We start from the raw sequence: 115,343 nt of genomic DNA on the forward strand, positions 1-115,343 counted from the left end.
CGCGCCTAGGCCGGCACCGACGGCCGCGCCCGCCGCGCCGCGCCCAGCTCCACACTCTCCAGCCCCGCACGCCCCGGCCTCGCAAAGCTCGGGCAAGCGCGGCGTGCCCGGCATCGAGGCGATCATCGCGGTGGCGTCCGGCAAGGGCGGCGTCGGCAAGTCGACCACCGCTGTCAACATCGCGCTTGGCCTCGCCGCCAACGGTTTGCGTGTCGGCGTGCTCGATGCCGATATTTATGGCCCGTCCATGCCCAGGCTGCTCAACATCCATGGCCGGCCGCAGACCGTCGACGGCAAGATCCTGAAACCGATGGAGAATTACGGCCTTAAGGTGATGTCGATGGGCTTCCTCGTCGACGAGGAGACGCCGATGATCTGGCGCGGTCCGATGGTGATGTCGGCGCTGACGCAGATGCTGCGCGAGGTCGAATGGGGCCGCCTCGACGTGCTCGTCGTCGACATGCCGCCCGGCACCGGCGACGCCCAGCTGACCATGGCCCAGCAGGTGCCGCTGGCCGGCGCCGTCATCGTCTCGACGCCGCAGGACCTGGCGCTGATCGACGCCCGCAAAGGATTGAATATGTTCAAGAAGGTCGACGTGCCGCTGCTCGGCATCGTGGAGAACATGAGCTATTTCATAGCCCCCGATACCGGCAAGCGCTACGACATCTTTGGCCATGGCGGGGCGCGGCGCGAGGCCGAGCGACTCGGCGTGACCTTCCTCGGCGAAGTGCCGCTGGAAATGGGCATTCGCGAAAGTTCTGATGAAGGTGCTCCGGTGGTGGCGTCGAAGCCAGACAGCGCCGAGGCGAAGATCTATCGCGGCATCGCTTCGAAGGTCTGGGACCGCGTCAACGAAGAACGCGGCGCGGCCGAAGCGGCGGTGCCGAACATCGTGTTCGAGTAGCTCGGATATCCCTCCCCCTTGAGGGGAGGGTGGCCCGAAGGGCCGGGTGGGGTCCGCGGTGACACGCTCGACGCTATTTCTTTACAAGTCGAGGCAGCTCAACTCAGGTTGAGGCAGTTGAGGCGACCCCACCCGCCTCGCTTCGCGAGGCACCCTCCCCTCAAGGGGGAGGGGAACCCACCTTCTCACCAAAGCTTGAGAAAAACTGCCCGGCCAGCTTCTTCGAAGTCGATTCGATGAGCCGGCTGCCGAGTTGGGCGATCTTGCCGCCGACTTCGGCTTTGGCCGCGTATTTGAGGACCGTCGCATCCGGCCCGTCCGCCGTCAGCGTCACGTCGGCGCCACCCTTGGCGAAGCCGGCAATACCGCCCTTGCCCTCGCCCTGGATGGTGTAGGAGTGCGGCGGCTTCAGGTTCTTCAGCGTCACCTCGCCGTTGAATGTCGCCTTGATCGGTCCGATCTTCAGGACCACCGTCGCTGCCATTTCGGTCGGCGATTTCATCTCCAGGTTCTGGCAGCCGGGAATGGTCGCCTGCAAAACCTTCGGATCGTTCAGCGCTTCCCACACTTTCTGCAGGGGGGCGGCAATGCGTTCCTCGCCTTCGATCACCAAAGCCATCGATACCTCCCGGACAGACTTCGAAGGCCTAACGCACGGTCTGGTCTGTGTCTATCGCACCAAAGTCCGGTTGCGACGGTGCGCCCTCTTGCCTGCTTCCGCGCGTTGCCATATCGATTTGTCTTACAAATACGGAGACCATGATGGCAGGCGCCCCCACCGGAAAGAAGAAGTTTCGCTCGCAGGAGTGGTTCGACAATCCCGACAATCCAGGCATGACCGCGCTTTACCTCGAGCGCTACCTGAACTACGGCCTGACGCGGGCCGAGCTAATGTCGGGCAAGCCGCTGATCGGCATCGCCCAGACCGGCTCGGATCTGTCGCCATGCAACCGCCACCATATCGAGCTCGCCAAGCGCGTGCGCGAAGGCATCGTCTCGATGGGCGGCATCCCCTTCGAATTCCCGTGCCATCCGATCCAGGAGACCGGCAAGCGCCCGACCGCGGCACTCGACCGCAACCTTGCCTATCTCGGCCTGGTCGAAGTGCTTTACGGCTATCCGCTCGACGGCGTCGTGCTGACCATCGGCTGCGACAAAACCACGCCGGCGCTGCTGATGGCGGCGGCCACCGTCAATATTCCGGCCATAGCACTTTCGGTCGGACCGATGCTCAATGGCTGGCACAAGGGCAAGCGCACGGGATCGGGCACCATCGTCTGGGAGTCGCGCCAGCGCCTCTCGGCCGGCGAGATCGACTATGACGAGTTCATGGACATCGTCGCCTCATCGGCGCCGTCGACCGGCTATTGCAACACCATGGGCACCGCCACCACGATGAACTCGCTGGCCGAGGCGCTCGGCATGCAATTGCCGGGCTCGGCTGCCATCCCGGCGCCCTATCGCGAGCGCGGCCAGATCTCCTATGAGACGGGCAAGCGCATCGTCGAGATGGTGCATGAGGATCTGAAGCCGTCCGACATCATGACGCGCAAGGCCTTCGAGAACGCCATTGTCGTCAATTCGGCGATAGGCGGCTCGACCAACGCGCCGATCCACCTCAACGCGATTGCCCGCCATCTCGGCGTGCCACTCACCAATGACGACTGGCAGACGGTCGGCCTCCATGTGCCGCTCATCGTCAATCTGCAGCCATCGGGCGAATATCTCGGCGAGGACTATCACCATGCCGGCGGCGTGCCGGCTGTGGTGGCCGAACTGATGAAGGCCAAGCTGCTGCCTTATCCCGAAGCGATGACCGTCAACGGGAAATCGATCGGCGACAATTGCAAGGATGTGGCCAACGAGAACACCGACGTCATCCGCACCGTCGCCGAGCCGCTGAAGGCCAATGCCGGCTTCATTAATCTCAGCGGCAATCTGTTCGATTCCGCAATCATGAAGATGAGCGGCATCTCGCCGGAATTCCGCGAACGCTATCTCTCCAACCCGAACGACCCGGAAGCCTTCGAGGGCAACGCCATGGTCTTCGATGGTCCCGAGGACTACCACGCCCGCATCGACGATCCGGCGCAAGGCATCGACGAGCACACCATCCTGTTCATGCGCGGCGCCGGCCCAATCGGCTATCCCGGCGGCGCCGAGGTCGTCAACATGCAGCCGCCGGCCTATCTCATCAAGAAGGGCATTCACGCGCTGGCCTGCATCGGCGATGGCCGCCAGTCGGGCACATCCGGCTCGCCGTCTATCCTCAACGCTTCGCCGGAGGCCGCCATTGGCGGCGGCCTGGCGCTGCTCAAGACCGGCGACCGTGTGCGCATCGATTTACGGAAAGGCACTGCCAACATCCTCGTCACCGACGAGGAAATCACGCGCCGCCGTGCCGAACTGCAGGTCGATGGCGGCTATCATTATCCCAAGCATCAGACGCCATGGCAGGAGATCCAGCGCTCCATGGTCGACCAGTTCTCGGAGGGCATGGTGCTGAAGCCGGCGGTGAAATACCAGGACGTCGCGCACACCAGCGGCGTGCCGAGGGACAACCACTGAGCACCCCGCTTGATATGAAAATGCCGGCCTGATCGGGCCGGCATGAAAGCCTTGGCGTAAGCTTGTTTGGATGGCGGCCTCAGGGTGGAGGCGGGCCGGACGAAGCGGCGATGGCTGTGATGCCGGAGAGTCGTCCTGCCTTGCGGATGACTGGTGTGTGATACTGTTTCTTCATAGGACCCGTTGCCCGTTTTAGATCACTGCTCGCACGCCAACTGATCCCACCTGTCAGTATGACATTGCAGTCCTCGTCAGTTTCGGGTTTTTTGACACGAAATCAAGAGGGGTCCAGAGCGTCGTCCATGATGATGGTTTTCCGCCACGGGCGTATCCTTGCCGCCTAGCCCAATCGACATTGCCCCGGTCGACATTGCTATTGTCGGCGCGGGCATGGCCGGTCTCTTCCTGGCGTGGCGCTTGTCCCAAAGTGAAAAGCCCGCAAGGATCGCTGTTTTCGAATCCGCCGGTCGCGTCGGCGGTCGGGCCTCCACGGTCTCATTTCCCGGAGAGCCGAACTTCGGCATCGATCTCGGCGCGATGATGCTGATGCCGCAACATCGGCTGCTCAAAAAACTCATGGCGACGCTGGATGTAAAGCTGTCGGGTATGGACGTCGTCACCGGCGCCAACCGGCTCCATCTGCGCGGTAGGAGCCTGCCCTACGCCGCTATATCGCGCTTTGCGCCGCGCCGCCTGTTTGCCTATGACGTGACGCGTCGGCTGCAGGAAAAAGGCCCGTCCCGCCTGCTGCGAAAGGCGGCAGCACTGATCCTGCCGGGTTCGGAGGCCTTCGGCAGCGCCGAATGGAACGGCGCCGCAGGCTTCGTTTATCGCGGCCGCAAGCTGGCGGATTGGGCGACTTGGGATGTGCTGGCGACGGTCTTGACCCCGGAGGAAATGGCTTTTGCCGAGGACGCGGTGGGCTATTCGTTGCTCCTGCGCGGACCCAACGCCGCCGAGACGTTCAGGCTTGCGCTCGGCGAGCTGAGCGGCGGCCGCTCCTATTGTTCCCCCGATGGTGGGTTCCAGCCGGTTGCGGAGCGAATGGCCGGGCGGATCGCTGTCAGCGGCGGCGCCGTCCATCTCGATCACACCGTGACCGCCATCGCCCGCTCGGCGCAAGGGATGGTCTTGTCTGTCGAGGGGCAGGGCGGGACGGTCGAGGCGCGCAAGGTCGTGCTGGCGTTACCGGTCCGCCCCCTGCGGACCCTGCTGGAAAAGTCCGGCATCGAGCAGCCCAGCGATCTGCCGGCACCGGAACCCTGGCCGATGCTCACGCTGGCCGCCTGCTATGCCAGCCCGTGGTGGGCTCGAAACGGCATCGCGGCCGGCCACAGCGTGACCGATCTGCCGGCTCGCCAGATATGGCAGTTCACAAAAGCGGACGCTCGCGACGCGACGATTCGTCGGAGCGTCGCCATGGCCTATTGCGATGGCAAGCACATGGTATTCTGGCGCTCACTGCTGCCTGAGCTCGCTCGGCGCCACGGCTTTGCGGTTTTGGCCGAGGGACATTCCGCGCTGGAGGCCTTTCACGGCCAGATGGTCGAAGTCCATGGCAAACACGGCGCCATCTCGAAACCCATCGGCGGGTTTGCGCAGGATTGGGGTGCGCCGGCCTATGGCGGCGCGTCGCATATCTGGGGCCGTGGCATAGATATCTCCGGTATAAAACTGGCGAGCCATACGCTCGCTCCGGGCATTCATGTCTGTGGCGAAGCGTGGTCCAACAATCACGGCTGGATCGAGGGCGCGCTGGAAAGTGCGGAAGACCTGTTGCAGCGGGAATTCGGGCTCGACGCCTGGTTTGCCTGAGACTCCGGAAAGGCGATGAAAAACGATCCTACATTCCCATATGAGTGGTCGGCTATCGGACGGAAAGTATCAACGTGACTAAACGGCGCTCTTCCCTCGGTTTCCTCGGCATGTTCGGCCGCTCGGGTGACTTGCGGGAACTGGACAACGCGCTGCGCGGCGCCGACCTTCACCCGGCACTCGTGCCAGAGGGAGTAAAGCTCACCATCGTCAATCTGATGAAGGATCACTGGCCGGACGAGCCCCCGCCAGAGGCTTATCGGTCCGTGGCGCAGCTGTTTGGTTATTGCATCGCAGGCCCACAAACCTTTGAGCAGGCCAATGGGCCGGAGCGGCGGCTGGACGCTGAGCGCCGCATCGAGGCAGCGCTTGAAACCGGCGACAGCCTGGATGCCCGGATCGTGCTGATGGCGCTGCATGGCAAGCTGATCAGCGCCGAAGTCGTCGAGCGCTTTGGGCTAAGTGCGGACTGACCTTCGTAAGGTGAAGCTTACCCGCCCATGCCGCTGCGTGGCAGCTTGATCATCTCGCCGAAGCGGGCGCGCAATTTGTCGTCTAGCAGCTTCGGCACATGGCGCGGGAAGCGCTCGGCAAGCACGCGCTTCTTTTCGATGATCGCCCGCTGCAAGATGTCGGGCCGGCCCTTCTCGTTCCATTCCTTGGGCGAAAAGCGGTCGCCGACGGCCGGATAAAAATACTCGGTCTGCATCAGGCGCAGCGTCTGCTCGTTGCCGAGATAGTGGCCTGGGCCATTCATGCAGACTTCGGTGATGGTGTCGATCGACAGCGCTTCGTCGGTCACTTCGATGCCCCGCACGCAGCGCAGGCAGTGGCCCAGCATGTCATTGTCTATGATCAGGCTCTCCAGGCAAAAGCCGAGCAGCGAGGCGTGCATGCCCGCCGATTCATAGACCAGATTGAGGCCGGCAAGACCGGCCATCACGTCGGTGATCCCCTTTTCATAGCCGGACTGGATGTCGGGCAGTTTCGAATCCGTCATGCCGGCGGCCGAGCCGCCCGGCAGGTCGTAGAACTGCGCCATCTGCGCGCAGGCCGAAGTCAGTACTGCCTGCTCGGCCGAGCCGCCCGACATGGCGCCGGTCCTCAGGTCGGAGACGAACGGCCAGGTGCCGAAGATCGCCGGATGCCCGGGCTTGATGGCGTTGACGTAGATGAGGCCGACCAGCACTTCGGCCACCGCTTGCACCACAGCGCCGGCAATCGCCGCGGGAGCGGTGGCGCCGGCCTGGCCGGCCGATAGAAGCAGGATCGGGATGCCGCCGTCGACACAGGCTTCGAGCACGCCGCAGGCGTCCTCGGCAAACTTCATCGGCGGCACGACGAAGCAATTGGAGTTTGACACGAACGGCCGGGCGCGAAAGTTCTCCTCGCCGCCGGCGATCGCATAAAGCATTTCCAGCGCCGGCTGCACGTTCTCGCGCACCGTGAACGAGGTGCCGACATGCTTCGACGTGCCCATCACGCAGGCGTAGAGCGTGTTGAAGTCCATTTCGAGCGGATCGGGAATGTCGCGCGGCACCATCGGCCGCTGGAAGAAATGGATGTTGTCGAGCCCTTCGACGAGGCGAGCGGCATCATAAATGTCCTGCACCAGCGACTCGCGGTATTCGCGCTTTTCGACATCGACCAGATGCACCGCCGCACCCGCCGTGCCGTAATGCACGCGCTTGCCCTGGATCAGCATGTCATGCCTGGGGTCCTGGCCGTGCAGCGTAAAATTCCGCGCGGCTCGTCTGATCGTGTCCATCACAAGCCCGCGTGGGAAACGGACGCGGCCGTCATCGCCGTAAACGGCGCCGACCCCGGTCAGCGCCTCGACGCAGGAGGGAATGGCATTGGCGAAGCCGACGGTCTCCAGCAGCGTCAGCACCGCTTCATGGATGCGCTCCTGGTCGTTCCGGTTGAGCGGGCCGTAACTGCCGCCTTCAAGCCCGGCACGTACCGGCCTGATGTCGTCGGCCAAAGGTGCTGCCCGCATGGCGCGGCGCGCTTCGCGCCCGCCGGATCGTCGCGAACGCTGGTCGGCTGATGTATCTTTAGGAGCCGCATCCTTAAGAGCCGCATCCTGCTGCTCAACAGCCACTGACATGGGGGGCACTCCACCTTTAGCTTGCGAAACACGACGCGGTGATTGGTCCACCGTGGGCCTGCTTCGTCCCTCTGTCAGCCGACTATGCCGTTGCCATTGGCCCAGCCTATGGGCCAGTCAACGCAGCCGAGTATGCCAGAGAGCTAATGCAGAATGTTGGTGATCATGCCAAGGGCCGGGCTGTTCAAAGCCCCGGCACAGGCAAATCAGGCTGCAGCGGGCCTGCGTCCGGCTGCGGTCGCGAGCTCGCGAATACCCGGCTCGATGTGCTGCAGTGCGATCGAGGAAATGCCCAAGCGCATGAAACGCGACGGCTTTTCGGTGCGATCGAAGAAGCGATCGCCCGGCTCGATGATGACGCTGCGCGAGGCCGCGGCCTCGGCCAGTCCACGTGAATCGGTGCCGCGCGGGCCTTCCAGCCAGAGCGATGTGCCGCCGGCCGAATCGGTCGAGCGCCATTCCGGCAGGAATGCGGAAATCGCATGGACCAGACGCTTGCGCCGCTCGTCGAAGGCCGACGACAGCCGCCGCACCAGGGCTTCGTGATGGCCGAGCGACAGGAACAGCGCGACCGCGCGCTGGTTGTTGGCCGGCGGGTGCCTGAGCATGAAGCGACGCAGCGCCCTGAGCTCGGAGATTAGTCCAGCCGAAGCGACGATGTAGCCAAGCCGCAGGCCCGGAGCCAGCGTCTTCGACATCGAGCCGACATAGACGACGCGACCCGAGCGATCGAGGCTCTTCAGCGCCTGCTGCGGCGCCTCGTCGAGAAGCTGGCTGTCATAGCCGTCCTCGATGATGATCTGGTTGTGGCGGTTGGCGCGCGCCAGAAGGTCCTGCCGCCGCTCCGCCGACAGCGGCACCATGGTCGGGCAGTGGTGGCTGGGGGTGACGAAGACAAAGCCCGAATCGTTGGGAATGGACGAGGTGACGATGCCGGACTGATCGACCGGAACCGGCTGGATTTCGGCGCCTGCCAAGCGGAAGATCGAGCGCGCGTCGGGGTATCCCGGGTCTTCCATCGCGACCTTGGAGCCCTTTGTCATCAGCAGTGTCGCCAGCATATAGAGCGCGTTCTGGGCGCCCAGCGTGACGATGATCTCGTCCGGATTGGCGAAGATGCCGCGCCGCGGCAACAGCCGCGCCTGGATCTGCTCGATCAAGAGCGGATCGTCACGATCGACCATGTCGGAGGCCCAGTTGCGGATTTCGAGCACGGCCAGCGCCATGCGGTTGCACTCACGCCATTCGGCTGTCGGGAACAGCGCCGGGTCGAACTGGCCGTAGACGAAGGGGTAGGAGGACTTGATCCAGTTGTCGTGCTTGGCCGGTGGCGGCATGTCGCTGGCGGCGATCTGCCGGCGTGCCTTCCAGTCGATCTCGTTCTGCTGGTCGGGCGCCTTCTGGTGCGGCTTGGCGGGGGTGGCCAGCACATCCGGATTGACGAAATGGCCGCGCCGTTCGCGCGCCACCAGGAAACCTTGGTCGACCAATTGCTGGAACGCCAGCACCACAGTGCCGCGCGCGACGCCGAGTTTTTCAGCCAGGATGCGGCAGGACGGAAGCGGCATCGAAGCGGCGATCTGCCGGTCGAGAATGGCGGCGACGATCGCCTGACGGATCTGCGCCTGCAGGGTCTGGCCCGATTCCGCCGAAATCCGGAACAGGCCGGACCATATGGCCGTGTCGTTACGCTGTGGCATGGAAGGTGTTCCTCGATGGCCAGTCTTTTTTGCTTGGCTGGACCAGCGGAAGGTAACCGTGGCACAAGGGGTTGCGCCAATCAATTTTTCTGATCGCTGGGATTTATGCCAGTGATCTATGCGCGACGCGTAGCGTCGTCGCATCCCCCGGGTGACGCTGCGTCATCCCGCAGCGCGGACGCCCGCGCGACGCGCAGCGTCGTCGCGCCTCATTATCCCCAGCGCGATGCGAAGCGTCGTCGCTACTCCCATCCCATCATCCAGCGCGACGCGCAGCGTCGTAGCTCCATCACATCGCACTATGCTGCACTGCGTCATCCCCACGCATTGAAACATGCGGAATTCGGCTCGATAACGTCACCCCGACGACACGCGCCGGAAACATCCGGTCTGATAAGATGTCGTGAAAAAACGATCAGGAGCCGGCAGTGGATCATTCCTCCTTCGACAAACAGCTTGTCGCCTTGCGTGCTGCGCGCGCGGCGGCATCGGGCACGATGCGCGAGGCTTTTGTCGCCGACCCCAAGCGCTTCGAGACATTTTCGGCCAGCGACGGCGACCTTTTGCTCGACTGGTCGAAATGCGCGGTCGACCAGCGCACGATGGAACTGCTCGAGAAGCTCGCCGCCGCCGCCGATCTCGAAGGTCGCCGGGCCGCAATGTTTTCCGGCAAGAAGATCAACATCACCGAAGACCGCGCCGTGCTGCACACGGCGCTACGCAACCTCGCGGGCAAGGGCGTCACGGTCGACGGCCAGGACGTCAAGGCGGATGTGCTGTCCGTGCTCGACGCCATGGGCGCTTTCGCCGATGCCATTCGCTCCGGCAAGGCCGCCGGCGCCACCGGCAAGAAAATCACCGACATCGTCAACATCGGCATTGGCGGCTCCGATCTCGGCCCGGCCATGGCGACGCTGGCGCTGGCGCCCTATCACGACGGCCCGCGCGCGCACTACGTCTCCAACATCGACGGCGCCCATATCCACGACACGCTGAAGGGCCTGTCGGCCGAAACCACCCTGTTCATCATCGCCTCGAAGACCTTCACCACGGTCGAGACGATGACCAATGCCGAGACGGCGCGCGAATGGGTGCAGAAGGCGCTCGGCAAGGAAGCTGTCGGCAAGCATTTCGCCGCCGTCTCGACCGCGCTCGACCTGGTTTCCAAGTTCGGCATCGAAGCGGATCGCGTGTTCGGCTTCTGGGACTGGGTCGGCGGCCGCTATTCGCTGTGGGGCGCCATCGGCCTGCCGGTGATGATCGCCATCGGCCCGCGCAACTTCCGCGCCTTCCTCGATGGCGCGCATGAGATGGACGAGCACTTCCGCACCGCACCCCTGCAGAAGAACCTGCCGGCGCTGCTGGGGCTGGTCGGCTGGTGGCATCGCGTGATCTGCGGTTATCCGGCGCGTGCGGTCATCCCTTATGACCAGCGCCTTTCCAGGCTGCCGGCCTATCTGCAGCAGCTCGACATGGAATCGAACGGCAAGGGCGTCACCCTCGACGGCACGCCGGTGACGACGCCGACCGGACCGCTGGTCTGGGGCGAGCCCGGCACCAATGGCCAGCACGCCTTCTTCCAGCTGCTGCACCAGGGCACCGATTTCATCCCGGTCGAGTTCCTTGCCGCTGCCGTCGGCCATGAGCCGGATCTGAAGCACCAGCACGATCTACTGCTTGCCAATTGCCTGGCCCAATCGGAAGCGTTGATGAAGGGCCGCACGCTGGACGAGGCTCGCGCGCAGATGCTGGCCAAGGGCATGAAGCCGGCCGATGTCGACAGAATAGCCCCGCACCGCGTCTTCTCCGGCAACCGCCCCTCGGTGACGATCCTCTACCGCAAGCTCGACCCGCGCACCTTCGGCCGGCTGATCGCGCTTTACGAGCACCGCGTCTTCGTCGAAGGCACTCTGTTCAACATCAATTCCTTCGACCAATGGGGCGTCGAGCTCGGCAAGGAGCTGGCGACCGGCCTGTTGCCAGTCGTGGAAGGCAAGGAGAGCGCCGCCAAGCGCGACGCATCGACGGCCGGGCTGGTGGCGCGCATCCAGCAACTGCGGGGGGCTCAATGAAAAATCCGGCCGACATCAAGGGCATCTTGTTCGACAAGGACGGCACGCTTGTCGATTTCAACGCGACCTGGCTCGGCATCGCCGATTTCATGGCCATGGATGCCGCCGAGGGCGATCGCTGGAAAGCCGACAGGCTGCTTTCAGCGGCGGGCTTCGATTTTGTCGCCAAGCGCTTCAAGCCGGATTCCATCTTCGCCTCGGGCACCAACATGGATGTCGTCGAACTATGGTTCCCGCGCCTGTCCGACGAGGACCAGATGCTGGCCGTCGCCCGCTTCAACGAGATCACCTCGGTGCAAGGCTCATCGATGGCGGTGGCCCTGCCCGGCATCGTCGCGGCGCTGACGGCTCTGCACAAGCGATCCTACCGGCTCGGCGTCGCCACCAATGATTCGACTGCCGGTGCCGAAAAGACCATGGTCACGCTCGGCGTCGCCCAGCTGTTCACCGCCGCCTATGGCTATGACGCGGTCGCCAATCCGAAACCGGCGCCGGACACGATCGTCGCCTTTTGCGACCTGACCGGGTTGAAGGCGTCCGAGATCGCCATGGTCGGCGACAACCGCCACGACCTGGAGATGGCGCGTGCTGGCGGCTGCGGCCTGGCGGTCGGCGTGCTCTCCGGCACCGGCACGCGTGAATCGCTGTCGGCGATCGCCGATGTCGTTTTGGATTCGGTCGCCGATTTGCCAGACTTTCTCTCGGCGCGGGTCAAGGAGACGGTCTGAAGGGGGCCTGGGGCAAACTCAATTCGACTCGAGATTTCCCGCCAATGGCCGAGTTGGGCGAAGCAGCCCATGAAAACTATGGAGCTTCTGGTTTGTTTTCGGACACAGTGGGCCACTCATCAGCAGAGCAAACGTACCCGCATTTGCCGCACCTGATCTTGGCGCTTGCGTTATCGATGTCTTCGCCCGGCTGAAGGTCGAAGCCGCGATTTTCGCACTTTGGGCAAACTGTGAAACCGATACGTTGAACAACTTTAATCCACGCCATTCGACTTCTCCTATCAACGGCTAATCGAATCTATTTTCTGCCCCTTGAGGTTTGTCCACAATGAGTAGAATCCGGCCATTCAGAGCGACTGGGCTTTGCCGCGTCGCGCTAGCAAATCTTCCGGCTCGAACCAAAACACACCGCTCAGCCTGCCCGCAGCGCCCTTCGCGTCACCGAAGTCCGGCACTTGATATTCCGCAACCAATCGTAGCCGCGACAGCGGCAGATCGGCGCGGCGGGGATCGCCGACCAGCACCTCGATGCCGGCTGCCAGGCAGCGGTCGAGGAACGGGATCACCCGCAGAGCAACCTCGCGGCCGTAGAACACGTCGCCGGCAAGCACGAGGTCGACCGCTGGCGGCGGGCCCGTGGTGATATCCTGGTCGACAATGGTGATCTCGACGCCGTTGGCCAACGCGTTGAGGCCGATCGCGGCGACGCCGTTGCGGTCGATCTCCGCCGCGACCACCGCGCTGGCGCCGGCCTTGGCGGCGGCGATGCCGACGAGGCCCGAGCCGGCGCCGAGGTCGAGCACGCGGCGGCCGGCCACGCTTTGCGGATGGTCGAGTACATAGCGCGCAAGCACGGCGCCGCCGGCCCAGGCATAGGCCCAGTAGGGCGGCTGCGGCTCAGCTTCGTGCTCCTCGGTCTGGCTGCCGTCTTCCGGTCCATGAGCTCGCCACTCGACAAGCCGCCTCAGGCCGCTGCCGGGATGAGCCGTATAGAGCTGGATTTCAGGAAGTGCGGGAACGGGCGCAAGCCGCAGGTTCGCCTTGATGAACACTACTGCATCGGGACGCCGACTATCGTCCGCTATCCCGCCGTCGCCAGGCTCGCCGTTCAAATTTATTCCCGCAGCGCCCGGCGCAAGATCTTGCCCACCGGAGTCTTCGGCAGCTCGGTCCTGAACTCGATGTATTTAGGCCGCTTGTAGCCGGTCAGGTTTTCGCGGCAATAGGCGGTGATTGCCTCAGCGGTCAGCGCCGGATCTTTCTTGACGATGAACAGCTTCGGCACTTCGCCCGAATGCTCGTCCGGCACGCCGATCGCCGCCACTTCGAGCACGCCCGGATGCTGGGCGACGACTTCCTCGAGTTCGTTGGGATAGACGTTGAAGCCGGAGACCAGGATCATGTCCTTCTTGCGGTCGACGATCTTGGTGTAGCCGCGCTCGTCCATGAAGCCCATGTCGCCGGATTTGAAAAACCCGTCCTTGGTCATCACCTTGGCGGTCTCGTCCGGCCGGTTCCAGTAACCGGCCATGACCTGCGGCCCGCGAATGCAGATCTCGCCGACCTCGCCGAGCGGCAGGTTGTTGCCGTCATCGTCGCGGATGACGATCTCGGTCGACGGCAGCGGCAGGCCGATCGTGCCGGTGAAATTGCTGTCGCTGAACTTGTTGGCGGTGGCCACCGGCGAGGTCTCCGACAGCCCGTAGCCCTCGGTGATCGAATTGCCGGTCAGCGCCTTCCAGCGCTCGGCAACCCCCTTCTGCACCGCCATGCCACCACCCAGCGTCATGATCAGCGGCTTGAAGTCGAGCTTGCGGAAATCCTCGTTGTTGAGCAGCGCGTTGAACAGCGTGTTGAGGCCGGGGAAAATGTGCATCGGGTATTTCTGCAGCTCCTTGACGAAGCCGGGAATGTCGCGCGGGTTGGGAACGAGCACGTTCTGGGCGCCCTGCTGCATGCCCATCAGCGCGTTCACCGTCAGCGCGAAGATATGGTAGAGCGGCAGTGCGCAGATGAAGTTGAGATGCGCCGGTTTCGGCTTGATCGCATAGGCGTCCTGCAGCCACAGCGTGTTCTGCGCGACATTGGACAGCACATTGGAGTGCAGCAGCACAGCACCTTTGGAAATCCCCGTGGTTCCGCCGGTATATTGCAGGAAGGCGACGTCGCCGGCCTCCATCTTGGCCGGTTTGAAGGCGATGCCGGCGCCGGCTTTCACCGCCGCATTGAATTTGACATGGCCGGGCAGCGACCAGGCCGGCACCATCTTCTTCACCCGGCGCACGACGAGGTTGACGATCGTGCCCTTGAGGGCGCCGAGCATGTCGCCCATCGCCGCGACCACCACATGCTTGACCGCCGTCCTGGCAATCACCGCGTCCAGGGTGCTGGCGAAATTCTCCAGAATGACGATCGCCTGCGCGCCGGAATCCTTGAGCTGATGTTCGAGCTCGCGCGGCGTGTAGAGCGGATTGATGTTCACCACGACATAGCCGGCGCGAAGCACGGCCATCATCGCCACCGGATATTGCAGCACATTCGGCATCATCAGCGCCACGCGTGCGCCTTTCTGCAGGCCCTTCGATTGCAGATAAGCGCCGAAGGCGGCCGATTGCCGCTCGAGTTCGGCATAGGAGATCGACTTGCCCATGCAGACGTATGCCGGCTGGCCGGAAAACTGCTTGCAGGCGCCGACGAGGAAGTCGCCGATCGAACTGTAGGGCAGGGCGCCGATCTCCGCCGGCACGACTTTCGAATAGCTTTTTAGCCATGGCTTTTCCGGCAAGCCCGCGGCAAGCGCCGTCAGCGTATTCGGCAGTTTTTTGGCCGCGCCCGGCGATGGCTTCGAGGCCGGCTTCGCCGCCGCTGTCTTGGCGGTTGGCGGCTGGGCGGGCTTTGCAGCGGGTGCTGTCTTCGCCGTGCGCTTGACCGCAGGTTTCGCCGCCGGCTTGGCGCTTGCCTTCGCCGGCGTCGAGGTTGCCGTTGGCTTGACAGCGGGAGTGGCCTTGGCCGGTGGCGCTTTCGACTTGGCGGCAGCGGCGGCCGGTTTTGAAGCTTTCGCCGCTTTTGCTTTCGCCGGGGCCGTTGTCTTTGTTGCTTTCGCCACCTCTAGCCTCCCTCGGTCGTTCTGTTGCCTGCTCCTGCTGCGCCGCCTCGATGTGGTGAGGCGTCCTCCGCTGCAGCGATGTCGCGGATTTCCGGAAAATCCAGCGTGTCATCTATCTATTGCGACTATCGGCGGCCGTGCAAGTCTTGCCCCAGCGGCAGGACGGCAAAGATTTGCCGTCGAAATCCTTCCCGCGATGCCAGCTCAGGCAATGCCGTCCTGTCATCTCGGTGGCGAAACCCAGGCTTGTGGATTTTTGGCTTACGATTGCTGCGATCAATGAAAAAATGCGGTCGTTAACAATCCCGTGATTAGCAGATTTTGCTATTTGTTTCTGCAGTTCGTCAAAGACCGAGAAATATTTTCTGCTTACGGTGGGGTAGGCAAACAGGGTGTTCCAAAGCCGGAAAAACGGTGCTTATATGCGCGCTTCGCGAGCCTATAGAGGGGCTTGGAAGAACATCAGGGAGTGCTCAATGAAAAAGAAACTGACTTTTGCAGCCGCGTTGCTGGCTGCAAGCGTCCTCGGCGGTGTGGCCAATGCCAAGACGCTGGTCTATTGCTCGGAGGCCTCGCCGGCCAACTTCGACCCGGGTACCACGACGGGCGGCAACGACTTCGACGCCTCGTCGCGCACCGTCTATTCGCGCCTGGTCGAGTTCAAGCATGGCGGCACCGAAGTTGTGCCCGGTCTCGCCGACAAATGGGAGATTTCGGACGACGGCCTGGTCTATACTTTCCACCTGCATCCGGGCGTGAAGTTCCAGACGACGGATTTCTTCAAGCCGACGCGTGATTTCAATGCCGACGACGTCGTCTTTTCGTTCGATCGCCAGTTCAACAAGGAAAACCCCTGGAACGGCGAGAAGTACCTGCCAAACCTGACCTGGGACTACTACACCGGCATGGACATGCCGAAATACGTCGCCAAGTGGGAAAAGGTCGATGACCTGACCGTGAAGCTGACGCTGAACGAGCCGAACGCGCCGATGCTGGCCAATCTCGGCATGGACTTCGCCTCGATCGTGTCGAAGGAATATGCCGACCAGCTGGAAAAAGACGGCAAGATGGCCGACTTCTCGACCAAGCCGGTCGGTACAGGTCCGTTCCAGTTCGTCGACTACCAGCTGGATTCGGTCATCCGCTATGCGGCCAACCCGGACTACTTCAAGGGCAAGGAAAAGATCGACGATCTCGTCTTCGCGATCACGCCTGACGCCACCGCCCGCATCCAGAAGGTGCTCGCCGGCGAATGCGATATCGCGCCCTATCCGAATCCTGCCGACATCGGCACGATCAAGGCCAACGCCGACGTGACCCTGATGGATCAGGCTGGCCTCAACATCGGCTATATGAGCTACAACACCACCATCCCGCCGCTCGACAAGCCTGAAGTGCGCCATGCGCTCAACCAGGCGATCGATCGGGAATCGCTCATCAAGTCGCTGTTCCAGGACGCCGGCGCCACGCCGGCCGTAAACCTGATCCCGCCGACCATGTGGTCGTGGAACAAGGACGTGAAGTCCGACGCCTATGATCCGGAAGCCGCCAAGAAGGTGCTGGCCGATGCCGGATTGAAGGAGATCCAGCTTTGGGCCTCCGACCGCGTCCGTCCCTACAACCCGAACTTCCAGCGCGCCGCCGAACTGATCCAGGCTGACTGGGCCAAGGTCGGCGTCAAGGCGGAGATCGTCAGCTACGAGTGGACGAAGTACCGCGAAGAAGGCAAGAAGAAGGAGCGTCCGGGCGCCTTCCAGATCGGCTGGACCGGTGACAATGGCGATCCGGACAATTTCTTCGCTACGCTGTTCGCCTGCTCGGCCATCGGCGTGTCGAACTACTCCAGTTGGTGCGACAAGGACTTCGAGGATCTGATCCAGAAGGCCAAGAAGACCAGCGACCAGGCCGAACGCACCAAGCTCTATGAAGAGGCGCAGGTTGTCTTCCAGAAGCAGGCTCCGGCCTTCCTCATGGCACACAGCCAGGTCTACGCAGTCGTGCGCAAGAATGTCAGCGGCTTCATGATGGACCCGCTCGGCATTCATCGCTTCGACGGCGTCGACAAGGCCGAATAGAACTGTTAGGCGGGCGGCGCGCAATCAGGCGCCGCCCGCTTTTCAAGATGCTCCGATATCTCCTAAACAAAATCGTGTTGGTGCTGCCGACGCTGATCGGCATCACCATCTGCGCCTTCGCTTTTGTCAGGCTGCTGCCCGGCGATCCCATTCTTGCCATGGCCGGCGAGCATGGCGTGTCGCCCGAGCGTTACGCGGAACTGAAGGAACAGTTCGGCTACAATTTGCCGATCTGGCAGCAATACGCGCATTATGTCCGCGATGCCGCGACCGGCAATTTCGGCGTGTCGATTTCGTCCAAGCGGCCGGTCATCGAAGATTTCATGACGCTCTTCCCGGCAACCATCGAGCTCTCAGTCTTCGCCATGATCTTCGCCATGGTGCTGGCCATCCCGGCCGGCATCATTGCTGCGGTCAAACGCGGCTCCTGGTTCGACCAGGGGCTGATGGGCACCGCCCTTGTCGGCTATTCCATGCCGATTTTCTGGTGGGGTCTGCTGCTGATCATCTTTTTCTCCGGCTATCTCGGCTGGACCCCGGTTTCAGGCCGCATCGGCCTTCAGTTCTTTATCAAGCCGATCACCGGCTTCCTGACCCTCGACAGCCTGCTCTACGGCAAATGGGATGCTTTCCGCTCGGCATTGAGCCACCTGGTGCTGCCGACAATTGTGCTCGGCACCATCCCGCTGGCGGTGATCGCGCGCCAGACGCGCTCGGCCATGCTCGAAGTGCTGGGCGAAGACTATGTGCGGACCGCCCGCGCCAAGGGCCTGTCGTCGTCCCGCGTCATCGGCGTGCATGCGCTGCGCAATGCGCTGATCCCGGTGGTCACCACCATCGGCCTGCAGGTCAGTACCCTGCTCGCCGGCGCCATTCTCACAGAAACCATCTTCGCCTGGCCGGGCATCGGCAAGTGGATGGTCGAATCCATATCCAAGCGCGACTATGTCGTCGTGCAGTCAGGCTTGCTGCTGATCGCCCTTATCGTCATGGCGGTGAACCTGATCGTCGACGTGCTTTATGCCGTCATCAACCCGCGCATCAGGGCGGCGTGATGAGCCAGTCGACCGAAATCGCCCCGATGGCCGCCGGCAACCCTGACCGACTGACCGGCTTCAGGACTTTCTGGCACTATTTCTCGGTAAACCGCGGCGCCGTCATCGGCCTGTTCGTCTTCATCCTTTTGGTGCTGGCCGCGCTCTTTGCACCGCTGCTCGCGCCCTATGCGCCCGACATCCAGGACAAGACCGCTTTCTTGCGTCCGCCGGCCTGGCAGGCAGGCGGCAGCATGGAATATCTGCTTGGCACCGACGCGGTCGGCCGCGACATGCTCTCGCGCCTGCTCTATGGCGCGCGTTTCTCGCTGCTCATCGGCGCCGTCGTGGTCACGCTGGCGCTTGTCGGCGGCATCACGCTCGGCCTTTTGGCTGGCTATTTCCGGGGCTGGGTCGACGTGGCGATCATGCGGGTCATGGATCTGATCCTGTCCTTCCCGTCGCTGCTCTTGGCGCTGGTTCTGGTCACCATCCTCGGCCCCGGCCTGTTCAACGCCATGCTGGCCATCGCGCTTGTCCTGCAACCCCACTTTGCCCGTCTGGTGCGCGCTGCCGTCATGGCCGAAAAGAGCCGCGAATATGTGGTCGCCGCCAAGGTCGCCGGCGCCGGCCATATAAGGCTTATGCTGCGCACCATCCTGCCCAACTGCCTGGCGCCGCTGATCGTCCAGGGCACGCTGTCCTTCTCCAACGCCATCCTGGAGGCGGCCGCTCTCGGCTTTCTCGGCCTTGGCGCCCAGCCGCCGACACCGGAATGGGGAACCATGCTCGCCTCGGCGCGTGAATTCATCCTGCGCGCCTGGTGGGTGGTGACCTTCCCCGGTCTGGCCATCCTCATCACCGTGCTTGCCATCAACCTGATCGGCGACGGTCTGCGCGATGCGCTCGATCCGAAGCTGAGGAGGTCGTAATGGCGCTGCTCGACATCCGCAATCTCGTCGTCGAGTTCCAGACCGCATCCGGCCCGTTCCGCGCGGTCGATGGCGTCTCGCTCCATGTGAACGAACGTGAAGTGCTGGCCATCGTCGGCGAATCCGGCTCCGGCAAGTCGGTGTCGATGCTGGCTGTGATGGGGCTGTTGCCGTGGACGGCGACGGTCACTGCCGACGAGATGAGCTTCAACGGCCGCGATCTCCTGAAGATGAGCCCGGCCGACCGGCGCAAGATCGTCGGCAAGGACATGTCGATGATCTTCCAGGAGCCGATGGCCAGTCTCAATCCGTGCTTCACCGTCGGCTTTCAGATCGAGGAGGTGCTGCGCTTCCATATGGGCATGGACAAGGCCCAGCGTCGCGAGCGCGCCATCGAATTGCTGACGCAGGTCGGCATTGCCGAGCCGGCCGAACGGCTGAACTCGTTTCCGCACCAGATGTCGGGCGGCCAGTGCCAGCGCGTGATGATCGCCATCGCCATCGCCTGCAATCCCAAGCTTCTGATCGCCGACGAGCCGACCACCGCGCTCGACGTCACCATCCAGAAGCAGATCCTCGACCTGCTCGTGTCGCTGCAGGTCAAATACGGCATGGGCCTGATCATGATCACCCACAATATGGGCGTGGTCGCCGAGACGGCCGACCGCGTCATCGTCCAGTACAAGGGCCGCAAGATGGAAGAGGCCGACGTGCTGTCGCTGTTTGAATCGCCGAAGAGCAATTACACCCGCGCGCTGTTGTCGGCGCTGCCGGAAAATGCCGTCGGCGACCGGCTGCCGACCGTCTCGGACATGCTGTTCGAACCGGCTGCCGGGGGCGTCTGATGAGCATCAAGGTCGTCGAAGGCAAGGACATCGTGCGCGACTATCACGTCGGCGGCGGCCTGTTTCGCGGCGCGCGCACCGTGCATGCGGTCAAGGGCGTTTCGTTCAGCGTCGACAAGGGCAAGACGCTGGCCATCGTCGGTGAATCGGGCTGCGGCAAGTCCACGCTGGCGCGCATCATCACGCTGATCGATCCGGCAACGTCGGGCGAGCTGTTCATCGACGGCAACAAGGTCGACATCGCAAGGAACGGCCTGACCAGGGAGATGCGCCGCAAGGTGCAGATCGTCTTCCAGAACCCTTACGGATCGCTCAATCCGCGCCAGAAGATCGGCGACGTGCTGGGCGAGCCGCTGCTCATCAACACCGACAAGCCGGCCGAAGAGCGGCGTGACCTTGCCATGAGGATGCTGAAGAAGGTCGGCCTCGGCACCGAGCACTACAATCGCTACCCTCACATGTTCTCGGGCGGCCAGCGCCAGCGCATCGCCATTGCCCGCGCGCTGATGCTGAACCCGAGCCTGCTGGTGCTTGACGAACCGGTCTCCGCGCTCGACCTTTCGGTGCAGGCGCAGGTGCTCAACCTGCTCGCCGACCTGCAGGACGAGTTCCAGCTGACCTATGTCTTCATCAGCCACGATCTGTCTGTCGTGCGCTACATCGCCGACGACGTGATGGTGATGTATTTCGGCGAAGCCGTCGAATACGGCTCGCGCGAGGAGGTCTTCGCCGACCCCAAGCACAACTACACCAGGACGCTGTTCGCCGCGACGCCGCGCGCCGACGTCGCCTCGATCAAGGCGCGGCTGGCGAAGAAGAAGGCCGCCTGACCTCCCACCGAGAATTGTTTTTGAACAATCGGAAATGCGTCGCGGCGGTGGTTTGCCGGCAGGATTGATCGCAATCTGCGAGCTGCCGGGCGCAAGCCGCGTCGCAGGTCGGGGTGCCCCCCATCACTCACCCGCTCCGTGCTGGTAAAGCTCGTCCATGCTGAGCATTGCCAAGGTTGCGAAGGGGGCCTGTTTTTTCACCCGACCGCGGCTCAAGATCACCACGTCGTCGCAGAACGATATGGTGCTGTAATGATGACTGATGACAATGGTGGTGCGGCGGCCGGCCCGCGATTTCAGCGTCTCGACAATAGCGGCTTCTGACAACCCATCCACCGCACTGGTGGCTTCGTCGAGGATGAGAATATCGGGATCGCGCACCAGCGCCCGCGCCAGGGCGATCCTTTGCCTTTGTCCGGCTGACAGGTTGATGCCCCGGTATCCGACCAGTGTCGCGTAGCCCTGCGGCAGGTGCTCGATGAATTGATGTGCCTCGGCCAGCCTTGCGGCGCGCATGGCGTCGCTGGCCGACGCCGTGTCGTAGCCGTAGATAATGTTTTCAAAAATGGTGCCATCGACCAGTTCCAGCTCCTGACTGGCCAGGGCAATGTTCCGCCGCCACTGGCTTGGGTCCACTTCATCGAGCGGTGCCCCATCGACGAGGATCCTGCCGCTGTCGGGTTTGACGAAGCGGCACAGGAGATTGACGATCGTCGTCTTGCCGGCGCCCGAGCGGCCGATCAGCGCCGTCGAGCGGCCGCTGCGGATGTCGAACACCGCCTTATGCAGCACCGCCTCGCGCGCGTCGGGGCCTGACAGGGGACCGGAATAGGCGAAGCTCACATCATCGAAGCTGATCCCTTGGCGCAAGCCGTCGAACGGCAGGCTGCCCTGCGGCGCCTCGGGCTTGTCGGAAGGATCGAGCAGCCATTGTACCTCCTCCAGCGAGCCGCTCATGCCTTGCAACTGACTCCAGGACATCTGCAAGGCCCGCATATGCGGCTGCAGTCGGTAGAGCAGGATGAGGAAGGCGACGGTCAGCGGGAAGCTTACATTCGCCAGCCAGGCTCCGATCACCACCGCCAGGAACAGCATCGCGTGCAATACTTCGGTCAGTGGCGGCAAGACGCCCTGGCGGATTGAAAGCACGAAAGCCGCCCGCCGCACCCCGTCGGACGCTTTGGCGAAGACCGCCTTTTCACGGTTCTCCTGCCCGAAGATGCGAATCAGGCGCCCGGCATGCACCAGATGCAGCATCTGCGACGCCAGTGCGCTGTTGCGCGAGACGACGCTGCGGCTCGGCGCCTTCAGATTGGACGACAAAACCCCGTGCGCCAGCTGGACAAGCGCCAGCCCTAGAGTCACCAGCAGCGTCATCTGCCAAGAGAGGAGCAGGAGGAAGGCGAGCAGGATGACGGCGGCCGAGGCACTGACGATCGCGCCGAGCAGGGCCTGGATAGCGTCGGATGCTCGCCAGGATTCGTTGGAGATGATGTTGAGCAGCCGCCCGGGGCTTTGCTGCAGGAAAAAGGGGTAGCCGACCCTGAGCAACTGCTCCGACAGTGCGCTACGGATCGAATAACCTGCCTTGCCGTAGATGTAGCTGGTCAGCAGAGTGTTGGCGAAGGCAAAGACATTTTTCAGTACGATCGAACCGAGGATCGCGGCCGAAATGGCGATCAGCCGCTGGCGCTCGCCGAGGTCCGCTCCAACCTGCTGGAGGAGGGCGGAGAAACCGGCCATGCCTGATGTTTCGCCACGTCCCATAATGATGCCAAGCAGCGGAATGATGAGACCGATGCCGAGGCCTTCCAGCGCGGCGCCCGCAAGCCCGAGCCCCACCACGACGGGAACGAGCCGCAACAGCCTGCCACCAAGCGCGCGGCGCAGCATTGGCAGGGCTGACGGAATCAGTGACATTATCGCGCTCTGGCCTCCGCATTGGCTTCGCTGGCTTGTCGGTCGTGGCGCAGCGGCAGCCGTTTTGGCCATCCCATCATGACGAGCAGCGCAAATCTGGCGGCACCTGCCAGATTCATAACGACAATAGGCCAGTGCGACAGATCGAGGTCGCGGTCAAAGCGAGGACGGCCCGCCAGTTCCCTGAACGCGGCCCGCGCGGACCAATAGACATGGCGAAGCAGCCAAGGGGCGTGGCGGACATGTTTCAGGCACAGCGCACCATTACCGAGGCTATAGTCGCGGTGCAGCCTGTCGATCGACTTGCGGTCTCGCCGGCCGTGATGATGCAAGACCGTCATGTCGGGCACGTACTCGACCGGCATGCCGAGCAGCATCGCCCGCACGAGATAATCAGTATCTTCAGCCGAGCGTAGCGGGCCGCCAGCGCCGAAGCGTTCGTCGAACGAGCCGATGCGGGCCGCGACGTCGCGGTGCATGGTCATGTTGCAGCCGAGCACGAAGCCGCCGGGGTGGACCGCCGGGGTCAGCCGCTCGCTTGCCTCGCGGAGCTTTATGGTGAAGGGCAGGTCCCGGGCATCACCGAGCTCGACCCGGCCGCCGCGGATCAGCCACTTCTCGCCACTCCGGTAGTGCCGCTCCAGGTCGCGGAGATAGTCGCGGTCGAGCTTGCAGTCGTCGTCGACGAAGACCAGCACGCGGCCTCGCGCTCGCGCCAATCCGGCATTGCGGGCAGCGGCTAGTCCGGGGCGAGTCTCCGAGACGGCTGTGACTGGGATGTCGGAAGTTTCGGCGATAGCGGCCAGCCGCTTTGACGTGCCGTCCCGTGAACCATTATCGACCACCACCAACTCTGCCGCGAAGGTGGCGTGCACCCGGCATGCGGCCTGGATCGAGGCTATGCAAGCCTCCAGCACAGCGGCGCGGTCGCGCGTGCAGACGATGAAACTGACCTCGAGCGACGGCCGCTCCGATCGGGGAGATGTCGGGACAGGCGCACTCGCAAACTGGTGATCGCGCAGGAGCGGGTGGGGCCTGTCGGTCATACCAGTCCCCGCTGATAACGCGCAAGCACCGCTTCGGCCGGCGTGGTTTTGAAGAAGTAGGCCACCGCGTCCGCCCGCTTTCCGGCCCTTATCGAGAGCAGGCTGAGCCAAGGCGCCCAGACGCCGGGACGCAGCGCATATTGTTCGCGGCGCCGGATGAAATTCCATCTCGCCGTCCGCGTGAGCAATTCGTGGGTCAGCGGCGGTTCTCCTTCGTCGCCGACGAGCTGGTAGAGGAAATAGAACAGGTTCAGCGCGCCTGCCTCGAAGCTTGGCCGTGTGTCGGTCGGCAGCTCGGAAATCCGCTCTTCGAGCGCACGGATGAAATCGGCTGCGCGCGAAACCGTGTCGAAAGAGACGGCCTCGCCGATGTCCCGCAGATCCGCTGTGGTTTCCGCAAGCCCCTCACGCTCGAGATTTTCGGCCACGATCCGCAAATGCGTCCTGCGCATTTCCTTGGCATGCCGCATGGTCACGCTTCCCGCATGGATGCGATAGACGAGCAGGCTATCGGGCAATATGGTCGCCGGGAAACGGCCGGCAAGCCGTCTGAAGAGATCAAAATCCTCGGCATGTCTATATTTAGGATCGTAATAGAGATCGTTGTTCCCAATGACATTCCTGTTGTAGATCACCGTCGGATGTAAGAATATCGTAAAGAACATCGACAATATGTCGAGCCGGCCGAGCCGGAACACCGGGTCTAGCCTGCCTTTGGCGATACGGCCGTGAAGCAAGGTATCGACGCAGGCGCCGCAGAAGCCGAGATCGGGCCGCCGCTCGAACAGTGCGACCTGGCGCGAGAGGCGCCGGGGATAGGCGACATCGTCCGCATCCATTCGCGCAACAAGCTCGCCCTGGGCCAGTCGTAGCCCTTCATTGAGGGTGGCGACGAGGCCGCGGTTCTCACGCGAGATGACAGAAACGCGATTGTCTGCCCGGCGGTATCGTTCGAGAATCTCGAGCGAGTTGTCAGTCGATCCGTCATCGATAGCGATGACCTCCAGGCGATCGTAGTCTTGCCGCAGAATGCTCTCCAGCGCAGCGGTGAGATAAGGCCCGGCATTGTAGACCGGCAGCAGGACGGAGACGAGCGGCGCAGTGGTCATCTCTGCGCATCCGTTCGCCGGAGTTCGAGTGCGGCGCGGCCATCGGGGGATCCGCCGGGATAGGCGTCCGCCGCCCTGCCGAGCCAGCCGGCATCGCCAGAGCGTGCCTGGGAGCGGCGGCGCGCTACATAGGGGAAGCGGCGCTTGAGGCCGTTGAGCGGCTTTTCGAAAGCCGTCCACGAGATCGAAGCGACGGCGATCGTGGCGGCGCTCGCGACCAGGAAACGCCCTGGCCCCTGCTCCGAGACATTGAGCGGGATCCAGGGCTGTGACTTGACGGCGAGCGAAAGAAGGATCGGATGGTAAAGATAGACGCCGTAGCTGATGCGGCCCAGTGACAGCAGCGGTGGCAGTTCGAAAACCCTGCCGAGGACGCCGCCAAGGCCGGCTGAACAGGCGGCGACAACGGCCACCAGCGGCACTAGGGGCAGGATCTGCAGTAACGCCCAGCGGGCCCATTCCAGCATAGGATCGGCCGGCGCAGGGATAAGCCACTCAATCGCCAGGAAGACAGCCGCAAGGGCTGGCCAGCCTAGCCGCATCCATTGCGGCAGGCCGGCGCCTCTGGTCCGCCGGCAGGCAAGCAAAGCACCAAACGCCAGCGCGTCCATCGATGCTGGCGGCAGCAGGTCGCGCGCTAGCGCCGGGGTGGCGGTGATCGGCCAGCAGAAGCGATAGGCCAGCGACAACAGGATGACGCCGATAGTGATCGCTTCCACCCGCCGGCGGGGTGCGAGAAGCACGACCAGCGGCCAGGCGATATAGAACTGCTCCTCGATGCTCAGGCTCCAGAAATGGCAGAGTAGCCAGGGCGTCCATTCGTTGCGCAGCGCGTACCAAAAATTCGACAGGTAAAGCGCATGCCAGACGAGCGATCCACTGGACTGCTCCAGATCGGTCAGCCAGACGAACCCAAGCACGGCGAAATAGGGCGGGAATATGCGCAGCGCGCGCCTGATGTAGAAGGAACTCAATGCAGGGCCGGCTTTGAATTCGGCCGCGGCGCGCGCTTCGAGCAGCAGTCGTGTGATCAGGAAGCCGCTCAGCACAAAAAAAAGCCGCACCCCGATGTGGCCCCAAAAGGAGGACCCGTTGGGTGCAAGGAAATGGGAATAGAGAACCATCGTGACAGCGATGGCGCGCAGAGCGTCCAACTGATTGTCACGCGCGACCGCCATCAGCCATTTCCGCCGGTCTGAAATCTCCGATGAAGCCAGCGGCCCTGCATTCCGGGCCTCAGGTCGAGGCCTGCCAGCGTCGAGAGTGCGCCGACAACATCAAACCCGCGCCTTGTGCGCGGGGCAGCCTCGAAATCGGTGCTGGCCAGCGAAAAATTCAAGCTGATCAACTTGGCGGAATCCTCCACGGCGCACTTCCCAGTACCAAATCCCCCAAGAAATGGTGCAACCTGGCAATGGTGCAGTGCAACACAAAATATCTATCGAGCTGTAATATTTGTGTGAGTTAGTGCTAAAAATGGGCATGATTTGCGAGTGCGTTGCGTCGCTGAGGGTTTTTCACGTCCGCAATGCTGCATGAGCAGTAGTACCATGTCAGAAAAGGCACGATTTAATTACACAACTATAATCCGGAGTGTCTGATATAGGTCAAAATTGACGAAGATTATTCTAAGATAGTGGTTTTGTATCTTATAAATTATGCTTGTATTGTCGGGTTCTCTAGGCTGTCGATCTTGCGCGATGCAGCATAGTCGATGGTCAAGCGTCTGACGACGCAATCCTGTGGCGGCGGCCATATGGCGCATGTCGACGAGGCAGACAGGAAGTGCCGGTGTTGGCGTAGGGAGTGACGTGCATTAGCCTTGCACCTGCCGTCACGCTTGCGTCGGATGGAGAACTGGTGCCGCTTAGGTGACTCGAACACCTGACCCCATCATTACGAATGATGTGCTCTACCAACTGAGCTAAAGCGGCCCAGGAAGCGCGAAGCCTCCAGGATCGGCTGGGTGATAGACTCAACCGGCCGCTAATTCAAGATGGGCAACCGTGATTTCAAGGCTGGATCCGGCAATTCGTCCCGTCATTTTCCATTGGCGCGGAATAAGCCATCGCCTTGTTTGCTTTTTCGATTACGCGGAGACGTCGCGCCGGACTGCGCGCAAATCGCCCGGCAAGGCGGCAAACGGACTGATTTTATTGCTAAAAGGCATCGAAATGGGCGTTGAACAGGCCTGTAAGGCAGAATGCGGGCGCTCGCCCGTTGATTGATTGGTCGCCTGCGGCTAACGATCATGGCAATGTAAGCGAACGGACAGGGGAATTCGCTTGGACGCGATCGAAAAAGCGATCCGCAACGCCTTCGAGAAAGGCAACGCCGAGGACCGGGCATTTCGCGAGCGGGTCTATCGGTCGGCTTTCGCGGCGCTCGACCGCGTGCTCCAGGCCAATCCCGGCGTGACGGTGGAAGCCGCCATCAAGCGCCGTAAGGCGGTGCAGGAAAAGATCGCCGAGATCGAATCCGAATTCCTGCCCGCGGTCCCCGATGTCGCCGCGCCGACGCAGAGCGCTGCGCAGACACAAGATACCGCGCTGACGCAACACGTTGCGCAGCCGCAAGACGCCGTACAGGGCGCCGGCGAAGCGCCCGCGGTCGATGCCCCGACAGGTGTCGCGGCCGGACCGTCGCCGGCGATCGTCGTTGATGGACCGGTTCAGCCCGAGGCATCCGACGCGCCGCGTTCGCGCGTGCTGCCGGTCGTCCCCGACATCATGCCTGACGCCACGCTGCCCGGCGCCCCGGCGATCGATATGGCCGATTCCGCGCCGGCCGAGGCCGCGGCGGAAGTGGCGCCTGACCGCGATGAAAGGCGGATAAGGGGCCGCCGCCTGCCGCTGACGGCGATCTTCTTTGGCGTGACGTTGCTCGCCGCCGCCGGCATCGGCCTCTATTTCGCCGTGCAGACCGGAGTCTTCAAGACGCCGGCGCAGCTCGACACGGCGCCGCCCGAAGCGCCGCCGACCGTCGACGATGACGACTTCACGCCGCCCGCCGATACAACTGAGCCGCAGCAGCCTGGCGCGCCGCAGCAGCCTGGTGTCGCCGAACAGACGCGCGACTGGATCAACGTGTTTACACCCACCGATCCAACGCATGTGGCGACCCCGTCCGACGCCAAGGCCGATGTCGTGCAGGACGACACCGGCTCCTTCCTGCGCATCCGCTCCGGTGCTTCCGGCTCGGCCATCAGCTTCGATGTCGGGCAGGGCGTGCTGGAGAAGCTTGCCGGCAAACATGCCGTGTTCGACGTCGTCGCCCGCGCCGAGGACGGCAAGGACACGCAGATCTCCGTCGACTGCAATTTCGGCGATCTCGGCGATTGCGGCCGCAAGCGCTATGCGGTCGGCCAGCAGCGTAACGAATATCTGTTCGACGTGAAATTCCCCGACAAGCCCCCGGGCGCCGCCGGCAGCATCGCCATCAACTCCGACTTCGACAAGCAGGGCAAGGCGGTCGACATCTACGAGATCCGCGTCTCGATCGAACCGTGAGCGCTGCCTAGCGATCCAGCAGCGCCTGCAGCGTCTCGATGCGGTCGGCTTCGGCGGTCGGCTTGTCCCAGCGCAGCCGTGAGATGCGGGGAAATCGCATCGCAACGCCGGATTTGTGGCGAGTCGAACGATTGAGACCTTCGAACGCCACCTCCAGCACCAGGCCTTGGCTGCGGTCGGCGCGCACCGAGCGCACCGGGCCGAAACGCTCGACCGTGTTGTCGCGGACAAATTTGTCAATCTGCTTCAGCTCCTCGTCGGTGAAGCCGAAATAGGCCTTGCCGACCGGCACCAGTTCCTCTGCGCCTTCCGGCCCCGACCAGACGCCGAACGTATAGTCGGAATAAAAGCTTGACCGCTTGCCATGGCCGCGCTGCGCATACATCAGCACAGCATCGACCGTGTGCGGATCGCGCTTCCACTTGAACCACGGGCCTTTCGGCCGTCCCGCGAGATAGGGCGAATCCCAGCGCTTCAGCATCACGCCTTCGATGATCGGGTGCGGCGGCGCGCGGCGCAGTTCCTCCAGCGTTTGCCAATCCGGGAATTCGACGAATGGCGACAGATCGAAACGGTGCGGGTCCAGCGTTGTGATGAAGGCCTCAAGACGGGCCCGCCGCTCGCGGAAAGGTAGCGCGCGCAAATCTTCGCCGTTGATCTGCAGCGCATCGTAGCAGCGCATGAAGGCCGGGTATTGCTGCTGTATCTTCGGGGCCACGCTCTTGCGATTGAGCCGCTGTTGCAGGTCCGAAAACGTGCCGGTCGCCGCAGGCTCGCCGACCAGCAATTCGCCGTCGAGCGCGGCGGAAAAATTCATCGCCTGGGCGAGATCGGGGAATGCGCCGGACACATCGTCGCCGGTGCGCGAATAGAGCCGGCGCACGCCGCCCTCGCACACCGCCTGAACGCGGATGCCGTCCCATTTCCATTCCGCGGCATAGGCGGCCGGATCGAGCTTTTCGAGGTCGCCGTCGCCGACCGGGTTCGACAGCATCACCGGACTGAACAGGGCAAGTGCGGTCCGCTTCGGCTTCTCGGCCTTGCCTTCCAGCCACGCGAACAGCGAGATATAGGGCGGCGTCAGCCCGTGCCACAGCTCCTCGATCTCGGCGACATCGACCTTGCCGAAATCGGCCAGCGCCTGTTTGGCCAGCCGCGCCGAAACGCCGATGCGCAAGCCGCCGGTGACCAGCTTGATGATGGCAAAGCGCGCCGAAATGCCGGCGCTGTCGAGCAGCCCGGCCAGCACCTTGGGTCCGTCGGAGCGGCTCGCCGCCTGTAGCGTCGCCACGACATCGCCAAGCGTCGGCTCCCGGTTGGGGATATGTCCCGGCGTTTGCGGCCAAACCAGCGAGACGGTTTCGGCAAGGTCGCCGACATAGTCGTAGGAATAGCCGAACAGCACCGGATCCATGCGCTCGGTGACCAGCGTGCGCAGCATCGCCGGCTTGACCGCCGCAATGTTGAGGTCGCCAGTGATAGCCGCCAGCGCCAGCCCGCGGTCGGGGTCCTCGACGCTGCGGAAATAATCGACGAGCAGTGTCAGCTTGCCATTGCGCGACGGCGTCAGCACCAGACGGTCGAGGAGTTCGGCAAAGCGGTTCATGGATGCAAGGACCGCGTTGACGGCAGAGGTTTGCGCTCTGGCACACCCCCCTCTGTCCTGCTGGACATCTCCCCCGCAAGGGGGGAGATTGGCAGCCTTGATCTTGCCGCCCATCTTGCGAGGTTGGCGATTGGCGAAAGCGGAGGTGACATCTGATCTCCCCCCTTGCGGGGGAGATGGCCGGCAGGCCAGAGGGGGGTGGGAAGGATCGCCGCGCCGGCGATTTCTGGATCAAAAATCACCATCAATCGCCCTCGTCCTCATAGCCCACAAGGTGCAGTGGCCTGGCGGCGATGCCTTCCAGCTCGCACCAGCGCACCAGCGCTTCCTCGCGGCCGTGCGTCACCCAGATTTCGCCGGCGCCCGTCTCCTTGACGGTAGCGGTCAGTTCATCCCAGTCGGCATGGTCGGAAATGATCAGCGGCAGTTCGACGCCGCCTTGCTTGGCGCGCTGGCGGATGCGCATCCAGCCCGAGGCGAAGCATGAGATCGGGTCGGGAAAGCGCCGCGCCCAGCGGTCGGCGAAGGCCGATGGAGGGCCGACAACGATGGCCCCAGTGAAATCCTGCTTGCCGCCGCTGTCGACGGTTGCCGGCTCCAGCGTGCCGAGGTCGATGCCCTGGCTCTGGTAATATTCGCTGAGCTTGGCCAGCGCGCCGTGGATATAGATCGGCCTGTCATAACCGGCATCGCGCAGCAGCCGCATCACCCGCTGTGCCTTGCCCAGCGCATAGGCGCCGACCAGATGCGATCGCTCGGGAAACTGCGCCGCCGATTTGAGCAGCCGGGCGATCTCCTCCGTGTCGGGCGGATGGTGAAACACCGGCAGGCCGAAGGTCGCCTCGGTGATGAAGACGTCGCATTGGACCGGTTCGAACGGTGCGCAGGTCGCGTCCTTCTGGCGCTTGTAGTCGCCGGAGGCGACGATGCGCCTGCCCTTGTGCTCGACCGCGATCTGCGCCGAGCCCAGCACATGGCCGGCCGGATGGAAGGTGATGCTGACATCGTTCAGCGCCATCGCTTCGCCAAGCACGGCCGCTTGCGTTGTCCCGGCAAAATCCTCGCCATAACGCAACCCCATAATGTCGAGTGTCTGCTGCGTAGCCAGCACCGAACGATGGCCGGATCGGGCATGGTCGGAATGGCCATGCGTGATCAACGCCCGGTTGACTGGCCGCACCGGGTCGATGAAGAAATCGCCGCATGGGCAATAAAGGCCTTCAGGCCGGGGATGGAGCAGGTCGCTGGCGCGCATCCAGTCAAGATAGTGGCTAATTCCAGCGCGGGAAGCCTGTTGCAAGAGACTGCTGACTCGGCCTACAGCCAGCCACCGGCCGCATCAGCCGGTGGGGCCATCGCCATGCAACCGCTGAAAATCTCGTCCGGCGACCTGACTGCCGACCGTCGCGCCGACTATGCCGAGATGCTTTTCGGCTCGGGCGAGCACGCGGCAGCGGCGGAGCTGCTGCTCGGCGCGCTGGAACTGGCGCCGCAATGGGCGGCGGGCTGGTTCCGTCTTGGCGAGATGCAGGAGACGGCCGAGCGGCTCGACGTGGCGGCTCAAGCCTGGGCGACGGCGCTGAAACTCGACCCGGCGGATCGCCTTGGCGCTGCGCTGAAGCTGCAACTCATCGGCAAGGGGCCGGCTGCCGCGGCGCCACCCAGCGCCTTTGTCGAAACGCTGTTTGACCACTATGCCGAAACTATCGAAGATTCGCTGGTCGGCAAGCTCGGCTACCGGCTGCCGGAGTTTCTCGATCGCGCCATTCGAGCGGCAAGACCGGGCCGCTTTTCGCTGGCGCTCGACAATCCGGCAGCCGCGACACGTGCCGGCTGATTGGGCAATGTGGCCTGCTTGGCCAGGGCCGCCGCTATCAAGGCGTCGGCCTGGCGCGCGCGCTGGTCCGCGCCGGCATCTCCGGCAGGGTTGCCCGCCACGGCGGAGGTCGACATCCGCCGGCGGGGTTTGAAAGCAAGATAGAGAAGCAACGCGCCGAGCAGTCCAGCCCCAATGACGATCGTCAAACGCGTGCCGGTCATGCCGGTGCGTTCGATCTGGGTGGGGTTGGCGGGGTTCTGGACGACGGTGAGCTTGTCGCGGACCTGCGGTTCGCGGGCACCGTTCTTGTTCAGCTCCATCGTGGCCTCGACGGCGTCGGCGCCGGTGCCGACGCGCAAGGTGCCGGTGAATTTCTGGGTCACCTTCCACTCTTTGTCAGCATGAACCGTCTTGAACGCATCCACCAGTTCGCACGGGATCGTGGCGGTGCTGACGGTCTTGTAGACAATCTTGTGGGCGGTCGATTCCATGTCGCATTCGACATTGACCGCGAGGATTTCAGCAGGCGCCTCGGGCCAGCCGCTCTTCTTGATCATGTCCTTGCCGCCGAACACAGCGATCAGCAGACAGAAGCCGCCAATGAGTACCAGCTTGATCTTGGTCGTGTTCATGCGCAACCCCCTCGCCGCGCGGTTTCCCGGCAAGAGGCTGCTCGTTCAGGTTGAATATTCAGTAAATCGTAAACTCTCGACGTGCGCTTAAAGTTACTCACGCTTAATGTACAGAAAACGGCGTGGCGAATATTTTAGAGATAGTGGCGGCCTCTACCCATGCGCCACCATCACATGACGAACGGCGGTATAATCCTCCAGCGCATAGAGAGACATGTCCTTGCCGTAGCCGGACTGCTTCAGCCCGCCATGCGGCATCTCGTTGGTCAGCATGAAATGGGTGTTGATCCAGGTGCAGCCATATTGCAGACGGGCGGCCGTCGCCATGGCGCGCGAGACGTTCTTGGTCCACACCGAGGATGCCAGGCCGTAGTCGCTGTCATTGGCCCAGTTCACGGCTTCATCGACTTCGGAGAAGCGGGTGATGGAAACGACCGGGCCGAACACTTCGCGGCGCACGATCTCGTCTTCCTGCAGCGCGCCGGCAACCACCGTCGGCTGGTAGTAGAAGCCGGAGCCTGCGCCCGGCTTGCCGCCGGTGGTGATCTCGATGTGCTTCAGTTCCGAAGCGCGCTCGACGAAGCTCGACACGCGATCGCGCTGGCGGCGCGAGATCAGCGGCCCGATCTCGTTTTCGGTGTCATCGGGCTGGTTGTATTTGATGGTCGAGACGGCAGATGAGAGATCGGCGACGAGCTTGTCGTAGATCTTCTTGCCGGCATAGATGCGGCAGGCGGCTGTACAATCCTGCCCGGCATTGTAGTAGCCGAAAGCGCGCAGGCCGTTGACCACGGCGCCGAGGTCGGCATCGTCGAAAACGATGACCGGCGCCTTGCCGCCGAGTTCCAGATGCGTGCGCTTGACCGACTTGGCGGCGGCCTGCAGCACCTTCTTGCCCGTGGCGACGTCGCCGGTGATCGAAATCATGTTGACCTTGGCGTGATTGATCAGCGTGTTGCCGACGCTGTCGCCGCGGCCGAGCACGACATTGACGACGCCCTCGGGCAGCACCTCGGCCAGGATCCTGGCCAGCTTCAGCGCCGTCAGCGGCGTCTGCTCCGACGGCTTGAAGACGACGGTGTTGCCGCCGGCAATGGCCGGCGCCAGCTTCCAGGCCATCATCATCAGTGGATAGTTCCACGGCGCGATGGAAGCGACAATGCCGATCGGATCGCGCCGCACCATCGAGGTGTGGCCGGGAATGTATTCGCCGGCGACCACGCCCGGCATCGAACGCACAGCGCCGGCAAAGAAACGATAGCAGTCGACGATCGCCGGGATCTCGTCATTGAGCACGGCGTTGATCGGCTTGCCGCAATTCAGCGCCTCGAGCGCCGCGAACTCCCGCGCGTTGGCCTCGATGCGGTCGGCGATCTTGAGGAGATAGCCGGAGCGCTGCGCCGGCGTTGTGCGTGACCACAAGACGAACGCTCGCCCGGCGGCAGTAACAGCCGCCTCGATCTGCGCCTGGCTGGCTTCAGGCAGGTTGAGAATGGTCGCCCCGGTCTTTGGATTCAGAATCGGCTCCTCGGTCTCGGTGCCGTTCTCGAACTTCGAGCCGATCAGCATCTGGGTGTCCATGCGGGTTCTCCTTGGTCAGGAGCGAGTAGCGAATAGCGAGTAGCGAATAGGGCTGGTCGTGCAATCTCCCTATTCGCTATTCGCTACTCCCTATTCGCTGTTCTTCATTTGCCCGAACCGGCGATCTGGTCGCCGTCGCGGGTCAGGTAATAGGCGGCAAGGATGGGCAGCAGCGTCACCAGCACCACGACCATGGCGACGACATTGGTGACCGGACGCTGGCGTGGGCGGATCAGCTCTTCCAGCATCCAGATCGGCACGGTCTGCTGCTGGCCGGCGGTGAAGGTGGTGACGATGACCTCGTCGAAGGAGAGCGCGAAGGCGAGCATCCCCCCGGCAAGCAGAGCGGTGGCGATGTTGGGCAGCACGACGTGCCGGAAGGTCTGGAAGCCGTCGGCGCCGAGATCCATCGAGGCCTCGATCATTGAGCCGGAAGTGCGGCGGAAACGGGCGACCGCATTGTTGTAGACGACGACAACGCAGAAGGTGGCGTGGCCGAGCACGATCGTCCAGAACGAGAACGGGATGTCGGCTAGCGAGAAGGCCGAGCGCAACGCGATGCCGGTGATGATGCCGGGCAGTGCGATCGGCAGGATGACGAGCAGCGAGATCGTCTCGCGGCCGAAGAATTTCGTCCGTGACACGGCGGCGGCGCACAGCGTGCCCAGTATCAAGGCAATCGCGGTCGAGATGGCGGCGACACGGACCGAAAGCGACAGCGCCTGCCAGACATCCGGCCGGTTCCAGGTGACGGCGAACCATTGTGTGGTCAGCCCCGGCGGCGGCCAGACGAAGCTCTTCTCTTCCGTGGTGAAGGCGTAGACGAAGATCAACAAGATCGGCAGATGCAGGAACAGCAGGCCGCAGGCGGCAGCGATCTTGAGGCCGAGCGGAGCGGATTGCGAACCGTCAGAGCGCATCGAAGGCCCCCATGCGCTTGGCGCCCCAGAGATAGAAACCCATGATGACGATGGGCACGACGGTGAAGGCTGCGGCGAGCGGGATGTTGCCGGCTGTGCCTTGCTGCGAATAGACGGCCTGCCCGATGAACAGCCGCGATGTGCCGATGATCTGTGGGATGATGTAGTCGCCCAGCGTCAGCGAGAAGGTGAAGATCGAGCCGGCGACGATGCCGGGCAGCGCCAGCGGGAACAGCACGTTGCGGAAGGTCTGGCCCGGCGATGCGCCGAGATCGGAGGACGCCTCGACCAGATTGCCGGGCACGCGCTCCAATGCCGCCTGCACCGGCAGGATCATGAACGGCAGCCAGACATAGACGAAAGCGATGAAGGTGCCGGTGGCGGAGACCGACAAAGAGTTGCCGCCGACGACCGGCAGCGACAGCCAGCCGTCGAGCACCCAGAGCAGATGCAATTTGGCGAGCAGCCAGGTCAAAATGCCTTCCTTGGCGAGGATCAGCTTCCAGGCGTAGATCTTGACGAGGTAACTCGACCATAGCGGCAGCATGATTCCGAGATAGAACAGCGCCTTCCAGCGGCCGCGGGCATAGCGCGCCGCATAATAGGCGATCGGGAAGGCGATGACGGCCGAGGCCAGCGTGACCAGCACCGCCATCGTCACCGTGCGCAGGAGGATGTCGAGATTGGCGGGCTGGAACAGGTCGCCATAGGTCTTCAGCGTGAATTCGTGGTTGATGAGGCCGGAGAACTCGTCGATCGAGAAGAAACTCTGTGCCAAGAGCGCGAACAGCGAACCGATATAGACGACGCCGAGCCACAGCACCGGCGGCGCCAACATGAGGAACAGCAGCAGTTGCGGCTTGCGCCAGAACAGGTCGGACAGCGCACCGCGCACGCCGCCGCTGCCGGGCAGGATGGCGGGGGCGGAGGTTGAGTTGAGCGCGGCGATGGTCATGGGGCGACCGCGTGCTGAAGGAACCCTGAGAAGCCGGGTTCCTTCACACCCCCCTCTGTCCTGCCGGACATCTCCCCCTCAAGGGCGGAGATCAGCAGTTTCGCTGCCTCGCCAAATCCCCAACGTTGAAGATTGGCGAAACCGGGAGGAACAGCCAATCTCCCCGCTTGAGGGGGAGATGTCCGGCAGGACAGAGGGGGGTGCTTGGCGCAAACCTCAATCATGCCGGCTCGTCCATCAAATGCAAATGCTCGCGGTTGAACGTCAGCACCACCGCTTCGCCTTCCGCCGGCAGCTTTGTCCCGGCCGGCACGATGGCGTGCAGCCTCAGGCCATCAGCGTCCAACGCCAGTTTTGTGGTAGCGCCGAGATAGTTGGTTCCGACCAGGCGCGCGGCAACCCCTTCGCCTTTCGCAATGCTGCCGATGCGGATGGATTCGGGACGCAGGCTGCCCCAGCGGTGCTCACCGGAATAGCGGTGGACGAAATCCGGCGGCAACACATTGGAGGAGCCGACGAAATCGGCGACGAAGCGTGTCCTGGGCCGCTGGTAGATTTCTTCCGGCGTGCCGATCTGCATGATCTTGCCGTCATTGAAGACGGCAACGCGGTCGGCCATCGACAGCGCTTCGCCCTGATCATGGGTGACGAAGACGAAGGTGATGCCGAGCGCCTTCTGCAGCGACTTCAGCTCTTCCTGCATGTTCTCGCGCAGCTTGAGGTCGAGCGCGCCGAGCGGCTCGTCGAGCAAAAGCACCTTGGGCTGGTTGACCAGCGCACGGGCCAGCGCGACGCGCTGGCGTTGGCCGCCGGAGAGCTGGCCGGGACGGCGGGCGCCATAGCCCGGCAGGCGCACCAGCGACAGCGCTTCTTCCGCCGCCTTCTGTCGTTGCGGCTTGGCGATGCCCTTGACCATCAGCCCGTAGCCGACATTGTCGAGCACGTTCAAATGCGGAAACAGCGCGTAGTCCTGGAACACGGTGTTGACGTTGCGGCGATAGGGCGGCACGCCCTCGGCGCGTTCGCCGAAGATCGAGATCGAGCCCGATGTCGGCTGCTCGAAGCCGGCGATGAGGCGCAGGCAGGTAGTCTTGCCGGACCCCGACGGACCAAGCATGGCGAAGAACTCGCCCGGCACGATGTCGAGATCGACCGCATCGACGGCGCGCACGCTGCCGAAATGGCGAGAGACTTTCTGGAAGGAAACGGCCGAGGTCATGGGCTGTCCTGATCTGTTGCCGGTTTGTGGTTCGTCGAAATAGCTCTTGCCGCCACCAATCAGGCCAGCGGGCACGGCACTTCACCTCCCCCTCGATGGGGAGGTCGCGGCGAAGCCGCGGGTGGGGGTGACTAGCACCGGACGTCAGCGCTGCCCCCACCCCGACGCTGCGCGTCGACCCTCCCCACAAGGGGGTGGGTTAAAGGAAGCTCAACGCCCGCCGATGACGCCGATATAGTCGGACACCCAGCGGTAGTAAGGCACGCACTGGTCGTTCTGGGTTGCGCACTTCGAGACCGGGGTCTTCCAGAACTTGATCTTGTCGAAGTTCTCGTAGCCGTTGGTCTTGCAGCCTTCCTCGCCGAGCAGCTCGTTGCCCTTGCAGGCAGCGGGCACCACGGGGAGCGAGCCGAACCAGGCCGAGACATCGCCCTGGACCTTGGGCGACAGCGAATGCTCAAGCCACATATAGGCGCAGTTGGGATGCGCGGCGTCGGCCTCCATCATGGTGGTGTCGGCCCAGCCGGTGACGCCTTCTTCCGGCACCGTCGAGGCGACCGGCTTCTTGGCGGCAACCAGCGTGTTGACCTGGTAAGGCCACGAACCGGAAGCGACGACGCCTTCGTTCTGGAAATCGTCGACCTGGATGGCGGCGTCATGCCAGTAGCGGCCGACCAGCGTCCGCTGAACACGCAGCAGCTCGAGCGCTGCCTTGTACTGGTCTTCGTTCAATTCGTACGGGTCCTTAATGCCGAGTTCCGGCTTGTGGAACATCAAATAGTTGGCGGCGTCGGCGATGTGGATCGGGCCGTCATAGGCCTGGACGCGGCCCTTGTTGGACTTGCCGTCCGGCAGGTTCATTTCCTCGAAGACGACGTTCCAGCTCTTGGGCGCTTCCTTGAAGACATCGGTGTTGTACATCAGGATGTTCGGGCCCCACTGATAGGGAACGCCGTAATGCACCTTGTCGACGGTGAACCAGGGCGCATCCTTCAGACGGTCGTCTACCGCCTTCCAGCTCGGGATGAGATCGGTGTTGATCGGCTGCACGCGCTTGCCGGCAACGAGGCGCAGCGATGCGTCACCCGAAGCGGTGACTAGATCGAACCCACCCTCATTCATCAGCGAGACCATCTCGTCGGAGGTGTTCGCGGTCTTGACGTTGACCTTGCAGCCGCTCTCCTTCTCGAAGGAGGTCACCCAGTCATAGCCCTTGTCGGTTTCGCCGCGCTCGATGTACCCCGGCCAGGCAACGATGCTGACCTCCCCTTCGCCCTTGCCAAGTTCCTTGACCTGGGCGACGGCCTGACCGGAAAAGGTCAGCGCGACCGTCAAGGCGGTGCACGTCTTCAGGAATGAATTCATCGTCAATCTCCCATTTTGGCGCCTGACTGCGAAGCGAGTCGCCGCCGCGGTCAGCCGCAGGCTGAAAAGCGTCAGTTCATCCGATGGCACGTTGCCGCTCTGATGGCGGCTTTCGTCCCTGACATGAAAAGTGCTCGGAAAATTCCGGTTTCGCAAATTCATTTATCAGAAACGCGATATCGGTTTTTCCGATAGATAACCACGCACCCTATCAACGCTGCTGGCGTACCATACGCTGCGACTGGGCAAGGCCGATGAAGTCGCGCGACGCCTGCGGCAGACCGGAGCCGCGGCGCCAGACCATGCCGACCTGGACGACCGGCAGGGAACCCGAAATGTCGCGCGATTCGATGCGGTCGCCTTCCAGCGACCACGGCCGGTAGACTAGGTCGGGCAGCAACGCCACGCCCGCACCTGTGGCGACGAGGCTGCGAACGGCTTCGACCGAGCGGGTGCGAAAGGCGACATGCGGCCTGGCGCCGATCGCCGCCAGAAGCTTGCCGGTGTTCTCCTCGATCTCGTCGACGGTCAGCATGATCAGCGGCTCGCCGGCAATGTCGCCTATGCCGATAATGTCGGCGCTGGCCAGCTTGTGGCCGAGCGGGACCCACAGCCGGTAGGCCGAGACCTCGAGGATTTCCGACTGCAGAGCGGTGCGGTCGCGCAAATTGGAGGTGACCATGACGGCAATGTCGAGCTTGCCGCCGATCAGCAGATGTTCGAGATAGTCGCCATTGTCCTCGATGGCCGAGACATCGACGCCGGGATAGGCGCGGCGGTAGCGCGCCAGCAGATCGGACAGCACATAGCCCGCGACCAGCGAGGTGACGCCGAGCTGCAGCCGCCCGCCGGCCACCACCTGGTCGTCGGAAAAAGCGCGGCGCGCGTCGGAGACGTCGGCCAGGATCTTGGTCGCATGGCGCAGGAACTGGTGGCCTTTGTGGGTAATGTTGAGGCCACGCGGATGGCGCTCGAACAATTCGACGCCGAGATCGCTCTCCAGCTCCTTGATCGCCTCGGTGACCGAGGATTGCGAGATGGAGAGGTTTTGTGCGGCGCCCGACACCGTGCCTTGCTCGGCGACGGCAATGAAGAACTGCAGCTGGCGGATGGTGAAAGCCATGGCCGGACTAAACACCGGCGCGCCGGGGAAGGAAAGCCGAAGGCGGAGCTTATACCCATACGGCTTGAGGCGCCTCCTGGTCAGCCGAACCCGAGGCGCCGCCGGCAGGCAGGACCGTAGCGAAGCGCGAGCATGAACGCCGTCTCCAGCGCCAGGACGATGACGATGATGCGAAAGCCGATGGCATAGGAATCCCGGCCGCTGCCGCGCATAAGGTAGCCGGTGACGAGGAAGCCGGTGTTCCATAGCGTGGCGCCGAGCAGCGTCGCCGCCGCGAAGGGCAAGAGTGGAAGACGGAGCGCGCCGGCCGCGATCGGCAGATAGTTGCGAACCGTCGGGATGAACTGCGCCAGCAAGGAGACCCGGACATGATGGCGGCGGTAGGCCTGACCAAGCTTGCTGTAGGTCGCATAGCGCAAGCAGACATATTTGCCGAAACGCTCGACCAGCCTGTCGGCACGATCCAATCCAATCCTACGGCCCACACTATACCAGACAAGGCAGCCTGTGATGGCGGACAGCGTCGTCACCAGAAGCAGGATCGCCAGCGCCAGGAGATCGGAGGCTGCCGTCATGCCGAGGAACAGCAGCAGCACATGCGAGGGCGGCAGCGGCAGGATCTTTTCAGTGAAGGCGAGACAGCCGACACCAAGCAGGCCGAAGCCCAGGATCGCCGACAGTGGATCAGTCATGCGAAGCGCCAGTCATAGGTTTTGAGGTTCTTGATCCTGGACACCTTATACACCGTCATACACCGTCGCCGGCGGAAAGTTGCGGAATGTCCGGCCAAGCCGGGTCCGCTTCCAGGTCGGAGCGCGCAAGCGTCCAGGAAAGACAAGGCATCGTTTGCAGCATGGTGGCCTCATTGCTGATGCGGGCGATTCGCCCGGCCCGCATTTCGACGAGGCGCTGTTTGCGGCTGCCAAGTTGCATGGACATTGCGAAGAGCGGGATGATTGAAAAAAGCAATTTTTCACCAGAACGACATCTTATGCGGCCGGCGACGCGGCGCGCATGATGCACAACATCGCCTTCGTGGTATCGGGTGGCGGCATGGGCCGGGATCGCGGCGCGCCAGTCGCTGGTGTTTGGCTAGGCCGCAGCGATGCTGAGGCGCGCTCCAGCCTCGGCAAGTGCCGAGGCAATGTCGCGCGGCGGCGGCTGGTCGGTGGCGAGTTCGGAAAAACCGTCGAAGCCGCAGACCTGGACCAGACCCTGGCGACCGAACTTGGTGTGGTCGGTGATGACCAGCGAGCGCTGGCCGCGCGACAGCACCATGCGGGCGAACTCCGCCTCTTCCAGATCGTAGTCGGCAAGGCCTGCGGCGGCATCGACGGCGCCGATCGAAATCACCGCATGGCTGACCGAGAAGCGGCTGACGAAATCGATCGCCGAGGCGCCGAAGGCGGCCCCGGAATCGCTGCGCAATTCGCCCCCGGCCATATAGACCTTGTTGCCGTTGACGGTGGCCAGCGTGCGGGCGATATCGGACGAGTTGGTGACGACCGTCAGCCGCCGGTGGCCGAGCAGTTCGCGGGCCAGGAACGAGGTCGTGGTGCCGGTGTCCAGCATGACCGATTCACCGTCGCGAATGGTGGCAGCGACCATGCGGGCGATCAGCCGCTTGGCCTCGGCATTGTCGCGCATGCGCCGCTCGAAGGGCGCTTCGCCGGCCATCGACGGCAGGCCGATGGCGCCATGCATCTTGAGCACCGAGCCATTGCCGGTCAGTGGCTTGACATCCCGGCGCACCGTTTCAAGCGAAACCCCCAGCCGGTCGGCGAGGCTGGCAATGGTGACGGTGCCCTCTTCCTTGAGGAGGCGGAGGATTTCGCCATGCCGTTTCGAATGGATCATCTGGCTTCCTCAATTTGCGGCCTGCCCGGTTTTAGGGCAATGCCGCCGTTTTTAAAGGAATTGCTCGTGGTTTCGGGCAAAACACCCAAAAAAAGTCACAACATTTCATTGACAGATAAGCAGCACTAGCGTGACATTGATGGCGTGACAGGGCTTCGGAACTGCCACGGGAGGGTGATGGCAGAGCCGCATTTCACGGACCCGACCGTCTGGCCAGACCGTCTGGGATTGAACTGGCACAAAGTTTTTCAAATCCGCGGGGGCGGAGACCGGGTATCAAAACCTGGCCAGAGGGGCTCGTCGGTGCGGTGCGGGATAGGAGTTCCTGTGTCCCGCACCGACGAGATTTTTGCGCTTCCCCTAACCCTCGTTGCGCGGCGCTTGGCGCCTATCGAAGCTCCGCAAAAGTCAGGGATGGCCCCGTGACTGCTGAAGACCGCATCCGGGCCTTGCCTTGCTGGAATGGCAGCATCGACATTGCGCCGCTGCCGGGCGGCCTCAGCAACGCCAACTATCTGGTCAAGGACGCGGCCGGGCGGCATGTCGTGCGCTTCGGCCAGGACTATCCATTTCACCACGTCTTTCGCGACCGCGAGGTGATGACGGCCCGTGCGGCGCACGCCGCAGGCTTCGCGCCGGCGGTCCGCCATTCCGAACCCGGCATCATGGTCACGGAATTTCTCGGCGCGAAAACCTATGTTGCCGAGGACGTGCGCGCCAATATCGGCCGCGTCGCAGCCCTTATGCGCGGGTTCCATCGCGAGATGCCCAATCACATCTCCGGCGCCGGCTTCATGTTCTGGGTCTTCCATGTCATCCGCGACTATGCGCGAACGCTGAGCGAAGGCGGCAGCCGCAAGCGCGACGAGCTGCCCAGGCTGCTGGCTCTGGCCGACGAGTTGGAGCGGGCCCAGAAACTGCTGCCGATCGTCTTCGGCCACAATGATCTTTTGCCGGCAAATATTCTCGACGATGGCGACAGGTTGTGGCTCATCGATTTCGAATATGCCGGTTTCAACACCGCGATGTTCGATCTTGCCGGCGTTGCCTCCAACGCCGAGATGAGCGACGCGGAGTCCTTCACTTTCCTCACGGCGTATTTCATGCGCGAGCCGGATGAGGCGATCCGCCGCTCGCACGCGGCCATGCAATGCGCCTCGCTGCTGCGCGAGGCGATGTGGAGCATGGTTTCCGAACTTTACCTCGACGCGCCCGGCATCGACTACGTCGCCTACACCGCGGAGAACCTGACGCGGCTTGACGCGGCGCTGGACAATTACCGCACGAAATACGGGACACAGTCATGAGCTTGCCCACACATGCCGGCATCGTCGTCATCGGCGGCGGCATTATCGGCTGTTCGACGGCCTACCACCTGGCGCGCGACCACAAGGCCGATGTCGTGCTGCTGGAACAGGGCAAGCTGACCTCGGGTTCGACCTGGCACGCGGCCGGGCTGGTCGGCCAGCTGCGCTCGTCCGCCTCGATCACCCGCGTGCTCAAATATTCGGTCGAGCTCTACAAGGGGCTGGAAGCCGAAACCGGGCTCGCTACCGGCTGGAAGATGACCGGGTGCCTCAGGCTTGCGACCAATGCCGACCGCTGGACCGAATATAAACGGCTGGCGACGACGGCCAGGAGCTTCGGCATGGACATGCAGTTGCTGTCGCCGGGGGAGGTCAAAAAGATGTGGCCGCTGCTGGAGACCGGCGACCTCGTCGGCGCCTCCTGGCTGCCGACCGATGGGCAGGCCAGCCCCTCCGACATCACGCAGTCGCTGGCCAAGGGCGCGCGCATGCATGGCGCCAAGCTGTTCGAGGACGTCCGCGTTACCGGCTTTGACATGACGGACGGGCACATCACCGCGGTGAAGACCAACAAGGGCGACATTGCTTGCGACAAGGTGGTGAACTGCGCCGGGCAATGGTCACGCCAGGTCGGCGCGATGGCCGGCATTTGCGTGCCGCTGCAACCGGTCAAGCACCAGTACATCATCACCGAGAAGATCGACGGGCTGGCGACCGACGCGCCGACAATCCGCGATCCCGACCGCCGCACCTATTTCAAGGAAGAGGTCGGCGGGCTGGTGATGGGCGGCTATGAGCCGAACCCGCAGGCCTGGGCGACCGGCCTGCCCGGCGGCGATGTCCCCGATGACTGGGAGTTCCGCCTGTTCGACGACGACTACGATCATTTCGAACAGCATATGAGCCAGGCGATCGCGCGCGTGCCGGCGCTGGAGACGGTCGGCGTCAAGCAGATGATCAACGGGCCGGAGAGTTTTACGCCGGACGGCAATTTCATCCTCGGTGTCGCGCCCGAATGCGCCAACATGTTCGTCGGCGCCGGCTTCAACGCCTTCGGCATAGCTTCCGGCGGCGGCGCCGGCTGGGTGCTGGCGCAATGGGTTGTCGATGGTGAAGCGCCGCTCGACCTTTGGGTGGTCGACATCAGGCGCTTTTCCAATTTGCACCGCGACCGGCAATGGGTCAGCGATCGCACGCTGGAAGCCTATGGCAAGCATTACACGATCGGCTTTCCGCATGAGGAGTACGTCTCGGGCCGGCCGCGCATCGTCTCGCCGCTCTACGAGCGGCTGAAAGCGCACCGCGCGGTGTTCGGCTCCAAGCTCGGCTGGGAACGGCCGAACTGGTTCGCGCCGCAGGGCGCCACATCCGAAGACATTTATTCCATGGGCCGGCAGAACTGGTTTGGCCCGGTCGGCGAGGAGCACCGGCATGTGCGCGAGAAAGTCGGCATCTTCGACCAGTCCTCCTTCGCCAAATACGAAATGACGGGTTCGGATGCGGCAAAGGCGCTGGACTGGATCTGCGCCAACGATGTCGCCAAGTCGGTGGGACGGCTGACCTACACGCAGCTTCTCAACACGCGCGGCGGCATCGAGGCCGATTTGACGGTGGCCAGGCTCGCCGAAGACAAATTCTACATCGTGACCGGCACCGGCTTCCGCACGCATGATCTCTCCTGGATCGGCGACCATGTCGGCAAGGGCCTCGACGTGACGTTGAAAGATGTCACCGAGGATTTCGGCACGCTGTCGCTGATGGGGCCGCGCGCCCGCGATGTGCTTTCGGCCGTCACCGACGCGGATGTCTCGAATGCCGCCTTCCCGTTCGGCCATGTCAGCGAGATCGCCATTGCCGGTCATACGGTTCGGGCGCTGCGCGTCACCTATGTCGGCGAGCTCGGCTGGGAATTGCATGTGCCGATCGCCGCCACCGGCGAAATCTTCGACGCATTGATGGCCGCCGGCAAGCCGCTCGGCATCCGGCCGATCGGCTACCGAGCGCTGGAATCACTTCGGCTGGAGAAGGGCTATCGCGCCTGGGGCTCCGACCTCACACCCAACGACACGCCGCTGGAGGCCGGCCTCGGCTGGGCGGTGAAGCTGAGAAAGAACACGGATTTCGTCGGCCGGCGGGCGCTCGAAAAGATCAGCGGCGCCGACCTGAAGAAACGCTTTGCCGGCTTCACGGTCGACGATCCCGATATCGTGCTGGTCGGGCGCGAGACGATTTTGCGCAATGGCGAACCGGTCGGCTATCTCACCAGCGGCGGCTATGGCTACACGCTGGCCAAGAACATCGGTTACGGATATGTCCGCAATGCCGATGGCGTCGGCGACGATTTCCTCGGCTCGGGCGACTATGAGCTGGTGGTCGCCATGGAGCGGACGCCGGCCAAAATCCATCTCGAGCCGATGTACGATCCGGCGATGAGCAAGATCAAAGCGTAGACGAAACCTGGATTAGCTCACACGGAGCACAAGGCCGCGGCTGGGCACGGTGTCAGCCTCGCCCGGCATCGAAACATAAGGCGCAGTCTCCTCGGCACGAACGACCCTGCCCTCAGCCTCGAGCGCAGCGATGCGATCGGCAAAGCCGGCGTTCCACAGCGTGTTCTTGATGGTCAGCACGATGACGCCACCGGGACGGCAGACGCGGATCAGTTCGTCCAGCCCCTCGGCGCCGACATGGCCGGAGGTGAAAACGCCGGCCGAGACGATGCCGGCATAGGCATTGTCGGCAAAGGGCAGCGGCCCGCCGAGCGCTAGGCAATGCAGCGCCGAATAGACGCCCTTTGCCGCCGCCTTGGCCAGCATGCCTTGCGAAATATCGAGCGCTTCGACCTTGGGATAGCCGGTAATGGCCAGCCACTCGCCGATCAGCCCGGTGCCGGCCCCGGCGTCGAGAAGCGGGGCCGCGCCGCGCGGCAGATGCCGTGCGAGCAGGGCCAGGCAGATCGTCGGATGGCGGTAGCCGGCGGCCGACATATCGGCATCGTAGGTTTCCGACCAATTGTCATAGATCGCGGCGACGTCCTCGGGCCGTTGCGCTGAATAGGCGGCGCCAAGCCCGCCATGATCCTTGTTGCCCGCCATGGCTGTTTCTCCGCCAGCTCGCTGCTCACCCTTGATCGGGATGATAGCCAAACGGCGAAAACTGTGGAACCGTTGTCGCAAGAAATAACACGCCAGGGGCAACAGGCATGGGGACCGACGAGGCACGCGCAACACTTGCAGCGATTCCGGCATTAGCGGGCTACGACGGACCGCTGGAGCGGCTCGGCGGGATGACCAATCTCGTCTTTCGGGCCGGCGATATCTGCCTGCGTATCCCCGGCAAAGGCACCGAGGAATATATCAACCGAGCCAATGAAGCGGTGGCGGCGCGTGAGGCGGCCAAAGCCGGCGTCAGCCCCGAAGTGCTGCATGTCGACCCCGCGACAGGCGTGCTGGCGAGCCGTTTCGTTGCCGGCGCCGTGACGATGTCGCCGGACAAATTCAAGCTGCGCGCCGGCAGCCCGGCCCGCGCCGGCGAAGCCTTCCGCAGGCTGCACGCGTCCGGTGCGGTGTTTCCGTTCCGCTTCGAGCTGTTTGCGATGATCGACGACTATCTCAAGGTCTTATCGACCAAGGACGTCGCCTTGCCGCCGGGCTACCACGACGTGGTGCGCGAATCCGACACCGTGCGTGCCGCCCTTGCCGCGCATAGACTGCCGATTGCCGCCTGCCATTGCGATCCACTGTGCGAGAATTTTCTCGATACGGGCGAGCGGATGTGGATCGTCGACTGGGAATATTCGGGGATGAACGACCCGCTCTGGGACCTCGGCGACCTCTCGGTCGAAGGCCGGTTCGACACCGCGCAGGAGGAAGAGATGATGCGCGCCTATTTCGGCCGCGAGGCAAAACCGGCCGAGCGCGGCCGCGTCGTCACCTACAAGGCGATGTGCGACCTGTTGTGGACGCTCTGGGGCCTTATCCAGCTTGCCAACAACAACCCGGTCGAGGATTTCCGCGCCTATGCCGACGGCCGCTTCGCCCGTTGCAAGGCGCTGATGGAAACGCCTGAGTTTTCACGGCATCTGGCGGCGGTGCGCCAAGGTTAAGTCAATTCACGCCTTTCGGCACGTTCTCCGGCGGCACGACTGTTTCGACCACCTTCTGGCGGTGGAAGATGAACAGGCCGGCGAGCACGACGATGGCCGAGCCGATCAGGATGCGCGGTCCCGGCACGTCGCCGAAGAAGGCCAGGCCGAAGATCACCGCCCATAGAAGCAGGCTGTAGTGCAGCGGCGCCAGCGTCGAGGCAGGGGCCAGTTTCAGCGCCCTGGTGATCATCAGATGCGCGCTGCAGGAGACGATGCCGAGCAGGAGCATGGCGCCGAAATCGAGTGCCGAGGGCGTCTGCCAGGCGCCGATGGTCATCACGCCGCCGACCAGCAGCGTGCCGATAGTCTGCCAAGTGACCAGCGTTGTGTCGCTGGTGCCGCGCAGGCGGCGGCTGAGGATGATGGCGAAGGCGAAGGCAATGCTGCCGACCAGTGCGAACAGCGAGGACTGCGAGAACGCCGCCGAAGAGGGCTTCAAGATGATCAGCACGCCGCAGAAGCCGACCAGGATGGCGGCCCAGCGGCGCCAGCCGACCTTTTCGCCGAGCAGGAAATGCGACAGCGCCGCCACATAGATCGGCCCGGCCATGTAGAAGCTCATTACATCGGCCAGCGGCAGATAGACGACGGCGGCGTAAAACAAGGCTGTGTCCACCGTGGTCGCCAGCACGCGCAGAATCTGGAGGACCGGCCGCTCCATCTGGAACAGTCTGCCGGCGCCCTGGTTGGCGATCATCGGGCCTAGCACGATGAAGGCGCCGATGGATCGGATCAGCACCACCTGGCCGACCGAGAAGCTGGCGACCAGCCATTTGCCCATCGCGTCGTTCAGCGCGAACATGAAGTCGCCGGCCAGCATCAAAAGGATGCCGGCCAGAAGCGCGTTCCTGATGGTAAAGGTGCGGACGAGCGACTGGGCCATGCGGCTCCCTAGCTGCAAGCGGCCGCTTTGACGAGGCAAATCGGTAAGACCAGCGGCGGAAATCGGCTGTTTCTACGCAGTTTTGTGCCGCCGGTTCACCTGTCCGGGACGGCCGGCGATCGACAGCCGTGTCTCCTGCTTCGTGCGCTCGGCCACCACCTTGCCCCTGGCGACGACGCACAGCCGTTCGGCACGTAACCTCAAGGCTTCGATCGGGTTGCCGGCATCGAGGATAACGAAGCTGGCGCGCTTGCCCACAGCAAGGCCGAGATGATCGAGGCCCATGATGGCGGCGTTGACGTTGGTGACCATGTCGAAGCAGCGTGCCATGTCGGCAGGGCTCGACATCTGAGCGACGTGAAGCCCCATGAAGGCGACGTCGAGCATGTCGGCGGTGCCCAGCGAATACCAGGGGTCGAGAACGCAATCCTGGCCCCAACCGACCCGGATGCCGAGCGCCAGCATCTCCTTGACCCGGGTCATCCCGCGGCGTTTGGGAAACGTGTCGTGGCGGCCCTGCAGCATGATGTTGATCAACGGATTGGGGATCGCCGAGACACCGGCCTCGGCGATCAGCGGCAGCAGCTTGGAGACGTAATAATTGTCCATCGAGTGCATCGAGGTGAGGTGCGAGCCGGCCACCTTGCCCTGCAGGCCAAGGCGCTGCGTCTCATAGGCAAGCTGCTCGATGTGGCGCGACAGCGGATCGTCGGTCTCGTCGCAATGCAGGTCGACCATCAGCCCGCGCTTAGCCGCGATTTCGCACAATTCGGTCACCGAGCGCGTGCCGTCGGCCATGGTGCGTTCGAAATGCGGGATGCCGCCGACGATGTCGACGCCCATGTCGAGCGCGCGCAGCGTGTTCTGGCGCGCCGTCGGCGAACGGTAAAAGCCATCCTGCGGGAAAGCGACCAGTTGCAGATCGATATAGGGCGCGACAATCTTCTTGACGTCGAGCAGCGCCTCGACCGCCAGCAACCGGTCGTCGCAGACATCGACATGGGTGCGGATGGCGAGCAGGCCCATCGAGACCGCCCAGTCGCAATAGGCGAGCGCCCGCTCGCGCACCGCCTCATGCGTCAACAGCGGCTTGAGTTCGCCCCACAGCGATATGCCTTCCAGCAGCGTGCCCGAAGCGTTGATGCGCGGGATGCCATAAGACAGCGTCGCATCCATGTGGAAATGCGGATCGACGAAGGGCGGCGAGATCAGATTGCCGCACGCGTCGATCGCCGTGCCGGCAGTGACGGCGAGTTCGTGCTCTATGGCGACGATCGTCTCGCCGACGATGCCGAGGTCGGCAACGGCGCCGTCAGGCAGCGTTCCGCCGCGCACAACAAGGTCGAAATCCATCTGCCGTCATCTCCCTGAAGCTCGAACGCCGTAATCGTGGCGCAAAAGACGCATTGCCGCAGCTGTTTGCCTTCGCGGCAGCGAAAGGTTCCATCCAGCCACAACTCGCTCTATAAGCCGCCTTTCGCCCCGGTGGCGAATCCGAAATTCGTCTAGTCAGGCATGGGATCTGCCATTTGTTTCGCTTCTTCCGTTCGACGGAAAACCAGCGCCTTATCGCAAGGCTTTTGCGGGAATCCTTTCACGCGCATAGATTTGGCTACGCTGCGGCCATTCTGTCGATGCTGGTGGTGGCGGCAACGACAGCAGCCAGCGCCTATATGCTGCGCGAAATCACCAATGAATTCGTGGTTTACAAGCGGATTGGGCAGGTCAATCTGATCGCGGCGGCGACCGGAGCGATCTTCATTCTCAAGGGCTTCGCAAACTTCATCCAGGCCTACTTCATGAGCAGGGTCGGCAATGCCATCATCGCCGACCGGCAGCGCAAGATCTATGACAGCATTCTCGCGCAAGGCATCGAATTCTATCATTCGACCTCTTCGTCCGAACTGATTTCGCGCATGACGAACAATGCCCAGGCCGCGCGCAGCGTGCTCGACCAAATCGTCACGTCCTATGTTCGCGACCTGGTGACGCTGGCTGCGCTGGTGGGTGTGATGGTCTGGCAGCAGCCGGCGCTGTCCCTGATCTGTCTGGTGATCGGGCCGATTGCCATTTACGGCGTCAATCGTATCCTGAAGCGCGTCCGAAAAATTGCCTCGCAAGAATTCCGTTCGCTCGGCCAGATCGTGCAGGTGATGCAGGAAACTGCGATCGGCGTGCGCGTCGTCAAATCCTTCGGTCTCGAAGGCGCCATGCGCAAGCGCATGTACAAGGCCGTGTCGGACGTGGAGAGCCGCGCCAACAACATCGCCACGCTGGAGGCCGCCACCAGCCCGGTTATGGAAACGCTTGCGGGGCTGGCCATCGCTGGCGCCGTTTTTGTCAGCGGCTTCCTGGTTCTGGGCGGCGGCGGTCAGATGCCGGGCAACATCATGGCCTTCATCGCGGCGCTGCTGTTGGCCTATGAGCCGGCCAAGCGCCTGGCCCGCGTACGCATCTCGCTTGAAACCGGCATTGTCGGCGTGCGCATGATGTTCCAGCTCGCCGACCGGCCGCTGACGCTGGCCGAAAAGCCGGATGCAAAGCCGCTGCGGGCCGGGCCGGGCGAGATCCATTTCGACAATGTCAGCTTCGCCTACCCCGAAAGCGCGCCGGTGTTCGAGGGACTGGACCTGACGCTTGCCGCAGGCAAAATGACGGCGCTCGTCGGACCCTCGGGCAGTGGCAAGTCGACCATCCTCAACCTGATCATGCGCATGTACGACCCGCAGAGCGGCAGGGTGATGTTCGACGGGCAGGACATTTCTTGTGCCACGCTTACCTCGGTCAGGGAAAAGATCGCCTATGTCAGCCAGGACACGTTCCTGTTTGCCGGCACGATCATGCACAACATCAGGCTCGGGCGCGAGGGCGCCACGGACGAGGAAGTAATGGCCGCCGCAAGGGCCGCCAATGCACATGACTTCATCAGCGCCCAGGCGAAAGGCTACGACACGGATGTCGGCGAGAATGGCGCGCTGCTGTCAGGCGGCCAGCGCCAGCGCATCTCGATCGCACGCGCCATGCTGCGCAATGCCGAAATCCTGCTTCTGGACGAGGCGACCAGCGCACTCGACGCCGAATCCGAGGCGCTGTTCCGCGACGCGCTGCAGCAGCTGACGGTCGGGCGCACCACCATCGTCATTGCCCACCGCCTGTCGACTGTGCACCAGGCCGACACGATCGTGGTGCTGGAGGCCGGCAAGGTGGTGGAAAGCGGCGCGCATCGCACGCTGCTCAACCAGGGCGGGATGTATCAGAAGCTTTACGAATATCAGCTGATGCCGTGAGCTTTACCCTCCCCCTTGTGGGGAGGGTCGCTGCGCAGCAGCGGGGTGGGGGTCGGCGCCGCACCCCCTCACTGCGGCACGTGCCTCACCGCGCCCTTGTCTGCGCTGGTGGCGAAGGCTGCGTAAGCGCGCAGCGCGGTCGTCACCTTGCGCTTGCGCTTTTCCTCGGGCTTCCAGGCCATGGCGCCCTTTGCCTCCATGGCCGCGCGGCGCGCATCTAGCTCGGCGTCACTGACCGCCAGACGTATGGTGCGGTTGGGGATGTCGATCTCGATCGTGTCGCCCTCTTGCACCAGCCCGATCAATCCGCCTTCGGCCGCCTCCGGTGAGGCATGGCCGATCGACAGGCCTGATGTGCCGCCCGAGAAGCGGCCGTCGGTGACCAGCGCGCAGGCTTTGCCGAGGCCTTTCGACTTCAGATAGCTGGTGGGGTAGAGCATTTCCTGCATGCCGGGGCCGCCACGCGGCCCTTCATAGCGGATGACGACGACATCGCCGGCCTTGATCTCGTTGGACAGGATCGCTTTGACGGAAGCGTCCTGGCTTTCGAACACGCGGGCCGGGCCGGTGAACTTCAGGATCGACTCGTCGACCCCGGCGGTCTTCACGATGCAGCCGTCGAGCGCGAGATTGCCTTTCAGAACCGCAAGCCCGCCGTCTCTGGAGAACGGCGTTTCGGCCGAACGGATGACGCCCTTCTCGCGGTCGAGGTCGAGCTCGTCCCAGCGGCGGTCCTGGCTGAAGGCGACCTGTGTCGGCACGCCACCCGGAGCGGCGAGAAAGAAGTCGCGGACGCTCTGGCTCGAGGTGCGGGAGATGTCCCAATGGTCAAGCGCTTCGCCGAGGCTTGCCGTATGCACCGTGGGCAGGTTGCGGTTGAGCAGCCCGGCATTGTCGAGCTGGCCGAGGATCGCCATGATGCCGCCGGCGCGGTGGACGTCTTCCATATGCACGTCGGACTTGGCCGGTGCGACCTTGCATAGCACCGGAACCCGCCGTGACAGCCGGTCGATGTCTTCCATGGTGAAGTCGACTTCTCCCTCGTGCGCGGCGGCAAGGATATGCAGCACGGTGTTGGTCGAGCCGCCCATGGCGATGTCGAGCGTCATGGCGTTCTCGAAGGCGCCCTTCGACGCGATGCTGCGCGGCAGCGCCGTCTCATCATTCTGCTCATAATAGCGCTGGGCGAGATCGACGATAAGGTGACCCGCCTCGACGAACAGCCGCTTGCGGTCGGCGTGGGTTGCCAGCGTCGAGCCGTTGCCCGGCAGCGAGAGCCCCAGTGCTTCGGTCAGGCAGTTCATCGAATTGGCGGTGAACATGCCCGAGCACGAGCCGCAGGTCGGGCAGGCCGAGCGCTCGATGACCTTGACGTCCTCGTCGGAGATCTTGTCATCGGCGGCGGCAACCATGGCGTCGACCAGGTCGAGCGCTTGTGTCTTGCCGGCGAGCACCACCTTGCCGGCTTCCATCGGCCCCCCGGAGACGAAGACGCTTGGGATATTGAGGCGCAAGGAGGCCATCAGCATGCCGGGCGTGATCTTGTCGCAATTGGAGATGCAGACCATGGCATCGGCGCAATGCGCGTTGACCATGTATTCGACCGAGTCCGCGATCAGCTCGCGCGACGGCAGCGAATAGAGCATGCCGTCATGGCCCATGGCGATGCCGTCATCGACGGCGATGGTGTTGAATTCCTTGGCGACACCGCCGGCCTTCTCGATCTCGCGCGCAACCAGCTGGCCAAGGTCCTTCAGATGCACATGGCCGGGCACGAACTGGGTGAAGGAGTTGACCACCGCAATGATCGGCTTGCCGAAATCCGAGTCCTTCATGCCTGTGGCGCGCCACAGGCCGCGGGCGCCGGCCATGTTGCGGCCGTGGGTGGTGGTGCGGGAGCGATAGGCAGGCATGAATTTTCCTTGGCTGGCTGGCTGCGCTCAACGCGGAGCGTGGCGGCGCTGGATTTGGATCGCAGGGTTTATAGACCGGCAAGTATGGTCTGGCCACATTTTTGCAATGCGCCAGAGTCTCGCTGAAATCAGGGTTTCGAAAAAGATTGCCGGCCAGTGTCGGATCGCTAGCCCGGCATCCGTCCTTGGGACGACGGCAAGGGAATGGCACCATTTCAATAAGTCAGCAGCTTCACCTGTAACCGCAACCAAACACCCGAGGAGCATGACATGCAAAAGATCACCACCTGCCTGTGGTTCGATGGCCAGGCCGAAGAGGCGATGAATTTCTACGTTTCCATCTTCAAGAACTCGAAGGTGCTGAGCGTGCTGCGTTGGCCCGAAGGCCATGCCGATGCCGGCAAGGCGCTGGTGACCACGTTCGAACTCGACGGCGTGCAGTTCCAGGCACTCAACGGCGGACCGCAATTCAAGTTCAATGAGGCGATGTCACAGTCGATCGACTGCAAGACCCAGGAAGAGGTCGATTATTTCTGGGACAAGCTCATCGAAGGCGGCGGCGAACCGTCGCAATGCAGCTGGCTGAAGGACAAGTTCGGCGTCTCCTGGCAAGTCGTGCCGGAGCAACTGCCGCGCCTGCTTCTGGATCCGGACCGGGCCAAGGCCGGGCGGGTGATGTCGGCGATGATGCAGATGAGCAAGATCGATATTGCCAAGATCGAGGAAGCTGCGAAGGGGTGAGAAGCGGCCGCGTAGCGGACGAAAAGCCAATTGCTTTGCTTTTCGAGCTTCGAACGCCCTGAGCCATGCGAACGGCCGGCGCGCGTTGGAGCCAATTGACCCTTCAACGTCGGAGCTGCCCCTCATCCGCCCTTCGGGCACCTTCTCCGCGTAAACGGGCAGAAGGAAAAGGGGCGCCTTACGCCGCGTTGTCGCGGACCTGGTAGTCCTTGATGGTGGCGAAGCGGATCGCCCTCCAGCGTTCGGCTTCGTAGTTCAGCGAGAAGGCGTTCTGGGCCAGAAACACCGGGTCGTTGTCGAGATCACGGGCGATGTCGCCGCGATGCGCCTCAATGAAGCGAAGCGTCTCGGCCTTGTCGTCGGCAGAGATCCAGCGGCAGACCGAGAAGCGCGACATCTCGAATTCGACCGGCAGCGTGTATTCGAAATTCAACCTTTCCTTCAAGACGTCGAGCTGCAGCGCGCCGACAACGCCGACGATGGCCGGCGAGCCGTCTTCCGGCGAAAACAGCTGCACGACGCCTTCCTCGGCCATCTGGTGCAGCGCTTCCTTGAGTTTTTTCGCCTTCATCGCGTCGCCGAGGCGCACACGGCGCAGGATTTCCGGCGCGAAGTTAGGTACGCCGCGGAACAGTATCTCCTCGCCTTCGGTCAGCGTGTCGCCAATGCGTAGCGTGCCGTGGTTGGGGATGCCGACGACATCGCCGGCAAACGCTTCGTCGGCGGTGACGCGGGTGCGGGCAAAGAAGAATTGCGGCGCCGACAGGCTCATCGGCTTGCCGGTGCGCACCAATTTCGCCTTCATGCCGCGCTCGAGCTTGCCCGAACAGACGCGCACGAAGGCGATGCGGTCGCGATGGTTGGGGTCCATGTTGGCCTGGATCTTGAACACGAAGGACGTCATCTTCTCCTCCGTCGCCTCGACCTTGCGGGTGTCTGCGTCCTGCGCACGCGGCGGCGGGCCGAAGGCACCGAGCGCCTCGATCAGGTCGAGCACGCCGTAATTGCGCAGCGCCGAGCCGAAATAGACCGGCGTCAGATGGCCCTCACGGAACGCGACAATATCAAGAGGTCGGCAGGCCTCGCGCGCGAGTTCCAGCTCCTCGATGAAGGCTTCGCGCTCGTTTTCCGGCAGCAGGCCGGCGACGCGGTTGGAGTCGGGGCCGTTGACCGGCGTGCGGTCTTTCTCGGCATCGCCCCTGCGCACAGCGTTGAGCGCCAGGTGGTAGGTGCCGGCAAAAGTCTTGCCGCGGCCGATCGGCCAGGTGATGGGGGCAGTGTCCAGCGCCAGCTTCTGCTCGATCTCGTCCAAAATCTCGAAGGGGTCGCGGCTTTCGCGGTCCATCTTGTTGATGAAGGTGATGATGGGGATATCGCGCAGCCGGCAGACCTCGAACAGCTTCAGCGTGCGCGGCTCGATGCCCTTGGCGGCGTCGATGACCATGACGGCCGAGTCCACCGCCGACAGCGTGCGGTAGGTGTCGTCGGCAAAATCCTCGTGGCCGGGCGTATCGAGCAGGTTGAAGACATTGTCCTCGTATTCGAAGGTCATCACCGAGGTGACGACCGAAATGCCGCGCTCGCGCTCGATCTTCATCCAGTCGGACCGCGTCTGGATGCGGTCCTTCTTGGCCTTGACCTCGCCCGCAAGCTGGATGGCGCCGCCGAACAGCAGCAGCTTTTCGGTGAGCGTCGTCTTGCCGGCGTCGGGGTGGGCGATGATCGCGAAAGTGCGGCGGCGCGATACCGCCTGTTCGATGTCTTCAGCCAATTTCTGGAATCCTGTCTGTGGCGCGGGCTTCTAGCAGCGCATTGCCAGCCTGTCGACCGTTTCGGGCCGGCAGGCCTCGACCGCCCTTGAGCTTAACCCGCTGCGGTGGCATCAGAGGAGCCCATTTTGAGAGGTCCGGTATGAGCAGCGCTAAAGAAGTCATCGTCATCGGCGCCGGCATTATCGGGGCGTCCATCGCCTGGCACCTGACCAAGGCCGGGGCGCGGGTGACTGTGATTTCCGATAGTGGTGCCGGCGGCGTCGCCACGCCAAACTCCTTTGCCTGGATCAACGCCAGCTGGGGCAATCCCGAAATCTATTTCCGGCTGCGCATCCGTGCGATGGCCGAATGGAAGCGGCTGGCAAACGAGCTGCCCGGCCTGCCGCTCGCCTGGTGCGGCGGGCTGTGCTGGGATTTGCCGGCCGACCGGCTCGAAGCCTACGCGGCTGAGCACGCTTCCTGGGGTTACGGCATCGAACGCGTCGACGCCGGGCGGGCAGCGCAAATCGAGCCCAATCTCGTCGAGCCGCCGGAATTCGCTGTCTATGTCGCGGAAGAAGGCGTGGCCGAACCGGTCGCAGCGGCCAAGGCGCTGCTGGCCGACGCAGAACGGCAAGGTGCGCGCGTTCTCTCCAGTTCTGTAACCGCACTTGTCCAGACCGATGGCAGGATTGCCGGTGTCGATACATCGCATGGGCTGATGCCTGCCGAAGAGGTGGTGATCGCAGCCGGTGTCGGGGCGCCCGATATTGCCGCTACCGTCGGCATCAAGCTGCCGATCGAGACGCCGCCCGGTCTGATCGTCCACTCGCAGCCCTACAAGAAGCTCCTCACCGGGCTGGTGCATGCCGAGAGGCTGCATATGCGCCAGACGGCGGAGGGCCGCATCATCGCCGGCTCGGATTTCGCGGGGAGCGATCCCGGTGAGAATCCCGACGCCACGGCGCGCGAGCTGTTTGCAGCAATGAAGGCGGCCTTGCGCGGCGCCGACGAACTGGAATTCGATTTCCACACGGTTGGCTACCGGCCGACGCCGATCGACGGCTTTCCGATCATCGGCCGCGCCGAGGGCGCCGACGGCCTCTATGTCGCCGTCATGCATTCCGGCATCACGCTGGCGCCAGCGGTCGGGCTGTTCGCCACGCGCGAAATTCTCGACGGCGAGCGTGATCCGCTGCTGACGCCTTATGGGTTGGGTCGGTTTGCTCAGTAGCCCGGCGGACGCTTGAAGCCGCCGGTCAGCGCTTCGATCGCCTTGGCGATGCCGAGCAGCCGCGATTCCGACCAGCGCTTGCCGACCAGTTGCAGGCCGATAGGCAGGCCGTCGCGGTCTTGCCCGCAGGGCAGCGAGAGTGCCGGATGGCCGGAATAATTGAAGACCGCGCCATAGGCCGGTAGCATCCAATAGCTTTGCTCCTTGCCGTCGACTTCGATCGGCGTGCCGGGCTCACAATGCGCGAAGGCCGTGGTCATGGCGACCGGGCACAGCAAGGCATCGCAGGTTTCGAAGAACCTGTCCCAGGCCAGGATCGAGCGGTCGCGGCGAGCGAGCGCCTCGAACCAATTGGTGATCGGCGTTGGCTGCTCCGGCGGTTCGGGCTGCGCTGCCTCCAGCATCATGCCGATCAGATCGCCGCCCTGCTCCAGATCGTCATGCAGATCGATCTCAGGCAAGTTCGCTTCTTCCACAATCACCCCTGCTGATTGCAAGCGCTTGGCCAGGCTTTCGACCGCGGCAGCGATTTTACCAGCCACCGGAAAGCCGGGGAAGGACGGCGCGACGGCGATGCGCAATGTCTTGAGGTCGAGCCTGGGCATGGCCTCTACGGGCACCGGCGCGAGGTCGGTGTCTGCTCCGTCCGGGCCGGCGATGATTTTGTAGATCAGCGCAAGATCGTCCACGCTGCGCGCCAGCGGGCCGAGGCAGGACATCAACCGCACGCTTCGCGCCGCGCCGTTCGGATCGGGGAAGGCGCCGGCCAGCGACACGCGGTGCTCGGTCGGTTTCAACCCGTAGACACCGCAAAAAGCCGACGGCAGGCGGATCGAATCCTGCATGTCGGTTCCCACATCGAACGGCGTCATGCCGGTCGCCACCGCTGCCGCGGCGCCACCGCTGGACCCGCCTGACGTGCGCGAGCGGTTCCACGGATTGCTGGTGCGACCGAACAGCGGATTGTCCGACTGCCAGTCGCCCAGCATGGTCGCGACATTGGTCTTTCCAATCAGGATGCCGCCTGCGGCTTTCAATCGGGAGACGACCGGGCTGTCCGATTTTGCCGTATGGTTGGCGAAAGGCGGGAAACCGACCGTGGTCTCCATGTCGGCCGTTTCGTGCGTATCCTTCAGGGTGAAGGGCACGCCATGCAGCGGGCCGAGCGCATCGCCATGCGCCAATGCCACGTCGGCGTTTTCAGCGCGCTCACGGGCGCCTTCGCGGTCGAGATTGACGATGGCGTTGACGGCCTCGTTGTGTCGGTCGATTTGGACCAGATGGGCGTCCAGAGCTTCGACGGCGGAGATCTTTCGCGCCGCGATTGCGGCGGCGAGATCGATGGTCGAGGAAAAGGCGAGGTCCATGATTGCTCCGGCTGCTGCCAAACGTATCGCGGTTTGAAACCAAGTTCAGCATTCGGAGATCATCGGCGCTTGATCAAAATTGCGCTTGCCGGTCGGTTGAGGTTGGCGCTCTACGGCGCCCCCCTCTGTCCTGCCGGACATCTCCCTCACTTTGGGGGAGATTGGCAGCTTTGGCTTCGGCGCCCCTTTTCCTGCGTTGAAAATTGGCGAAGGCCGCCGTGACCTCCAATCTCCCCCCTCGTGGGGGAGATGTCCGGCAGGACAGAGGGGGGCGCGAAGGAATGCGGCTTAGACTAGGGCCTAGACGACCAGTGCCAGCCTTGCCACAGCCGGCACGAACGGCCGAATGCTCATCCCATCGCCAGTGATCGTGACAAAACTCGCCGGCGGGATCGCCTGCCAGTCGCCGCCTTCGCGGTCGAAGGGTTCGGACACGATGCAACGACCGCCGTTGCGGAGCGACGTGTACAGCGTCGGTGCGTGGGCATCGCTTGCGTAGCGCACGGCATAGAGCGCGCGCCCATCCGAAAGGGCCGCAGTGAGTTTCAAGGCCGGTTCGAGACCGGCGTGGCGTGACGCCTCCAGAACCCGAGCGGTGGCGCGCGATACTGCCCCTTGCGGGTCGCCAGCAAGACCCTCGTCGATCATCAGCAGGAAAAGCAGCTCGGAATCGGTGGTGCCTTCACGCTGGTCGAAGACGGCGTCGCAGAGCGAGTTCTCCAGCGCGCGGCGGATCTTTTCGAAGCCGCCGATCTGGCCATTGTGCATGAACGACCAGCTGCCGGAGATGAAGGGATGGCAGTTCATGCGGCTGGTGGCGCCGCCGGTCGACGCCCTGACATGGGCGAGGAACAGGCCGGATTTGATCTGCCGGCACAGGCTTTTCAGATTGGGATCCGACCAGGCCGGCAGGATGTCGCGGTAGAGGCCGGGCTCGGGCCGGTCGCCATACCAGGCAAGGCCGAAACCGTCTCCATTGGTCGGCGACTTGGCTTCCTGGGCGCAATGGCTCTGGGCAATCAGCGAGTGGCAAGGCGCGGTGACGACGTCTTCGAGGAAGACCGCTTCACCCAGATAGGCCGCCCATCGGCACATCGCTTCTAACCAATCCTAGGCGCGATCCAAGAGAGCCTGGGGCTCCTTGACCGCGTGCGAGCCTCTGTTGTGCGTCCGTTCATAGAGTTCGCGAACGATTCGGCTTGCCGTAGTTTCGAAGAGAAACGGCAAGAAAGCGTGAACGAGTGCCGCACCAGCGGCCATCAGGAGGCGCGAGCAGAACCAGGCGGCAAAGGCCATATGGCTGAAATAGGTCTCGCCCACCTTGGCCGGGTGAGAGGTGAACAGCTTCGAAAACAGCGTCGTCATGGTGATCCCTCCTGCCGGGATAAGCCCCGATGTGGGTATCCTGCCACGGGGTAAAGGTTCATCGGTCTCAATTTGTCCTTGTCTAACGCCGTGGTTCGGGACATTCATCCCAACATGGCGCTTGAATTTGATGAAATCGACCGAAGATTGCTGGCCGAGCTGCAACGCGACGGCACACTGTCGGTCGATCAGCTCTCCGAAAAAGTGTCGCTGTCGCGCAACGCCTGCTGGCGCCGGGTCAAGCGGCTGGAAGAGGACGGCGTCATCACCGGGCGGGTGGCGCTGGTCGATGCCGACAAGCTCGGGCTCGGGCTTTCGGTGTTCATCCTGATCCGCACGTCCAATCATGACCCGGACTGGCTGCAGAAGTTCCGTGCGGCGGTGACTGGTTTTCCCGAGATCACCGGAGTCTATCGCATGTCCGGCGATCTCGACTACGTGCTGCGCGCCCGCGTCGCTGACATGAAGGCCTATGACCGGCTCTATCAGCGGCTGATCGCCAAGGTGGCGCTGTCGGACGTTTCGGCCTCCTTCGTCATGGAGGAGATCAAGGAGACGACGGTCGTTCCGGTGGAATTGCGCTAGGTCACACTGACGCCCGAAAGAAAGCCGTTGATAGGTCTGCGGACGAGTTGACCGAATCGCCGTTCGCGCCGATAGGATCGATTTTATGCGCGCAGCCCTCCACAATTCCTCCGTCATCGGTCCAACCGTCGGCTTCGTCAGGTTGCCGCATGGCGATGGACTTCCCCTTCCCGCTTACGAAAGCACCGGCGCCGCCGGCATGGATCTGCGCGCCGCGGTGCCGGAAGACCGGCCGCTGCTGATCCTGCCTGGCAAGCGCGCCTTGGTGCCGACCGGTCTGATCCTGGAAATTCCCGAAGGAATGGAAGGCCAGGTGCGGCCGCGCTCCGGCCTTGCCTTCAAGCATGGGCTGACCGTCCTCAATTCACCAGGCACGGTCGACAGCGACTATCGCGGCGAGGTTAAGGTGCTGCTGGTCAACCTCGGCGACGAGGATTTCGCGGTGACGCGCGGCATGCGCATTGCCCAGATCGTCTTTGCCGCGGTGACGCAGGTGACGGTTGAGGAGCGCTCGCTGGCCGGCGCCACGACGCGCGGCGCGGGCGGGTTCGGATCGACCGGCACCGCCTGAATGAGCATACCGAAACTGGTCATCTTCGACTGCGACGGAATCCTGGTCGACACCGAGAACCTTGCCAACCGGCGGCTTGCCGAGTGGTTTGTTGCCGCCGGTTATCCCACCACATTCGAATATTGCCGCAAATATTTTTCCGGCCGCAGCATGGCTTCGGTGCAGAAGGAAATCGAAGAGACGACCACGGTGCGGCTCGGCGCCGATTTCGTCGATCGCTGGAATGCCGGCCTGCCCGATCTGTTTGCGCATGGCGTCGAGGCGATCCCCTATGTGCGCGACTTCATCGAGGCGGTTCGCGCGGCCGGCATTCCCTATTGCGTCGCCACTTCTGCGCGTATCTCGAAGATGCACATCACGCTCGGCCAGACCGGGCTGCTGCCGCTGTTCGAGCATGCCATGTTCTCTTCGACCATGGTCAGCCGCGGCAAGCCGTTCCCGGACCTGTTCCTGCATGCGGCAAAGACCATGGGTTTTGCGCCGGCCGACTGCATCGTCATCGAGGACAGCGTTGCCGGCACGCAGGCCGGCATTGCCGCCGGCATGCGTGTCTATTCCTATCATGGCGATCCCTATTCCGACCGCGATGGCCTGGCCAGCGCCGGCGGCGTCCTTTTCGACGACATGCGCGAACTTGCCGGGCTGGTGCCGATCCACTGAAGCTGTGTTAGGTTCCGCGCGGCCAGCCTGAGGCGCCCATGCCAACGAACCTGCTTCGCTCCATCCTAAAGCGTTTCACCGTTTCATGGAAACGGCGAACCGCTCTATCTTTTTGTTTTGTTGCAATTTCCGGCCGGAAAACCGCACACACTTTTCTTGAAATTGCTCTAGCGCTTGTGCTGCTGCCGTGGCTTTGGACCGCAGCCGGCGCGCAAGCCGTCAGCTTCCCGGAATTCGGCAGCGCCATCCCCGGCCACATGGATGTGACCTATCTGGACCTCGCAAGGATGGTCATTCCCGGCCTCGCAGGTGACAGCAACGGTTTCTACCGGGGTGGATTGCCGATCGAGATGCGCCACATCGAGGGACCGGATGGCGGCGGTTCGCCGCCTGAGACATCGGGCCTCTCCAACGCCGGCGTGCTCGCCATCAAGGCCGGGGGCAAGGACCGGCTGGCGATGCTCTACGACCTCGGCGACTCTCCCGACAGCGCCGAAGGCTATGCCGTGCTGGCGCTCTACGACATCACAGACAAGCCGAAGCTGCTCGACGCCGTCAATGTCGCGCTCGACCGCGGCACCTATTTCCGTGAACCGGGCAAGCTTTCCGTTGGGCCGAACGACGACATCGTGATCACCATGAGCGCGCATTTCAATTCAAGCCAAAACTACGCGATCACGCCGCTGATCATGGTGCGCGACGACAAATTCCAATTGATCGACATGATCTTCACCTTCGATGAGAACCTGTGCGCCTACAGCCGCAAGCAGGACGTTGCTTTCCAGACGATCGCTGACGGGCAGCCTTATGCCACAGTCAAAGTGACGGTGACCGACGCCACGGTGCTCAACGGCGAGAGCTGCGACGGCCAGCCGCCCAAGCCTGAAGCCCACGCAATTTCCGTTGCCTATCATTGGGACAAGAAGACGTTGCACTACGTCAAGGATTCCGACGCGCTGGACAGATTGGCAGGAGAGAACGCCAAACGCTTCTGAGCCAACCGCATTCGTTTGCCCGGTGCATTTCTGCACGATAGAATCTGCCGATATTCCGCATCTGAAGGGAGCACTCATGGACAAGGGCAAGATCTTTCGCGACCTGCACGCCTCGACCTTCGTCATGCCCAACCCCTGGGATGTCGGCACGACCAAGCTCCTGGCCTCCTTCGGCTTCAAGGCGCTGGCGACGACCAGCGCCGGTTTTGCCTTCTCGCGCGGCCTGCCCGATGGCGCAGTGACCTTCGAGGCGATGATCCACCATTGCCGCGAGCTGACGGCGGCAACCAGCCTGCCGGTGTCGGCCGATCTCGAGAAAGGCAAGGGCGACAGCGCGACGAGTGCCGCCGAGACGGTTTTTGCGGCCGAAGCGGCAGGTCTCGCCGGCTGCTCGATCGAGGACCATACCGGCGATCCCGACAAGCCCATCTATGAGTTTTCACACGCCGCCGAGCGCGTTGCAGCTGCTGCTGAAGCCGCGCGCGCGCTCAAGCACGATTTCGTCTTCACCGCGCGGGCCGAGAATTTCCTTTGGGGCAAACCGGATCTCGACGACACGATCAAGCGGCTGCAGGCCTTCGAAAAGGCCGGCGCCGACGTGCTCTATGCGCCGGGCCTCAAAGATGTCGAGACCATCCGGAACGTCTGCTCGGCAGTGAGCAGGCCGGTCAATGTCATGGCACTCCCGGCCTTCACCATCGCCGACCTCGCCATGGCCGGGGTCAAGCGCATCTCGCTTGGACCGTGGCTGACCAATTTCGCCTTCGGCATGCTGGAAACCGCGGCGCGGGAGATCCAGCAGGACGGCACGTTCGGCTTCACCCGGGCCGCCATGCCGTTCGGCAAATTGCAGGCGCTGTTTTCCAAATCCTCAGGCTAGGGTTCCCGGCGCATGACGCTCACCGTCGTCGACATGCATACCGGCGGCGAGCCGCTCAGGATCGTCACCGACGGCTATCCAGACATTCCCAAAGGCACGATCCTGGAAAAGCGCGCCTATGTGCGCGACCACCTCGACCATTTGCGCAAGCTGCTGATCTTCGAGCCGCGCGGCCACTACGACATGTATGGCGCGCTGCTGGTGGAGCCCGACCTGCCCGGCGCCGAGCTGGCCGTGCTGTTCATGCACAATGAGGGCTATTCGACGATGTGCGGCCACGCCATCATTGCGCTTGGCCGCTACGCCGTCGACGAAGGGCTGGTGGTCAAGCAGGAGCCAATCACCACCGTCAACATCGAGGCGCCGTGCGGCATGGTCGTCGCCTCGGTCGAGGTCAGGGACGGCAAAGCGGGATCGGTGTCGTTCGAAAGCGTGCCGGCCTTTCTGTTTGCCCATGACCAACAAATCGAATTGGGGGGATACGGCAAGATTGCGTTCGACATCGCCTATGGCGGCGCCTTCTACGCGCTGGCCGACTGCCATCAATTCGGCCTGGAGTTCGGCCGCAGCCGGGTGCGCGATTTCGTCGACGCGGCAACCGCGCTGACCGAGCGGCTGAAGGCGGCGTTCCCTCTATCGCATCCCGACCATGCCGATCTCGCTTTCCTCTACGGCACCATCCTCACCGATGGACACGATGCGTTCTCCGGCGAGGCAACAAAAAACATCTGCGTCTTTGCCGATGCCGAGGTCGACCGCTCGCCGACCGGCTCCGGCGTCACCGCGCGGCTGGCGGCAATGCATGCCAAGGGTGAGATCAACCCTGGTCAGGAGCGGTCCTTCGAAAGCATCGCCGGCTCGCGCTTTTCCGGAGCGGTGGCGCGCACGACCATGGCCGGCCCGCATGATGCGATCATCGCCCGCGTCGGCGGCCGCGCCTACTATTCGGGCCGGGCGGAATTCACCGTCGAGCCGGATGACGAATTGGGACGCGGTTTTCTTCTGCGTTGATAGGCCTATCGCCCGGCGCTCTCCCGCGCGCCGACCGCCTTGTGCAGATGCACCATCATGGCGGCGGCAAAGAGCGGCGTCAGCAGGTTGAGCAGGGGCACGGCGAGGAAGGCAGCGATGAGCAGCCCGGCCAGAAAGACGGTGCCGGCATATTTCCGGCGCAACGCCCTCGCCTCATCTTTCGGGCGGAAGCGCATGGCGGCGAATTCGAAGAATTCACGTCCGAGCAGATAGCCGTTGACGATGAAGAAGGCGGCGATGTTGACGCCTGGAACCAACAGAAGGAGCAAGGCGACGATGTTGCCCAGGATGACGACGCCGAAGAATTTCACCGACAACACGAGCGAGCGCAGCGCCGGCATGGCGCGTCCGACGGGATCGGCCGGATAGTCGGTGCGCTCGACCACTTCGGCGATGTCGTCGAGAAACAGGCCGGCCACGATTGCCGTCACCGGCGCGATCAGCAGCGCCATCCCGAAGGCAAGCGCGATGGCAGCGATGATGCCGCTCAGCCATCCGGCCCATGACGGCAGGCCGGGCAGCAAGGAGTGAACCCATGGCAGCGCCAGCCAATCGACAAGCCCGGTCAAGACGAACCACAACGCGACCAGCGCCAGCACGGTCAAGCCCAGCGTCTTCAGGAAAACCGCGCGGAATTCGGGAGAAAACAGCCGGCTGAAGGCGGCGCGGGCAGCGTTGAAGATCACGGCGTTTCACCCCCAGGAACGAACGGATATCTCCGACATAGGCTGAGACCCTGTCAGCCGCAAGCCTGCCGGAGCGGGCGCAATTCCGGACGGGAACTAGAGCATGATCCCAAAAAGTGGGTACCGGTTTTTGGAAAAGATCATACTCCAACAAAGGGTTAGATCATGATGAGATTTCAACCAAATCTCATCATGATCTAGCGCGCCAGCGCCCGGGAGCGGGCTGGGATGGTCATTGCCGCAACGCCGGCGACGACGCAGCCCATGCCCCAGAGCGCCGTCGGCCCGATGCTTTCGCCGAGAAACACGACGCCGATGCCGACGCCGATCGGCACGCGCAGATAGGCCTGCGACGTCGTGCCGACCGAACCCAGCGTGTGGATGAGGCGGAAAAAGATGCAGAAGGCCAGCGCCGTGGAGAACACCGACAATGCGAACAAGGCCAGTATCGACGCCATTGAAGGCGACAGCGTCCACGGGCGGTCGAAGGCCAGGCTCAAGGGGACGAGGATGACCGCGCCGCACAGCATCGAGCCGGCGGCCGGCAGCATCGGGTCGAGTCCCCTAAAGCCGCGGCCAAAGATGGCGGCGCCGGCATAGCAGACCGTGGCGGCAACGACGGCAAGTTGCGCCCACAATTGATGGCCGAGCCCGCCAAGCGCCTGGGTGCCGACGATCAGGCAAATGCCGGCAATGCCGGCACCGACACCGAACAGCTTGCGTGCGGTCACGGATTCGTGGCGGGTGATGAGCGCGGTCAGCAGGAAGGTGAAGATCGGCGAGGTCGCGTTGAGAATGGTGGCGAGGCCGGCGTCGATGGAGCGCTCGGCGGCGGCGATCAGCGTGAATGGCACGACGCTGTTGAGACAGGCCTGGACCATGAACCGCCACCAGGTCGCGCCGTCCTTGGGCATGGAAAGGCCGCGCCAGCGGATCAGCGCGAGCAGGATGGCGCCGGCGATCAGGGTGCGAGCAGCGATGAAGGTTATCGGCGGGATCGTCTCGACACCGATCTTGATGAAGGTATAGGACGCGCCCCACAGGGCGGCCAGCACGCCAAGCAGCGCCAGTTCGGTGGTCATGTCGGTCTTTGCTTGCATGCAGGGTGCTTCCAGCGCTTGATTTGAGGCCAAGCTTGTAGGCGACCCGGCGGTCAGATGCTTCGGCCACGGTCGAACTGTGATGGAGCCTCGTCCCAGGCGCGCGCGCCGGCTTGGGCCGGCAAAGGATGGAAATCGGTTGCCATTTTTCGGGGTGATGCTGTAGACCCGCCCGGGCGCGGCAGAAAGCCGGCAGGTTCCAGGCGGAGACATTGATGCCCGATTATGACGTGCTTTGCATCGGCAATGCCATTGTCGACATCATCGCCCAGTGCGACGACGCTTTTCTCGAGACCAACGGCATCATTAAGGGTGCGATGAACCTCATCGACACCAAGCGCGCCGAGCTGCTCTACAGCCGCATGGGCCCCGCGATCGAGGCCTCCGGCGGCAGCGCCGGCAACACGGCGGCGGGCATTGCCAGCTTCGGCGGCCGCGCCGCCTTCTTCGGCAAGGTGTCGAACGACCCGCTCGGCGAAATCTATGCCCACGACATTCATGCCCAGGGCGTCGCCTTCGACACCAGGCCGCTCGAGGGACAGCCGCCGACGGCGCGCTCGATGATCTTCGTCACCCCCGACGGCGAGCGCTCGATGAACACCTATCTCGGCGCCTGCATCGAGCTCGGCCCGGAAGACGTCGAGGCCGACAAGGCATCCGGCGCCAAGGTTACCTATTTCGAGGGCTATCTGTGGGATCCGCCGCGCGNACACGAGGCCGGACGCGAAGTGTCGATGACGTTGTCGGATTCGTTCTGCGTCGACCGCTACCGGGACGAATTCCTCGAGCTGATGCGCTCGGGCACTGTCGACATCGTCTTTGCCAACAGCCACGAGATCAAGTCGCTCTACCAGACAAAATCCTTCGACGAGGCGCTGGCGGCTATCCGCAAGGACTGCAAGATTGCCGCTGTCACCCGCTCCGAAAAAGGCTCGGTGATCGTGCGTGGCGAGGAGACCGTCACCATCCAGGCGACGACGATCCGCGAACTGGTCGACACCACCGGCGCCGGCGACCTCTACGCCGCCGGTTTCCTCTACGGCTACACCTCGGGGCGCAGCCTGCAGGATTGCGGCGATCTCGGCTCACTCGCAGCCGGGCTGGTGATCCAGCAGCTCGGACCGCGGCCACGGCAGAATCTGCGCAGCGCTGCCCAACTGGCGGGGTTGCTGTAGGACCGTCTTTCGGCCTGCAGCGCCCAGCCAGATGAGGGGTGCCCGCCGGTTCAGGCTGTCGGGCGCTCCGCTCAGGCGGTGCGGCGAAGGTCGTCGGACGTAGGCCCGGGTTCCAAAGCCCCGGCGGTGACCAGCCGGTTGCGGCCGCTCTTTTTGCCGATGTACATCAGTCGGTCGGCGAGCGTTATCAGCGCCTCCGAATCGGACGCTTCCGCCGGGTAGATGGCGACGCCAACGGTGCAACCAACATGGATGGCACCATTCGGCGTCGGCACCTTGATCCGCAGCTTTTCCAGGATACGTTCGGCGACGCCCACGGCCTTCTGTCGGGCCCGGCTAGCCTCTCCTGAAAACAGGAATGCGAACTCGTCTCCACCGAGCCGCGCCACGAAATCAGCGCTGCGCAGGACGGTGCGAAGCTGACCCGCCACCTCCTGCAGCAGCGCGTCGCCGGCCTCGTGGCCGAGCGTGTCGTTGACCTTCTTGAACCTATCGAGGTCGATGAACAGCAGGCCGGCTGCCTGGCCGGTGCTGTCGCAGCGGTCGATCACCGACCTCAGCTCGTTGTGAAAGGCGCGCCGGTTGGGCAGGCCGGTCAATGCATCGTGGTTGGCCGAGTGGTCGCTGTGCTGCTTGGCCAGCTCGATCTCGCGCTTTTGTACGGAGAGTTCCTCATTGGCGGCCTTGAGTTCGAGCAGCAGCTCGGCGTTGAGATCCTCGACGACCTTGCGGTCGCTGATGTCGACGACGAAACCTTCCAGGAATTCCAGTTCGCCGGCCTCGTCCCAGACGCCGCCGCCGATCTCGCGGACCCAGAGCGGCTCGCCGACCTGCGGCACGATGCGGTAGTCAACGTTCCAGTTGCAGCGCGCCTCGAGCGCGGTATCGACGGCGGCATAGACCGCAGCGAGATCATCCGGGTGGATCGCCGAGACATAGTCGCGCACGGCATTTTGAATGAAGTCGCTCGGCCGATAACCGCTGACGGTTAAAATGCCGTCGCTGATGTAGAGCATGGTGTAGGACGCATCGTTGCGGCAACGGTAGAGATAACCGTCCATGCGGCCGGTGATGCTCAGCAGCGCATCCAGGCGCTCGTCGTGATAGACCCCCTGGCCGACCACAGATGCCGTGTCATGCTTCATGGCCGCACCCCCGTTTTGGCGGTCTGAGCGCGCCGCCAATGCCATAAGGCCATAGGGGGCGAGAACGTTCCCTATAGCAGCCGAATATTATCAATCTCTTATGCGTTGGCGATTTTGCCGCCAATCAGGCTCCCGCGCTATAGGCCGCGATCGCAGCCATGTTGACGATGTCCGAATCCTTGGCGTTGAGCGAGACGATCTGGACCGGTTTGTTCAAGCCGACCAGCAGCGGGCCGATGACGGTGGAGCCGCCGAGTTCCTGCAGCATCTTGGTCGAGATCGAGGCCGAGTGGAACGCCGGCATGATCAGCACGTTGGCCGGGCCGGTCAGCCGGATGAACGGATACTGCGCCATGGCACGGGCGTTCAACGCAACGTCGGCGGCCATCTCGCCGTCATATTCGAAATCGACGCGGCGCTTGTCGAGGATACGCACCGCTTCCTGCACCCGCTCGGAGCGTTCGCCCTGCGGGTGGCCGAAGGTCGAATAGGCAAGCATGGCGAGCCTCGGCTCGTAGCCCATGCGGCGGGCAAATCCCGCCGCCTCTTCGGCGATGTCGGCGATCTGTTCGGCATTGGGCATGTCGTGCACGGCGGTATCGGCGACGAGGACTGTTTTGCCCCGCGCGAGCACGATGGAGACGCCGATGACGCGGTGGCCGGGCTTGGCGTCGATGATGCGGCGGATGTCATCGAGCGCCGTCGAATAGTTTCGGGTCACGCCGGTGACGATGCCGTCGGCATCGCCCAGCGCCACCATGCAGGCGGCGAAGTGGTTGCGGTCGTTGTTGATCAGGCGCTGGCAGTCGCGGAACAGGAAGCCTTTGCGCTGCATGCGCTCGTAGAGATAATCGGTATAGATGCCGTTGCGGCGCGACAGCCTGGCATTGATGATCTCGATGCCTTGCTTGTTGAGGTCGATGCCGGCGTGCCTGGCGTTTTCCTTGATGACATCGTCGCGGCCGAGCAGGATCGCGGTGCCGAGCTTCTGGTTCACATAGGAGACGGCGGCGCGCATCACCTGTTCTTCCTCGCCCTCGGCAAAGACGATGCGCTTGGGCTGGCGGCGGACGCGATCGTAGATGCGCTGCAAGGTCGAGGCGATCGGGTCGCGGCGGGCCGACAGCTCCTGCGCGTAGCGGTCGAGGTCGAGGATAGGCTTGCGGGCGACGCCTGACTCCATCGCCGCCTTGGCCACCGCGAGCGGGATGGCCGAGATCAGGCGCGGATCGAACGGCACCGGGATGATGTAGTTCGGGCCGAATTTCGGCCGGTTGCCCTGATAGGCGGCGGCGACATCGTCGGGCACGTCCTTGCGCGCCAGGTCGGCCAGCGCTCTCGCTGCGGCGATCTTCATGTGGTCATTGATGGTGGTGGCCCTGACATCCAGCGCACCGCGGAAGATGTAGGGGAAGCCCAGCACATTGTTGACCTGGTTGGGGTAGTCGGAACGCCCGGTGGCCATGATGGCGTCGGTGCGGATTTCGGCCACTTCCTCCGGCGTGATCTCCGGGTCGGGATTGGCCATGGCGAAGATGATCGGGTTCTTGGCCATCGACTGCACCATCCTGGTGGTCAATGCGCCCTTGGCCGACAGGCCGAGGAAGACGTCGGCGCCGTCCAGCGCCTCGGCCAGGCTGCGCGTGTCGGTCTTGACCGCATGCGCCGACTTCCACTGGTTCATGCCTTCGGTGCGGCCCTGGTAGACGACGCCCTTGGTGTCGCACAGGATGATGTTCTCGGGGGCAAAGCCCATCGCCTTCATCAGTTCGATGCAGGCGATACCGGCGGCGCCGGCGCCGTTGCAGACCATTTTCGTGGTCTTCATGTCGCGGCCGGTGATCTCCAGCGCGTTGATCAGCCCGGCGGCCGAGATGATGGCGGTGCCGTGCTGGTCGTCATGGAAGACCGGGATGTCCATCAATTCACGCAGCCGCTGCTCGATGATGAAGCATTCCGGCGCCTTGATGTCTTCCAGGTTGATGCCGCCGAAAGACGGCCCAAGAAAGCGCACGCAATTGATGAACTCGTCGGCATCCTCGGTGTCGACTTCGAGGTCGATGGAGTCGACATCGGCGAAACGCTTGAACAGCACCGCCTTGCCTTCCATAACCGGCTTGGAGGCCAGCGCGCCGAGATTGCCGAGGCCGAGAATGGCGGTGCCGTTGGATATGACGGCGACCATGTTGCCGCGCGTCGTGTAGTCGAAAGCGCGGCTGGGGTCTTCGGCAATGGCCAGCACAGGAACCGCGACACCCGGCGAATAGGCGAGGCTCAGATCGCGCTGCGTCGCCATCGGCTTGGTGGCGACGATCTCCAGCTTGCCGGGGCGGCCCATGGCGTGGAATTCCAGCGCCTCCTCGGCGCTGACGGAGGGGCCGCTGTTTTCGGTTTTCTTGGCCATGATGCTTTTGATTTCCTCGCCGGTGCCGCACCCTTGAGACGGGTGCGTGTTTTTGAAACTTCTGAATCAAGGCTACACGCCACCGCTGTAAACCGCCAAGCAATCTTCACGCCCGCAGCGAAATCTCCCGAGGTCGAACGGCGTCACGTCGGCTCTGGCTCGCTGACGAAGGCAGCGATTTCGCGCACCGTTCCCCGACGCATCATGCCGTCTGTGCCGGGGAAAGGCCAAGTCTCGATGGGTGGCGCACGGCTTCCCTTGCGCCGCAGCAATGCAGTCAGGAACGCCATGAGTTCGATGCGCTGGGCGTGAACCTTCTCCAGCGTGCGGCGGCGGATGTGCTGACGCGGTATGGCACGATCTCGCAGCGTCTCGACGGCGCGGCGAATGGCAGCCGGTTCCGGATCGGCGACGATGCAATAATCCGGATCGAAATAGACGTCGCGACCGCCAAGGCTCGGCGTACTGACGATCGGAAGGCCGGCCATCAGATATTCCATCGAGGAGTACATCGCTCCTTCCACGGCCGACAGGCACAGCCCGACGGCGGCCTGGTTGTAGACGTGGTTGACCTGTTGCGCCGTCAGCTTGCCCGGCCAGCCGTCGACGAGCGGATTGGCGATCTGGTGCAGCAGCGATTGCGCCTGCAGTCGCCGGACAAAGGCGCGGGCGGCAACCGGCGGCAATTCGCCGATCGAATAGGTGATGTGGGCCAGCCGCTCTATGTCGAAGGCCAGGTGATGGCGTTTGATCGGCGAGATGCGGCCATTGTAGACGGCGTCGAATTCGACCGGCACGTCCGGCAGCGGCCGGAAGATATCCTCCGATACCATCAGATTGTGGTTGGAGAAGATGGCATTGCCGCCCGCAGCCGCGACGAGACGGCGCTCTTCCTCGGTGTTGCACAGGAAGATGATCTCGTGCAGCGGAAAGCGGCCGGCGTACCAGGCGAGGTCGCGGCCCATCCGGGAGATGACCGCCGGCCGCTCCATGGTCCAGGTCTGCATCGTCAGGAAGGTGACGCGCCGTCCCGCCAGGCGCCGGCCAAGGGCCGCCAGCGGATAGAGCGGACGGGCTCCGCCAATCGGGACATAGAGCACCAGCGGGTCGCGGCTGAGCACATGCAGCGACATCTCGATGCCGCCATCGACATCGGACAGCGGTCCGTGTTTCGGCAGGAGGAAGGGGACGCGCTTGCGCACTGTCCCCCTAAGCTTGCTTTTGGTGCGGTGGACGCGCCGCGCCGCCAACAGCAGCAGGCGCTCAAGCGCCGATCCAGCCGGACCGACCAGCTCTTCGAACGCCTCCTGTTTGTCCTGATCCATGCCGCTTATCCCCGCCATGGCGATCATAGGCTGGTTGGCGCCCGAAGCAACCAACGGCTTCACCCGGCGTAGAGGGAGCACAAGCCGCCGTCGAGGCCGGTCGTCCCCTGCTTTTCGGGCCGCCGGCATTAAACCCCGCACCCACATCTGCTAGCGTGCGGGCATGAACATGCACACTTCAGCAGAAACCGACGCCCCCGAGGTGACACCGCCTGCGCCCGTCGGCAGCGTCACGCCGATGATGGAGCAGTTTATCGAGATCAAGGCGGCGAACCCGGATTCTCTGCTGTTCTACCGCATGGGCGATTTTTACGAGCTGTTCTTCGACGACGCCGAAAAGGCGAGCAAGGCGCTGGGCATCGTCCTGACCAAGCGCGGCAAGCACCAGGGTAACGACATTCCGATGTGCGGCGTGCCGGTGCATGCGGCCGACGACTATCTGCAAAAGCTGATCGGCCAAGGTTTTCGCGTTGCCGTCTGCGAGCAGATCGAGGACCCGGCGGAAGCCAGGAAGCGCGGCGGCAAATCGGTCGTACGCCGTGACGTGGTGCGCCTGGTGACGCCAGGCACCATCACCGAGGATAAATTGCTGGCGCCGTCGGAATCGAGCTTCCTGATGGCGCTAGGGCGGGTGAAGGGCGGCAACAGCGGTGACGCCTTCGCCCTGGCCTGGATCGAGATCTCGACCGGCGTCTTCCGCGTCGCCGAAACCACGACCGACCGCCTGCTGGCCGATGTCTTCCGCGTCGACCCGCGCGAGCTGATCGTCGCCGAGCCGGTGTTTTACGATCCCGAGTTGAAGCCGGTGTTCGACGTCATCGGCCGCGTCGCCAGCCCGCAGCCGCCGTCGCTTTTCGATTCGGCTTCGGCAGCGGGGCGGATCGCGCGCTTCTTCGAAGTGGCGACGCCTGACAGTTTCGGTGCCTTCTCGCGCGCCGAATTGTCGGCGATCTCGGGCGCCATCGCCTATGTCGAAAAGACGCAGAAGGCCGAGCGGCCGCCTTTGTCGCGTCCCGAACGCGAGGAGCAGGGCTCGACGCTGTTCATCGATCCTGCGACACGCGGCAATCTGGAACTGTTGCGCACGCTGTCGGGCAGCCGCGACGGCTCGCTGTTCAAGGCTATAGACCGCACGGTCACCGGCGGCGGCGCCAGGCTGCTCGCCGACCGGCTGATGGCGCCGCTAACTGACCCGGCGGCGATCGGCGCCAGGCTCGATTCTGTGTCGTTCTTCCGTGCGGAGACGCAGCTTTGCCAGGCGGTGCGGTCAGGCCTGAAGAGCGTCGCCGACATGCCGCGGGCGCTGTCGCGGCTGGCGCTCAACCGCGGCGGCCCGCGCGATCTCGGCGCGCTGCGTGCCGGCTTCGAAGCGGCGGCCACCATTGCCGAACTGTTCGGAACGGCCGTCCTGCCCGCGGAGCTGACAGCGGCACTTGCCGCGATAAAGGCGCTGCCGCGTGCGCTGGCCAAGCATCTGGCCCAGGCTCTTGGCGAGGAACTGCCGCTGCTCAGGCGCGACGGCGGCTTCGTGCGCGGCGGCTACCATGCCGAGCTCGACGAAATGCGGGCGCTGCGCGACGAATCGCGCAAGGTGATCGCCGGACTGGAGCGCTCGCTGATCGAGGAGACCGGCATCCGCTCGCTGAAAATCCGCCACAACAATGTGCTGGGCTATTACATCGAGGTGACGGCCAACCACCATTCAATCATGACCGGAAGCGACGGCGCCAAGGCGCGCTTCATCCACCGCCAGACCATGGCCAACGCCATGCGTTTCACCACGACCGAACTTGCCGAACTCGAGACCAAAATCGCCAATGCCGCCGACCGGGCGCTGAGCATCGAGCTTGCCGCTTTCGACACGCTGACGACAGAGGCGGTCGCCGAGGCGCAGAAGATCCGCGCCGGCGCCGATGCGCTTGCCGTACTCGACGTGTCGGCGGCGCTCGCGCTGTTGTCGGAGAGTGAAGCCTGGTGCCGGCCGCTGGTCGATTCCAGCCTCGCCTTCGATATCTCGGGCGGACGCCATCCGGTGGTGGAACAGGCGCTGCGGCGCTCGGGCGAAGGGCCGTTCGTCGCCAATGATTGCGATCTGTCGCCGCAAGACGGGGCCAAGGCCGGCGCGATCTGGCTGCTCACCGGTCCGAATATGGGCGGTAAGTCGACCTTCCTGCGGCAAAACGCACTGATCGCCATCCTCGCCCAAACCGGTTCCTTCGTGCCGGCGACATCGGCCCATATCGGCGTCGTCGACCGGTTGTTCTCGCGGGTCGGCGCCTCGGACGATCTGGCGCGTGGCCGCTCCACCTTTATGGTCGAGATGGTCGAGACGGCGGCGATCCTCAACCAGGCCGGTGAGCGGGCGCTGGTGATCCTCGACGAAATCGGCCGCGGCACCGCCACTTTCGATGGCCTGTCGATCGCCTGGGCGGCGGTCGAGTATCTGCACGAGAAGAACCGCTGCCGGGCGATCTTCGCCACTCATTTCCACGAAATGACGGCACTCTCCGGCAAGCTGCCGCGACTGCACAATGTCACGATGCGGGTCAAGGAGTGGGAAGGCGACGTCGTCTTCCTGCACGAGGTCGGCAAGGGTGCCGCCGATCGCTCCTATGGCGTTCAGGTCGCTCGCCTTGCCGGTCTGCCGGAAGCGGTGGTCGGCCGCGCCAAAGAGGTGCTGCATCAGCTCGAGGAAGGCGATGTCTCCGGCAAGGCGAACCGACTGGTCGACGATCTGCCGCTGTTTTCGGTGGCAATGAAGCGGGAAGCGGCAAAGCCTGCGGAGAGCGACGCATTGGGCGCAGCGCTGGGTGAGATCAATCCAGACGAGATGACGCCGCGCGAGGCGCTGGAAGCGCTCTACCGGCTGAAGGGGCTGGCGGGGAAAACCTAGCCCGATTTCGGCCTTGACCAATTGTACCGATTGGTACAATGCTCGCCATCGCCTTTGCCGATGGGAGAATGACATGAGCCGTCCGCCGCTGCCGCCCTTCACCGCCGAGACCGCCGCGCAGAAGGCTCGGCTTGCCGAAGACGCCTGGAACAGCCGCGATCCCGAACGGGTTTCGCTCGCCTATACGCAGGACAGCACCTGGCGCAACCGCGCCGAGTTCGTCTCGGGCAGAAATGAGATCGTCTCCTTCCTCACGCGCAAATGGGCTCGCGAGCTCGACTACCGCCTGATCAAGGAGGTCTGGACCTGGAACGACAACCGCATCGCGGTGCGCTTTGCCTATGAATGGCGCGACGACAGTGGCCACTGGTTCCGCTCCTACGGCAATGAGAATTGGGAATTCGACGCGGCCGGGCTGATGCGTAGGCGCGTCGCCAGCATCAACGACCTGCCGATCGCCGAGGGTGAGCGCAAATATCACTGGCCGCTCGGCCGCCGACCGGACGACCATCCCGGCCTGTCCGAACTCGGATTTTAGAATATGATCCCTAGAGCTGTGTCGCGGTTTTCGGCAAAGATCATGCTCAAGCGGAAAAACTAGCGCATGCGCAGGATCGCGCCCGATCGCGCCGATTTGCTCTCCATCATCGGCGAGGTTTTCCGCGAACACGGCTATGAAGGGGCGAGCCTGGCGCGGATCGGTGCGGCGACCGGCCTAGGCAAAGGCAGCCTTTACCACTTCTTCCCCGGCGGCAAGGAAGAGATGGCGGCGGCTGTCATTGCCCATATAAATGGCTGGTTCGAGGAGAATGTCTTCGTGCCGTTGCAGGACAGGGCCTACCCTCGCACGGGTATCGATCGGATGTTCGAAGCGACCGACAGCTATTTCCGCTCGGGACGCCGGGTGTGCCTGATCGGCGCCTTCGCGCTGGACGAATCCCGCGACCTCTTCGCCATTGCGATCAAAAGCTATTTCGGCCGCTGGGTGGCGCATCTTGCCGAAGCGCTGACCCGAAGCGGGCACAGCGCTGCCAGGGCGGACGAACTCGCCGAAGAAACGGTCGGCGCCATCCAGGGCGCGCTCACGCTGGCGCGCGCCTTCGACGACACCGCAGTGTTTTCGCGCGCGTTGCGACGGGCGCGGGCGGCGCTCGGCTAGAGTGCTACAAGGGCTCGAAGCGGAAAGCCGTCTCGGTTCGAAAAACCCGGCCGACGCCGGGCGAATCAAGATGCGCGCCGGCGACGTAGCAGTCGTTGTTGGCCGCAAGCGCCAGCATTTGCAACCGGCTTGCCCTCGCCTGCTGCTGGTCTGCGTCGAATTCCCACGTGATCTCGGGTCGAGCGAATTGAAGCGACGGCACATGTACGATGTCGCCCCAGATCAACAGTGTTTCGCCTGCGCTCACAACGCGAAAGCAAGTGTGGCCGGCTTCATGGCCAGCGGAGCCGATCGTATCGATGTCAGCGCTGACGCGCTGTCCAGCATCGAGAGGCTGGGCGCGATCGTGGAAGCATTCCAGCCTCGCCACGTCGCGAAACATGCCGAGCTCAGCGCGCGGGACAAGCAGGCGAGAGAGCTGCGGGAAGCCGTCGCCACCATCGGCAAGGATGAGCCCGTGTATATGGTCGAGATGGGTGTGGGTGAAAGCAACAGTCCGAATCCGGTCGGTGGCGATCTTCGCCTCGCGCAGCGCCTCGGGCAGGTGCCCCATTGTCGGGTGCCAGGCGTTCGAAGCCCCTGTGTCGATCAGCGTGATGTCGTCGCCGTCATCGATGGCGAAGGCGTTGACCGACAGCCTGAGCGCACCGTCGACGAGCGGTACATGCGAGGGCAGGTTGTCACCGAATGTCCGGTCTCCGGGCTGGCGCAGCCGCCTGATTGGCATGTCGACGTAACCGTCGCGCAGCGACGTGACCGTCATGGCTCCGACTCTATACGCCGTATGATGATACCCGGTCGAAACCCGTTCCAATCTAGATCATCTCCAGCCCGCGCTTGCGCGTCGGCGGTGGAAAGGCGCGGTCGAGTTCGGCGAGGTCTTCGGCCGTCAGCTCGATGTCGAGCGCGGCAACATTCTGGCGGACATGCTCCTGGCTGCTCGCCTTCGGGATGGCGATGACACCGGGCTGCGCCATCACCCAGGCAAGCGCGATCTGTGCTGCCGTGGCGTTGTGGCGGGCGGCGATGGTTTCCAGCCTGGAATTGCGCGCCAGCGCGCCCTGCTCGACCGGCGAATAGGCCATCAGCGGGATGCCGCGCTGCCGGCTCCACGGTGCGAGATCGAATTCGGGGCCGCGCCGCGACAGATTGTAGAGCACCTGGTTGGTCTGGACATGATTGCCAGACGACAGGCCGGTCAGCTCCTCCATTTCGTCGGTGTCGAAATTGCTGACACCCCAGTGGCGTATCTTGCCGGCCTCCTTCAGCGCCTCGAAAGCCTCGACGGTTTCAGATAGAGGCACACTGCCCGGCCAGTGCAGGAGATAGAGATCGATGCGGTCGGTGCGCAGGCGCTTCAAGCTGTTTTCGCAGGCCCGCGCCACGCCGGCGCGCGAGGCATTGGACGGCAATACCTTGGAGACAAGAAAGAGTTCGTCGCGGCGCCCGGCAATGGCTTCCGCTACCACCTCCTCGGCGCCGCCGCTGGCATACATTTCAGCGGTGTCGATCAACGTGATGCCGAGGTCCAGCCCGAGCTTCAGGGCATTGACCTCGCCGGCGCGGCGGCGGGAATCCTCGCCCATCTTCCATGTGCCCTGTCCCAGCACCTGGACGGCCTCGCCCGAAGGCAGTGTGGTGGCTCTTATCGTCGATGGCATGTGGGCTCCTGGCGCCGTGTAATCGATGCGAATGGCATCACAAGCACGGAGAGAAATCCAGAATGAATCTCTCCGGCATGGCCGTTGCTGCCTTACTTCGCCGGATGGGCGGCGAGCCAGGCCTGCATCTTGGCGATCTCGGCTTCCTGCGCGGCGATGACATCTTCGGCCAGCTTGCGGATTTCGGGATCCTTGCCATTGGCGAGTTCCACCTTGGCCATGTCGATCGCGCCCCGATGATGCGGGATCATGCCGCGCACGAAATCGACATCGGCATTGCCGGAATATTCGATCATCATGTCGGTGTGCATCTTGTCCATCGCCGCCTTGTAGCCGTCGGTCGAAGGACCTTGCGCGCCCATCGCGCCCATGTCGTGTTTCATCTCTTCGGATTGCGCCGGGACGCTTTCGAGGAAAACGGCAAGCAGCATTCCCGCCGCCATCATCAAAAGCACGATCTTCTTAGCCAAGGTCATCCATGATCTCCTGTTGATTGATATTCGTATCTGGGGGCTTTGCTCAGAGTTTCAACGTCCGCAGCCGCAATGCGTTGGCGATGACCGAAACCGAAGACAGGCTCATGGCCGCCGCCGCCAGCATCGGCGACAAAAGCGTGCCGGTGAGCGGATAGAGCACGCCGGCGGCAACCGGCACGCCAAGCACATTGTAGAGGAAGGCGAAAAACAGATTCTGGCGGATGTTGCGGATCGTCCCCTGGGCGAGCGTTCGGGCCCTGACGATGCCGTTGAGATCGCCCTTGACCAGCGTAATGCCGGCGCTCTCGACAGCGACATCGGCGCCGGTGCCCATGGCGATGCCGACATCGGCGCTGGCCAGGGCCGGCGCATCGTTGACGCCGTCGCCGGCCATGGCTACGCCGGCACCTTTCGCACGCAACTCCTCGACAAGGGCTGCCTTTTGTTCCGGCAGCAGGCCGGCGCGCACCTCGTCAATGCCAAGGCTTTTGGCGATGGCGCGCGCCGTGCATTCATTGTCGCCGGTCGCCATGATGATCCGCAAGCCTCTGTCGTGCAGCGCCCTGATCGCCTCGGCTGTCGTTGCCTTGACCGGATCGGCGACCGCGACAATGCCGGCCAGTTTTTTGTCCACCGCAACGAACATCGCCGTCTTGCCTTCTGCCTGCAGCGCCTCGGCCCTGGCCGACAGGGAAGCGGTGTCGATGCCGACATCGGCCATCATGGCGGCGTTGCCGAGCGAAACCTTCCTGCCAGACACCGTGCCGGATACGCCCTTGCCGGTGACGGCGTCGAAGCCGCCGGCCTCAACGAGCGTCAGGCCGCGTTCGCCGGCGCCGCCGACAATGGCCTCGGCCAGCGGATGCTCCGAGCCTTTTTCCAGGCCGGCGGCGAGCGCCAGCAATTCATTCTCAGACAGGCCTTCGGCAGCGACGACATCGGTCAAGCGAGGCTTGCCTTCGGTCAAGGTGCCGGTCTTGTCGACGATCAACGTGTCGACCGAAGCGAAGCGCTCGAGCGCGGCCGCGTCCTTGATCAGCACGCCCGCGTGCGCCCCGCGCCCGGTGGCAGTCATGATCGACATCGGCGTCGCCAGGCCGAGCGCGCAGGGGCAGGCGATGATCAGCACCGAGACCGCCGAGACGATGGCAAAGATCAAGCTGGGTTCGGGACCGAAGATCGCCCAGGCGGCAAAGGCCATGAGCGCGACCAGCACGACGGCCGGCACGAAGTAGAAGGAGACGCGATCGGCTAAACCTTGAATCGGCGCGCGCGAACGCTGCGCCTTTGCGACCAGCTCGACGATGCGCGAAAGCGTCGTTTCGGAGCCGACCTTTTCGGCGCGCATGATCAGCGAACCGTTCTTGTTGAGCGTGCCGCCGGTCAAGGCATCGCCTTTCGTTTTTTCGACCGGCAGCGGCTCGCCCGAGATCATCGATTCGTCGATGGAGGAACGGCCTTCCGTTACAGTGCCGTCGACCGGCACGGCGTCGCCCGGACGGAGGCGTAGGTGGTCGCCGGCCTTGACCGCAACGAGCGGCACGTCGGTGTCGGAGCCGTCCTCCCCGATCAGCCGTGCCGTCTTCGGCGCCAGGTCGAGCAGCGCACGGATGGCCGAGCCGGTCTTTTCGCGCGCCCGCAATTCGAGCACCTGACCGAGGAATACCAGCGCGACGATGACGGCGGCTGCCTCGAAATAGACCGGCACTGTGCCGCCATGACCGCGGAACTGGTGTGGAAAAATGTCCGGGAACAGAGTGGCCGCCACGCTGTAGAGATAGGCAGCGCCGACACCGAGCGAAATCAGCGTCCACATATTGGGGCTGCGGTTGACCAGCGACTCCCAGCCTCGGTGGAAGAACGGGAAGGCCGCCCACAGCACGACGGGGCTGGCCAGCGCCAATTCCAGCCAGACCATCGTTCGCCCGTCGACAAACGCCTGGAACGTCAGGCCGAGCATCGGCGCCATGGCAACGATCAGCAGCGGCAGGGACAGCACCGCGCTGACCCAGAACCGTCTGGTGAAGTCTACCAGTTCGGGGTTCGGGCCCTCATCGCCAGTGGGAACGCCCATCGGCTCAAGCGCCATGCCGCAGATCGGGCAGGAGCCGGGCTTGTCTCTTATCACTTCGGGATGCATCGGGCAGGTGTATTGCGTGCCTTTCCGCACTGGCGACGGCGTCGGCCTGTCACCGAGATAGTTTTGCGGCTCGGCCTCGAACTTCGCCCGGCAGCCGGCCGAGCAGAAATAGAAACCCTGGCCTTCGTGGCGGAAAAAATGCCTGGCGGTAGCGCGGTCGACACTCATGCCACAGACGGGGTCGGTGGCGGTCAGGTATTTTTCGGGCCCGGCGACGAATTTCGTACGGCAACCCTCGCTGCAGAAGTGAAAGAGACGGCCGCCATGCTCGGCCGTCGGCTTACCGGCTGCCGGATCGACGCTCATGCCGCAGACCGGATCGCGCACCACTGCTTCGGCGGCCGGCTCAGCAGCCTTTGCCGTACAGCAGTTGCCATCGGCCGCGTGCGCGTGGTGGTGATGCTCGGAATGCGCCATCGAAAAGTGCCTTATATCTGTCTGGGTGAGGAGGTAGTGCTTCCAGTAACTGGAAGGTCAAGGGGCGATTTCCACTTTTCGATCGTGGCCGTCATCGCGCACATCGAGGGAAAATCGCTTACGCAACTTTGTTCCCATGCTATGGACGCGCGTCCCACTGCATCGATCCCACCCAAATGAAATGCCTGATTATCAATCTCGATCGGTCCCGCGATCGCCTCGCCCATGTAACGGCGGAGTTCGCGCGCATCGGCATCGCCTTCGAGCGGGTCGCCGCCATCGATGCGCGAGATCGGCCGGATCTGGCCGAAATGCCGCAGGGCAAGAAGCATTTGCGCCTGGCCGACGCCGAGATTGCCTGCCTGCTCAGCCACCAACAGTGTTGGTCGACGATCGCTGCAGGTGAGGATGCTTACGCGGCGATTTTCGAGGACGATGTCGTTTTCCCGGACAAAGCCGGCGCTTTGCTTGCCGATGCGGGCTGGATTCCCGCCGATGCGGACATCGTCAAGTTGGAAACGTTCTTCAACCGGACCGTAATTTCACGCAAGCAAGTTGCCTGCGGCCACGGTTTTTCTGCGAGCAGACTGCACGGGCTCCATATCGGTACGGCGGGATACATCCTGTCCAGACAGGCCGCGCGGGACCTTCTTGCGGCAACGAATGAGATCAGCATTCCCGTCGATCACCTCATCTTCAATCCGCGTTTTGCTACCTCGTCCGACAAGGTCATTTACCAACTCGTCCCAGCATTGTGCCTGCAGGCACAATTCCTCGGCGACAGTCCGGTGAGATTGCCAAGCCTGCTCAAGCAGGAGCGAACAGAGGAATGGGTGGCAAGCGGGATAGGTAAACGGCGCCCCAGGCCAATCACCGCCAAGGTAAGGATCGAGACCAGGCGGTTGACGCGGCAGATCGCCGATCTCTTCCGGCTCCGGCGCGAGATGATCATCCCTTTCTGGTATCGCGGCCGACGCGTCCGTCCGCCCCATACACAGCGCCGTGAAAACGCGCTATAGACGCCGCGCAAAGGCGAGGCCCACCGGCAATCCATGGCAAAAATCTCCCTCAAGCTCGACGCGCTGATCGACAGCGAGGCTTTGCGCCGCGACATGACGGCGCTGATCTCGGCGGCCAGCGGCATCGAGCCCGGCGCGCGCGTCGGTGCGCTCCGGCTGCTGAAGGATCGGCTGACCGAGGGCCGCAAGGTTGCCGAGCGCATGCTGATGGACGATGGCAGCGGCACGGCCTGCGCCGCCCGGCTGTCGCATCTGATGGACGAGATCATCCGCGCCCTCTACGAGTTCGCCGCGACCCACGTCTACCGGGTGAAAAGCCCCTCGACCGCAGAGCGCATGGCGGTCGTCGCCGTCGGCGGCTATGGCCGCGGCACGCTGGCGCCGGGCTCCGACATCGACCTGTTGTTCCTGCTGCCCTACAAGCAGACGCCGTGGGGCGAACAGATCGTCGAATATATGCTCTATATGCTGTGGGACCTCGGGTTGAAGGTTGGCCACGCCACCCGCAACATCGACGAGTGTCTCAGGCTGTCGCGCAGCGATATCACCATCCGCACCACGATCCTGGAAGCGCGGTTCCTGTGGGGCGAACAGAAGCTCTTCGACGAATTGCTCGCTCGCTTCGACCATGAAGTGGTGCGCACCACCGGACCGGAATATGTGCAGGCCAAGCTCGCCGAACGCGACGATCGCCATGCCAAGGCCGGCGAAAGCCGCTATCTGGTCGAGCCCAACGTCAAGGACGGCAAGGGCGGCCTGCGCGATTTGCAGACGCTGTTCTGGATCGCCAAATACTTCTATCGCGTGCGCACCGGCGAGGAATTGGTCGAGAAAGGTGTCTTCACCGAGGCCGAGTACCGCGAATTCCAGAAGGCCGAAGACTTCCTGTGGGCGGTGCGCTGCCACATGCATTTCCTCACCGGCAAGCCAGAGGAACGGCTGCATTTCGATATCCAGCGCGAGATCGCCGAACGGCTGGGCTACACCACCCATCCCGGTCTGTCGGCGGTCGAGCGCTTCATGAAGCATTACTTCCTCGTCGCCAAGGATGTCGGCGACCTCACCCGCATCTTCTGCGCCGCGCTCGAGGAAGAGCAGGCCAAGCATGTGCCCGGCTTCAACCGCATCTTCCTCACCTTCCAGCGCCGCAAGCGCAAGCTGGCAGGCACGTCGGACTTCATTGTCGACAATCACCGCATCAACGTCGCCGACGACAGCGTGTTCGAGCGCGACCCGGTCAATCTGCTCAGGCTGTTCTGGTTCGCCGACAAGCACGGGCTGGAGTTCCATCCCGATGCGCTGAAGCTGCTCACCCGCTCGCTCGGTCTGGTCAACAAGTCGCTGCGGCGCGACGAGGAGGCCAACCGGCTGTTCCTCGACATCCTGACCTCGGACCGCAATGCCGAGCTTAATTTGCGGCGCATGAACGAGGCCGGCCTGCTCGGCAGGCTGATCCCCGATTTCGGCAGAATAGTCGCCATGATGCAGTTCTCGATGTACCACCACTATACGGTGGACGAGCACCTGATCCGCTGCATCGGCGTCTTGGCCGAGATCGAGCGCGGCGACGGCGAAAAGGTGCATCCGCTCTCGCACACGCTGATGCCGGGGCTAGAGAAGAGCCGCGAGGCGCTCTATGTCGCGGTGCTGCTGCACGACATCGCCAAGGGCCGGCCGGAGGATCACTCAGAGGCCGGCGCCCGGATCGCGCGCCGCATCTGCCCGCATATGGGGCTGTCGGCGGCCGACACCGAGACAGTCGCCTGGCTGGTCGAGAACCATCTCGTGATGTCGATGACGGCGCAGACGCGCGACCTCAACGATCGCAAGACGATCGAGGATTTCGCCTCGATCGTGCAATCGGTCGAGCGGCTGAAAATGCTGTTGATCCTGACCGTCTGCGACATCAGGGGTGTCGGGCCGGGCGTGTGGAACGGCTGGAAGGGCCAGCTCCTGCGCACGCTCTACTACGAGACCGAACTGCTTTTGACCGGCGGCTTCTCGGAAGTGTCGCGCGCCAAGCGGACGGCGGCGGCGCGCGAGCGGCTGGCCGAGGCGCTGGCCGATTGGCCGGACAAGGCCCGCAAGCGCTATGTCGGCCTGCATTACGAGAACTATCTGCTGACGGTCGACCTCCCCGACCAGCTGCGTCATGCCGAATTCATCCGCGAAGCCGACGCGGCAGGCAAGAAGCTCGCCACCGTGGTCAGGACGCACCAATTCGAGGCGGTGACCGAGATCACCGTGCTGGCGCAGGATCATCCGCGCCTGCTTTCGGTTATTGCCGGCGCCTGTGCCGGCGCCGGCGGCAACATCGTCGACGCGCAGATATTCACCACGTCCGACGGCCGCGCGCTGGACATCATCCTGATCTCACGGGAATTCGACCGCGACGAGGATGAGCGCCGTCGCGCCGAGCGCGTCGGCCGGCTGATCGAGGACGTGCTGTCGGGCAAGAGCTGGTTGCCGGAGATGATCGAGAAGCGCACCCGGCCGCGGCGCGGCGCCAAGGTGTTCAAGATTCCGCCGCGCGCCGAAATCCGCAACACGCTGTCGAACCGGTTTTCGGTGATCGAGGTCGAGGGACTGGACCGGCCCGGGCTGTTGTCGGAAATCACCAGTGCGTTGTCCGATCTCTCGCTCGACATCGCCTCGGCTCACATCACCACCTTCGGCGAGAAGGTGATCGACACTTTCTATGTCACCGACCTTACGGGGCAGAAGATCGACAACCCGGCACGCACCGCCACCATCCACGCCAGGCTGATCGCGGCGCTTGAAGGCGTTGTCCCAGAGCGCGGCGGCAAGGCCAAGGCGGCGGCCGAGTGACCATCACTTTGTCCCAATCACCCCCTTTGTCCCAATCATCCCCTTTGTCCCAATCATCCAGGCAATCTCCCCGCGCATGAGCCTCGTCAAGAAATTCGCCACGGTTGCGTCCGGCACGCTGATGAGCCGCGCCCTTGGCTTTGGCCGCGAGATGCTGATGGCTGCCGCACTCGGCACCGGGCCGGTGGCGGACGCCTTCAACGCCGCCTTCCAGTTTCCAAACACGTTTCGCCGGCTGTTTGCCGAAGGCGCTTTCAACGCCGCCTTCGTGCCGCTGTTTGCCAAGGAGATCGAGACCCACGGCACCGACGGCGCCAAGCGCTTTTCGGAGGAAGTGTTCGGCGTCCTGTTCACCGCACTTCTGTCGCTGACCATCGTCATGGAATTGGCGATGCCGCTGATCGTGCGCTATCTCGTGGCGCCGGGCTTTGCCGACACGCCGGGCAAATTCGAGACGACCGTCCTGCTGGCGACGATCATGTTCCCGTATCTCATCTGCATGTCGCTCGCAGCGATGATGGCCGGCATGCTGAATTCGCTGCGCCGCTATTTCGCGGCTGCCGTGGCGCCGGCTTTCCTCAACATCATCCTGATCAGCGTGCTCGGCTACGCCTGGTACCACGGCATGGATGCCCGTGAGGTCGGTTTCAGCCTGTCCTGGGGCGTGCTGGCGGCGGGGCTGGTGCAGCTTGCCATCGTCTGGGTGGCGGTGCGCAATGCCGGCATCGCCATCGGCTTTCGCCGGCCGAAGATGACGCCCAACGTCAAGCGCCTGCTGATCCTGGCGCTGCCGGCGGCGATCACCGGCGGCATCACCCAGATCAACCAGCTGATCGGCACGGCGATCGCGTCGGCGCAGGACAGCGCCGTGTCCTCGCTTGCTTACGCCGACCGCATCTACCAGCTGCCGCTCGGCGTCGTCGGCGTCGCGGTGGCCATCGTGCTGTTGCCGGAGCTGTCGCGGGCGCTGAAATCGGGCAATCTGGTCGAGGCGGCCAATCTGCAGAACCGCTCGGTCGAGTTCACCCTGTTCATGACCTTGCCGGCGGCGGCGGCACTGTGGGTGATGGCGGAGCCGATCGTGCGGCTGGTCTATGAGCGCGGCGCCTTCGCCGCCAACGGCTCGACGCCGACAGTGGCCGCAATCCTGGCGATCTTTGGCCTCGGCCTGCCGGCCTTCGTGCTGATCAAGGCCTTCACTCCCGGCTATTTCGCCCGCGAGGATACGCGCACGCCGATGATGTTCGCCGCCATTTCGGTCGGCGTGAACGTGATCACGGCACTGACGCTGTTCCCGAGCATGGGCGCGCCCGGCATTGCGGTGGCCTCGGCCGTGGCCGGCTGGGTCAACGCTGTGATGCTGCTTGCCGTGCTGATCCGTCGCGGCCATTGGGGCCGCGACGCGCCGCTGCTGAAGCGCATTCCGCGCCTGGTGCTGTCGGCTGCGGTGATGGCGGTGGCGCTCTATTTCGCCGAGCACTGGCTGGCCGTCAGGCTCGGCCCCGGCTCGCCACTGGTGATCAAGGCCGTGACGCTTCTCTCATTGGTAGCCGGCGGCGCTCTGCTCTACTTCATCACGGCCTTTGCCACCGGCGGCGCCGATTTCGGCATGATCCGGCGCAATGTGAAACGCGGCTCGGGCAAGGCAGCGGCGCCAGCGCCAAACGCCGATCTGGACGAATAGTCCGGGCGAGCTAACAGCAACACCGGTCTTGATCCTCTCCGCCCCTTCGTCCATAAGCGCGCCGTCGCAAGACTTTCGCCGCGCGTGGTTTCCAGCCGCGTGATTGGCTCCGAAAAGTCTGCAACTTTTCGGAATCACGCTTATACGGCCCTCCACAAGCCATGAGGACATCATGACCGCCTTCAAACAGCTCGTCTTTTCCGGGGTACAGCCGACCGGCAATCTGCATCTCGGCAACTATCTCGGCGCCATCAAGAAATTCGTCGCCCTGCAGGACACGTCAGACTGCATCTATTGCGTCGTCGACCTGCATTCGCTGACGGCACAGCTCGTCCATGACGACCTCGCCGACCAGACCCGCTCGATCACCGCGGCCTTCCTTGCCTCCGGCATCGACCCGAAGAAGCACATCGTCTTCAACCAGTCGCGGGTGATGCAGCATGCCGAGCTTGCCTGGATCTTCAACTGCGTGGCGCGCATCGGCTGGATGAACAAGATGACGCAGTTCAAGGACAAGGCCGGCAAGGACCGCGAGAACGCCTCGCTGGGCCTGCTTGCCTATCCCTCGCTGATGGCGGCCGACATCCTGCTCTACCGCGCGACCCATGTGCCGGTGGGCGAGGACCAAAAGCAGCATCTGGAGCTGACTCGCGACATCGCGCAAAAGTTCAATAATGATTTTTCGAGCCGCATCGCCAGTCTTGGCGTCGGAGTCGAGATGCAGGTTGGCGAAGAGACGGTAAACGGGTTCTTCCCGATAACCGAACCGGTGATCGGCGGGCCGGCGGCGCGCATCATGAGCCTGCGCGACGGTTCGAAGAAAATGTCGAAGTCGGACCCGTCCGACCTGTCGCGTATCAATTTGACCGACGATGCCGACACCATCTCGAAGAAGATCCGCAAGGCCAAGACCGACCCGGAAGCGTTGCCAAGCGAAGTCGACGGCCTGGAAAGCCGCCCGGAAGCGGAAAACCTGGTCGGCATCTATGCCGGGCTGGCCGAGATGTCGAAGGCGGACGTGCTGAAGGAGTTCGGCGGCCAGCAGTTTTCCGTGTTCAAGCCGGCGCTTGCCGACCTTGCCGTGGAAAAACTGGCGCCGATCGCCGGCGAGATGCGCCGCATCGAAGGCGACCGCGCCCATGTCGACGCGGTGCTGAGAGACGGCGGCGAACGCGCCGGCGCGCTGGCTGAGACCACGATGAAGACGGTACGCGACATTATAGGCCTGTTGCAGGGCTGATCCTACCGTCAGTGCACCGCACCATTCTGGCCCAAGGCCGGCGGCTTGCCGCCGGTCTGTCGCGGTGGCAGATTGCGGCCGAAAACATCGAGTAGATAGACATGGTCTCCAAACGCCTCAGTCGCGAAGCCGGCCATCGCAGGAAATTCCTGACGATCATCGACGACACGCCGGAGTGCGAGCGCGCCGTCGCGTACGCCTCCAAGCGGGCGCAGAGCACCAGCGGCACGCTGGTGCTGCTCTACATCATCACACCGGACGACTTTCAGCACTGGCTGGGCGTCGAGAAGATCATGCGCGAGGAAGCCAACGCCACGGCGCGCGCGGCACTCGACGGCTACGCCAACAAGGTGCGCCAGAAGCTCGGCATCGAGCCCGAGATGGTGGTGCGCGAAGGCAAGCCGACCGAGGAGATCCACAAGCTGATCGAGGAAGACCAGGACATCGCCATCCTGGTGCTGGCGGCAGGTGCCGGCAAGGAAGGACCCGGGCCGCTGGTCGGGGCTGTTGCCGGCAAGGGCGCCGCCTTCCCTATTCCCGTCACAGTGGTGCCGCAGAACCTTTCCGACGAGGAGATCGACAGCCTCGCATAGAGAGTGATGCCGGAAAGTGTGAAGCGGTTCGGATAACATCACGATCCTGGATTTATAGCCCGCGCGGGATTCATCCCCAGCCAGTAAAAACATTCCGCCAGCCAGCCATTTTGAGCGATGCGTTTCGCTTGAATGTCCAGCAGATTGAGCCTATTTAGAACTATTCCAAACTAGCTGCCCGACTGGGGCACGGAGACGGCCATGTTCATCCAGACCGAATCGACGCCGAACCCGGCAACGCTGAAGTTCCTGCCCGGCAAGGAAGTGCTTGTCGAAGGCACCGCCGATTTCCGCGACGCCGACAGTGCAGCCAGCGCCTCGCCGCTGGCCGGCCGCCTGTTCGAGATCCCCGGCGTGACCGGCGTCTTCTTCGGCTATGACTTCATCACCGTGACCAAGGACGGCCCGGACTGGCAGCACCTGAAGCCGGCCATCCTCGGCGCCATCATGGAGCATTTCATGTCGGGCGCGCCCGTCATGGTCAACGCCGGCCCCGCTGCCGAGACCAGCCAGACCGGCGAATTCTACGACAAGGCCGATGAGCAACTGGTCATCACCATCAAGGAATTGCTCGACACCAGGGTGCGCCCGGCGGTTGCCCAGGATGGCGGCGACATCACCTTCCGCGGCTTCGAGAACGGCACCGTGTTCCTGCACATGAAGGGCGCCTGCGCCGGCTGCCCGTCCTCGACGGCGACGCTGAAGCACGGCATCCAGAACCTGCTCCGCCACTTCGTGCCGGAAGTACAGCAGGTCGAGCAGGTCTCCTAAGACCCCTTCACGCATTCGAGCGAGCAACAAAAAACCGGGCCAGATTGCCCGGTTTTCTGTTTTGGACGTCCGTTGTTGCCTAGACGGTCCGCGTACGAAGGGTAACGCCTATCTTGACCTTGATCTTCCCGAAAACCGGTTCCACTTTTCGCTTTCGTGGACCTCGGTTCCGGATCAAGGTCCTACATCACGATGACCTTGGCACCGACCGAAGTGCGGTCGTAGAGGTCGATGATGTCCTGGTTCATCAGCCGGATGCAGCCTGACGACATCGCTTTGCCGATCGAATTCCATTCCGGACTGCCGTGCAGGCGGTAGCCCATGTCGCCGCCCTTGTTGAACAGATACATGGCGCGCGCGCCGAGCGGGTTCTTCAAGCCCGGCTCCATGCCGCTCGCGAACTTCGCTAGCTCCGGCTGGCGCTGGATCATCTGCCGCGGCGGCGTCCAGGTCGGCCATTCGCGCTTCAGCGCGATATGGGCGGTGCCGTGCCATTCGAAGCCTTCGCGGCCGACGCCGATGCCGTAGCGGATCGCCCGGCCGTCGCCTTCGACGAAGTAGAGAAACTTGTTCTGGGTATCGACGACGATGGTGCCCGGCTTTTCCGAGGTGTCGTAGTTCACCTCTTGCCGGTGGTACTTCAGCGGCACCCTCTCGATCGGGATGCGCGGCAGTTGGTAGCCTGCATCGTTCACCGAACCGTAGTTGTTGGTGAACAGTTGCGAGCCGATCGTGCTGCAACCCGAGATCGCGGCCGACAACGCAAGTGCGGCGACGATTGCAAATGACTTCATGCGCATGAAATGGTCCGATGCCCCGCCAAGATGTCGCGACACGTTACGGCCGCTTTTCCTGAAATCATTCATGCTGGCATTTGCTTTGCTTGCCAAGCGCGCGATGCCTATATGCAGGAGCTTACGTGCCGGTAAGCCGTCAACTATGGCATTTCGGCAACAGGACTCACGGGATTGTGAAGGAAAAACAATGGGCGGCCCTGTCGGATAGCCTAGAAACAGGGAACCACATCGAGGAATCACAATGAATGTAGGCGATGCCGCGGCGCGGTCCGGCCTGCCGGCCAAGACCATCCGCTACTATGAAGAGATCGGCCTGATCGCGCCGGCGCGCGCCGGCAATGGCTATCGCGATTATTCCAGCGACGACATCCATCGGCTGGCCTTCCTGCGCCGTGCCCGCAACCTCGGCTTTTCAATCGACGATTGCCGCCAGCTGATGGCGCTCTACCGGGACCGCAGCCGCGCCAGCCACGATGTGCGCGAGATCGCCGCCGCCCATGTCAGCGCCATCGAGGAAAAAGTGCGCGAGCTGCAGTCGATGCGCACGACCTTGCAGACGCTGATCCAGGCCTGCCATGGTGACGACCGGCCGGATTGCCCGATTTTGGATGATATTGCGGGGGCTGCGCTACTCGAGAACAGGCCGGCTTCGGCCATATAGGTAGTATCTCGACTGACTAAAATACGGGAACGTCCAAGGGACAAGAACGGAACCAAAGCGGTTACATCAGACCTTTGCGTTCACGGCGCAAGACTTTAGTCCGGCCGCCTTATAGCTAAGAACGGAAGTTGATCGGCGGACGCAGGGGCGTTCCGGAGCAATACCAGACCGCGCCGATACAGATATGGTGCGATCGCAGAAGGCGCTCGGATCAAGTCGCAGCCTCAGTTCTGTCAACCGTATAATCGCCGCCATTCCCCTACGGCTGGGTAGCGCTCGTGAGCAGTGGGTCATCTAGCTCTGCCTTTGTCTTCAGGACGGCATCAACGAGGGAACCGAACTCCTCGACGCTGAATGTGCAACTATCCTGGACCGCTCCCATATGGCTGAGGCGGAAGCGTACGAATTTCCGGTTTTCGGCTGGGATGCGCTTCACCAGAAACATGAATGAATAGGGACCCGCGATCGCTGAGTACCGGCGCAACTCTTCGGTCGCGGGGAAAAGCCGGTTGATGAATCCCAAAAACCCCATGGTGTCTCCCCTCGTGCCAAGGACTGTGCTTCTTATCATTGCGAGAGAAAATTCGCCTATGGTTTGTCAATCATACATCGCCATGGCACAGGCGATTATCCGGTTGACAAACCCAAAGTGATTACGTGGGGTAAGGGCATAGGAGATTTCCATGTCCGTTCTGTCCCGCCCCGAGTTCCACGACGAAGCCAAGGCTTTCGAGCATGTGGAAGGCATCCTTTGGCCGAATGGTCCGGTCTGCCCAAAGTGCGGCTCTGTTGATCGCCACTACTCGTTGAAGGGCGTTCGCACCAAGCCCTCCAAGAAGCTTTTTTCTGTACAACGTATTGAACGCCGATAGGAAAAATGTCATATTTGGGATGGCAGGCAAGCGCCGGAGCTACCCCGAGTTGCCCTAGGGCAGCAGCATCCTAGCGATGTGCATCAGGGGTCCGGGGGCCTGTCACCTTGATTAATTCGGCGATAAATGCTCCCTGCTCTTTACTGAGCGGGGAGCGCCCTATCGGCGGGATCAATGTCAGGCCGCAGTTCAATATGCGCTTCCGTTCCTTCAAGTAGCGGGCCTTCAGCGATAGCGCATAGCGCGGTTCTACATTCCCGTATTCGTTTGGCTCCAAGCCAGCGCACGTTGCGCTCGTCACTACATCGGCAATCTGCAATCCGGCTCGCACAGCGTGATTTTCCACCCTTATGTTGGCAGGATCAAAAACGCTCCAATCTATTGAGCGGACCGGTTTCAATAGCTCTCGCCCATCCCTCATGAATTCGAAGTAGTCCCGCATCACTTGGTAGTCGGTGCCAGATCGTCGGGAGAAGGTGACAAAGAGGCTTGCCGGACCATTGCCATCGACGCGAGCCTTTTCCCGGCAAGCCGCTGTGAGGCGCTCAAGAAGCCAGCGAACAAGATAGTTGTAGAGATGCTGCTTTCGCTTGAATACCTCTAGTTCCTGGCTGTCGAGGATCGTTTCCTTGTTTGAGGCTATGACGCAAATGCCTAGGGGCTTCTCACGAAGGATATTGCAAGCAGCTACACGTTGGCTGTGATTGAGGTGTCGGAAATGTAGATCCCGTGGATTCTTTTTCTTCGGGAAAAGTGATACGATCTCGTCGCGCCAAGACGGCATAAAGCGGTCATTCCTCTCGGAGACGAGAACAGCGCCAACGCCAAGCCAATGGGATTGGCCCGTAGTTCCGGGGAGCCGAAGTTTTCCGAAACCTTCGTCTCCTGCTTCGTCAACATAGGCTGAGAAAGAACAAGGCATCCATCATGGGAATCAAGGAAAAGTCCAAGAGTCAACTCGACAAGTTCAAAGAAGCCGCCAACGAGTTGAAAACGGATAAATCCGACGCCGCTTTTGAGGCTATCGTCAACAAGATCGCCCACGCGCCGAAGCTCACCAATGAGCAGATAAGGGAATTGGTGCGGCGGAAGCGCGGTGAGGCACAGGGCTGAAGCTCCTAGGTCTTCGGCTTTCCTGCATTGTAGGGATCGCTAAATTCCCAGTCTGGCGGCGCAAGTTCGGCCATATCGCGCATGATGCCCTGAAACATCCATTCGTCCATTGATCCGTCGAACTCACATGACACGTTGAAGGGCGGGCCGCCCCAAGGCCAGCGCCACCATTCGGCAGTGTTGAGTTTAGTTAGACCGTCAGTGGGACAACAGCCATAGGATCGAAGCCGCTTCTCCCATTCATGCCGCTGAAGCAGCCGAACGGCGATCATTAGGCGGCTATCTTGGCCACGTAGTCAGCGGTTGTCTGCTCAGAAGGCGCATCTGGAAGCGGCAGGCGCGCGCTGGTCATCGTCACTCGAACCGATTTCCCAACCATCTCACTGATGATGGTTTCCAGCGCAGGTATGATGTCGGCAGTGACCAAAGCTGGGATGCTATGCGAAAGCCTAAACCCTGGAACGTCAGGGCTGGATACACGAAGCCCGCCGTCTGGCCGCTTCTCGAAGACCACCGATACATGCTCCAAGTGCGAATAGTCGATTTTCTTCATGGCCGCCTCCCCAGAGGTTCAACGGGATCGTAAAGTGATTTGCCATGAAAAGCCATACCAGCCCTCTTGACTCGAATCAGTTAACGAGTCCTCGCATTTCTGGTTCCTGTTAGGAGAGCCATGCCCCTACGGCTGGGTAGCTTTCGGAAATTGCGCACGGTATGGTTCGCGTTCCATATTCTTTGAGGCGCTCCGTGCCACTTCCGATGTTTCTTTTTGCTGCAACGCCAGTCTTGATATTTATATATTTCAGTCTTTTAGATAACAGAGCAAATAGGTGGGAAAAGAGCGAGAGGAACCCCCTGCTATACGTCTACATGGCACTTCATCTCGCCGTAATTATTGGAATAATTGTGTCCTTTTTTGAGTTATATATTAAAGATTGATAGCGGGGCCTGAAGCTTCCCCTGTGCCGCCCTGTCAGGCATGTAATCCTATTTGACTTTGGGTTTGTCAACCGGATAATCGCCGTCCAAGCACGGGTTCAAACCATGAACAAAATCTGGCATGGTGGCTGCCATGCCGATCATCTCCCCGATTCTCCTCAATCCTCTCATCGACGGCCGCCAGTCCGAACGCGCCATGCTGGTGCGGCGTGGCGTGCAGCGGCTGCTGACGCAAATGGGCATGCATGTGCTGCCCGAACTGTCGCTGGCCACCGGGCGGCGCGCCGACCTTGTGGCGCTGACCCGGCAGGGCGGCATCTGGATCATCGAGATCAAATCCTCGATCGAGGATTTTCGCGTCGACCGCAAATGGCCGGATTATCGGCTGCACTCCGACCGCTTCTTCTTCGCCACCCATCCGGGCGTGCCCTCGGAGATCTTCCCGGAGGAATGCGGCTTCATCCTTTCCGACGGCTACGGCGCCGAGATTTTGCGCGATGCGCCCGAGCACCGGATGGCGGCGGCAACGCGCAAGGCGCTGATGCTGCGCATCGCACGGGCGGGTGCGGCGCGGCTGCTGGCGGCGGAACTGGCGGGTGTGGCGGTGCCGGCGCTGGCGGGAGAGAGCGAGTAGACGAAGCTCAAGTTCCTCGCCCCGCTTTGCGGGGGCGAGGAACCCAAGAACACCTACTCCACCACCTCCTCCACCCCTGCCGCCGGCGCCATCAGGAGCACGGCGGCACCCAGCAGCGCTGCAACGAAGGACCCCGCCAGGATGCCGACCTTGACGGCGTCCTGCAGCGCCATGTCGTTGGCGAAGGCGAGCAGGCCGATGAACAGGCTCATGGTGAAGCCGATGCCGCAGAGCAGCGAAATGCCGATCATGTGCAGCCAGCCGGCATTGACCGGCAGGTCGGCGAAGCCGAGCCGGATCGCCAGCGCCGAGGAGCCGAAGACGCCGGCCAGCTTGCCCAGCACCAGGCCGGCGGCAACGCCGAGCGTCAGCGGCTCGACCAGGGCAGAGGCGCTGAGGCCGGCCAGCGACACGCCGGCATTGGCAAAGCCGAAAATCGGGATGACGAAGAACGGCACGATCTTGTGCAGGCCGTGCTCCAACCGGTGCAGCGGCGAATGGTCGAGATCGTGCCCGCTGCCGGGAGAAGTTTTCAGCGGAATGGTGAGCGCCAGCGCCACGCCGGCCAGCGTCGCATGCACACCCGATTTCAGCACGAGCACCCACAGCACGGCGCCGAGCACGAGGTAAGGCGTCAGCCTCGTCACCCGCATGCGGTTGAGCACGATGAGCACCGCGATGACGGCGAAGGCCGCACCGAGATAGGCCAGCGACAGGCCGCTTGTGTAGAAGATGGCGATGATGATGACGGCGCCGAGATCGTCGATGATGGCGAGCGCGGTGAGAAAGATCTTGAGCGACGCCGGCACGCGGTTGCCGAGCAGCGACAGTACGCCGAGCGCAAAGGCGATGTCGGTGGCGGTCGGGATCGCCCAGCCGGAGAGCGCGGCGGCGTTGTTGCGGTTGATGGCGACATAGACGAGTGCGGGAACCAGCATGCCGCCGGCGGCGGCGACGCCCGGCAGCACGCGGCGCGGCCAGGTCGAGAGCTGACCGTCGAGCATCTCGCGCTTGATCTCGAGGCCGACCAGCAGGAAGAACACCGCCATCAGCCCATCATTGATCCAGTGCGACACGCTGAGCGGGCCGAGATAGGCGTGGAGAGCGGCGAAATAGGTTTCGGCCAATGGTGAATTGGCGACGATCAGCGCAAGGGCTGCCGCAACCATCAGGATGATGCCGCCCGCCGCCTCGCCGTCGAGGAATTCGCGAAGGATGGATTTCGGCTGCTTGTCGCGCATCTGTGCTCCGTTGCCGGGTTTTCCGGCGGCGTTATTGCCGATGATGGGCAAAGGTCGATGGCACGGCAAGCGCAACTGTTTCCAGCGTTGGCGCCGCCCCTCATTGTCCTGCCGGACGTTCGTCATTCGAAAAGCCAAGCAGTTGGCTTTTCGTCCGCTTCGCGGACCATTCCTCAACTCCCCACATAGCGACGGGGAGAAAGAGGCAGCTTCAGCCTCGCCGTCGTCTCCTGCAACGCCGGCGATTGGCGAAACCGGCGATGAGAGCGCCCCTCTCCCCCGTCTCTATACCGGGGAGAGGATGCCGGCAGGCAGGTGAGGGGCAGCGCTGAGGTTCGGCAATTGGCGGCCGGCGCCGCCGGCGCGTGAACCTCAGCGTGGTGCGCGCTTGGCGAGTATCCGCTGCAGCGTGCGGCGATGCATGTTGAGCCGGCGCGCGGTTTCCGACACGTTGCGGTCGCACATTTCGTAGACGCGCTGGATGTGTTCCCAGCGCACGCGGTCGGCCGACATCGGATTTTCCGGGGGGGCGGCGCGCTCTCCGGCGGTGCGGGTGAGCGCTGCAAACACGTCGTCGGCGTCAGCCGGCTTCGACAGATAGTCGATGGCGCCGAGCTTCACCGCGGTCACCGCGGTGGCGATGTTGCCGTAGCCGGTGAGGATGACGGTGCGGGCATCGTCGCGCTTCTCGCGGATGGCGGCGACGACGTCGAGGCCGTTGCCGTCGCCAAGCCGCATGTCGACCACCGCATAGGCCGGCGGGTGGGCGCGCGCCTTGGCCACTGCCTCCTCGACGCTCTCGGCCGTCTCGACCACGAAACCCCTGGTTTCCATGGCGCGGGCCAGCCGCGTCAGGAACGGCTTGTCGTCGTCGACGATGAGCAGCGAGGTGTCCTCGCCTTCGACCATTGCGCCAATTGCTTCTTCGCCAGTCATTATCTCAAAAAATCCTGCTGCCTTAATTTTACGCAGATATAGTTCCTGAACGCCATTGTCCAATTTTGCCGCCTCCGCCAAGGCTTTTACGCGGTGTCGAACATCGAGATCCCCACCGATTCCGGGTTGAGGAAGACCGTGCGCGGCCACGATATCTGCACGATCGCGCCTTCGCCCAGTCCGCTCGAATTGCGGAAATCGAGCGTGGCGCCGGAGCGTTCGAGCAAGGTCTTGGCGATGAACAGCCCGAGACCCAGGCCACCGCCAGCCTCGTTGCCCTGGCGTGTCGACATATAGGGCTCGCCGATGCGATCGATGATTTCGGGGGGAAAGCCCGGCCCGTCGTCGATGATCGAGAAGGTGACGTCGAGCTCGTCCCAGCTCCATCGCACCGTCACACTGTTGCGGGCGAAGTCGACGGCGTTCTCGACCAGATTGCCGAGGCCGTAGATGACGCCGGGGTTGCGCCGTCCCACCGGTTCGGGGCCGACGCGCTCGCCCGGCCGAAGCTTGATCGAGATGCCGAAATCGCGGTGCGGCGCGGTCACCTCCTCGACCAGCGAGGTCAGCGGCAGACGCGACAGATGCGCCTCGCCCTCGGAGGACAGGCTGGTCAGCCGCTTCAGGATCTCGCGGCAGCGCTCGCTCTGCGACCGCAACAGCTTCACATCCTCACCATATTTCGGATCGTTACCCAGCGCCTTCTCCATTTCCTTGGAGACAAGGGCGATGGTGGCGAGCGGCGTGCCGAGTTCGTGCGCGGCGGCGGCGGCGAGGCCATCGAGCGCCGACAGATGCTGCTCGCGCTGCAACACCAGTTCGGTGGCGGCAAGCGCATTGGCGAGCAGGCGGGCTTCCTCGGCGACGCGGAAGGCATAGATGGCGGTGAAGGCGATCGAGGAAAACACCGCCATCCATATGCCGGCGACATAGATGAATGGCATGGGCAGCGGCGCGCCCTCATACCATGGCAGCGGCTGGTGGAAGAAGACCAGCAACGTGGCCGCCGCCATGACCAGCGCGCCGAGCACCGCAGTCAGCCGCAGCGGCAGCGACGCCGCCGAGATGACGACGGGCACGGTCATCAGCACCGAGAACGGGTTGGTGAGGCCGCCAGTCAAATAGAGCAGGCCGGCAAGCTGCAGGCTGTCGAAGGTCAGGATGAAAAAGGCTGAGAACGGGGTCAGCCGGTGCGCCGCCGGATAGCGGAAGGTCAGCACCAGGTTAAGCCAGGCCGAGCAGGCGACCAGCGCGAAGCAGAGGCTGACCGGCAGCGGGAATTTGAGCCCATAGGCGACGACCAGCACCGCCAGGCTCTGGCCCACGATGGCCAGCCAGCGCAGCCGGATCAGCGTGTTGAGGCGCAGCCGCTGGCTTTGCTGGAAGTCTGGCGCGTGCACGATGTTGATCATGGCCAAGGATTATAGCCGGGAAAGGACGAGCGCTAGGTCCCTCGCGGTTTGGCGCGGGCGGTGGCCGCAGCGAGCAGCGGATTTTCCGGCCAGACATGGCGGGGATAGCGGCCGCGCATGTCGGTGCGCACATCGGCCCAGGAGCCGCGCCAGAAGCCGGGCAGGTCGCGCGTCGTCTGGATCGGCCGGTGCGCCGGCGACAACAGCTCGAGCGTCAGCGGCACGGTGCCGTTGGCGATTGCCGGATGGCGGTCAAGGCCGAACAGTTCCTGCACGCGGATGGCCAGCACCGGCCATTCGCCGTCATAGCGGATCGGCACATGGCTGCCGGACGGCGCGTCGAAATGGGTCGGCGCCAGTGTGCCGATCTTGCGCTGCAAATCATGCGGCACCAGCGCCATCAGGCCCGACGACAGCGTGCCGGGGTCGATGGCGGCGAAGGACGCCTTGCCCGACAGGAACGGCAGCAGCCAGTCGTCGAGGCGTTCGAGCAGGGCGGCTTCCGAAACATCGGGCCAAGGCGCGCCGAGGCCGCGATGCAGCCAGCCAAGCCGTTGGCGCAGCGTCTCGCCGTCCTTGCCCCATTCCAGCAGCGACAGGCCGTGCTCGCGCAAGGCATCCAGGATGGCGCGGTCGGCGTCTGTTCCAGTTGGTGCGGGCAGCATGCGCTCCGACAAAGTGATGGCGCCGAGCCTGGCGGTCTCGCGCACGCGCACCGCGCGCCGCTCGCGGTCGAAGCTCGTCTCGCGGCGCGTTACGATCCTGTCTGACAGTGCGGCGCGGATATCGGCCTCGTCGACCGCTGCTGCCGCCGTAATGCGGGCGTTCTGCGCCTTGCCCTGCAGATCGGCGACGACCAGCCAGGTCTCGCCGGCCAGCGGATCGGCGGCGTCGACCATTGCACCGGAGCCGTTGGCGAGCACGAAACGGCCACGCTCGCCGCGCGCCCTGGCGACGCGGTCCGGCCAGGCGTGGATGAGCAAAAGACCGGCAGAAGCGGCTTCGCTGCTCTTGGCGCCGCCCGCCTGCTTCGCCNCCCCAGCCGCTCGGCCAGCTGCCTTGCCCCGACGGCGCGCGGCGACTTCTCAGTGCGAAAACGGATGAGCCGCCGTTCGAGATCGGCGCCATCGCCGCCGAGGCCACGCTCGGTGAGCAGCACGGCTAGCATCGCAGCCTCCAGCGCGTGGCCGGTGCCTGCCGCCTCGGCGACCATGTGCGCCAGCCTTACCGGCAGCGCCAGCTTGCGCATCGCGCCGCCCTGCTCCGTCAGCCGTCCGGCCGCGTCGATGGCGTGCAGCGCCATGAGCAGCGCCCTCGCCTCGTTGAGCGCCGGGGCCGGCGGCGGGTCGAGGAAGGACAGGCTCGCCGGATCGGCGACGCCGAAGGCGGCGCAATCGAGCAGCAGGCCGGACAGGTCGGCTTCCAGAATCTCGGGCGGGGTGAACGCGGGAAGGGCCGCCGTCTGCTCGGCCCGCCAGAGGCGGATGGTGACGCCTGGCTGCGTGCGCCCGGCGCGGCCGGCGCGCTGGTCGGCGGACGCCCTGGAAACGCGCACCGTCTCCAGCCGGGTCAGGCCGCTTGCCGGCTCGTAGCGCGGCAGCCGCGACAGGCCGGAATCGATGACGACGCGCACGCCGTCGATGGTGATCGAGGTCTCGGCGATCGACGTCGCCAGCACCACCTTGCGGCGGCCCGGCAGCGCCGGTTTGATGGCTGCATCCTGCGCCCTGTTGTCGAGCTGGCCGTAGAGCGGCACGATGTCGGTGTCGGCGCCGAGGCGGCCCTGCAGCCGCTCGGCCGTGCGCTCGATCTCGCGCTGGCCGGGCAGGAAGGCGAGCACGCTGCCGCTCTCGCCGGCAAGAGCGGAGCGGATCGCCTTGGCCATGGCGTCTTCGATGGGAACGCCGGCTGGCCGCTCGTCGTATCTGACATCTACGGGGAACGCACGGCCTTGGCTTTCGATCACCGGGGCGCCGGACAGGAGTTTCGCGACGCGCGCGCCATCGAGCGTTGCCGACATCACCAGCAGCCGCAAATCCGGCCGCAGCGCGCCCTGCACGTCGAGCGCCAGCGCCAGGCCGAAATCGCCGTCGAGCGAGCGCTCGTGGAATTCGTCGAAAATCACCGCCGAGACGCCGGGCAGCTCGGGATCGTCTAGGATCATGCGCGCCAGGACGCCTTCGGTGACGACCAGGATTTTTGTCCGGGCCGATGTGCGGTTTTCCATGCGCATGGCATAGCCGACGGTGGCGCCAGGCTCTTCATCAAGCAATTCGGCCATGCGGCGGGCGGCGGCGCGGGCGGCGAGCCGGCGCGGTTCGAGCAGGACGATCTTGCCGGCGACCAGCCAGGGCGCATCGAGCAGCGCCAGCGGCACCAGCGTCGTCTTGCCGGCGCCGGGCGGCGCCACCAGAACGGCGCTGTTGCCGGAGCCGAGCGCCTGGCTCAGGGCCGGCAGCACGGCGGATACCGGAAGCTCCGGCAAGGATCTCGTCGTCATTGCGTCCGCATATCAGCGGTCACCACAACCGTGCAACGGCTCAAAGCCTCGTGCGCGCAAACGGGTTCCAGCGCACCGTGCCCAGCCGCACCTCCTCGCGCACCATGGTGAGCAGGCCGGACGCGCCGACGACGGCCAAGCCGACCAGCGATATCCAGTCCGGATACTCCTGGAAGAACAACGCACCGAGGATCACCGCCCAGACGATCTGCGAATAATGCGTCGGCGCGATGCGGTTGGCCGGTGCGTATTTGGCGGCCAGCAGCTGCAGCAATTGGCCGCCGGCGGTAAAGGCGCCGCCCAGCACCAGCCACAGCAGCTGCATGGCGTTGGGGAGGGTGAACGATGTGGCGATGGTGCCGGCCCCGTTGAACAGCAGCCCGTAACCGATGAGCACGCCGAGCATGGTGGTGCGCTTTTCCTGCTGGGCGAGCGACCGCATCAGGATGACGCTGACCGCGGCAAGGAAGGCCACCGTGAAGGCGGCAAGGTGTCCGAGATGCAACTCGCGAAAACCTGGCCGCACCACCAGCATGACACCTGCAAAGCCGGCAACCACCGCCAGCCAGCGCCATGGACCGACCTTTTCTTTCAGGATGACGGTCGAGAGAATGGTAACGCAAAGCGGCGCCAGGAAGATCAGTGCATAGGTCTCGGCCAGCGGAATGGTGGTGAAGGCGTAGACGCTGAGCACGCCCGAGGCGATGCCGGCCCAGGCGCGGGCCTGCACCGCCCATGGCCGCCCGGTGCGCCAGAAGTCGCGCCAGCGCTCATCGACTGGGCGGCTGAAAAACAGGAAGCAGCCGGCAAACAGCGTGATGAAGAAGCCGATCTCGAAGACGGTGAACTGTCCGCCAAGGCTCTTGATAACGGCATCGCTGCACGAATAGCTTGCATAGGCGATGAGGGCGAGCAGGATTCCGTTCGTCACGTTTTTCCATTTCCGGGGAGAGTGCAGTGAAGGTATTGGCGCTCGGCGCGCATCCCGACGACATCGAGATATTCATGTTCGGTACGCTGGCTGCCTATGCCACGCAAGGCGCAGAACTGACTTTTGCCGTGGCCACGGATGGCGCCAGGGGCGGCATGGGCGACCCGAGCGTTTTGGCTCGTGTCCGCCGCGACGAGGCGGCGGCCGCTGCGGCGCTGCTCGGCGCAACCCTTCGCTTTCTCGACTTTCCCGACGGCGAACTGGTGGCTGATGCGGCACTGATCGCTTCGCTGAAAGCGCTGATACGCGAGACCGCGGCGGATCTGGTTATCACGCATGCCCCCAACGACTATCACGCCGACCATCGTGCTTTGTCGGACGGCGTGCGCATCGCGGCCTCGTTCGGCGTCCCCGTGCTGCATGCCGACACGATGGGCGGCACCGGCTTTGCGCCGACGCATTACGTCGACATTTCCGCCTACGGCGATATCAAGACGCAGGCGATCCGAGCGCACCAGTCGCAGTGGCCGGAGCAATATGTCGACAGAGCGCGCGTCCAGAATGAGTTTCGCGCCGGGCAATGCAACAGCGTTCCCGGCTCCCTGGCCGAGGCCTTCCGATTCGAGCCGACTTTTCCCTTCGCCGACATCCGCGCGCTGCTGCCGCCCGCGCCCCCTGTTCGGCCGGTGACGCCGCAGACGAAAATTATAGGCGACCCCGGCTAAGCAACTTCCGGGCGAGCCGTCCGGCAATCATTTCCCAACGATTTCAATCGCCGTTTCGCCATGTTGCGGCGCAGCGACGAATTCGCTTGCCTTGTTTAGTAAAAATTGCATCACTAAACAAATTACTAAACATCTGCGGCGCACCGCGCCGCCCTGGCGACGCATAGCGCGCCGTGTTTAGCCCCTCGGAGGAGCGAGGGTTGAGGGGTTCTTGAAACGGCCATCCGGGCGCGTTTCGCAAATGGGAGGAAGGCATGAAATCGAGCTTGAAACTGGCGTTGGGGCTGGCCTCGGCGATTACCGCGTCGACAGCCGTCTCGAACGCCGCGCACGCTGAAGACCTGACGCTTTGCTGGGCCGCCTGGGATCCGGCAAACGCGCTGGTCGAACTGTCCAAGGATTTTACCAAGGAAACCGGCATCGGCATGAAATTCGAATTCGTGCCGTGGACCAACTATGCCGACCGCTTCCTCAACGAGCTCAACTCGCACGGCAAACTGTGCGACCTGATCATCGGCGACAGCCAGTGGATCGGCGGCTCGGCCGAGAACGGCCACTACGTCAAGCTGAACGACTTCTTCGACAAGGAGAAGATCAGCATGGACGACTTCGTGCCGGCAACAGTCGTCGGCTATTCCGAATGGCCGAAGAACACGCCGAACTACTGGGCGCTGCCGGCCATGGGCGACGTCGTCGGCTGGACCTACCGTAAGGATTGGTTCTCCAAGCCGGAGCTGCAGAAGGAATTCAAGGAAAAATATGGCTGGGATCTCGGCCCGCCGACCACCTTCGACCAACTGAAGCAGGTCGCCGAGTTCTTCCAGAAGCGCGAGATCGACGGCAAGACCGTCTATGGCGCTTCGATCTACACCGAGCGTGGCTCGGAAGGCATCACCATGGGCGCCATGGACGTGCTCTACAGCTACGGCTTCCAGTATGAAAACCCCAAGAAGCCCTACGAGATGGAAGGCTTCGTCAATTCGCCAGACGCGGTCAAAGGCCTGGAGTTCTACAAGTCGCTCTACGATTGCTGCACGCCTCCGGGTGCCTCGAACAGCTATATGGGCGAAGGCGTCGACGCCTTCAAATCCGGTCAGGTGGCCATGCACATGAACTTCGCCTTCACCTGGCCCGGCCTGCAGAAGGACGAGAATGTCGGCGGTGACAAGATCGGCTACTTCGTCAATCCGAAGGGTCCCGGCAGCGCCCAGTTTGCGCAGCTTGGCGGCCAGGGCATTTCGGTCGTGTCCTATTCAGACAAGCAGGAATCGGCGCTGAAATACATCAAGTGGTTCGCCAACAAGGATGTGCAGGCCAAATGGTGGTCGCTCGGCGGCTATTCCNCGCTGAAATACATCAAGTGGTTCGCCAACAAGGATGTGCAGGCCAAATGGTGGTCGCTCGGCGGCTATTCCTGCCTGAACGCGGTGGTCAAGGACCCGGCCTTCCCGTCCAGCCAGCCCTATGCACAGACCTTCCTCGACTCGATGGCGATCGTGAAGGACTTCTGGGCCGAGCCGAGCTACGCACCGCTGCTGCAGGCGTCGCAGAAGCGCTTCCACGACTATGTCGTAGCCGGCCAGGGTTCGGCCAAGGACGCGCTTGACGGCCTGGTCAAGGACTGGACGCAAGTGTTCCAGGACGACGGCAAGATGTAACCGGACCAACGGCTCCTCCCGAGCCTGACCCCAGAGGCGGATGATTTTCAGGCCGAATCGATCAGAAATCATCCGCCTCAGGGCTAAAAAGAGAGAGAGCATGATGTGGTCCGAAAACCGCTTCACACTTTTCGGCATCATGCTCTTGGTCCCGTGCTGCCCTTGGCACGGGACGCAGTTCAGATAAATTCCAGTGTCGAGACTTGACGTGACCGAAGCAGGACTCACCATGCTCAATCGGACTGCGGAGAACGTTGCCCGGGCGACCCCGGAGCCGTTGGCCCGCAAGGTCCGGGGGATCAGCGACAAGGGCCTCGCCTGGCTGTTCATCTCGCCGACGATCCTGTTGCTCTTGGCCATCAACATCTTCCCGCTGTTCTGGGCGATCTACCTGTCCTTCACCAACTTCCGCGCGAACCGCCCGAACGAGGTGGTGAAAAACCTCGGCTTCGCCAACTACCAGCGCATCCTCGGCGACCAGGACATCTGGATCGCCATGCAGACGACGGCGCATTTCGTGTTCTTGACGATCCTGCTGCAGACGCTGATCGGTTTCACGCTGGCGTGGCTGATCGACAGGAAGTTTCGCGGCCACGCCTTCTGGACGACCATCATCCTGGTGCCGATGATGCTGTCGCCGGCGGTGGTCGGCAATTTCTGGCGTTTCCTCTACGAGCCGCAGATCGGCCTGTTCGCCTACGCCATCTCGTTCGTCACCCGGATACCACCGACCGACATCCAGATGCTGTCCAACGTGTCGCTGGCGCCGTGGTCGATCATCATCGTCGACACCTGGATGTGGACGCCCTATGTCATGCTGATCTGTCTCGCCGGCCTGCGCTCCATCCCCGAATACATCTATGAAGCCGCCGAGGTCGACCGCGCGTCCAACTGGCGGCAGTTCTGGTCGATCACGCTGCCCATGGCGCTGCCCTTCATCATGCTGGCGGTGCTGTTTCGAGGCATCGAGAACTTCAAGATGTTCGACATGGTCAACCTGCTGACCGGTGGCGGGCCGGGCTCGACCACCGAGGTCGCCTCGATCACGCTGAAGCGGCAGGCGTTCGAGAGCTGGCGCACCGGATATTCCTCGGCCTTCGCCATCATCCTGTTCGTCGCGGTGTTTGGGCTGGCCAACATCTACGTCAAGGCGCTGAACAAGGTGAAGCAGAGATGAGCCTGACCACCGCCCACTCCGTCGTCGCCCCCTCAGCCAATTCGAAGCGGATCGCCGGCACGATCATCGTGCTCTACGCGCTGATCTCGATCGTGCCGCTGCTGTGGATCTTCGCCACCAGCTTCAAGACGCCGCCGGATTCGATCGCCTATCCGCCCAAGATTCTGTTCCAGCCGAGCATCGAGGGCTATTGCAACCTGTTCACGACGCGCACCAGGCAAACGCCCGAGTACATCAACTCGCTCGGACCCGCGACCGGTTTCTGCGACGAGACCTCGCGCAAGCGCAACATGGTGATTGCCGGCCCGTCCAATTTCCTGCCGCGCTTCGTCAATTCGCTGATAATCGCCTTCGGCTCGACCTTCTGCGCGGTCTTCCTCGGCACGCTGTCTGCCTATGGTTTCTCGCGCTTCAAGGTGCCGCTGGCCGATGACCTTCTGTTCTTCATCCTGTCGACGCGCTTCATGCCGCCGATCGCGGTCGCGATTCCCATCTACCTGATGTACCGCGAGCTCGGCCTGTCCGACACCGCGCTGGGCATGATCCTGCTCTACACGGCGGTAAACGTGTCGCTGGCGGTGTGGCTGCTGAAAGGCTTCATCGACGAGATCCCGCGCGAGTATGAGGAAGCGGCGATGATCGACGGCTACACCAGGCTGCAGGCCTTCTGGCGCACCGTGCTGCCGCAAGCCACCACCGGCATCGCCGCGACCGCCATCTTCTGCCTGATCTTCGCCTGGAACGAATATGCCTTCGCGGCACTGCTCACCTCCGGCACGGCGCAAACCGCACCGCCCTTCATCCCGACTATCATCGGCGAAGGCGGCCAGGACTGGCCGGCGGTGGCGGCCGGCACGACGATCTTCCTGGTGCCGATCCTGGTCTTCACCATCCTGCTTCGCAAACAATTGCTGCGCGGCATCACCTTCGGCGCGGTACGCAAATGATTGGTGTGTCAAGTCGACCCCCACTCCGTCGAGCTTCGCTCGACACCTCTCCCCCGATCGACGGGGTAGAGGAAGGACGCGAACTTCATTCAGGCAGGCTGCCTTCCTCTCCCTCCGGAGGGGGGAGAGGTGACGCTGCGAAGCAGCGACGGAGTGGGGGAACCACCTGGCAACCGTCTCGCCCCGTTGCCGGGCAGAAGGAAGGCAGCTACGCATGACGCGCCCAGCCATCTCCAAAAAGTCATCCTGGCCTCGCTGGGCCCGGCGCGGCCTGATGGAAAACATTGCGACGGCGCTCATCGCCGTCGGCTTCCTGATGCTGTTCCAGCCTTTCGCGCTCGCGCTCTACACCTACTCCTTCATCACTATGCTCGCCGGCACAGTGATGTTCATCATCGTCTCGAAATTCCCGGAATAATCATGGCCGAAATCCGCGTCCAACATTTGAGAAAGGCCTTCGGCGATTTCGTCGCCGTGCAGGATTCCAGCTTCATCGTCGAGGATGGCGAGTTCTTCGTCATGCTTGGCCCGTCGGGCTGCGGCAAGACGACGACGCTGCGCATGATCGCCGGGCTGGAACTGCCGACGGGCGGCCAGATCCTGCTCGGCGGCGAGGATGTCACCATGCGCCGGGCGCGCGAACGCGACATCGCCTTCGTCTTCCAGCTTTTCGCGCTCTATCCGCATATGAATGTGCGCAAGAACATCGGCTTCCCGCTTCTCGCGCAAGGCATGCCGTCGGCCGAGATTCGAAGCCGTGTCGAGGAAACGGCGAAGCTGCTGCGCATCGACCATCTGCTCAACAAATCGGTCTCGGGCCTTGCCGGCGGTGACCGCCAGCGCGTGGCGCTCGGTCGCGCCATCGTGCGACGGCCAAAATGCTTCCTGATGGACGAGCCGCTCGGCACGCTCGACACCGAATTCCGCGATCTGATGGTGCATGAGCTGCGCGAGCTGCACAACCGCATCCACGCCACCACCGTCTATGTCACGCACGACCAGATGGAAGCGATGTCGATGGCCGACAAGATCGCCGTCATGAACCATGGCGTCATCGAACAGTTCGGCAGCCCGCGCGAAATCTACGACCGCCCGGCAACCATGTTCGTCGCCGACTTCATCGGCTCGCCGCCGATGAATTTCCTGGGCTTCGGTGGCGGGCTGGCGAAGGGGGCGAAGGAAATCGTCGTCCAGGGCGCCAAGGTGGCGGTGCCGGAAGTGCGCGAGGAAATTGCGCCCGCCGACATGGCGCTCGGCATCCGTCCCGAGCACATCCGTTTCGACGATGCGTCGAAACTGCGCGGCACCATCTACGGCACCGAATATCTCGGCACGACGCAGATCGTGGCGGTGGAGACGGCGGACGGCATCATCAAGGCGCGGGTGCCGGCCGAAATCCGGCTCGCTGCCGGCGATCATGTCGGGCTGACGTTGAACAGCGTGCGGCTGTCGCTGTTCGACAAGGGCTCGGGTCGGGCGGTGCGCACCGCGATCCACGATACCGCCTCTCAAGGGAGAGCGCAGCATGGCTGACGTGCACATCAAGGGCGTGACCAAAAGCTTCGGCGACCATGTCGCCGTCGATGGCCTCGACCTTAACATCGCCGATGGCGAATTCGTCGTGCTGCTCGGCCCGACCGGCGCCGGCAAGACGACGACGCTGAGATTGATCGCCGGACTGGAGCGGCCGGATGGCGGCACGATCCATATTGGCGGCCACGATGCGACGACGCTGTCGCCGGCCGAGCGCGACACCGCCTTCGTGTTCCAGCAATATTCGCTCTACCCGCATCTGTCGGTCTACGACAACCTCGCCTTCCCGCTGCGTTCGCCAGCGCGGAAAGTACCGGAGGACCAGATTCGCCGCCGCGTCGAAGAGGTGGCGAAGATGGTGCGCATCCACCACAAGCTGAACAACCGCTCGACCAAGCTTTCGGGTGGCGAAATGCAGCGCGTCGCCATTGGGCGCGCGCTGGTGCGCAAGCCGTCGATCTATTTGATGGACGAGCCGCTGTCGTCGCTCGACGCCAAATTGCGCGCCGATCTCAGGCTCGAACTCAAGCGCATCCAAGCCGAGCTCGGCGCCACCATGCTCTATGTCACGCACGACCAGATCGAGGCGATGACCATGGCGGACCGCATCGGCATCCTCAACAATGGCGTGCTGGTGCAGATCGGCACGCCGCGCACCATCTATTCCGAGCCGGCAAACCTTCATGTCGCCGCACGGCTCGGCCAGCCGGCGATCAATCTGCTGCCAGCGGGACTGCTGCCTGATGGTGGGGCGCCGACCGGAACCAAGACCATCGGCGCGCGCACCGAGCATCTGTCGATCGAGAAGACCGCAAACGGCCATGCCGACGGCGTCGTCGACTGGGTCGAACATCTCGGGGACCAGAACCATCTGCATGTTACGGTCGGCCCGAAGAAACTGGTGACGCTCACCGACCCCGATACGGATCTGGCCGAGGGCGACAAAGTGGTGATCCGCTACCGCTCGCCGCTGTATTTCGGCGCCGACGGACAAAGGCTGATGTGAAGATTTCGGCGGTCTAGACGCCGGCTTCTGACTGACGATTGCGAATACGGGACGAACTCGATGAAGCACTTTTTCAACCGCAGAGAAACGATCGTCACCGAGGCGCTGGATGGCCTGTTGCGGACCATCGGTTCCGGCGATCTCGCGCGCCTCGACGGTTATCCCGAGATCAAGGTCGTGCTGCGCGCCGACTGGGACAAGGCGAAAGTTGCCGTCGTCTCCGGTGGCGGCGCCGGACACGAACCGTCCCATGCCGGCTTTGTCGGCAAGGGCATGCTGACGGCGGCGGTTTCGGGCGAGATCTTCGCCTCGCCCAGCGTCGAGGCGGTGCTGGCCGCCATCCGCGCGGTGACCGGCCCCGCCGGCTGCCTGCTGATCGTCAAGAACTACACCGGCGACCGGCTCAATTTCGGCCTGGCGGCCGAGAAAGCGCGCGCCGAAGGGTTTCGCGTCGAGATGGCGATCGTCGCCGACGACATCGCCCTGCCGGATATCAACCAGCCGCGCGGCGTCGCCGGCACCTTGTTCGTACATAAGATCGCCGGCCATTTGTCGGAGACCGGTCAGGACCTGGCAGCCGTTGCTACAGCCGCTCGCGTGGCGGCGAAGGACATCATCTCGCTCGGCATGTCGCTGTCGTCCTGCTCGATCCCCGGCCAGCCACATGAAGAGCGGTTCGGCGAAAATGACGGCGAACTCGGCCTCGGCATCCATGGCGAGCCGGGCGTCGAGCGCATCGCCGTGCAGAGCGCCGACAGACTTGTGGCGATCATGGCGGAGCGGCTGGCGGTGCGGCTCGACCCGAACGCCAGCCACGCGTTGCTCATCAACAATCTCGGCTCGGTGCCGCCGCTCGAAATGTCGCTGGTCGCCAATGCCGTGCTGGCCTCGCCGCTGGCCAAGACCGTGAAGCTTGCGATCGGCCCAGGACCGCTGATGACGGCGCTCAACATGAACGGTTTTTCGCTGTCGCTGATCAAGCTCGATGCGGCGCGCGAGGCAGCCTTGCTGGCGCCTGTCGGCCCACATGCCTGGATGCCGGCCAAAACCGTCGTCGCGCCGGCTATCGTGCCTATGGCGAAAGCGGCTGGAAACAGTGCAGCCCAAAGGGCCAGCCAGGATTCCGGCACCAGGCGTTTGATCGTCACGGTCTGCGAACGGCTGATCGCGCTCGAAGAGACACTGAACGGGCTCGACGCCAAGGCGGGCGATGGCGATACCGGTTCGACGGTTGCGACCGGCGCGCGCAGCGTGCTGGAACGGCTCGATGCGCTGCCGCTGGCCGACCCTGCCGCCACGCTTGCGGCTATAGGCGATAGTCTGGGCGTCGCAATGGGCGGCTCCTCAGGCGTCTTGCTGTCGATCTTCTTCACGGCGGCGGCTCAGGCTTCGAACGGCGGAGCAACCCTGTCCAAGGCGCTGCTTGCCGGGCTTGACCGCATGACTTTTTACGGTGGCGCCAAGGTCGGCGACCGCACCATGGTCGATGCCTTGGAGCCGGCGCTGAAGGCGCTCGATGCCAAGGGGCTGGATGCCGCGGCTACAGCGGCACGGCACGGCGCCGAGGCGACCGCTGCCATGGAGAAGGCGAAGGCCGGACGCTCCGCCTATGTTGGCACCAAATTGCAAGGCGTAGTCGACCCTGGCGCCCATGCCGTGGCCGAAGTGTTCGCGGCCGCCGCCGCGCTGCATGCAACGGCCTGACGGCATGCTTAGATTGTCGAATGAAAACTCTTGCGATACTGCCGGCAGGATCGAAACCGGGAATCTGGACATGGCAGCGTTCGACCTTGCCAGGCTGATCACCGCCGCCGCGGACACGATCGCCGCTCACTCGGAAGAGTTGACCGCGCTCGACCAGGCGATCGGCGACGGTGACCATGGGCTGAACATGAAGCGCGGCTTCGAGGCTGTGCGCGCCGATGCCGGGGCGTTCGCTGCAAAGCCGCTGCCCGAGGCGCTGAAGGCGATCGGCACCAAGCTGGTGATGACGGTTGGCGGTGCGTCCGGGCCGCTCTTCGGTACATTGTTCCTGGCGCTCGGCAAGGAGATTTCGGGAGAGCCGGATCGTGCCAATCTGGCGGCTGTTTTCGGCAAGGCAATCGAAGCTGTGGCCGCCAGAGGCAAATCCCAGGTCGGTCAAAAGACCATGCTCGATGTGCTGCAACCCGTGCATGACGCATTGGTCAAAGGAAAGACGGCCATGGAAATCGCAGATGTCGCCGACGCGGCTGCCGAAGCGACCGTGCCGATGAAGGCAACACGCGGTCGCGCCTCATTCCTCGGCGACCGTTCTATCGGCCACATGGATGCCGGCGGACGCTCTGTGGCGCTGCTGGTGCGGACCGTCGCCGAAACCGTCGAGGGCCAAGCATGAGCAATGTCGGCATCGTCATCGTCTCGCATTCCCCGCTGGTTGCCGAAGGCACGGCCGACATGGTGCGGCAGATGGTGGGCGACGAAGTGCCGCTTGCATGGTGCGGCGGAAACGGCCATGGCGGGCTCGGCACCAGCGTCGAAGCGATCATGGGCGCCATCGACAAGGCGTGGTCGGAGGCGGGCGTCGCCATACTGGTCGATCTCGGCGGCGCCGAGACCAATTCGGAAATGGCGGTGGAAATGATCGGCGAGCCGCGGGCGCAGAAGATCGTCGTCTGCAACGCGCCGATCGTCGAAGGCGCGGTGATGGCCGCGACGGAGGCGTCCGGCGGCGCCTCGCTGAAGGAAGTGGTGGCGACGGCGCATGAATTGTCGCCGTCGTGAGCGAACGGGAATTTTGACCTGATGTCCGCATTTGCCGAGGCCACCGTCCTGATCACCCACGAGGTAGGTCTGCACGCGCGCCCTTCGGTGAAGTTCACCAAGCTTGCCAAGAGCTTTGCCGCCGAGGTGGAGATTGCGCTTGCCGCCAACGGCCCATGGTTCGACGCCAAGAGCATCGTCAAGGTGATGGCGGCCAGGGCGCCGAAAGGCACCATGCTGCACATCCGGGCCACAGGCGACGGCGCCGATGATGCCGTGAGAGCGCTGGCCGAGCTGGTGCGACGCGGTTTCGACGAGGATGCGGGCCATGCCCGAACCGCTTAGGCTGCAAGGCATTTCGGCCTCGGCCGGCTATGCCGAGGGGCCGTTGTTCAACCTCGACAACGGCACCGCGCACTACACGGGCAAGGCGAGCGCCGCGGACGAGAAGGCCGCATTGGAAGCAGCTATCGCCAGCGCGACGGACCGGCTCGCGACCCTGATCGAAACCGCCGATGACGAGGCCGCCGGCATTCTCGAATTCCAGCTCGCCATGCTTGGGGACGAGGCACTGACCGGCCCGGCTTTTGCCGCGATCGCGTCCGGCATGCCGGCTGACATGGCCTGGCGACAGGCGCTGGACGCCGAGATCTCCGGCTACGAAACGTCAGACCAGGACTATTTCCGGGCTCGCGCCGCCGATATCAGCGATATCCGCGACCGCGTGCTGCGCGCCCTTACCGAGGAGCAGGAGAGCGCTCCACCAGCCGGCGCCATTCTCTATGGCGAGGACATCGCGCCGACGCGCTTTCTCGAGACCGACTGGAGCACCGGCGGCGGCATCGCGCTGAGGGCCGGCAGCGCCGCCAGCCACGTCGCCATGCTGGCGCGCTCGCGCGGCGTGCCGATGGTGGTGGGGCTTGGCGCTTCGCCGGCTAATCCCGTCGGTCTGGCTCTGCTCGATGCGGAGCATGGCGGTATCGTGCTTTCGCCGACCACGACCGAGATCGAAGCGTTCCACCGGTCCTCGTCCTCGTTTGTGGCACATCGAGACAAGGCCGGAGCCTATCTCGCGAAACCGGCGGTAACCCGGGCCGGCACGACGGTGCGCGTGCAGGTCAACATCGCCGATCCGTCCGAGGTCGATGGCATCGACATCTCGACCTGTGATGGCGTCGGGCTGATGCGCACCGAATTCCTGTTCGGCAAGGCGCCGCCGGACGAGGAGACGCAATACCAGGCCTATCGCAAGGTGCTGGAATGGGCAGGCGACAAGCCGGTGACCATCCGCACCGTCGATGCCGGCGGCGACAAGCCGGTGCCGGGCTTCACCGTCGAGGAGAGCAACCCGTTCCTCGGTCTGCGCGGCATCAGGCTGTCGCTGGCAAGGCCGGAGGTGTTTCGCGTACAGATCAGGGCGTTGCTGCGCGCGGCGGTGCACGGCAATCTGAAGGTGATGTTTCCGATGATCGCCGTCGCGGAGGAGTACCAACGCGCCGCCGCTCTGTTCGTGGAGGAGCAGGCCGGGCTTGCCGCGCGCGGCGTAGCGTACAAAATGCCGCCGCTCGGGATCATGGTCGAGGTGCCGTCGGTGGCGATCGCGCCGGAAGCGTTCGCCGATGTCGCCTTCTTCTCGATCGGTTCGAACGATCTGACCCAATATGTTATGGCCGCCGCCCGCGACAACGCTGCCGTGGCACACCTCAATTCGGTGCGTCATCCTGCCGTGTTGCGGCTGATCGGCTCGGTTGCCGCTTTTGGCCTGCGCGCGAAAATCCCAGTCAGCCTGTGCGGCGATGCCGGCGGCGATCCGGCATCGATCCCGGCACTGCTCGAGGCCGGCCTGCGGGATCTCTCGGTGGCTCCCGCCCAACTCGCCATGGCCAAGGCGGCCATCTCGGATGCATCGGTCTAGGATGACTGAGATGGCCGACAAGACACCAGAAGCCGGCTCGGAAGAGGCGATCCGCGCCTACAAGACGATCCTGTCGCAGGTCATCGACCAGCGACCGTCGGGTATGCGACAACGCCTTGCCGACGCGCTTGGCAAGCACCGCAGCTTCGTCACCCAGATTTCCAGCGCGGCCTATTCGACCCCGATCCCGTCAAAACATCTGCCGGCTATTTTTTCGGTCTGCCATTTCAGTCCGGCCGAGCGCGATCAGTTTCTGGCTGCCTATCATCTGGCGCATCCCGGCAAGATGTCGGTTGCGGCAGGCATGCGCAAGACCCGGCATGTCTCGCTGATCGTGCCCGATTTCGGCGACGACAAGCAGAATGCAGCGCTCGACAAGGCGATCAACGAATTCATCCAGAAGATCACCAGCATCACCGGCAGGAGTGGCGGCTGATCGTGTTGTGTCGGGAGGACACATGAAGAAGTTTATGAATTCCGTCGACACGGTGCTGACCGAAAGCCTCAACGGCTTCGTTGCAGCTCATGCCGACATCCTGGTGCTGGGCGAGGAGCACAAATTCATTCGCCGCAAGGTGATGAAGCCGGGGAAGGTGGCGCTGATCTCGGGCGGCGGTTCCGGCCACGAGCCGTTGCATGCCGGCTTTGTCGGTCACGGCATGCTGGACGCCGCCTGCCCCGGCCAGGTCTTCACCTCGCCAACGCCGGACCAGATACTGGCGGCGGCCGCCGCCGTCGATACCGGCGCCGGCTGCCTGTTCATCGTCAAGAACTATGAAGGCGACGTGATGAATTTCGACATGGCCGGCGAAATGGCCGACGGCGTCCTGCAGGTGGTGATCAATGATGACGTCGCCGTCGAGAATTCGTCCTTTACGACCGGCCGGCGCGGCGTCGCCGGCACGCTGGTGGTGGAGAAGATCGTCGGCGCCGCCGCCGAGCAAGGCATGGCGCTGGCGGATCTCAAGGCGCTCGGCGGTCGCATCAACAGCGCGACGCGTTCGATGGGCGTGGCGCTGACCAGTTGCACGGTGCCGGCGGCCGGCAGGCCGACCTTCGAGATTGGTGATGGCGAGATGGAATTCGGCGTCGGCATTCATGGCGAGCCCGGCCGGCGTCGCGACACGTTGAAAAGCGCCGATGCGATCGCCGAAGAGATTTGCGCCGCGATCCTGGGCGATCTCGGCGACAGGGCGAAAGGCCCGGCACTGTTGTTCATCAACGGCTTTGGCGGCACGCCGCTGATGGAGCTCTATCTGATGTACAACAGCGCCCGAAACATCTTCGAAAAACAGGGCGTGACGGTGACCCGCTCGCTGGTCGGGTCCTACGTGACATCGCTCGACATGGCCGGCTGCTCGATCACGCTGACCATGCTGGATGACGAGGCAACGTCAATGTGGGACGCGCCGGTGCACACAGCCGCGCTGCGCTGGGGACTGTAACGGAGGGGCCTTGCCCATATCCCGAACAGGCGGCTTATGAACTTGCCTTAGCCTGCGGGACCGGACGGACCGTTACCCGCAGTCACGCCGACAGATTGCCCGCCTGCAGCGCGGCTTGCCTTGCGGCCGACCGCTCCGGCTTCATCCAAACCGAAGCCGTAGAAGTCTTATCGCGGTATCGGCAGCGACGGCCCGGCCACCACGCTGGACAACTTTCCTGCCTTGCGCAGCACGGGCGCTTCATACTTTTTCTTGGCCATTCCAAACACCCTTTTCAGTCCAGTGCAAAAGAATGGACCGAAACCGTGGAAAGTCAATTCATGAGCTGGTTCTGCCACCACACGCTGGCTTCATGCATGCTTTTCTGCAACATACGCTCCTCTGAGTTGGTTGTTTGACGCAATTCCGGACGGGAATTGCTGATGTGGGCGAACGCAATCCGGGTTTGATGCTGCCATCTCTTGCGCCTGCCGATGAAAAACTGCTGCTGACCTTCGCCGACCCGGAGGCGCCGGCTGCCATTGGCCGTGACGTTGCTGCCGAAAGCTTGCTGGCACTGCTCGTCAATGCCGAGTTCCACGGCGTGCTTCCCATCATGCTGCGCAAGCTCAGCGAGATCGGCGACGCCCGACTGCCTGCGGACGCGGCCTTGCGGCAAAAGCTGTCGGAACTGCGTGATCAGTCGACGCTGGCGACCGGCCAGTCGATGCTGCTGCAATATCATGGCGACCGCATCATCAAGGGGCTCGCCGCCGCCAGCGTGCCGGCGCGCATCGTCAAGGGGCCTGTCTTCGCCCGCAAACTTTACCGCCACGCCGCCGACCGGCCTTTCACCGACATCGACATTCTGGTCGAGCCGGCCAGCATCGCCGCAGCCAACGCTGTGATTGCCGGATGCGGCTTTGAACTCTGGAGCGAGGAGACGCAGTCGCAGGACCTGCAGGAGTTCAAGTGGCTGGAGAAGGAGAATACCAGCCTGCTGATCGAACTGCACGGCAACCTGGTGCATGATTCCGGCATGCGGCGGCGGCTGTCGCTCGGCTTTCGCGAATTGCAGATCATCGACGGCAGCGAGGCCGACACGCCGGCCGCGCTGCTGACCATCGCCATTGTTCACGCCGCCGGCGGGCACAAGTTCCACCGGCTGCAGCTTTGCGTCGACGTGCTGCAGGGCGTGCGCGCGCTGCGGTCGCCCGCGGATGAAGACCGGCTTTTCGAGGCGGCGCGCATCAGCGGCATCGAGCTCGAACTGGCGACGGTTCTCAATGTGACGGGGCGGCTGTTTGATGCACCGCGCGCGATCGAACTGGCCGACCGCATCAAGCCCGACCTCTCGATATT

General features: G+C 63.5%; 102 protein-coding genes, 1 tRNA gene and 2 pseudogenes (1 of these 105 running past the window's edge). 55 read left to right on the plus strand and 50 right to left on the minus strand.

Going from position 1 to position 115,343, the window contains the following annotated elements; genetic code table 11:
• Positions 1-907: Mrp/NBP35 family ATP-binding protein (locus X728_RS157085; protein ID WP_031195216.1), on the plus strand; the 907-nt coding region annotated here is incomplete at its 5' end.
• 160 nt (positions 908-1,067) lie between these two features.
• Here the strand turns inward: X728_RS157085 and X728_RS157080 are convergent.
• Positions 1,068-1,526, minus strand: coding sequence for a carbon monoxide dehydrogenase subunit G (locus X728_RS157080; protein WP_023699425.1), 459 nt, complete (start codon positions 1,524-1,526; stop codon positions 1,068-1,070).
• 143 nt (positions 1,527-1,669) lie between these two features.
• On the opposite strand from X728_RS157080, the gene X728_RS157075 reads away from it, so the two are divergent.
• From X728_RS157075 to X728_RS157065, 3 genes are all read left to right on the plus strand, one after another.
• The gene (locus X728_RS157075) at positions 1,670-3,475 is read left to right on the plus strand and encodes an IlvD/Edd family dehydratase (protein ID WP_023688786.1); all 1,806 of its coding nucleotides are present in this window, start codon (positions 1,670-1,672) and stop codon (positions 3,473-3,475) included.
• 333 nt (positions 3,476-3,808) lie between these two features.
• On the plus strand, positions 3,809-5,290 hold the full coding sequence (locus X728_RS157070; protein ID WP_280791138.1) for an FAD-dependent oxidoreductase: 1,482 nt from the start codon (positions 3,809-3,811) through the stop codon (positions 5,288-5,290).
• A 110-nt stretch (positions 5,291-5,400) separates the two neighbouring features.
• Positions 5,401-5,763, plus strand: coding sequence for a hypothetical protein (locus X728_RS157065; RefSeq protein WP_081732364.1), 363 nt, complete (start codon positions 5,401-5,403; stop codon positions 5,761-5,763).
• Between the two features lie 17 nt (positions 5,764-5,780).
• On the opposite strand, the gene X728_RS157060 is transcribed toward X728_RS157065, so the two are convergent.
• On the minus strand, positions 5,781-7,400 hold the full coding sequence (locus tag X728_RS157060; protein ID WP_023745244.1) for a trimethylamine methyltransferase family protein: 1,620 nt from the start codon (positions 7,398-7,400) through the stop codon (positions 5,781-5,783).
• Positions 7,401-7,606: 206 nt separating this feature from the next.
• Complete coding sequence (locus tag X728_RS157055; RefSeq protein WP_023669484.1) at positions 7,607-9,100, minus strand: PLP-dependent aminotransferase family protein; 1,494 nt, start codon at positions 9,098-9,100, stop codon at positions 7,607-7,609.
• Between the two features lie 464 nt (positions 9,101-9,564).
• Here X728_RS157055 and pgi point away from each other — a divergent pair, with 464 nt between their 5' ends.
• Positions 9,565-11,172, plus strand: coding sequence for a glucose-6-phosphate isomerase (pgi, locus tag X728_RS157050; RefSeq protein WP_245266113.1), 1,608 nt, complete (start codon positions 9,565-9,567; stop codon positions 11,170-11,172).
• Positions 11,169-11,900, plus strand: coding sequence for an HAD family hydrolase (locus X728_RS157045; protein WP_023709202.1), 732 nt, complete (start codon positions 11,169-11,171; stop codon positions 11,898-11,900). The genes pgi and X728_RS157045 overlap by 4 nt, the downstream gene beginning before the upstream one ends.
• 347 nt (positions 11,901-12,247) lie before the next feature.
• Here X728_RS157045 and X728_RS157040 read toward each other — a convergent pair whose 3' ends face one another.
• Together X728_RS157040 and X728_RS157035 are read right to left on the minus strand one after the other, a co-directional pair.
• Positions 12,248-12,985, minus strand: a complete 738-nt coding sequence (locus X728_RS157040) for a 50S ribosomal protein L11 methyltransferase (RefSeq protein WP_081732369.1) — start codon at positions 12,983-12,985, stop codon at positions 12,248-12,250.
• Positions 12,986-13,014: 29 nt separating this feature from the next.
• Positions 13,015-15,006, minus strand: a complete 1,992-nt coding sequence (locus X728_RS157035) for a long-chain fatty acid--CoA ligase (RefSeq protein WP_023831161.1) — start codon at positions 15,004-15,006, stop codon at positions 13,015-13,017.
• 476 nt (positions 15,007-15,482) lie between these two features.
• Here X728_RS157035 and X728_RS157030 point away from each other — a divergent pair, with 476 nt between their 5' ends.
• From X728_RS157030 to X728_RS157010, 5 genes are read left to right on the plus strand one after another with little or no spacing between them, the layout of a single operon-like run.
• Positions 15,483-17,081 (plus strand): ABC transporter substrate-binding protein, encoded by a 1,599-nt coding sequence (locus X728_RS157030; protein ID WP_023831162.1) that lies wholly within the window; start codon positions 15,483-15,485, stop codon positions 17,079-17,081.
• A gap of 47 nt (positions 17,082-17,128) precedes the next feature.
• On the plus strand, positions 17,129-18,136 hold the full coding sequence (locus X728_RS157025) for an ABC transporter permease subunit (RefSeq protein ID WP_023669492.1): 1,008 nt from the start codon (positions 17,129-17,131) through the stop codon (positions 18,134-18,136).
• Between the two features lie 26 nt (positions 18,137-18,162).
• Positions 18,163-19,047: an ABC transporter permease subunit gene (locus X728_RS157020; protein WP_050485757.1), complete on the plus strand. Its 885-nt coding sequence runs from the start codon at positions 18,163-18,165 to the stop codon at positions 19,045-19,047.
• Positions 19,047-19,892 (plus strand): ABC transporter ATP-binding protein, encoded by an 846-nt coding sequence (locus tag X728_RS157015; protein WP_023682051.1) that lies wholly within the window; start codon positions 19,047-19,049, stop codon positions 19,890-19,892. Before X728_RS157020 ends, X728_RS157015 begins: the two co-directional genes overlap by 1 nt.
• The gene (locus X728_RS157010) at positions 19,892-20,722 is read left to right on the plus strand and encodes a dipeptide ABC transporter ATP-binding protein (RefSeq protein ID WP_023682050.1); all 831 of its coding nucleotides are present in this window, start codon (positions 19,892-19,894) and stop codon (positions 20,720-20,722) included. The genes X728_RS157015 and X728_RS157010 overlap by 1 nt, the downstream gene beginning before the upstream one ends.
• 123 nt (positions 20,723-20,845) lie before the next feature.
• On the opposite strand, the gene X728_RS157005 is transcribed toward X728_RS157010, so the two are convergent.
• The 6 genes from X728_RS157005 to X728_RS156980 form a co-directional block, all read right to left on the minus strand.
• Entirely contained in the window at positions 20,846-22,642 is a 1,797-nt protein-coding gene (locus tag X728_RS157005) for an ABC transporter ATP-binding protein (RefSeq protein ID WP_027049321.1), read from the minus strand.
• On the minus strand, positions 22,642-23,688 hold the full coding sequence (locus X728_RS157000) for a glycosyltransferase (RefSeq protein WP_023738159.1): 1,047 nt from the start codon (positions 23,686-23,688) through the stop codon (positions 22,642-22,644). Before X728_RS157000 ends, X728_RS157005 begins: the two co-directional genes overlap by 1 nt.
• Positions 23,685-24,797, minus strand: a complete 1,113-nt coding sequence (locus tag X728_RS156995) for a glycosyltransferase (RefSeq protein WP_023669498.1) — start codon at positions 24,795-24,797, stop codon at positions 23,685-23,687. The genes X728_RS157000 and X728_RS156995 overlap by 4 nt, the downstream gene beginning before the upstream one ends.
• Positions 24,794-25,975, minus strand: a complete 1,182-nt coding sequence (locus X728_RS156990; RefSeq protein ID WP_023821509.1) for an acyltransferase — start codon at positions 25,973-25,975, stop codon at positions 24,794-24,796. The genes X728_RS156995 and X728_RS156990 overlap by 4 nt, the downstream gene beginning before the upstream one ends.
• Positions 25,975-26,163: a hypothetical protein gene (locus X728_RS156985; protein ID WP_023682045.1), complete on the minus strand. Its 189-nt coding sequence runs from the start codon at positions 26,161-26,163 to the stop codon at positions 25,975-25,977. Before X728_RS156985 ends, X728_RS156990 begins: the two co-directional genes overlap by 1 nt.
• A 492-nt stretch (positions 26,164-26,655) precedes the next feature.
• Positions 26,656-26,731: transfer RNA gene (locus tag X728_RS156980), tRNA-Thr, on the minus strand.
• 72 nt (positions 26,732-26,803) lie between these two features.
• Here X728_RS156980 and X728_RS1000000170235 point away from each other — a divergent pair.
• A complete protein-coding gene (locus tag X728_RS1000000170235) occupies positions 26,804-27,025 on the plus strand; it encodes a hypothetical protein (RefSeq protein WP_155921595.1) in 222 nt (73 codons plus the stop codon).
• Between the two features lie 57 nt (positions 27,026-27,082).
• Positions 27,083-28,306 (plus strand): hypothetical protein, encoded by a 1,224-nt coding sequence (locus X728_RS156975; protein WP_023821510.1) that lies wholly within the window; start codon positions 27,083-27,085, stop codon positions 28,304-28,306.
• A 7-nt stretch (positions 28,307-28,313) separates the two neighbouring features.
• Here the strand turns inward: X728_RS156975 and X728_RS156970 are convergent, their stop codons facing one another.
• Both X728_RS156970 and X728_RS156965 read right to left on the minus strand, forming a co-directional pair.
• Complete coding sequence (locus X728_RS156970; RefSeq protein WP_023821511.1) at positions 28,314-29,912, minus strand: cisplatin damage response ATP-dependent DNA ligase; 1,599 nt, start codon at positions 29,910-29,912, stop codon at positions 28,314-28,316.
• Positions 29,913-30,156: 244 nt separating this feature from the next.
• Positions 30,157-31,167 (minus strand): ligase-associated DNA damage response exonuclease, encoded by a 1,011-nt coding sequence (locus X728_RS156965; RefSeq protein ID WP_023831163.1) that lies wholly within the window; start codon positions 31,165-31,167, stop codon positions 30,157-30,159.
• A gap of 105 nt (positions 31,168-31,272) precedes the next feature.
• Here X728_RS156965 and X728_RS0134745 point away from each other — a divergent pair.
• Positions 31,273-31,719 (plus strand): annotated as a pseudogene (locus X728_RS0134745) (SAM-dependent methyltransferase); the annotation flags it as partial.
• Here the strand turns inward: X728_RS0134745 and X728_RS156960 are convergent.
• The 10 genes from X728_RS156960 to X728_RS156910 form a co-directional block, all read right to left on the minus strand.
• Complete coding sequence (locus X728_RS156960) at positions 31,647-32,363, minus strand: hypothetical protein (protein ID WP_023831165.1); 717 nt, start codon at positions 32,361-32,363, stop codon at positions 31,647-31,649. The pseudogene X728_RS0134745 and the gene X728_RS156960 overlap by 73 nt on opposite strands.
• A 153-nt stretch (positions 32,364-32,516) precedes the next feature.
• A complete protein-coding gene (locus X728_RS156955) occupies positions 32,517-33,944 on the minus strand; it encodes a gamma-aminobutyraldehyde dehydrogenase (protein ID WP_023831166.1) in 1,428 nt (475 codons plus the stop codon).
• Positions 33,945-34,048: 104 nt separating this feature from the next.
• Positions 34,049-34,864: an ABC transporter permease gene (locus X728_RS156950; RefSeq protein WP_023673416.1), complete on the minus strand. Its 816-nt coding sequence runs from the start codon at positions 34,862-34,864 to the stop codon at positions 34,049-34,051.
• Positions 34,854-35,819 (minus strand): ABC transporter permease, encoded by a 966-nt coding sequence (locus X728_RS156945; RefSeq protein WP_023831167.1) that lies wholly within the window; start codon positions 35,817-35,819, stop codon positions 34,854-34,856. The genes X728_RS156950 and X728_RS156945 overlap by 11 nt, the downstream gene beginning before the upstream one ends.
• Positions 35,820-36,039: 220 nt before the next feature.
• Positions 36,040-37,038, minus strand: coding sequence for an ABC transporter ATP-binding protein (locus X728_RS156935; protein WP_023831169.1), 999 nt, complete (start codon positions 37,036-37,038; stop codon positions 36,040-36,042).
• 210 nt (positions 37,039-37,248) lie between these two features.
• Complete coding sequence (locus tag X728_RS156930) at positions 37,249-38,403, minus strand: ABC transporter substrate-binding protein (protein ID WP_023692632.1); 1,155 nt, start codon at positions 38,401-38,403, stop codon at positions 37,249-37,251.
• A 211-nt stretch (positions 38,404-38,614) separates the two neighbouring features.
• Positions 38,615-39,526 (minus strand): LysR substrate-binding domain-containing protein, encoded by a 912-nt coding sequence (locus tag X728_RS156925; RefSeq protein WP_023673412.1) that lies wholly within the window; start codon positions 39,524-39,526, stop codon positions 38,615-38,617.
• Between the two features lie 80 nt (positions 39,527-39,606).
• A complete protein-coding gene (locus tag X728_RS156920) occupies positions 39,607-40,218 on the minus strand; it encodes a DedA family protein (protein WP_023692634.1) in 612 nt (203 codons plus the stop codon).
• 55 nt (positions 40,219-40,273) lie between these two features.
• A complete protein-coding gene (locus X728_RS156915) occupies positions 40,274-40,549 on the minus strand; it encodes a hypothetical protein (protein ID WP_155923951.1) in 276 nt (91 codons plus the stop codon).
• Positions 40,550-40,618: 69 nt separating this feature from the next.
• Positions 40,619-41,383 (minus strand): DeoR/GlpR family DNA-binding transcription regulator, encoded by a 765-nt coding sequence (locus X728_RS156910; RefSeq protein WP_023685103.1) that lies wholly within the window; start codon positions 41,381-41,383, stop codon positions 40,619-40,621.
• A 422-nt stretch (positions 41,384-41,805) separates the two neighbouring features.
• Here X728_RS156910 and X728_RS156905 point away from each other — a divergent pair, with 422 nt between their 5' ends.
• Entirely contained in the window at positions 41,806-42,690 is an 885-nt protein-coding gene (locus X728_RS156905) for a phosphotransferase family protein (protein WP_023703531.1), read from the plus strand.
• Entirely contained in the window at positions 42,687-45,140 is a 2,454-nt protein-coding gene (locus tag X728_RS156900) for an FAD-dependent oxidoreductase (RefSeq protein WP_023831170.1), read from the plus strand. Before X728_RS156905 ends, X728_RS156900 begins: the two co-directional genes overlap by 4 nt.
• Before the next feature lie 12 nt (positions 45,141-45,152).
• On the opposite strand, the gene X728_RS156895 is transcribed toward X728_RS156900, so the two are convergent.
• Complete coding sequence (locus tag X728_RS156895; RefSeq protein WP_023831171.1) at positions 45,153-45,785, minus strand: class I SAM-dependent methyltransferase; 633 nt, start codon at positions 45,783-45,785, stop codon at positions 45,153-45,155.
• 107 nt (positions 45,786-45,892) lie between these two features.
• On the opposite strand from X728_RS156895, the gene X728_RS156890 reads away from it, so the two are divergent.
• Entirely contained in the window at positions 45,893-46,795 is a 903-nt protein-coding gene (locus X728_RS156890; RefSeq protein WP_023831172.1) for a phosphotransferase family protein, read from the plus strand.
• A gap of 1 nt (position 46,796) precedes the next feature.
• Here X728_RS156890 and X728_RS156885 read toward each other — a convergent pair whose 3' ends face one another.
• Positions 46,797-47,720 carry a DMT family transporter gene (locus tag X728_RS156885; protein WP_023688809.1) on the minus strand — a complete coding sequence of 308 codons (924 nt, stop codon included), beginning with the start codon at positions 47,718-47,720 and terminating at the stop codon, positions 46,797-46,799.
• A 72-nt stretch (positions 47,721-47,792) separates the two neighbouring features.
• Positions 47,793-49,073, minus strand: a complete 1,281-nt coding sequence (locus tag X728_RS156880; protein ID WP_023731402.1) for an amidohydrolase family protein — start codon at positions 49,071-49,073, stop codon at positions 47,793-47,795.
• A 176-nt stretch (positions 49,074-49,249) separates the two neighbouring features.
• Between X728_RS156880 and X728_RS156875 the strand changes: the two genes are divergently transcribed.
• Positions 49,250-51,007, plus strand: coding sequence for an ABC transporter ATP-binding protein (locus X728_RS156875; protein WP_023831173.1), 1,758 nt, complete (start codon positions 49,250-49,252; stop codon positions 51,005-51,007).
• A gap of 68 nt (positions 51,008-51,075) precedes the next feature.
• On the opposite strand, the gene ilvD is transcribed toward X728_RS156875, so the two are convergent.
• Positions 51,076-52,920, minus strand: a complete 1,845-nt coding sequence (ilvD, locus tag X728_RS156870; protein ID WP_023806963.1) for a dihydroxy-acid dehydratase — start codon at positions 52,918-52,920, stop codon at positions 51,076-51,078.
• A gap of 270 nt (positions 52,921-53,190) precedes the next feature.
• On the opposite strand from ilvD, the gene X728_RS156865 reads away from it, so the two are divergent.
• Positions 53,191-53,661 (plus strand): VOC family protein, encoded by a 471-nt coding sequence (locus X728_RS156865; protein ID WP_023823794.1) that lies wholly within the window; start codon positions 53,191-53,193, stop codon positions 53,659-53,661.
• A 178-nt stretch (positions 53,662-53,839) separates the two neighbouring features.
• On the opposite strand, the gene X728_RS156860 is transcribed toward X728_RS156865, so the two are convergent.
• The gene (locus X728_RS156860) at positions 53,840-55,432 is read right to left on the minus strand and encodes a peptide chain release factor 3 (RefSeq protein ID WP_023831174.1); all 1,593 of its coding nucleotides are present in this window, start codon (positions 55,430-55,432) and stop codon (positions 53,840-53,842) included.
• A gap of 140 nt (positions 55,433-55,572) precedes the next feature.
• On the opposite strand from X728_RS156860, the gene X728_RS156855 reads away from it, so the two are divergent.
• Positions 55,573-56,646, plus strand: coding sequence for an FAD-binding oxidoreductase (locus X728_RS156855; protein WP_023831175.1), 1,074 nt, complete (start codon positions 55,573-55,575; stop codon positions 56,644-56,646).
• Here X728_RS156855 and X728_RS156850 read toward each other — a convergent pair.
• From X728_RS156850 to X728_RS156840, 3 genes are all read right to left on the minus strand, one after another.
• Positions 56,640-58,013: an amidase gene (locus X728_RS156850; protein ID WP_023736179.1), complete on the minus strand. Its 1,374-nt coding sequence runs from the start codon at positions 58,011-58,013 to the stop codon at positions 56,640-56,642. The genes X728_RS156855 and X728_RS156850 overlap by 7 nt on opposite strands.
• A 300-nt stretch (positions 58,014-58,313) precedes the next feature.
• Positions 58,314-59,108, minus strand: a complete 795-nt coding sequence (locus X728_RS156845; protein ID WP_023703538.1) for a class II glutamine amidotransferase — start codon at positions 59,106-59,108, stop codon at positions 58,314-58,316.
• Positions 59,109-59,123: 15 nt separating this feature from the next.
• Positions 59,124-59,378, minus strand: coding sequence for a DUF6356 family protein (locus X728_RS156840; protein WP_023685117.1), 255 nt, complete (start codon positions 59,376-59,378; stop codon positions 59,124-59,126).
• A 114-nt stretch (positions 59,379-59,492) separates the two neighbouring features.
• Between X728_RS156840 and X728_RS156835 the strand changes: the two genes are divergently transcribed.
• From X728_RS156835 to X728_RS156810, 6 genes are all read left to right on the plus strand, one after another.
• On the plus strand, positions 59,493-59,963 hold the full coding sequence (locus tag X728_RS156835; RefSeq protein WP_023690042.1) for an Lrp/AsnC family transcriptional regulator: 471 nt from the start codon (positions 59,493-59,495) through the stop codon (positions 59,961-59,963).
• An 85-nt stretch (positions 59,964-60,048) separates the two neighbouring features.
• Complete coding sequence (gene dut, locus X728_RS156830) at positions 60,049-60,534, plus strand: dUTP diphosphatase (protein WP_023690041.1); 486 nt, start codon at positions 60,049-60,051, stop codon at positions 60,532-60,534.
• Complete coding sequence (locus X728_RS156825) at positions 60,535-61,194, plus strand: HAD family phosphatase (RefSeq protein ID WP_023831176.1); 660 nt, start codon at positions 60,535-60,537, stop codon at positions 61,192-61,194.
• 176 nt (positions 61,195-61,370) lie between these two features.
• Positions 61,371-62,189, plus strand: a complete 819-nt coding sequence (locus X728_RS156820; protein WP_245266108.1) for a hypothetical protein — start codon at positions 61,371-61,373, stop codon at positions 62,187-62,189.
• A gap of 76 nt (positions 62,190-62,265) precedes the next feature.
• A complete protein-coding gene (locus X728_RS156815; RefSeq protein ID WP_023831178.1) occupies positions 62,266-63,069 on the plus strand; it encodes an oxaloacetate decarboxylase in 804 nt (267 codons plus the stop codon).
• 12 nt (positions 63,070-63,081) lie between these two features.
• On the plus strand, positions 63,082-64,080 hold the full coding sequence (locus X728_RS156810) for a proline racemase family protein (protein ID WP_023692651.1): 999 nt from the start codon (positions 63,082-63,084) through the stop codon (positions 64,078-64,080).
• A 5-nt stretch (positions 64,081-64,085) separates the two neighbouring features.
• Here the strand turns inward: X728_RS156810 and X728_RS156805 are convergent, their stop codons facing one another.
• Both X728_RS156805 and X728_RS156800 read right to left on the minus strand, forming a co-directional pair.
• Positions 64,086-64,787: a sulfate transporter family protein gene (locus tag X728_RS156805; RefSeq protein WP_023831179.1), complete on the minus strand. Its 702-nt coding sequence runs from the start codon at positions 64,785-64,787 to the stop codon at positions 64,086-64,088.
• Between the two features lie 197 nt (positions 64,788-64,984).
• The gene (locus X728_RS156800) at positions 64,985-65,887 is read right to left on the minus strand and encodes an EamA family transporter (protein ID WP_023831180.1); all 903 of its coding nucleotides are present in this window, start codon (positions 65,885-65,887) and stop codon (positions 64,985-64,987) included.
• A 215-nt stretch (positions 65,888-66,102) separates the two neighbouring features.
• Here X728_RS156800 and X728_RS156795 point away from each other — a divergent pair, with 215 nt between their 5' ends.
• A complete protein-coding gene (locus tag X728_RS156795) occupies positions 66,103-67,062 on the plus strand; it encodes an adenosine kinase (protein WP_023831181.1) in 960 nt (319 codons plus the stop codon).
• 71 nt (positions 67,063-67,133) lie between these two features.
• Here X728_RS156795 and X728_RS156790 read toward each other — a convergent pair whose 3' ends face one another.
• The 3 genes from X728_RS156790 to X728_RS156780 form a co-directional block, all read right to left on the minus strand.
• On the minus strand, positions 67,134-68,207 hold the full coding sequence (locus tag X728_RS156790) for a sensor domain-containing diguanylate cyclase (protein WP_023831182.1): 1,074 nt from the start codon (positions 68,205-68,207) through the stop codon (positions 67,134-67,136).
• A 124-nt stretch (positions 68,208-68,331) separates the two neighbouring features.
• Complete coding sequence (locus tag X728_RS156785) at positions 68,332-70,611, minus strand: NADP-dependent malic enzyme (RefSeq protein WP_023745223.1); 2,280 nt, start codon at positions 70,609-70,611, stop codon at positions 68,332-68,334.
• Between the two features lie 143 nt (positions 70,612-70,754).
• Positions 70,755-71,936 (minus strand): glycosyltransferase, encoded by a 1,182-nt coding sequence (locus X728_RS156780; protein ID WP_032897583.1) that lies wholly within the window; start codon positions 71,934-71,936, stop codon positions 70,755-70,757.
• 163 nt (positions 71,937-72,099) lie between these two features.
• On the opposite strand from X728_RS156780, the gene mutS reads away from it, so the two are divergent.
• From mutS to X728_RS156765, 3 genes are all read left to right on the plus strand, one after another.
• Positions 72,100-74,829, plus strand: coding sequence for a DNA mismatch repair protein MutS (gene mutS / locus X728_RS156775; RefSeq protein WP_023831184.1), 2,730 nt, complete (start codon positions 72,100-72,102; stop codon positions 74,827-74,829).
• Positions 74,830-74,902: 73 nt separating this feature from the next.
• A complete protein-coding gene (locus X728_RS156770; protein WP_023685130.1) occupies positions 74,903-75,367 on the plus strand; it encodes a nuclear transport factor 2 family protein in 465 nt (154 codons plus the stop codon).
• Between the two features lie 66 nt (positions 75,368-75,433).
• Complete coding sequence (locus X728_RS156765) at positions 75,434-75,988, plus strand: TetR/AcrR family transcriptional regulator (RefSeq protein WP_023755661.1); 555 nt, start codon at positions 75,434-75,436, stop codon at positions 75,986-75,988.
• Positions 75,989-75,992: 4 nt separating this feature from the next.
• Here X728_RS156765 and X728_RS156760 read toward each other — a convergent pair whose 3' ends face one another.
• The 4 genes from X728_RS156760 to X728_RS156745 all read right to left on the minus strand — a co-directional run bounded on the left by X728_RS156760 (position 75,993) and on the right by X728_RS156745 (position 80,682).
• Positions 75,993-76,751: an MBL fold metallo-hydrolase gene (locus X728_RS156760; RefSeq protein ID WP_023685132.1), complete on the minus strand. Its 759-nt coding sequence runs from the start codon at positions 76,749-76,751 to the stop codon at positions 75,993-75,995.
• Between the two features lie 52 nt (positions 76,752-76,803).
• The gene (locus X728_RS156755) at positions 76,804-77,649 is read right to left on the minus strand and encodes an aldo/keto reductase (RefSeq protein ID WP_023685133.1); all 846 of its coding nucleotides are present in this window, start codon (positions 77,647-77,649) and stop codon (positions 76,804-76,806) included.
• 92 nt (positions 77,650-77,741) lie between these two features.
• Entirely contained in the window at positions 77,742-78,125 is a 384-nt protein-coding gene (locus X728_RS156750; RefSeq protein ID WP_023685134.1) for a DUF305 domain-containing protein, read from the minus strand.
• 43 nt (positions 78,126-78,168) lie between these two features.
• Positions 78,169-80,682, minus strand: coding sequence for a heavy metal translocating P-type ATPase (locus X728_RS156745; RefSeq protein ID WP_023831185.1), 2,514 nt, complete (start codon positions 80,680-80,682; stop codon positions 78,169-78,171).
• 176 nt (positions 80,683-80,858) lie between these two features.
• Here X728_RS156745 and X728_RS156740 point away from each other — a divergent pair, with 176 nt between their 5' ends.
• The 6 genes from X728_RS156740 to X728_RS156715 all read left to right on the plus strand — a co-directional run bounded on the left by X728_RS156740 (position 80,859) and on the right by X728_RS156715 (position 88,818).
• On the plus strand, positions 80,859-81,701 hold the full coding sequence (locus tag X728_RS156740) for a glycosyltransferase family 25 protein (protein ID WP_023690024.1): 843 nt from the start codon (positions 80,859-80,861) through the stop codon (positions 81,699-81,701).
• Positions 81,702-81,734: 33 nt separating this feature from the next.
• On the plus strand, positions 81,735-84,530 hold the full coding sequence (locus X728_RS156735; RefSeq protein WP_023715570.1) for a [protein-PII] uridylyltransferase: 2,796 nt from the start codon (positions 81,735-81,737) through the stop codon (positions 84,528-84,530).
• Between the two features lie 76 nt (positions 84,531-84,606).
• Positions 84,607-86,214, plus strand: coding sequence for a murein biosynthesis integral membrane protein MurJ (murJ, locus tag X728_RS156730; RefSeq protein WP_023831186.1), 1,608 nt, complete (start codon positions 84,607-84,609; stop codon positions 86,212-86,214).
• A 172-nt stretch (positions 86,215-86,386) separates the two neighbouring features.
• Positions 86,387-87,454, plus strand: coding sequence for a tryptophan--tRNA ligase (gene trpS / locus X728_RS156725; RefSeq protein ID WP_023725837.1), 1,068 nt, complete (start codon positions 86,387-86,389; stop codon positions 87,452-87,454).
• Between the two features lie 101 nt (positions 87,455-87,555).
• Positions 87,556-88,047, plus strand: coding sequence for a universal stress protein (locus X728_RS156720; RefSeq protein WP_023672856.1), 492 nt, complete (start codon positions 87,556-87,558; stop codon positions 88,045-88,047).
• Positions 88,048-88,248: 201 nt separating this feature from the next.
• Positions 88,249-88,818 (plus strand): NifU family protein, encoded by a 570-nt coding sequence (locus X728_RS156715; RefSeq protein WP_023685140.1) that lies wholly within the window; start codon positions 88,249-88,251, stop codon positions 88,816-88,818.
• Between the two features lie 182 nt (positions 88,819-89,000).
• On the opposite strand, the gene X728_RS156710 is transcribed toward X728_RS156715, so the two are convergent.
• Complete coding sequence (locus tag X728_RS156710) at positions 89,001-89,618, minus strand: L,D-transpeptidase (RefSeq protein ID WP_023692663.1); 618 nt, start codon at positions 89,616-89,618, stop codon at positions 89,001-89,003.
• 238 nt (positions 89,619-89,856) lie between these two features.
• On the opposite strand from X728_RS156710, the gene cueR reads away from it, so the two are divergent.
• Both cueR and X728_RS1000000168620 read left to right on the plus strand, forming a co-directional pair.
• Positions 89,857-90,276: a Cu(I)-responsive transcriptional regulator gene (gene cueR / locus X728_RS156705; RefSeq protein ID WP_023703112.1), complete on the plus strand. Its 420-nt coding sequence runs from the start codon at positions 89,857-89,859 to the stop codon at positions 90,274-90,276.
• A gap of 683 nt (positions 90,277-90,959) precedes the next feature.
• Positions 90,960-91,103: pseudogene (locus tag X728_RS1000000168620) on the plus strand (transposase); the annotation flags it as partial.
• Between the two features lie 115 nt (positions 91,104-91,218).
• Here the strand turns inward: X728_RS1000000168620 and X728_RS156695 are convergent.
• Entirely contained in the window at positions 91,219-92,070 is an 852-nt protein-coding gene (locus X728_RS156695) for a DUF3800 domain-containing protein (protein ID WP_081732365.1), read from the minus strand.
• Between the two features lie 5 nt (positions 92,071-92,075).
• On the opposite strand from X728_RS156695, the gene X728_RS156690 reads away from it, so the two are divergent.
• Positions 92,076-92,261, plus strand: coding sequence for a hypothetical protein (locus tag X728_RS156690; RefSeq protein WP_023819521.1), 186 nt, complete (start codon positions 92,076-92,078; stop codon positions 92,259-92,261).
• 5 nt (positions 92,262-92,266) lie between these two features.
• On the opposite strand, the gene X728_RS1000000170240 is transcribed toward X728_RS156690, so the two are convergent.
• Together X728_RS1000000170240 and X728_RS156685 are read right to left on the minus strand one after the other, a co-directional pair.
• Positions 92,267-92,533 (minus strand): hypothetical protein, encoded by a 267-nt coding sequence (locus tag X728_RS1000000170240; protein ID WP_155923952.1) that lies wholly within the window; start codon positions 92,531-92,533, stop codon positions 92,267-92,269.
• The gene (locus X728_RS156685; protein WP_023819519.1) at positions 92,533-92,814 is read right to left on the minus strand and encodes an NAD(P)/FAD-dependent oxidoreductase; all 282 of its coding nucleotides are present in this window, start codon (positions 92,812-92,814) and stop codon (positions 92,533-92,535) included. Before X728_RS156685 ends, X728_RS1000000170240 begins: the two co-directional genes overlap by 1 nt.
• A gap of 519 nt (positions 92,815-93,333) precedes the next feature.
• Here X728_RS156685 and X728_RS156675 point away from each other — a divergent pair.
• A complete protein-coding gene (locus X728_RS156675; RefSeq protein WP_023819518.1) occupies positions 93,334-93,834 on the plus strand; it encodes an MmcB family DNA repair protein in 501 nt (166 codons plus the stop codon).
• 53 nt (positions 93,835-93,887) lie between these two features.
• On the opposite strand, the gene nhaA is transcribed toward X728_RS156675, so the two are convergent.
• The 6 genes from nhaA to X728_RS156655 all read right to left on the minus strand — a co-directional run bounded on the left by nhaA (position 93,888) and on the right by X728_RS156655 (position 100,854).
• Positions 93,888-95,075: a Na+/H+ antiporter NhaA gene (nhaA, locus tag X728_RS156670; RefSeq protein WP_023732524.1), complete on the minus strand. Its 1,188-nt coding sequence runs from the start codon at positions 95,073-95,075 to the stop codon at positions 93,888-93,890.
• 372 nt (positions 95,076-95,447) lie between these two features.
• Positions 95,448-96,011, minus strand: coding sequence for an ActR/PrrA/RegA family redox response regulator transcription factor (locus X728_RS156665; RefSeq protein WP_023672848.1), 564 nt, complete (start codon positions 96,009-96,011; stop codon positions 95,448-95,450).
• An 86-nt stretch (positions 96,012-96,097) separates the two neighbouring features.
• The gene (locus X728_RS156660; RefSeq protein ID WP_023738116.1) at positions 96,098-97,423 is read right to left on the minus strand and encodes an ActS/PrrB/RegB family redox-sensitive histidine kinase; all 1,326 of its coding nucleotides are present in this window, start codon (positions 97,421-97,423) and stop codon (positions 96,098-96,100) included.
• A 32-nt stretch (positions 97,424-97,455) separates the two neighbouring features.
• On the minus strand, positions 97,456-98,088 hold the full coding sequence (locus tag X728_RS1000000171485) for an ATP-dependent helicase C-terminal domain-containing protein (RefSeq protein ID WP_245266114.1): 633 nt from the start codon (positions 98,086-98,088) through the stop codon (positions 97,456-97,458).
• 89 nt (positions 98,089-98,177) lie between these two features.
• The gene (gene hrpB, locus X728_RS01000000166565) at positions 98,178-99,923 is read right to left on the minus strand and encodes an ATP-dependent helicase HrpB (protein ID WP_245266109.1); all 1,746 of its coding nucleotides are present in this window, start codon (positions 99,921-99,923) and stop codon (positions 98,178-98,180) included.
• A gap of 40 nt (positions 99,924-99,963) precedes the next feature.
• Positions 99,964-100,854, minus strand: coding sequence for a DMT family transporter (locus X728_RS156655; protein ID WP_023831190.1), 891 nt, complete (start codon positions 100,852-100,854; stop codon positions 99,964-99,966).
• 26 nt (positions 100,855-100,880) lie between these two features.
• Between X728_RS156655 and X728_RS156650 the strand changes: the two genes are divergently transcribed.
• From X728_RS156650 to X728_RS156580, 15 genes are all read left to right on the plus strand, one after another.
• Positions 100,881-101,579, plus strand: a complete 699-nt coding sequence (locus X728_RS156650) for a PIG-L deacetylase family protein (protein ID WP_023715560.1) — start codon at positions 100,881-100,883, stop codon at positions 101,577-101,579.
• Between the two features lie 254 nt (positions 101,580-101,833).
• Positions 101,834-103,237: an ABC transporter substrate-binding protein gene (locus tag X728_RS156645; RefSeq protein ID WP_023831191.1), complete on the plus strand. Its 1,404-nt coding sequence runs from the start codon at positions 101,834-101,836 to the stop codon at positions 103,235-103,237.
• Between the two features lie 229 nt (positions 103,238-103,466).
• Positions 103,467-104,414 (plus strand): sugar ABC transporter permease, encoded by a 948-nt coding sequence (locus tag X728_RS156640; RefSeq protein WP_032897586.1) that lies wholly within the window; start codon positions 103,467-103,469, stop codon positions 104,412-104,414.
• Positions 104,411-105,361 carry a carbohydrate ABC transporter permease gene (locus X728_RS156635; RefSeq protein ID WP_023711245.1) on the plus strand — a complete coding sequence of 317 codons (951 nt, stop codon included), beginning with the start codon at positions 104,411-104,413 and terminating at the stop codon, positions 105,359-105,361. The genes X728_RS156640 and X728_RS156635 overlap by 4 nt, the downstream gene beginning before the upstream one ends.
• A 214-nt stretch (positions 105,362-105,575) precedes the next feature.
• On the plus strand, positions 105,576-105,779 hold the full coding sequence (locus X728_RS156630; protein WP_023694181.1) for a hypothetical protein: 204 nt from the start codon (positions 105,576-105,578) through the stop codon (positions 105,777-105,779).
• Positions 105,780-105,781: 2 nt separating this feature from the next.
• Positions 105,782-106,894 (plus strand): ABC transporter ATP-binding protein, encoded by a 1,113-nt coding sequence (locus tag X728_RS156625; RefSeq protein WP_023738111.1) that lies wholly within the window; start codon positions 105,782-105,784, stop codon positions 106,892-106,894.
• Positions 106,887-107,900: an ABC transporter ATP-binding protein gene (locus tag X728_RS156620; protein WP_023738110.1), complete on the plus strand. Its 1,014-nt coding sequence runs from the start codon at positions 106,887-106,889 to the stop codon at positions 107,898-107,900. Before X728_RS156625 ends, X728_RS156620 begins: the two co-directional genes overlap by 8 nt.
• A 60-nt stretch (positions 107,901-107,960) precedes the next feature.
• Positions 107,961-109,604 (plus strand): dihydroxyacetone kinase subunit DhaK, encoded by a 1,644-nt coding sequence (locus tag X728_RS156615; RefSeq protein ID WP_023831193.1) that lies wholly within the window; start codon positions 107,961-107,963, stop codon positions 109,602-109,604.
• A 70-nt stretch (positions 109,605-109,674) separates the two neighbouring features.
• Positions 109,675-110,277 carry a dihydroxyacetone kinase subunit DhaL gene (gene dhaL, locus X728_RS156610; protein ID WP_023831194.1) on the plus strand — a complete coding sequence of 201 codons (603 nt, stop codon included), beginning with the start codon at positions 109,675-109,677 and terminating at the stop codon, positions 110,275-110,277.
• Positions 110,274-110,663, plus strand: a complete 390-nt coding sequence (gene dhaM / locus X728_RS156605; protein ID WP_023690004.1) for a dihydroxyacetone kinase phosphoryl donor subunit DhaM — start codon at positions 110,274-110,276, stop codon at positions 110,661-110,663. The genes dhaL and dhaM overlap by 4 nt, the downstream gene beginning before the upstream one ends.
• 21 nt (positions 110,664-110,684) lie before the next feature.
• Positions 110,685-110,987 carry an HPr family phosphocarrier protein gene (locus X728_RS156600; protein ID WP_023684207.1) on the plus strand — a complete coding sequence of 101 codons (303 nt, stop codon included), beginning with the start codon at positions 110,685-110,687 and terminating at the stop codon, positions 110,985-110,987.
• Positions 110,971-112,557 carry a phosphoenolpyruvate--protein phosphotransferase gene (gene ptsP / locus X728_RS156595; protein ID WP_023831195.1) on the plus strand — a complete coding sequence of 529 codons (1,587 nt, stop codon included), beginning with the start codon at positions 110,971-110,973 and terminating at the stop codon, positions 112,555-112,557. The genes X728_RS156600 and ptsP overlap by 17 nt, the downstream gene beginning before the upstream one ends.
• A gap of 10 nt (positions 112,558-112,567) precedes the next feature.
• Positions 112,568-112,993, plus strand: a complete 426-nt coding sequence (locus X728_RS156590; RefSeq protein ID WP_023668784.1) for a hypothetical protein — start codon at positions 112,568-112,570, stop codon at positions 112,991-112,993.
• Positions 112,994-113,015: 22 nt separating this feature from the next.
• Positions 113,016-114,002: a dihydroxyacetone kinase subunit DhaK gene (dhaK, locus tag X728_RS156585; protein WP_023668785.1), complete on the plus strand. Its 987-nt coding sequence runs from the start codon at positions 113,016-113,018 to the stop codon at positions 114,000-114,002.
• A gap of 448 nt (positions 114,003-114,450) precedes the next feature.
• Positions 114,451-115,343: the 5' portion of a nucleotidyltransferase family protein gene (locus X728_RS156580; protein ID WP_023732535.1), read on the plus strand. 133 nt of this gene lie beyond the right edge of the window; the window shows 893 of its 1,026 coding nt (coding positions 1-893); the start codon lies at positions 114,451-114,453; the stop codon falls past the right edge of the window.

The sequence above is a fragment of the Mesorhizobium sp. L103C119B0 genome, from assembly GCF_000502235.1.
Lineage (GTDB): Bacteria > Pseudomonadota > Alphaproteobacteria > Rhizobiales > Rhizobiaceae > Mesorhizobium.

Excerpts from the sequence above, each read along its gene's own strand:
- X728_RS157080 (WP_023699425.1), bottom strand. The coding sequence starts at position 1,526 with ATGGCTTTGGTGATCGAAGGCGAGGAACGCATTGCCGCCCCCCTGCAG.
- X728_RS157075 (WP_023688786.1), top strand. The coding sequence starts at position 1,670 with ATGGCAGGCGCCCCCACCGGAAAGAAGAAGTTTCGCTCGCAGGAGTGG.
- X728_RS157065 (WP_081732364.1), top strand. The coding sequence starts at position 5,401 with ATGTTCGGCCGCTCGGGTGACTTGCGGGAACTGGACAACGCGCTGCGC.
- X728_RS157060 (WP_023745244.1), bottom strand. The coding sequence starts at position 7,400 with ATGTCAGTGGCTGTTGAGCAGCAGGATGCGGCTCTTAAGGATGCGGCT.
- X728_RS157055 (WP_023669484.1), bottom strand. The coding sequence starts at position 9,100 with ATGCCACAGCGTAACGACACGGCCATATGGTCCGGCCTGTTCCGGATT.
- X728_RS157045 (WP_023709202.1), top strand. The coding sequence starts at position 11,169 with ATGAAAAATCCGGCCGACATCAAGGGCATCTTGTTCGACAAGGACGGC.
- X728_RS157030 (WP_023831162.1), top strand. The coding sequence starts at position 15,483 with ATGAAAAAGAAACTGACTTTTGCAGCCGCGTTGCTGGCTGCAAGCGTC.
- X728_RS157025 (WP_023669492.1), top strand. The coding sequence starts at position 17,129 with ATGCTCCGATATCTCCTAAACAAAATCGTGTTGGTGCTGCCGACGCTG.
- X728_RS157020 (WP_050485757.1), top strand. The coding sequence starts at position 18,163 with ATGGCCGCCGGCAACCCTGACCGACTGACCGGCTTCAGGACTTTCTGG.
- X728_RS157015 (WP_023682051.1), top strand. The coding sequence starts at position 19,047 with ATGGCGCTGCTCGACATCCGCAATCTCGTCGTCGAGTTCCAGACCGCA.
- X728_RS157010 (WP_023682050.1), top strand. The coding sequence starts at position 19,892 with ATGAGCATCAAGGTCGTCGAAGGCAAGGACATCGTGCGCGACTATCAC.
- X728_RS157005 (WP_027049321.1), bottom strand. The coding sequence starts at position 22,642 with ATGTCACTGATTCCGTCAGCCCTGCCAATGCTGCGCCGCGCGCTTGGT.
- X728_RS157000 (WP_023738159.1), bottom strand. The coding sequence starts at position 23,688 with ATGACCGACAGGCCCCACCCGCTCCTGCGCGATCACCAGTTTGCGAGT.
- X728_RS156995 (WP_023669498.1), bottom strand. The coding sequence starts at position 24,797 with ATGACCACTGCGCCGCTCGTCTCCGTCCTGCTGCCGGTCTACAATGCC.
- X728_RS156990 (WP_023821509.1), bottom strand. The coding sequence starts at position 25,975 with ATGGCGGTCGCGCGTGACAATCAGTTGGACGCTCTGCGCGCCATCGCT.
- X728_RS156970 (WP_023821511.1), bottom strand. The coding sequence starts at position 29,912 with ATGAACCGCTTTGCCGAACTCCTCGACCGTCTGGTGCTGACGCCGTCG.
- X728_RS156965 (WP_023831163.1), bottom strand. The coding sequence starts at position 31,167 with ATGCGCGCCAGCGACCTGCTCCATCCCCGGCCTGAAGGCCTTTATTGC.
- X728_RS156960 (WP_023831165.1), bottom strand. The coding sequence starts at position 32,363 with ATGAACACGACCAAGATCAAGCTGGTACTCATTGGCGGCTTCTGTCTG.
- X728_RS156955 (WP_023831166.1), bottom strand. The coding sequence starts at position 33,944 with ATGGACACCCAGATGCTGATCGGCTCGAAGTTCGAGAACGGCACCGAG.
- X728_RS156950 (WP_023673416.1), bottom strand. The coding sequence starts at position 34,864 with ATGCGCTCTGACGGTTCGCAATCCGCTCCGCTCGGCCTCAAGATCGCT.
- X728_RS156945 (WP_023831167.1), bottom strand. The coding sequence starts at position 35,819 with ATGACCATCGCCGCGCTCAACTCAACCTCCGCCCCCGCCATCCTGCCC.
- X728_RS156935 (WP_023831169.1), bottom strand. The coding sequence starts at position 37,038 with ATGACCTCGGCCGTTTCCTTCCAGAAAGTCTCTCGCCATTTCGGCAGC.
- X728_RS156930 (WP_023692632.1), bottom strand. The coding sequence starts at position 38,403 with ATGAATTCATTCCTGAAGACGTGCACCGCCTTGACGGTCGCGCTGACC.
- X728_RS156925 (WP_023673412.1), bottom strand. The coding sequence starts at position 39,526 with ATGGCTTTCACCATCCGCCAGCTGCAGTTCTTCATTGCCGTCGCCGAG.
- X728_RS156920 (WP_023692634.1), bottom strand. The coding sequence starts at position 40,218 with ATGACTGATCCACTGTCGGCGATCCTGGGCTTCGGCCTGCTTGGTGTC.
- X728_RS156910 (WP_023685103.1), bottom strand. The coding sequence starts at position 41,383 with ATGATCCATTCGAAACGGCATGGCGAAATCCTCCGCCTCCTCAAGGAA.
- X728_RS156900 (WP_023831170.1), top strand. The coding sequence starts at position 42,687 with ATGAGCTTGCCCACACATGCCGGCATCGTCGTCATCGGCGGCGGCATT.
- X728_RS156895 (WP_023831171.1), bottom strand. The coding sequence starts at position 45,785 with ATGGCGGGCAACAAGGATCATGGCGGGCTTGGCGCCGCCTATTCAGCG.
- X728_RS156890 (WP_023831172.1), top strand. The coding sequence starts at position 45,893 with ATGGGGACCGACGAGGCACGCGCAACACTTGCAGCGATTCCGGCATTA.
- X728_RS156885 (WP_023688809.1), bottom strand. The coding sequence starts at position 47,720 with ATGGCCCAGTCGCTCGTCCGCACCTTTACCATCAGGAACGCGCTTCTG.
- X728_RS156880 (WP_023731402.1), bottom strand. The coding sequence starts at position 49,073 with ATGGATTTCGACCTTGTTGTGCGCGGCGGAACGCTGCCTGACGGCGCC.
- ilvD (WP_023806963.1), bottom strand. The coding sequence starts at position 52,920 with ATGCCTGCCTATCGCTCCCGCACCACCACCCACGGCCGCAACATGGCC.
- X728_RS156865 (WP_023823794.1), top strand. The coding sequence starts at position 53,191 with ATGCAAAAGATCACCACCTGCCTGTGGTTCGATGGCCAGGCCGAAGAG.
- X728_RS156855 (WP_023831175.1), top strand. The coding sequence starts at position 55,573 with ATGAGCAGCGCTAAAGAAGTCATCGTCATCGGCGCCGGCATTATCGGG.
- X728_RS156850 (WP_023736179.1), bottom strand. The coding sequence starts at position 58,013 with ATGGACCTCGCCTTTTCCTCGACCATCGATCTCGCCGCCGCAATCGCG.
- X728_RS156845 (WP_023703538.1), bottom strand. The coding sequence starts at position 59,108 with ATGTGCCGATGGGCGGCCTATCTGGGTGAAGCGGTCTTCCTCGAAGAC.
- X728_RS156840 (WP_023685117.1), bottom strand. The coding sequence starts at position 59,378 with ATGACGACGCTGTTTTCGAAGCTGTTCACCTCTCACCCGGCCAAGGTG.
- X728_RS156835 (WP_023690042.1), top strand. The coding sequence starts at position 59,493 with ATGGCGCTTGAATTTGATGAAATCGACCGAAGATTGCTGGCCGAGCTG.
- dut (WP_023690041.1), top strand. The coding sequence starts at position 60,049 with ATGCGCGCAGCCCTCCACAATTCCTCCGTCATCGGTCCAACCGTCGGC.
- X728_RS156825 (WP_023831176.1), top strand. The coding sequence starts at position 60,535 with ATGAGCATACCGAAACTGGTCATCTTCGACTGCGACGGAATCCTGGTC.
- X728_RS156815 (WP_023831178.1), top strand. The coding sequence starts at position 62,266 with ATGGACAAGGGCAAGATCTTTCGCGACCTGCACGCCTCGACCTTCGTC.
- X728_RS156810 (WP_023692651.1), top strand. The coding sequence starts at position 63,082 with ATGACGCTCACCGTCGTCGACATGCATACCGGCGGCGAGCCGCTCAGG.
- X728_RS156800 (WP_023831180.1), bottom strand. The coding sequence starts at position 65,887 with ATGCAAGCAAAGACCGACATGACCACCGAACTGGCGCTGCTTGGCGTG.
- X728_RS156790 (WP_023831182.1), bottom strand. The coding sequence starts at position 68,207 with ATGAAGCATGACACGGCATCTGTGGTCGGCCAGGGGGTCTATCACGAC.
- X728_RS156785 (WP_023745223.1), bottom strand. The coding sequence starts at position 70,611 with ATGGCCAAGAAAACCGAAAACAGCGGCCCCTCCGTCAGCGCCGAGGAG.
- X728_RS156780 (WP_032897583.1), bottom strand. The coding sequence starts at position 71,936 with ATGGATCAGGACAAACAGGAGGCGTTCGAAGAGCTGGTCGGTCCGGCT.
- mutS (WP_023831184.1), top strand. The coding sequence starts at position 72,100 with ATGAACATGCACACTTCAGCAGAAACCGACGCCCCCGAGGTGACACCG.
- X728_RS156770 (WP_023685130.1), top strand. The coding sequence starts at position 74,903 with ATGAGCCGTCCGCCGCTGCCGCCCTTCACCGCCGAGACCGCCGCGCAG.
- X728_RS156765 (WP_023755661.1), top strand. The coding sequence starts at position 75,434 with ATGCGCAGGATCGCGCCCGATCGCGCCGATTTGCTCTCCATCATCGGC.
- X728_RS156760 (WP_023685132.1), bottom strand. The coding sequence starts at position 76,751 with ATGACGGTCACGTCGCTGCGCGACGGTTACGTCGACATGCCAATCAGG.
- X728_RS156755 (WP_023685133.1), bottom strand. The coding sequence starts at position 77,649 with ATGCCATCGACGATAAGAGCCACCACACTGCCTTCGGGCGAGGCCGTC.
- X728_RS156750 (WP_023685134.1), bottom strand. The coding sequence starts at position 78,125 with ATGACCTTGGCTAAGAAGATCGTGCTTTTGATGATGGCGGCGGGAATG.
- X728_RS156745 (WP_023831185.1), bottom strand. The coding sequence starts at position 80,682 with ATGGCGCATTCCGAGCATCACCACCACGCGCACGCGGCCGATGGCAAC.
- X728_RS156740 (WP_023690024.1), top strand. The coding sequence starts at position 80,859 with ATGAAATGCCTGATTATCAATCTCGATCGGTCCCGCGATCGCCTCGCC.
- X728_RS156735 (WP_023715570.1), top strand. The coding sequence starts at position 81,735 with ATGGCAAAAATCTCCCTCAAGCTCGACGCGCTGATCGACAGCGAGGCT.
- murJ (WP_023831186.1), top strand. The coding sequence starts at position 84,607 with ATGAGCCTCGTCAAGAAATTCGCCACGGTTGCGTCCGGCACGCTGATG.
- trpS (WP_023725837.1), top strand. The coding sequence starts at position 86,387 with ATGACCGCCTTCAAACAGCTCGTCTTTTCCGGGGTACAGCCGACCGGC.
- X728_RS156720 (WP_023672856.1), top strand. The coding sequence starts at position 87,556 with ATGGTCTCCAAACGCCTCAGTCGCGAAGCCGGCCATCGCAGGAAATTC.
- X728_RS156715 (WP_023685140.1), top strand. The coding sequence starts at position 88,249 with ATGTTCATCCAGACCGAATCGACGCCGAACCCGGCAACGCTGAAGTTC.
- X728_RS156710 (WP_023692663.1), bottom strand. The coding sequence starts at position 89,618 with ATGCGCATGAAGTCATTTGCAATCGTCGCCGCACTTGCGTTGTCGGCC.
- cueR (WP_023703112.1), top strand. The coding sequence starts at position 89,857 with ATGAATGTAGGCGATGCCGCGGCGCGGTCCGGCCTGCCGGCCAAGACC.
- X728_RS156695 (WP_081732365.1), bottom strand. The coding sequence starts at position 92,070 with ATGCCTTGTTCTTTCTCAGCCTATGTTGACGAAGCAGGAGACGAAGGT.
- X728_RS156690 (WP_023819521.1), top strand. The coding sequence starts at position 92,076 with ATGGGAATCAAGGAAAAGTCCAAGAGTCAACTCGACAAGTTCAAAGAA.
- X728_RS1000000170240 (WP_155923952.1), bottom strand. The coding sequence starts at position 92,533 with ATGATCGCCGTTCGGCTGCTTCAGCGGCATGAATGGGAGAAGCGGCTT.
- X728_RS156685 (WP_023819519.1), bottom strand. The coding sequence starts at position 92,814 with ATGAAGAAAATCGACTATTCGCACTTGGAGCATGTATCGGTGGTCTTC.
- X728_RS156675 (WP_023819518.1), top strand. The coding sequence starts at position 93,334 with ATGCCGATCATCTCCCCGATTCTCCTCAATCCTCTCATCGACGGCCGC.
- nhaA (WP_023732524.1), bottom strand. The coding sequence starts at position 95,075 with ATGCGCGACAAGCAGCCGAAATCCATCCTTCGCGAATTCCTCGACGGC.
- X728_RS156665 (WP_023672848.1), bottom strand. The coding sequence starts at position 96,011 with ATGACTGGCGAAGAAGCAATTGGCGCAATGGTCGAAGGCGAGGACACC.
- X728_RS156660 (WP_023738116.1), bottom strand. The coding sequence starts at position 97,423 with ATGATCAACATCGTGCACGCGCCAGACTTCCAGCAAAGCCAGCGGCTG.
- X728_RS1000000171485 (WP_245266114.1), bottom strand. The coding sequence starts at position 98,088 with ATGCTGCCCGCACCAACTGGAACAGACGCCGACCGCGCCATCCTGGAT.
- X728_RS156640 (WP_032897586.1), top strand. The coding sequence starts at position 103,467 with ATGCTCAATCGGACTGCGGAGAACGTTGCCCGGGCGACCCCGGAGCCG.
- X728_RS156635 (WP_023711245.1), top strand. The coding sequence starts at position 104,411 with ATGAGCCTGACCACCGCCCACTCCGTCGTCGCCCCCTCAGCCAATTCG.
- X728_RS156630 (WP_023694181.1), top strand. The coding sequence starts at position 105,576 with ATGACGCGCCCAGCCATCTCCAAAAAGTCATCCTGGCCTCGCTGGGCC.
- X728_RS156625 (WP_023738111.1), top strand. The coding sequence starts at position 105,782 with ATGGCCGAAATCCGCGTCCAACATTTGAGAAAGGCCTTCGGCGATTTC.
- X728_RS156620 (WP_023738110.1), top strand. The coding sequence starts at position 106,887 with ATGGCTGACGTGCACATCAAGGGCGTGACCAAAAGCTTCGGCGACCAT.
- X728_RS156615 (WP_023831193.1), top strand. The coding sequence starts at position 107,961 with ATGAAGCACTTTTTCAACCGCAGAGAAACGATCGTCACCGAGGCGCTG.
- dhaL (WP_023831194.1), top strand. The coding sequence starts at position 109,675 with ATGGCAGCGTTCGACCTTGCCAGGCTGATCACCGCCGCCGCGGACACG.
- dhaM (WP_023690004.1), top strand. The coding sequence starts at position 110,274 with ATGAGCAATGTCGGCATCGTCATCGTCTCGCATTCCCCGCTGGTTGCC.
- X728_RS156600 (WP_023684207.1), top strand. The coding sequence starts at position 110,685 with ATGTCCGCATTTGCCGAGGCCACCGTCCTGATCACCCACGAGGTAGGT.
- ptsP (WP_023831195.1), top strand. The coding sequence starts at position 110,971 with ATGCCCGAACCGCTTAGGCTGCAAGGCATTTCGGCCTCGGCCGGCTAT.
- X728_RS156590 (WP_023668784.1), top strand. The coding sequence starts at position 112,568 with ATGGCCGACAAGACACCAGAAGCCGGCTCGGAAGAGGCGATCCGCGCC.
- dhaK (WP_023668785.1), top strand. The coding sequence starts at position 113,016 with ATGAAGAAGTTTATGAATTCCGTCGACACGGTGCTGACCGAAAGCCTC.